At 44.6% G+C, this 115,343-nt stretch carries 94 protein-coding genes and 2 tRNA genes (2 of these 96 cut by a window edge); 52 read left to right on the top strand and 44 right to left on the bottom strand.

Annotation, left to right across the window (positions count from 1 at the left end; translation table 11 throughout):
• From V202x_RS05250 to V202x_RS05225, 6 genes are all read right to left on the bottom strand, one after another.
• Window positions 1-656, bottom strand: the 5' portion of a protein-coding gene (locus V202x_RS05250; RefSeq protein WP_197993239.1) for an alpha/beta fold hydrolase. 310 nt of this gene lie to the left of the window's left edge; the window shows 656 of its 966 coding nt (coding positions 1-656); it begins with the start codon at window positions 654-656; the stop codon falls past the left edge of the window.
• A 58-nt stretch (window positions 657-714) separates the two neighbouring features.
• Window positions 715-1,302 (bottom strand): carboxymuconolactone decarboxylase family protein, encoded by a 588-nt coding sequence (locus V202x_RS05245; RefSeq protein WP_145171871.1) that lies wholly within the window; start codon window positions 1,300-1,302, stop codon window positions 715-717.
• 116 nt (window positions 1,303-1,418) lie between these two features.
• Entirely contained in the window at window positions 1,419-2,000 is a 582-nt protein-coding gene (locus V202x_RS05240; RefSeq protein WP_145171869.1) for a TetR/AcrR family transcriptional regulator, read from the bottom strand.
• A gap of 212 nt (window positions 2,001-2,212) precedes the next feature.
• Window positions 2,213-2,551 carry a hypothetical protein gene (locus V202x_RS05235; RefSeq protein WP_145171867.1) on the bottom strand — a complete coding sequence of 113 codons (339 nt, stop codon included), beginning with the start codon at window positions 2,549-2,551 and terminating at the stop codon, window positions 2,213-2,215.
• A gap of 24 nt (window positions 2,552-2,575) precedes the next feature.
• The gene (locus tag V202x_RS05230; protein WP_145171865.1) at window positions 2,576-3,067 is read right to left on the bottom strand and encodes a hypothetical protein; all 492 of its coding nucleotides are present in this window, start codon (window positions 3,065-3,067) and stop codon (window positions 2,576-2,578) included.
• Window positions 3,068-3,160: 93 nt separating this feature from the next.
• Window positions 3,161-3,508, bottom strand: coding sequence for a 50S ribosome-binding protein YggL (locus V202x_RS05225; RefSeq protein WP_145171863.1), 348 nt, complete (start codon window positions 3,506-3,508; stop codon window positions 3,161-3,163).
• 667 nt (window positions 3,509-4,175) lie between these two features.
• Here V202x_RS05225 and V202x_RS05220 point away from each other — a divergent pair.
• The 6 genes from V202x_RS05220 to V202x_RS05195 are packed head-to-tail and all read left to right on the top strand — an operon-like array spanning window position 4,176 to window position 7,012.
• The gene (locus V202x_RS05220; RefSeq protein ID WP_145171861.1) at window positions 4,176-4,520 is read left to right on the top strand and encodes an ArsR/SmtB family transcription factor; all 345 of its coding nucleotides are present in this window, start codon (window positions 4,176-4,178) and stop codon (window positions 4,518-4,520) included.
• Entirely contained in the window at window positions 4,517-4,975 is a 459-nt protein-coding gene (locus tag V202x_RS05215) for an SRPBCC domain-containing protein (RefSeq protein ID WP_197993238.1), read from the top strand. Before V202x_RS05220 ends, V202x_RS05215 begins: the two co-directional genes overlap by 4 nt.
• 31 nt (window positions 4,976-5,006) lie before the next feature.
• Window positions 5,007-5,477 carry an SRPBCC family protein gene (locus V202x_RS05210; protein ID WP_145171857.1) on the top strand — a complete coding sequence of 157 codons (471 nt, stop codon included), beginning with the start codon at window positions 5,007-5,009 and terminating at the stop codon, window positions 5,475-5,477.
• A 48-nt stretch (window positions 5,478-5,525) separates the two neighbouring features.
• The gene (locus V202x_RS05205) at window positions 5,526-6,017 is read left to right on the top strand and encodes a DinB family protein (RefSeq protein ID WP_145171855.1); all 492 of its coding nucleotides are present in this window, start codon (window positions 5,526-5,528) and stop codon (window positions 6,015-6,017) included.
• A gap of 24 nt (window positions 6,018-6,041) precedes the next feature.
• Window positions 6,042-6,437, top strand: coding sequence for an SRPBCC domain-containing protein (locus V202x_RS05200; RefSeq protein ID WP_145171853.1), 396 nt, complete (start codon window positions 6,042-6,044; stop codon window positions 6,435-6,437).
• 2 nt (window positions 6,438-6,439) lie between these two features.
• The gene (locus V202x_RS05195; protein ID WP_145171851.1) at window positions 6,440-7,012 is read left to right on the top strand and encodes a hypothetical protein; all 573 of its coding nucleotides are present in this window, start codon (window positions 6,440-6,442) and stop codon (window positions 7,010-7,012) included.
• A gap of 15 nt (window positions 7,013-7,027) precedes the next feature.
• Here the strand turns inward: V202x_RS05195 and V202x_RS05190 are convergent, their stop codons facing one another.
• The 7 genes from V202x_RS05190 to V202x_RS05160 form a co-directional block, all read right to left on the bottom strand.
• Entirely contained in the window at window positions 7,028-8,542 is a 1,515-nt protein-coding gene (locus V202x_RS05190) for an amidase (protein WP_145171849.1), read from the bottom strand.
• Between the two features lie 91 nt (window positions 8,543-8,633).
• Entirely contained in the window at window positions 8,634-9,011 is a 378-nt protein-coding gene (locus V202x_RS05185; RefSeq protein ID WP_145171847.1) for a bleomycin resistance protein, read from the bottom strand.
• A gap of 128 nt (window positions 9,012-9,139) precedes the next feature.
• Complete coding sequence (locus V202x_RS05180; protein WP_145171844.1) at window positions 9,140-9,499, bottom strand: DUF805 domain-containing protein; 360 nt, start codon at window positions 9,497-9,499, stop codon at window positions 9,140-9,142.
• A gap of 265 nt (window positions 9,500-9,764) precedes the next feature.
• Window positions 9,765-10,118, bottom strand: a complete 354-nt coding sequence (locus tag V202x_RS05175; RefSeq protein WP_145171843.1) for a VOC family protein — start codon at window positions 10,116-10,118, stop codon at window positions 9,765-9,767.
• Window positions 10,119-10,173: 55 nt separating this feature from the next.
• Window positions 10,174-10,620, bottom strand: coding sequence for a GNAT family N-acetyltransferase (locus V202x_RS05170; RefSeq protein WP_145171841.1), 447 nt, complete (start codon window positions 10,618-10,620; stop codon window positions 10,174-10,176).
• A gap of 128 nt (window positions 10,621-10,748) precedes the next feature.
• Complete coding sequence (locus V202x_RS05165; RefSeq protein WP_145171838.1) at window positions 10,749-11,315, bottom strand: hypothetical protein; 567 nt, start codon at window positions 11,313-11,315, stop codon at window positions 10,749-10,751.
• Window positions 11,316-11,507: 192 nt separating this feature from the next.
• Window positions 11,508-12,596 carry a DUF3500 domain-containing protein gene (locus tag V202x_RS05160; RefSeq protein WP_197993237.1) on the bottom strand — a complete coding sequence of 363 codons (1,089 nt, stop codon included), beginning with the start codon at window positions 12,594-12,596 and terminating at the stop codon, window positions 11,508-11,510.
• A 566-nt stretch (window positions 12,597-13,162) separates the two neighbouring features.
• On the opposite strand from V202x_RS05160, the gene V202x_RS05155 reads away from it, so the two are divergent.
• The 4 genes from V202x_RS05155 to V202x_RS05140 all read left to right on the top strand — a co-directional run bounded on the left by V202x_RS05155 (window position 13,163) and on the right by V202x_RS05140 (window position 15,428).
• A complete protein-coding gene (locus tag V202x_RS05155) occupies window positions 13,163-13,564 on the top strand; it encodes a hypothetical protein (RefSeq protein ID WP_232098853.1) in 402 nt (133 codons plus the stop codon).
• A 520-nt stretch (window positions 13,565-14,084) separates the two neighbouring features.
• Window positions 14,085-14,507, top strand: a complete 423-nt coding sequence (locus V202x_RS05150) for a hypothetical protein (protein ID WP_145171833.1) — start codon at window positions 14,085-14,087, stop codon at window positions 14,505-14,507.
• 61 nt (window positions 14,508-14,568) lie between these two features.
• On the top strand, window positions 14,569-15,033 hold the full coding sequence (locus V202x_RS05145; RefSeq protein ID WP_145171831.1) for a hypothetical protein: 465 nt from the start codon (window positions 14,569-14,571) through the stop codon (window positions 15,031-15,033).
• A gap of 80 nt (window positions 15,034-15,113) precedes the next feature.
• Complete coding sequence (locus tag V202x_RS05140) at window positions 15,114-15,428, top strand: dual specificity protein phosphatase (protein WP_145171829.1); 315 nt, start codon at window positions 15,114-15,116, stop codon at window positions 15,426-15,428.
• Between the two features lie 201 nt (window positions 15,429-15,629).
• Here V202x_RS05140 and V202x_RS05135 read toward each other — a convergent pair whose 3' ends face one another.
• The 3 genes from V202x_RS05135 to V202x_RS05125 form a co-directional block, all read right to left on the bottom strand.
• Window positions 15,630-17,924 carry a VIT and vWA domain-containing protein gene (locus V202x_RS05135; protein ID WP_145171827.1) on the bottom strand — a complete coding sequence of 765 codons (2,295 nt, stop codon included), beginning with the start codon at window positions 17,922-17,924 and terminating at the stop codon, window positions 15,630-15,632.
• 67 nt (window positions 17,925-17,991) lie between these two features.
• Window positions 17,992-19,149, bottom strand: coding sequence for a VWA domain-containing protein (locus tag V202x_RS05130; protein WP_145171825.1), 1,158 nt, complete (start codon window positions 19,147-19,149; stop codon window positions 17,992-17,994).
• A 153-nt stretch (window positions 19,150-19,302) separates the two neighbouring features.
• Entirely contained in the window at window positions 19,303-20,169 is an 867-nt protein-coding gene (locus V202x_RS05125) for an ion transporter (RefSeq protein ID WP_145171822.1), read from the bottom strand.
• 299 nt (window positions 20,170-20,468) lie between these two features.
• On the opposite strand from V202x_RS05125, the gene V202x_RS05120 reads away from it, so the two are divergent.
• A complete protein-coding gene (locus tag V202x_RS05120; protein WP_197993236.1) occupies window positions 20,469-22,736 on the top strand; it encodes a DUF1592 domain-containing protein in 2,268 nt (755 codons plus the stop codon).
• Window positions 22,737-22,786: 50 nt separating this feature from the next.
• Complete coding sequence (locus tag V202x_RS05115; protein ID WP_145171818.1) at window positions 22,787-24,163, top strand: DUF1552 domain-containing protein; 1,377 nt, start codon at window positions 22,787-22,789, stop codon at window positions 24,161-24,163.
• Between the two features lies 1 nt (window position 24,164).
• On the opposite strand, the gene V202x_RS05110 is transcribed toward V202x_RS05115, so the two are convergent.
• From V202x_RS05110 to V202x_RS05095, 4 genes are all read right to left on the bottom strand, one after another.
• A complete protein-coding gene (locus V202x_RS05110) occupies window positions 24,165-25,697 on the bottom strand; it encodes a hypothetical protein (protein ID WP_232098851.1) in 1,533 nt (510 codons plus the stop codon).
• A gap of 88 nt (window positions 25,698-25,785) precedes the next feature.
• Window positions 25,786-26,235, bottom strand: a complete 450-nt coding sequence (locus tag V202x_RS05105; RefSeq protein ID WP_145171816.1) for an acetyltransferase — start codon at window positions 26,233-26,235, stop codon at window positions 25,786-25,788.
• 131 nt (window positions 26,236-26,366) lie between these two features.
• A complete protein-coding gene (locus tag V202x_RS05100; RefSeq protein ID WP_145171814.1) occupies window positions 26,367-27,695 on the bottom strand; it encodes a Gfo/Idh/MocA family oxidoreductase in 1,329 nt (442 codons plus the stop codon).
• Window positions 27,696-27,835: 140 nt separating this feature from the next.
• Complete coding sequence (locus V202x_RS05095; RefSeq protein WP_144984870.1) at window positions 27,836-28,879, bottom strand: formylglycine-generating enzyme family protein; 1,044 nt, start codon at window positions 28,877-28,879, stop codon at window positions 27,836-27,838.
• Window positions 28,880-28,932: 53 nt separating this feature from the next.
• On the opposite strand from V202x_RS05095, the gene V202x_RS05090 reads away from it, so the two are divergent.
• The 9 genes from V202x_RS05090 to V202x_RS05050 all read left to right on the top strand — a co-directional run bounded on the left by V202x_RS05090 (window position 28,933) and on the right by V202x_RS05050 (window position 42,004).
• Window positions 28,933-29,958: an FAD:protein FMN transferase gene (locus V202x_RS05090; RefSeq protein WP_145171812.1), complete on the top strand. Its 1,026-nt coding sequence runs from the start codon at window positions 28,933-28,935 to the stop codon at window positions 29,956-29,958.
• 18 nt (window positions 29,959-29,976) lie between these two features.
• Complete coding sequence (locus V202x_RS05085; protein WP_145171810.1) at window positions 29,977-30,885, top strand: aminotransferase class IV; 909 nt, start codon at window positions 29,977-29,979, stop codon at window positions 30,883-30,885.
• Window positions 30,886-30,979: 94 nt separating this feature from the next.
• Complete coding sequence (locus V202x_RS05080; protein ID WP_145171808.1) at window positions 30,980-32,842, top strand: hypothetical protein; 1,863 nt, start codon at window positions 30,980-30,982, stop codon at window positions 32,840-32,842.
• 222 nt (window positions 32,843-33,064) lie between these two features.
• Window positions 33,065-33,853 carry an IclR family transcriptional regulator gene (locus V202x_RS05075; protein ID WP_145171806.1) on the top strand — a complete coding sequence of 263 codons (789 nt, stop codon included), beginning with the start codon at window positions 33,065-33,067 and terminating at the stop codon, window positions 33,851-33,853.
• A 65-nt stretch (window positions 33,854-33,918) separates the two neighbouring features.
• The gene (locus V202x_RS05070; protein ID WP_145171804.1) at window positions 33,919-34,977 is read left to right on the top strand and encodes a DUF1559 domain-containing protein; all 1,059 of its coding nucleotides are present in this window, start codon (window positions 33,919-33,921) and stop codon (window positions 34,975-34,977) included.
• Window positions 34,974-35,405, top strand: a complete 432-nt coding sequence (locus V202x_RS05065) for a hypothetical protein (RefSeq protein ID WP_197993235.1) — start codon at window positions 34,974-34,976, stop codon at window positions 35,403-35,405. The genes V202x_RS05070 and V202x_RS05065 overlap by 4 nt, the downstream gene beginning before the upstream one ends.
• 46 nt (window positions 35,406-35,451) lie before the next feature.
• Window positions 35,452-38,118 carry an FAD-dependent oxidoreductase gene (locus V202x_RS05060; RefSeq protein WP_145171802.1) on the top strand — a complete coding sequence of 889 codons (2,667 nt, stop codon included), beginning with the start codon at window positions 35,452-35,454 and terminating at the stop codon, window positions 38,116-38,118.
• A 181-nt stretch (window positions 38,119-38,299) separates the two neighbouring features.
• Window positions 38,300-39,757 (top strand): DUF1501 domain-containing protein, encoded by a 1,458-nt coding sequence (locus tag V202x_RS05055; RefSeq protein WP_145171800.1) that lies wholly within the window; start codon window positions 38,300-38,302, stop codon window positions 39,755-39,757.
• Window positions 39,758-40,000: 243 nt separating this feature from the next.
• Window positions 40,001-42,004: a hypothetical protein gene (locus tag V202x_RS05050; protein WP_145171798.1), complete on the top strand. Its 2,004-nt coding sequence runs from the start codon at window positions 40,001-40,003 to the stop codon at window positions 42,002-42,004.
• 13 nt (window positions 42,005-42,017) lie between these two features.
• Here the strand turns inward: V202x_RS05050 and V202x_RS05045 are convergent, their stop codons facing one another.
• Entirely contained in the window at window positions 42,018-43,358 is a 1,341-nt protein-coding gene (locus tag V202x_RS05045) for a hypothetical protein (RefSeq protein WP_197993234.1), read from the bottom strand.
• A gap of 46 nt (window positions 43,359-43,404) precedes the next feature.
• Window positions 43,405-45,213, bottom strand: coding sequence for an ArnT family glycosyltransferase (locus V202x_RS05040; protein WP_145171796.1), 1,809 nt, complete (start codon window positions 45,211-45,213; stop codon window positions 43,405-43,407).
• Between the two features lie 389 nt (window positions 45,214-45,602).
• Between V202x_RS05040 and V202x_RS05035 the strand changes: the two genes are divergently transcribed.
• From V202x_RS05035 to V202x_RS05020, 4 genes are all read left to right on the top strand, one after another.
• Complete coding sequence (locus tag V202x_RS05035) at window positions 45,603-45,920, top strand: BON domain-containing protein (protein WP_197993233.1); 318 nt, start codon at window positions 45,603-45,605, stop codon at window positions 45,918-45,920.
• A 273-nt stretch (window positions 45,921-46,193) separates the two neighbouring features.
• Window positions 46,194-46,424 carry a hypothetical protein gene (locus tag V202x_RS05030; protein WP_145171792.1) on the top strand — a complete coding sequence of 77 codons (231 nt, stop codon included), beginning with the start codon at window positions 46,194-46,196 and terminating at the stop codon, window positions 46,422-46,424.
• 62 nt (window positions 46,425-46,486) lie between these two features.
• A tRNA-Ser gene (locus V202x_RS05025) sits at window positions 46,487-46,573 on the top strand.
• 354 nt (window positions 46,574-46,927) lie between these two features.
• The gene (locus V202x_RS05020) at window positions 46,928-47,302 is read left to right on the top strand and encodes a hypothetical protein (protein WP_145171790.1); all 375 of its coding nucleotides are present in this window, start codon (window positions 46,928-46,930) and stop codon (window positions 47,300-47,302) included.
• Window positions 47,303-47,348: 46 nt separating this feature from the next.
• Here the strand turns inward: V202x_RS05020 and V202x_RS05015 are convergent, their stop codons facing one another.
• The 3 genes from V202x_RS05015 to V202x_RS27370 are packed head-to-tail and all read right to left on the bottom strand — an operon-like array spanning window position 47,349 to window position 48,128.
• Window positions 47,349-47,720 carry an RHS repeat-associated core domain-containing protein gene (locus V202x_RS05015; RefSeq protein ID WP_145171788.1) on the bottom strand — a complete coding sequence of 124 codons (372 nt, stop codon included), beginning with the start codon at window positions 47,718-47,720 and terminating at the stop codon, window positions 47,349-47,351.
• 18 nt (window positions 47,721-47,738) lie between these two features.
• Window positions 47,739-47,939, bottom strand: coding sequence for a hypothetical protein (locus V202x_RS05010; protein ID WP_145171786.1), 201 nt, complete (start codon window positions 47,937-47,939; stop codon window positions 47,739-47,741).
• A 45-nt stretch (window positions 47,940-47,984) separates the two neighbouring features.
• On the bottom strand, window positions 47,985-48,128 hold the full coding sequence (locus tag V202x_RS27370; protein ID WP_197993232.1) for a hypothetical protein: 144 nt from the start codon (window positions 48,126-48,128) through the stop codon (window positions 47,985-47,987).
• A gap of 161 nt (window positions 48,129-48,289) precedes the next feature.
• On the opposite strand from V202x_RS27370, the gene V202x_RS05005 reads away from it, so the two are divergent.
• Entirely contained in the window at window positions 48,290-48,505 is a 216-nt protein-coding gene (locus V202x_RS05005; protein ID WP_145171784.1) for a hypothetical protein, read from the top strand.
• A 171-nt stretch (window positions 48,506-48,676) separates the two neighbouring features.
• Window positions 48,677-49,411 carry a hypothetical protein gene (locus V202x_RS05000; RefSeq protein WP_232098849.1) on the top strand — a complete coding sequence of 245 codons (735 nt, stop codon included), beginning with the start codon at window positions 48,677-48,679 and terminating at the stop codon, window positions 49,409-49,411.
• Between the two features lie 36 nt (window positions 49,412-49,447).
• Here V202x_RS05000 and V202x_RS04995 read toward each other — a convergent pair whose 3' ends face one another.
• The 3 genes from V202x_RS04995 to V202x_RS04985 all read right to left on the bottom strand — a co-directional run bounded on the left by V202x_RS04995 (window position 49,448) and on the right by V202x_RS04985 (window position 51,581).
• Window positions 49,448-49,798: a hypothetical protein gene (locus V202x_RS04995; protein WP_145171780.1), complete on the bottom strand. Its 351-nt coding sequence runs from the start codon at window positions 49,796-49,798 to the stop codon at window positions 49,448-49,450.
• A 16-nt stretch (window positions 49,799-49,814) separates the two neighbouring features.
• On the bottom strand, window positions 49,815-50,807 hold the full coding sequence (locus V202x_RS04990) for a DUF1559 domain-containing protein (protein ID WP_145171778.1): 993 nt from the start codon (window positions 50,805-50,807) through the stop codon (window positions 49,815-49,817).
• Window positions 50,808-51,230: 423 nt separating this feature from the next.
• Complete coding sequence (locus V202x_RS04985) at window positions 51,231-51,581, bottom strand: hypothetical protein (RefSeq protein WP_145171776.1); 351 nt, start codon at window positions 51,579-51,581, stop codon at window positions 51,231-51,233.
• A gap of 692 nt (window positions 51,582-52,273) precedes the next feature.
• On the opposite strand from V202x_RS04985, the gene V202x_RS04980 reads away from it, so the two are divergent.
• Window positions 52,274-52,347: transfer RNA gene (locus tag V202x_RS04980), tRNA-Arg, on the top strand.
• Window positions 52,348-52,913: 566 nt separating this feature from the next.
• On the opposite strand, the gene V202x_RS04975 is transcribed toward V202x_RS04980, so the two are convergent.
• From V202x_RS04975 to V202x_RS04965, 3 genes are all read right to left on the bottom strand, one after another.
• Complete coding sequence (locus V202x_RS04975; protein WP_145171774.1) at window positions 52,914-53,378, bottom strand: hypothetical protein; 465 nt, start codon at window positions 53,376-53,378, stop codon at window positions 52,914-52,916.
• A gap of 1,373 nt (window positions 53,379-54,751) precedes the next feature.
• Window positions 54,752-54,997, bottom strand: coding sequence for a hypothetical protein (locus tag V202x_RS04970; RefSeq protein ID WP_145171772.1), 246 nt, complete (start codon window positions 54,995-54,997; stop codon window positions 54,752-54,754).
• A 408-nt stretch (window positions 54,998-55,405) separates the two neighbouring features.
• A complete protein-coding gene (locus tag V202x_RS04965; RefSeq protein ID WP_145171770.1) occupies window positions 55,406-55,654 on the bottom strand; it encodes a hypothetical protein in 249 nt (82 codons plus the stop codon).
• A 704-nt stretch (window positions 55,655-56,358) separates the two neighbouring features.
• Between V202x_RS04965 and V202x_RS04960 the strand changes: the two genes are divergently transcribed.
• A complete protein-coding gene (locus tag V202x_RS04960; RefSeq protein WP_145171767.1) occupies window positions 56,359-57,114 on the top strand; it encodes a hypothetical protein in 756 nt (251 codons plus the stop codon).
• A gap of 21 nt (window positions 57,115-57,135) precedes the next feature.
• Here V202x_RS04960 and V202x_RS04955 read toward each other — a convergent pair whose 3' ends face one another.
• Window positions 57,136-58,134, bottom strand: coding sequence for an adenosine deaminase (locus tag V202x_RS04955; RefSeq protein WP_145171765.1), 999 nt, complete (start codon window positions 58,132-58,134; stop codon window positions 57,136-57,138).
• A gap of 181 nt (window positions 58,135-58,315) precedes the next feature.
• On the opposite strand from V202x_RS04955, the gene V202x_RS04950 reads away from it, so the two are divergent.
• The 11 genes from V202x_RS04950 to hslU all read left to right on the top strand — a co-directional run bounded on the left by V202x_RS04950 (window position 58,316) and on the right by hslU (window position 74,329).
• Window positions 58,316-59,635, top strand: a complete 1,320-nt coding sequence (locus tag V202x_RS04950; RefSeq protein WP_145171762.1) for a neutral/alkaline non-lysosomal ceramidase N-terminal domain-containing protein — start codon at window positions 58,316-58,318, stop codon at window positions 59,633-59,635.
• 703 nt (window positions 59,636-60,338) lie between these two features.
• The gene (locus V202x_RS04945) at window positions 60,339-62,399 is read left to right on the top strand and encodes a PrkA family serine protein kinase (RefSeq protein ID WP_145171761.1); all 2,061 of its coding nucleotides are present in this window, start codon (window positions 60,339-60,341) and stop codon (window positions 62,397-62,399) included.
• 103 nt (window positions 62,400-62,502) lie between these two features.
• The gene (locus V202x_RS04940) at window positions 62,503-63,609 is read left to right on the top strand and encodes a DUF444 family protein (RefSeq protein ID WP_144984181.1); all 1,107 of its coding nucleotides are present in this window, start codon (window positions 62,503-62,505) and stop codon (window positions 63,607-63,609) included.
• Window positions 63,610-63,697: 88 nt separating this feature from the next.
• Window positions 63,698-65,227, top strand: a complete 1,530-nt coding sequence (locus V202x_RS04935; protein WP_144984184.1) for a SpoVR family protein — start codon at window positions 63,698-63,700, stop codon at window positions 65,225-65,227.
• Window positions 65,228-65,264: 37 nt separating this feature from the next.
• Window positions 65,265-65,759, top strand: a complete 495-nt coding sequence (locus V202x_RS04930) for a hypothetical protein (protein WP_145171759.1) — start codon at window positions 65,265-65,267, stop codon at window positions 65,757-65,759.
• A 209-nt stretch (window positions 65,760-65,968) separates the two neighbouring features.
• Window positions 65,969-66,733: an IclR family transcriptional regulator gene (locus tag V202x_RS04925; protein ID WP_232098847.1), complete on the top strand. Its 765-nt coding sequence runs from the start codon at window positions 65,969-65,971 to the stop codon at window positions 66,731-66,733.
• A 28-nt stretch (window positions 66,734-66,761) separates the two neighbouring features.
• A complete protein-coding gene (locus V202x_RS04920; RefSeq protein WP_145171757.1) occupies window positions 66,762-67,904 on the top strand; it encodes an aminotransferase class V-fold PLP-dependent enzyme in 1,143 nt (380 codons plus the stop codon).
• Window positions 67,905-68,105: 201 nt separating this feature from the next.
• A complete protein-coding gene (locus V202x_RS04915) occupies window positions 68,106-70,607 on the top strand; it encodes a PSD1 and planctomycete cytochrome C domain-containing protein (protein ID WP_145171755.1) in 2,502 nt (833 codons plus the stop codon).
• A gap of 71 nt (window positions 70,608-70,678) precedes the next feature.
• Window positions 70,679-72,097: a DUF1501 domain-containing protein gene (locus tag V202x_RS04910; RefSeq protein ID WP_145171753.1), complete on the top strand. Its 1,419-nt coding sequence runs from the start codon at window positions 70,679-70,681 to the stop codon at window positions 72,095-72,097.
• A gap of 319 nt (window positions 72,098-72,416) precedes the next feature.
• A complete protein-coding gene (gene hslV, locus V202x_RS04905; RefSeq protein WP_145171751.1) occupies window positions 72,417-72,977 on the top strand; it encodes an ATP-dependent protease subunit HslV in 561 nt (186 codons plus the stop codon).
• Entirely contained in the window at window positions 72,965-74,329 is a 1,365-nt protein-coding gene (gene hslU / locus V202x_RS04900; RefSeq protein WP_145171749.1) for an ATP-dependent protease ATPase subunit HslU, read from the top strand. Before hslV ends, hslU begins: the two co-directional genes overlap by 13 nt.
• Before the next feature lie 103 nt (window positions 74,330-74,432).
• Here the strand turns inward: hslU and V202x_RS04895 are convergent, their stop codons facing one another.
• Window positions 74,433-75,341 (bottom strand): DUF1559 domain-containing protein, encoded by a 909-nt coding sequence (locus tag V202x_RS04895; protein ID WP_145171747.1) that lies wholly within the window; start codon window positions 75,339-75,341, stop codon window positions 74,433-74,435.
• Window positions 75,342-75,671: 330 nt separating this feature from the next.
• Between V202x_RS04895 and V202x_RS27365 the strand changes: the two genes are divergently transcribed.
• The 3 genes from V202x_RS27365 to V202x_RS04885 are packed head-to-tail and all read left to right on the top strand — an operon-like array spanning window position 75,672 to window position 77,738.
• Window positions 75,672-75,983 carry a zinc ribbon domain-containing protein gene (locus V202x_RS27365; protein ID WP_197993230.1) on the top strand — a complete coding sequence of 104 codons (312 nt, stop codon included), beginning with the start codon at window positions 75,672-75,674 and terminating at the stop codon, window positions 75,981-75,983.
• On the top strand, window positions 75,917-76,630 hold the full coding sequence (locus tag V202x_RS04890) for a Maf family protein (RefSeq protein WP_145171745.1): 714 nt from the start codon (window positions 75,917-75,919) through the stop codon (window positions 76,628-76,630). Before V202x_RS27365 ends, V202x_RS04890 begins: the two co-directional genes overlap by 67 nt.
• A gap of 37 nt (window positions 76,631-76,667) precedes the next feature.
• Window positions 76,668-77,738: a tRNA dihydrouridine synthase gene (locus V202x_RS04885; RefSeq protein ID WP_145171743.1), complete on the top strand. Its 1,071-nt coding sequence runs from the start codon at window positions 76,668-76,670 to the stop codon at window positions 77,736-77,738.
• A 98-nt stretch (window positions 77,739-77,836) separates the two neighbouring features.
• Here V202x_RS04885 and V202x_RS04880 read toward each other — a convergent pair whose 3' ends face one another.
• Window positions 77,837-82,726 carry a GEVED domain-containing protein gene (locus V202x_RS04880; protein WP_145171741.1) on the bottom strand — a complete coding sequence of 1,630 codons (4,890 nt, stop codon included), beginning with the start codon at window positions 82,724-82,726 and terminating at the stop codon, window positions 77,837-77,839.
• A 411-nt stretch (window positions 82,727-83,137) separates the two neighbouring features.
• Window positions 83,138-87,880, bottom strand: a complete 4,743-nt coding sequence (locus tag V202x_RS04875) for a peptidylprolyl isomerase (RefSeq protein ID WP_145171739.1) — start codon at window positions 87,878-87,880, stop codon at window positions 83,138-83,140.
• Between the two features lie 651 nt (window positions 87,881-88,531).
• Between V202x_RS04875 and V202x_RS04870 the strand changes: the two genes are divergently transcribed.
• The gene (locus V202x_RS04870; RefSeq protein ID WP_145171737.1) at window positions 88,532-90,472 is read left to right on the top strand and encodes a translocase; all 1,941 of its coding nucleotides are present in this window, start codon (window positions 88,532-88,534) and stop codon (window positions 90,470-90,472) included.
• Window positions 90,473-90,481: 9 nt separating this feature from the next.
• Here V202x_RS04870 and V202x_RS04865 read toward each other — a convergent pair whose 3' ends face one another.
• From V202x_RS04865 to V202x_RS04845, 5 genes are all read right to left on the bottom strand, one after another.
• Entirely contained in the window at window positions 90,482-91,261 is a 780-nt protein-coding gene (locus V202x_RS04865; RefSeq protein ID WP_145171735.1) for an amidohydrolase family protein, read from the bottom strand.
• Window positions 91,258-92,040 carry an amidohydrolase family protein gene (locus tag V202x_RS04860; RefSeq protein ID WP_145171733.1) on the bottom strand — a complete coding sequence of 261 codons (783 nt, stop codon included), beginning with the start codon at window positions 92,038-92,040 and terminating at the stop codon, window positions 91,258-91,260. The genes V202x_RS04865 and V202x_RS04860 overlap by 4 nt, the downstream gene beginning before the upstream one ends.
• Before the next feature lie 19 nt (window positions 92,041-92,059).
• Entirely contained in the window at window positions 92,060-93,331 is a 1,272-nt protein-coding gene (locus V202x_RS04855; RefSeq protein ID WP_197993228.1) for a PmoA family protein, read from the bottom strand.
• A gap of 136 nt (window positions 93,332-93,467) precedes the next feature.
• Window positions 93,468-94,946 (bottom strand): alkaline phosphatase D family protein, encoded by a 1,479-nt coding sequence (locus V202x_RS04850; protein ID WP_232098843.1) that lies wholly within the window; start codon window positions 94,944-94,946, stop codon window positions 93,468-93,470.
• A 98-nt stretch (window positions 94,947-95,044) separates the two neighbouring features.
• Window positions 95,045-96,736: a DUF11 domain-containing protein gene (locus tag V202x_RS04845; protein ID WP_145171729.1), complete on the bottom strand. Its 1,692-nt coding sequence runs from the start codon at window positions 96,734-96,736 to the stop codon at window positions 95,045-95,047.
• 354 nt (window positions 96,737-97,090) lie between these two features.
• Here V202x_RS04845 and V202x_RS04840 point away from each other — a divergent pair, with 354 nt between their 5' ends.
• A complete protein-coding gene (locus tag V202x_RS04840; protein ID WP_145171727.1) occupies window positions 97,091-98,062 on the top strand; it encodes an amidohydrolase family protein in 972 nt (323 codons plus the stop codon).
• Between the two features lie 912 nt (window positions 98,063-98,974).
• Here V202x_RS04840 and V202x_RS04835 read toward each other — a convergent pair.
• Together V202x_RS04835 and V202x_RS04830 are read right to left on the bottom strand one after the other, a co-directional pair.
• Window positions 98,975-100,411 carry an APC family permease gene (locus V202x_RS04835; protein ID WP_145171726.1) on the bottom strand — a complete coding sequence of 479 codons (1,437 nt, stop codon included), beginning with the start codon at window positions 100,409-100,411 and terminating at the stop codon, window positions 98,975-98,977.
• A 55-nt stretch (window positions 100,412-100,466) separates the two neighbouring features.
• A complete protein-coding gene (locus tag V202x_RS04830) occupies window positions 100,467-101,129 on the bottom strand; it encodes a class I SAM-dependent methyltransferase (protein ID WP_145171724.1) in 663 nt (220 codons plus the stop codon).
• A 260-nt stretch (window positions 101,130-101,389) separates the two neighbouring features.
• On the opposite strand from V202x_RS04830, the gene glgC reads away from it, so the two are divergent.
• Window positions 101,390-102,676, top strand: a complete 1,287-nt coding sequence (gene glgC, locus V202x_RS04825) for a glucose-1-phosphate adenylyltransferase (RefSeq protein ID WP_144984248.1) — start codon at window positions 101,390-101,392, stop codon at window positions 102,674-102,676.
• Between the two features lie 489 nt (window positions 102,677-103,165).
• Window positions 103,166-104,587 (top strand): arylsulfatase, encoded by a 1,422-nt coding sequence (locus tag V202x_RS04820; protein ID WP_145171722.1) that lies wholly within the window; start codon window positions 103,166-103,168, stop codon window positions 104,585-104,587.
• An 80-nt stretch (window positions 104,588-104,667) separates the two neighbouring features.
• On the opposite strand, the gene V202x_RS04815 is transcribed toward V202x_RS04820, so the two are convergent.
• The gene (locus tag V202x_RS04815; protein WP_145171720.1) at window positions 104,668-106,554 is read right to left on the bottom strand and encodes a DUF1598 domain-containing protein; all 1,887 of its coding nucleotides are present in this window, start codon (window positions 106,552-106,554) and stop codon (window positions 104,668-104,670) included.
• A 266-nt stretch (window positions 106,555-106,820) separates the two neighbouring features.
• Here V202x_RS04815 and mutM point away from each other — a divergent pair, with 266 nt between their 5' ends.
• From mutM to V202x_RS04790, 5 genes are all read left to right on the top strand, one after another.
• On the top strand, window positions 106,821-107,669 hold the full coding sequence (gene mutM, locus V202x_RS04810) for a bifunctional DNA-formamidopyrimidine glycosylase/DNA-(apurinic or apyrimidinic site) lyase (RefSeq protein ID WP_145171718.1): 849 nt from the start codon (window positions 106,821-106,823) through the stop codon (window positions 107,667-107,669).
• 187 nt (window positions 107,670-107,856) lie between these two features.
• The gene (locus V202x_RS04805) at window positions 107,857-109,584 is read left to right on the top strand and encodes an ATP-binding protein (RefSeq protein WP_145171716.1); all 1,728 of its coding nucleotides are present in this window, start codon (window positions 107,857-107,859) and stop codon (window positions 109,582-109,584) included.
• A gap of 92 nt (window positions 109,585-109,676) precedes the next feature.
• Window positions 109,677-110,435 (top strand): 23S rRNA (guanosine(2251)-2'-O)-methyltransferase RlmB, encoded by a 759-nt coding sequence (gene rlmB / locus V202x_RS04800; protein WP_145171714.1) that lies wholly within the window; start codon window positions 109,677-109,679, stop codon window positions 110,433-110,435.
• A gap of 390 nt (window positions 110,436-110,825) precedes the next feature.
• Window positions 110,826-111,800: an SDR family oxidoreductase gene (locus V202x_RS04795; protein ID WP_145171712.1), complete on the top strand. Its 975-nt coding sequence runs from the start codon at window positions 110,826-110,828 to the stop codon at window positions 111,798-111,800.
• Between the two features lie 91 nt (window positions 111,801-111,891).
• Window positions 111,892-114,270: a polysaccharide biosynthesis tyrosine autokinase gene (locus V202x_RS04790; RefSeq protein WP_145171710.1), complete on the top strand. Its 2,379-nt coding sequence runs from the start codon at window positions 111,892-111,894 to the stop codon at window positions 114,268-114,270.
• A 12-nt stretch (window positions 114,271-114,282) separates the two neighbouring features.
• Here the strand turns inward: V202x_RS04790 and V202x_RS04785 are convergent, their stop codons facing one another.
• Window positions 114,283-115,343 carry the 3' portion of a sigma-54-dependent transcriptional regulator gene (locus tag V202x_RS04785; protein ID WP_145171707.1) on the bottom strand. It continues 295 nt past the right edge of the window, so the window shows 1,061 of its 1,356 coding nt (coding positions 296-1,356); the start codon falls outside the window, past its right edge — the gene reads right to left on this strand; it ends in the stop codon at window positions 114,283-114,285.

The raw sequence follows: 115,343 nt of genomic DNA, 5'->3' as shown, positions 1-115,343 counted from the left end.
ACGTGCCCCCACGTATCGGGACTGATGGTTTCCGTGTTTCGCACGCCATGTGTGTATTGCCACTTGGTGGCGTCCAGTGTCAGGAATCCACGCAATTTGTCTCCCTGTTCCGTCGTTCGATGATTCCAGTATTCTTTGATCGGAACCCAGAATTTGTTATCGAGACCTTCATCGTATGCGTTTCCATTTTGGATAATCAGTGAATCAACCCGTTCCGGATGTTTGACGGCCAACCGAAAGCCAACCGGCGCTCCATAGTCCATCAGATAGAGTGAGTACTTTTTTAGCTCTAGCTGTTCTGTGAATGTTTCGACGACATTCGCCAGATTGTCGAAGGTATATTCAAATTTATCAACGGATGGCGCAGAACTATGCCCATAACCGGGATAGTCCGGCGCAACCACATGATATTTGTCTGCTAACGCGGGAATCAGGTTGCGAAACATATGCGATGACGTAGGAAACCCATGTAACAATAAAACGGTTGGAGCATCCTTGGGACCTGCTTCCCGATAGAAGATGTCGAGGTCATTGACTTTGACCGTTCGGTGTAGAACCTGCGTGTCATTCACTGCTTCCGCCTGCACTTTGTATCCGGTTGTGCTCACGAAAGCGAGCACAACCAGAGTCAGGACTGTCTGTTTCCAAGATCGCATTTGAATTCTCCCTTTAATTTACGTGTTGTTATTAAAAAGTATTAAATTTCTGAAACAATTAGTGGCAGCAGCTACCGCCATCAGTAGAACAGGCAGCCACAGGCTCTTCTGCCAACGCTTCGACTTCAGGGAAGTCGACTTCTGTTTGAGCCAGATGATTGAAATAGTTCGTAAAGATATTCAATGCGACATTGGCAACCACTTCGGTGATTTCTGCATCACCAAAACCAGCATCACGAAACTCCTGAAGATCCTGATCTGAAACAAAGCCGCGTTTCTCAACAATCTTCCGCGAGAATCTCATCAAGGCATTCGTCTTTTCGTCCGCATCGGATCCGGATCGACTCGACTGGATTTCCTCGGCTGTGAGACCTAGGTTTTTTCCAATCGCAGAATGGGCGGCCAGACAGTATCCACATTGATTGAACTCACCCACATTCAAAGCAATTTGCTCTCGGTTTTTCGCGGAGAGTGCGCCTGCACCAAGAGAACCACTGAATTTGAGATAAGCATCCAGAACCGCGGGAGAATTGGCCATCGTTTTCATGATATTGGGAGTGATACCCAATTTCGCTTTGACGCCGTCCAACAAAGTTTTGGCTTTACCAGTCGCAGTTTCAGGTGAAACAGAATTTAAACGTTGCATCGTTCGTCTCCTTCGTATCAATCACAGTTCAAAATATTTGTCGGGCAACTCACCCAACATCAAACAAGAAATAAACAGACAGGTCTGTATATTTACAATCAAAAAAAGAGAAACAACTATCTTCGCTTCGCTTTTGAAATCAAATCAAAGGCCGCCTCGCGGGCAATATCTGCCGCCTCGGGAGTTCCCTCGCTGACGGCGGTCACAATCGCCCCTTCAACCAGAATGGCAATTGCGGGTGCCGCAGCAGCGGCCTTCTTCCCTTCCGAATCAATAATAATCTGCTTTAACATCTCATGGAATTGACGTTTATGTTCTGTGCTAAACTGGGAAGCGGCGTGTGTCGCATCTGCCAGTTCTGCTGTCGCATTAATAAACGAACAACCTCTATAACTTGGGTTTTCAAACCAATTTCGTAGTACAATAAAAAATGCCTTGAGCGGTTTCACCCCTTCTTCAATATGACGATTCATATTTTCCTTGAGAAACTGATCAAACTGTTCCTCACGGTATTTCAACACTTCCAGAATTAAATCATCCTTAGACGGAAAATGGTTATACAACGTCATCTTAGCCACGCCGGCTTCGGCGATGACTCTATCGATTCCCACACATCGAATTCCTTCTGAATAAAACAGCTTTTCAGCTGTTTCCAGGATTCGTTTGCGGGCACTTGATGTTCGCTGTGTCTTGCTCATGTCTTAATTATACAGACCTGTCTGTTTATGTCAAGTGGTTGTTTAAAGTTTTTCTAAAAATTTAGGGGTCGGCCATTTCGAGCTACCATCACAGAATTATCAGGGTTCAACCACTGGAGCGACCGCTAATGACTTGCCAGATCGTCTTGAATCTGTTGCTGAGTTTCCAGCTGTTTCAATTCTTCCAGTGACGACTCATGCCCTGATCTGAGCTACTGTTGCTGAAACTGGGGATCCTCTCCAATGTCCGATGACCATTGGATCAATTTTCCTGTCTCATCGAAAACATAAGCGGCTGGACCGGAGGGTAAGGCAAGCCCCACTTCATCCATGGAGCTGTATGCGATGAAAAAAGTCGTTCCCTGTTTATTGATCTTGGTTATATAACTTGGCGGGCGCTCCTGAGCAAGATATTCGGAGACGTTTGTGAACTTGCCTTCAGGGTTGTTCAAAGAGTCCCAATGATTATGAGATAAGACATTGGCACACATCAAAAGGAATGGGACGATTATGAAACCGATAATCCAATCATGCTTAGTATGACTTTTCATCTGCCTGATCCAAGCGACTAATTTTTAGGACGACGAGCGAATTTTGGTTTCGTTTGTGGTTAGTGTTTGAGTAAAGCCAGCAGCAGGTTTCCTAACACTCACGATGACAATAATTACCATTGTGACCACGGCTGCAATCAGAGAAATTCCAGGATCAATTAGAACGTTTTTGTGTAACCCTTTATACGTCGGATAAAAGATATCTGTCAGCAACAGAGACAGGACTGTCACCGAGCTGATAAGAATCAATGACCGCATAAACCGAATACCCTTGTGTGGTGTATAGGCTGCAAATGCAGCAAGAGCAAAAACTGCTGCACTGTGCAGTCCCGTATGAAGTATCCATTCAGGTCTGTTTCTGATTAGATATTCTTGACGCGCAATTTGGTCTTGTCTCTCACTACGTGTCAAAGAATCAGATGAAGTTGGCCAGGGAATACTAAAAATAACAGTGGGAATAAGAAAACCAACCAGTGCAAATAACAGTGATTTCTGAAGTCCCCGTTTGATATTCATTATTTCTGATTCTCCTGTCTCTCATTTGACAAGCCTTCAGAATATAACCTTGATTGAATTATAACGAATTTCATGTCAGTTCCCTATTAAATTTTAGTTCGCATTTTCGATGCTGTCAGACTCCTCGAAAGGACCATACCAAAGGTCAATGAGTTTTCCGGTTACATAATGATCAACATCTGGACGGCGATCTAACCAGGTCTTGATTGCCTTTAACCTTTCTTCGGGATGATTTGACTTTGTCCCTAATTGAATGATTCCGTCGAAAGAATCATCCATGCCACCGATTCCACAGCAACAGTGATTTCCTTCAATGGCTTGTTCAATAAAATCGTCAAGAAAGGAATCGAAATCAACACAGGTTGTTCTTTTGATCGTGATCGAAGTTCCCCATTCTTTGAACTCTCCCAGATGCTTCTTTTTTCGGAGTCGTTTTTTCATATTTTTCTTAGAAATAAAGTACAAGAGTAATCCGAAGCCCCTTCACAGAACTTATACGAACAGGGCATTTCAATACCATAATCATTTAAAGCGGAAACCAATATGTTTCACCTGAATTCTTAGATTCAATCAGGGTCTCCGTCGGATGAAAATACTTTCGATCGATCATAATTAATGGTGAGAAAAAATAACCGAGATCATTATCCCGGCTGACATACATCCCTTTGATATTTTTGAATTTTGCTTGGTATCGGCACCCTTTAGGATTCCAAGTGGAAATATCAGAAACGGATAGGCCCATGCTGCGATATCTGACTTTCCCAGACTGATTGAAATAATAGCCGCCATGGTAGGAGAGTATGCAATAAATTCCTACGTAAATGCTGATAGTGATTACGATTCCCATCAGAGAAAACTTTACGCGGTTGCTAAGTTTCAAAATCCTTTCTCCTTTCTTATGAGGAGGTCTGATTCGCTACTTAACTACAATCATGAATTGACCAATCCTGATTTAAGTTCATTCTATCGCATTTGACAGGCAAATCAGAAATAGAATCTCAAAAGTGGAAAACCTATTTTTATGAATCGTGGTAAAGTTTCAGCCGAATCGGGTCTAATAAAATGCGGGTGACTTGACATGACAGTTCCTTGTGCATAAATTAACCATATGGTTAATTCAAGAGCACAACAACTTGACGAGACCTTTTTTGCTCTGTCTGATCCGACGCGTAGAGCCATTATTGCGCGGCTGGCCGATGGTGATTCGACCGTAGCAGAACTTTCGGAACCGTTTTCAGTTTCGGCACCGGCGATCTCGAAGCATCTGCGAGTCCTGGAACGCGCGGGGCTCTTAACGCAGGAACGGGATGGCCGTGCACGCAGGTGCCATCTGATGCCGGAACCCCTCAAAGAAGCTGCCGAATGGGTCGAAAAGTACCAACGATTCTGGGAAGGGAAACTCGATCAACTCGTGAAATACCTCGAACAAAGTCAGCAGGAAAAACAAACATGATCGAAAAATATTCGGATGACAATTCTCTGACCATACGACGTACGATCAATGCGCCACGGCAACTGGTATTTGATGCATGGACACAGATTGAACATTTGAAAAACTGGTGGCGGGCCAGCCCCGCTTGGTCGACCGAAATCGCTGAGGTTGATCTGCGTGTTGGTGGAAAATATCGACTCGGAATGCGCGACCCGGACAAAGAAGGCCCCTTTACCTGTTATGGTGAGTTCGTTGAGATTGTCCCTCCGGAAAAACTGGTCTATACCTGGTCGTGGGAGATGTCGACAGCGGACATCGGCGAGACACTCGTGACAGTAGAATTCCTGGAACAAGACGAAGCAACGGAACTTGTATTGACACACGAGCGGTTCCCGAATGCAGAAGCAGCCAGCGAACATACCAAGGGCTGGACAGGCTGCATCGAGGGGCTGTCCCGTCTTGTGGAGTCTGCCTGATGGTGCTGTTCTTCGAAGAGAGGACTGTTAGATGAATGGTTTTCGATATGAAACAAAAATCGCGAAATCACCCTCCGACGTTTATGCTGCATTGACCACGAAGCCAGGTATCCAGGGTTGGTGGACGCCCGATTGCGATGTTCCCTCACAAATCGATGATCTTCTAAAAGTACGGTTTGGTGAGATGTTTCACACCTACAAAGTCGAGTCTCTGCTACCTTATGAAGAAGTTTGTTGGAACTGTGTTGAGCATTTTCACAATATGCCGGGGCTCACAAAATTTGACGAGTGGGTTGGAACTCGGCTCTCTTTTCGACTAAAGGCTATCGAAGAGGGAACACAATTGTTATTTGAGCATGAAGGCTTAACAGAGCAATTAGAATGCTATCCACACTGTTCCGAGCGTTGGCCTTTCTTTCTTGGTGTGAGCTTGAAAGAATATGTAGAGATCGGAACAGGCAGACCTTATATTGATCAGGAGCCTGCCGAATTTGATACATGAAGACATCAAACATTAACTAACGTCAAAATCTCTTCTAAGGACAAAACAATGAGTATTGCCGCACACATTAAAAACGAATTACAACTCCCCACATCAGTCGTACAAGGCTATCTTCAGGATCTCTCGGATGAGGATTTAATGCGTCGTCCTGTCGAGAATGCGAATCACATTGCCTGGCAGCTAGGCCATCTGATCGTCGCAGAGCACGACCTCAACAATATGGTCTGTCCCGATTCGATGCCTGCCTTACCTGAAGGGTTTGCAGAAAAACATAGCAAGGAAACCGCATCCAGCGATAATCCTGGCGATTTCTGCACGAAGGACGAATATCTGAAATACATGGATGAACAACGGGCGGGGACATTGGCTTTACTGGATCGCTTGAGTGATGAAGAGCTTCAGGTGCCCGCTCCCGAGCATCTCAAAATGTTTGGTGGTACGGTCGGAGCCGTCATTGCCGGCCAGTCAGCACATTGGATGATGCACGCTGGTCAATGGGTGATTGTGCGTCGGCAACTTGGCAAAGAAGCGTTGTTTTAACCAAAACTAAAGAGCGAGAAAAAAATGACGATCGAATTCACGGTTTCGGATATCATCCCGGCATCACCACAAGAAATTTACGATACCTGGCTCGACAGTCACGGTCACTCCCGAATGACGGGCAGCCCTGCCCATGCAACGGCAAACGTAGGTGACTCTTTCGATGCCTGGGAAGGACATATCACCGGCAAGAACCTTGAATTAGAACCGGGGAAACGAATCGTACAATCGTGGCGGGCAGCAGATTATACCGAGTCGGACGGGCATTCCCAAATCGAAGTCGCTCTCGAACCTGCTGAAGGTGGCACAAAAATCACGCTCACGCATCGTAATGTACCAGATAACCAAACCGGCCATCAGGCCGGCTGGTTGTCGCATTATTTCGAACCCATGAAGCACTATTTTGGTGAGAGCAAATAATCATGAAAAGAACTGTGCTGGGAATCATCATTGCGGCCATCGTGCTTTATATCTGGGGTTTTATCTATTGGGGCTTTGGACCTTACAGTACGATGATCTGGAAAAAATCAACAGATGATGTCGCCGCGGGGAAAGCACTTCAGGAATTTTTTCCTCAAAACGGAACTTACTTTGTTCCCAGTTTTGATCAGGATCAGAAACTAGTAGAAACGCTTTACGAGGAAGGGCCTGTGGCGTATGTCCATATGCTTTCGATCAATGGCAGGCCAATCATGGCTGATTTTTCGAATCTGATTCAAGGGTTCTTTCTGAATCTCGTCGTAATCATACTGATCGCAATTTTACTAAATCAAGTTTGCACATCGCTTCCCGGGTATCTTGATCGCGTCAAATTTGTCGCACTGGCAGGATTGATTTCAGCGATTTTCTATGATTGCGGCGATGCGGTCTGGTGGATGCTCGACTGGTCCTGGGAACTCTATCAGGCGTTTTATGGTTTTTCAGCCTGGCTGGTGATTGGTTTGATTCTGGCAAAGTTTATTGAGCCGGAGATGAAACAAGATTCGCCGACATAATCTCGCAGCTCATGCTCAGACTGAAACCGACTCTACAAAGCCGGGAGGACGTCTGACTTGTGTTGCTTGCTCAAACGCGTAGGCGTAGCTGATCAGCTTGCCTTCCTGATAAGCACCCGCGAAAAAAGAGAGTCCAATGGGAAGGCCGTGTACGTAACCTGCCGGAACTGTAATATGCGGATAACCGGCGAGTGCCGGAGGTGTGGAACAACCAGAACTACCACCGAGTTTGAGAATGTTGTCACCTACGACAGGATCGATCACAAAGGCAGGCGTCCCTTCCGTAGGTGCAATGATCGCGTCGAGCCGGTGCTCTTTTAATGCTTTGTCGATTCCATCGGTGCGCGAGAGACGATAGCACTCGGCTTTTGCATCCAAATAAGCGGCATCGTTCAAGTCGCCTTTCGCCTGTGCGATTTCTAACAATTCTTGCTGGAAGAACGGCATCACCTGCTCTGCATGAGCTCGATTGAACTGAATCAACTCTGCAAGGTTCTTGACTTTCGCCCCCGGATGCTCAGCTAGATAGCGATTCACGCTTGCCTTAAACTCGTATAGGAACAGTTCCAGTTCGAGTTCGCCAAACATCGGCAACGTACTTGCCTGGACAGGGTCGACGATGACCGCCCCCAATTCTTCCAGCTGACGAATGGCGTTTTCAATGATGGCATCGGTCCCTTCGTGATCGCCAAAACATTCGCGGGCGACGCCTAATCGGGCGCCTTTGATCATTGTAGTATCAAGAAACTGGCAATAGTCTTGTTCGCTCTGGTCGACACTGGACTGTGTCGCCGGATCGCGTGGATCAACACCAGTCAACGCAGTCAGGACCGTGGCTACATCTGCAACACAGCGCGCCATCGGCCCCGCCGTATCCTGAGGAGATGAAACACCAATGACCCCCGAACGACTCACGAGACCAACCGTTGGTTTGAGTCCCACGATGTTGTTGGTCGATGACGGCCGCACGATGGACCCATCGACTTCAGCACCAATGGCGGCGATACACAGATTGGCGGCGACTGCTACCGCCGATCCGGAACTGGAACCGAGCGGGCTGCGGTCCAGAACATAGGGATTGCGTACCTGTCCGCCACGACTGCTCCAGCCACTGCATCCTCGTGTTGAACGCATATAGCCCCACTCGCTCATATTTGTTTTTCCGAGCAAAACAGCACCAGCATCACGTAATTTTTCGACGAGTAACGCATCCTGTGGCGCAATATTACCTTCCAGTGCCAGTGAGCCAGCCGTTGTCTGCATCTTGTCTGCCGTGTCGATACTATCTTTAATCAGTATGGGCACACCATGCAGCGGACCGCGTGGACCACTTTGGTCTCGTTCTCGATCTAATGCTTTGGCAATTGCCAACGCATCCGGGTTAACCTCGATTACTGATCGTAGTGTGGGACCAGCGGTATCAATCTCTGAGATGCGCTTCAAGAACGCTTCGCAGAGACTGACTGAAGTCCATTGCCCTTGATCAAACAAAGTCTCTAGATCTGAGATTGTATACTCTGGCACTTCCATCGTGTTCTCTTTTCAGACTTGTTGTTGAGAGAGCCATTTGTAATACAACATGAAAAATGGCTGGCAATTTTACGAATCAATTGTGCTGACTTTATTCTTCCTTACTCACATTCTCTTCAAACGTAATCAGATTTTTATCTCCATCACTAATGGCAAATTCTTTGCTGCCCCAGGACGTCTCTTCCAGTGGCGCGTTCGGATGCACTACGCCAAGGGGTTCGTACTCCTGATAGAGTTCGTCGATTCCCTTCACTACGATGCGGCAGCCACATTGAGTTGGTAACTCAGGATCCGAACACTGCCAGAGATGGATGCAAACATCATCCCGTTTAACAATGGCATACGGTTCTTCACTGAGAAACGCGATTTCAAAGCCGAGTGTGTCGCGATAGAATTCAACAGCTTGTTTTACATCGGGAGATGGTAAAACAGGAACGCCCGTGCGAAATTGGGACTTTGATTGATCCATAGCAAGGGTGACCTCACTTGATTGAATACAGAATCAACAATTGAAAATGAGCTGGCTCTGAAATGAATTCAGAGCCAGCTCATACATTTCTTTTTTTGGATGAGGCTCAAAAATTGTTGTGAAAAACGTTATGTGACGACTACCTTCGGATTCGAGCCATACGCATTGTCGCCTGCTTCACCCTCAATGATCATAAAGACCAGCAGAACGAGCCCACCAATGAGGGGAACAAACACGATCAAGATCCACCACCCGCTACGCCCCGTATCATGCAACCTGCGCACAGTCACTGCAATACCGGGAATAAAGACAAACAGACCATAAAGAGCGGGAAGTGCGACAAGCATTGGTTCACCAACGAATCCAACTAACATATTTAATACAAACGCAATAATGAAGTTGAATAGAGTAAACATCCAGTACTCCATTCTGCGTGCACGACCATTGAATTCCGCATACTTCTTTAAGACTTCCAGGTACCAGTTCATGTCATCGCCTTTCTTAAAGTGCTCACAAGTTTTGATTGGATGACTGCGGGTGCGAAACTGCAGTCTCGCTGGTAATACAACAAAGTCTCTCTACGATTGGCCCGATGAAATCACATCATACTTACGGGATCTCGATTTTCAATTAAGAAATGGAGAAAATGAGGATTACAACCCTATTTGTACCAACATGATATGAAATTTCTACGCTCATAAAGTTGGGAAGAGGTCGCATGCGACCGGTCATGATTGACCTTTGAAAACGCTCCTATTGATCTGACCAGACCGCGTATTCATTTCCATTAGGATCACCAAAGTGAAACCGACGACCTCCGGGAAACGAAAAGATCGGCTTGATGATGGAACCACCTGCGCTCTCTATCTTAGCAAGGGTTTGTTCGAGATCTTTACTATAGAACACAATCAGAGCACTGCCGTTGTCTGTAGAAACCTTTAAATCAGACTGAAAAAAGCCACCATCAATGCCTTCGTTCGAAAAGGCTGTATAATCAGGCCCAAAATCCTCGAAGGTCCAACCGAACACGGTTGTGAAAAATGACTTAGTTGCCGGAATGTCTTTTGCGGGGAATTCGACGTAATTAATTTTTTCATGTTCGAGCATTATCTGTTCCCTGAAAAAAAGATCATACTAAAATATGATCACGAATATCTGTCAGTTAGTTTGATTCGCTAGCTGTAAACTTGAGTCTTATGATTTGATTCCCCGTTGGCTCATGAACAGATTCTTTAAGAGGTTGAAAGCCATAACGGGCGTAGAATTCTTGACCGATCGTGTTTTCTTTAAACACTTCGACTTCGAGGTCACCCCGTAATTCCTGGGCCTTATCCATCAATGCTTTTCCGGCACCCGTCCCGTGAAATTCAGGTTGTACAAATATCGCTCCGACTTCATTACCGAGTAACGCGATAAAACCAATAACTTGTCCCCCCTGCTCTATCACCCAGGTTTCCGCATTAGGCAGATACAGATTCGGGATGTTGTCACGCTCCTGCTCCAGAAATTCGTCTGTCAGAAAAGGATGTGCGAGGCGTGATGCACTTTCCCAGGCAGATAGAAGATCGTTCAAATCTTCTGCTCGATATTCACGAATGATGCTTTCCATCTGCTTTCCATGATGTAGTTTATTGAAGGGAGTCTTGGAAAAAATCAGATGTGTGTTATGACATGTTATGCGCTACTGTCAATGCACGAGCATCGAAAAAGTTTATATCAATATATGTAGATGGAATTTTACTGTGTTTCAAAAGGCCACGGATCCTCCATTCTGGACTCCATCCACTCATTAAGTCGTCGCCAGATTTCTAATTGTTCTTTGTAAGCGTCCGAACCATAAGGTTCATTATGAGCCAGTCGCAAAAAAATCTTTCGAGCCTCTTTGGGATCAGAACTCTTTTGATAGATGCGCATTTGCCCGGTATTACCCAAGGAAAGATAGACAAAAGGACCAGTTGATAGACTTGATTCTTGTAGCATCAACGTTTTGAGACCATAGAAGGTTTTACCTTCCAAGTAACCCGTTTGTACCCAGACATGTTGATGCTTTGCTTCGATATTTGTCTGATACCAGTCGCTGCTTTCGACAGGCTGTTTCCAGCTATGGAGGGGCAAGCCTAACCCCATAATTCGCCATCTTGTATGTAGCATACTGCAGATCGCGCAGCGAAAATAGGTTTCACTAATCACCGGAAACAACAGCAGGAACAGGATCGCAATTACTAGCAATACCTTCCTGCGTCTTTTGTGATATTTTTGATCCGAAGTACTTGATGTTTTTTCGGATTTTTCGTGTTCGGTCATTTAGCGAGACCTCTGCCATGAAATCCAAAGGTAGCCTGCATGATCTCACGCAAGTTAAACCACCAACCTTCAACTTATCTAATGGAGAATAAATTGTCCATAACTTAATTATAATGAGAAGAGGAATTAAAAAAGGCTTGATACAGAACCAGAGACTGCATCAAGCCTGTTGTTTTCATAATCTTAAAGCACTTACTTTTTATGATGCTTGGAAAAATGTTCGGACAAATAATCGCGTCCGAAATCGCCATCAAATTCGCGCCAGACGGCATGGACGTGGTTGGCATTGTTCTGCGTATTTGCAAATTCGATCAGGAATGTTTTGGATTGGATGCGGTAATAATGAAACTCGCCGCGTTTCTTTCCGCCACTCCAGGCGAAATACAAATCGCTGCCATCTTTGATTCTCCCTTTGTAGCGCGTGCCATTGAGAATCTCTGGACGAAAGCGGGTTGTATAGACGTTGACCAGCTTCAAGAGTTTTTTCTGCTGCGATGGATCAAGGTCCGCAAAGCTGATTCCCTTGAAGGTAAACAACCCGCGGTCGGCTTTAGGAACATCGGTGGTCAGCACTTCCCTGATGACGCTATTCTGCAAGAGCTTCTTATCCATGGCAGACGTGTCAATCGTCGCAATGGCCATCTGGTCGTTGTCGAATGACTGAATCAAGCTCAGAGCCAATGTCTGCTCCTTCTCAAGCACTTCGACGCCAGCTAAATTGCCCGATGTGACTTTGCCAGGATTAGATCCGAAAAAGGAAGGTGTGACAGAAAATTTCTTCCCATTAATAATCGTAACGTTCACAGAAAGATGATGACCTTCAAAACGCCAGCCCCAGGTTCCTTTTGGATTGGGCTTTCCAAAAATGGAAACATAATAGAGTTCGGGATCACGATAGTCTTTGCCTTCAATGTCATACAGGACTTTTTCCAAAGCACGAATTGACATCATTTCCAGATAGCCACGGTTCGACAGCGCCGTCGCAGGCAATGCAAGGGCAAAGATGCGTTGTTGTGGCGTCATCTGACCGATGGTCAATCCTTTGCGGCCGTCCGGCTTGATGACAAAATCAGGCACAAAGTGCCATTTGCTGCGTTGTTCATCGTCGAATTTAAATGTGGCCTGTGCCCGTTGCTCTTTCGAAAGTGAGGCCAACCAGCGTTTGGCAACCGCCGCCATTTCCGCACTGGCTTTGGAAATTTGAGCTTTTTGCCATTTGTTGTTTGGCTCAGCAGAAGAAGCTTGACTGACACTCATCAAGCTGAAACTAAGGCATGTCATCAGGATAAATCCTGAATAAAAATGGTGAGTCTTCAAGGTGCAATTCCTCATGATAAAGAGAGTAAACAGAATTGTCCGGTCATCACGTTCACACGTATAACAAAAGCGGATAACGAACTCTGAAACGTATTTCCGTTATCTTATCATAGTAGAACAGGAGCGAGTAGTAATTTGGGGTTAGAAGCAACCGGATTTACAAATGCTTTTTCCTGATAATACTAAATGAAATTACTGACGCACGCTGGTAGTGAGGTCCAATTCCCTGGCATAAATTTTTTTTACTCTTTCTTTTTTCTTGCGAATTGTTAGTAATAATTTTCAAATTGAGCGAATAACAGAACAGATTCGATTTGGACATATCCAAATCTGTATAAGGAGTTACAACTTTCTCTTAAAAAACGAAGGATAATTAAGCAAAAAAGGGAACAGAGTGTCTCTTTAAAATGTCTAACAAGACCAGAATCATTCGGAACGATTTGTTTTCTATCCGAAATTTGCAATTGTGACACCTGAAAAATTGACTCTTTCGCGGGCACCGAAAGTGGGAGTTGGCTAAATTGAAGGACATGCTCACCACATTTTCATCGATCATCATAATTCTATTTTGCTTCTCACTCTTTTATGTTAGTGATGAGGCAGAAACGAACAAAGAAAAATCAGCCGCTTTAAGGGAGCACAACGCCCGCTTTCAACATGGGCAACATCCCCTCGCTAAAACCAAGATGTTTACGCGCGTGCAATCTGTGAGCTTGAAAAAGGGAATCTTGATGTTTGTGACCGCAGATCCAGACGGTCTCAACGAACACTTTTTCCTGCTTCGCGACAAGAATGTGATCCTGGCCAAAAAACCTGCTATCGGCATGCCCCGAAATTCGATCAAGTTCGAAGACGATGGCCATAATACTCTGGTCGTCACCATCCCCGATTCGTTTGATATCGATCTCTTAACCGCGATGTCATCAGATTAATCTATCTCCAGGTTGATTTCAGCATCACCAGAACCAATTGGACCAAGAATCACAGCTCAGAATCGCCAGGATTCAAATGGATGCACTCTCAGATCAATTTTCAAATTAATCGAAGTTGAGTGATCCCTCACTCTGCACGATACGTTCTCTTTGTGTCGGGAGAGGTCTGCCCAAAAACACATTGAGGTCAGCCGTGATTGAATCAATGAACGAAGCTCAACTTTTCAAAGACGAGTATGAAGCAGCTGTTTGTAAATACAACAAAAGCACTTCGATCTCTGGTTTTATCATAATGTTTTTCATGCTTCTTTCCCCATTCTTGGGTTTGATATTCATCGATGATCTTTACGAAAGAGATACAACACAAAACTGCGCTGAACATCGTCTGTGGATAGGAATTGGATTAGGTCTCTATCTCTTAATTTCATTTATTCTGCCAATAACCTGCGTCATATTCTATGACAATCGATTAAAACGCAATTTGAAGTTAAACTGCCCGCTTTGTGATGCGTTTATAGGAATGGAACGCACGAGTGATCACATTCTGAAAACAGGCATGTGCCATCAGTGTAAAGAAATGTTATTTGAGGGGGAACTCGCTTCGAAGGAAGAAGCCCTTCGGTATTACTATCAACTTGAAGTTGATGAAAACCAAAAAACTAAATCAGAGATGAAGGGTATCACGCGGTTTACATTTATTGTCTCAATTTTGGCACTCATTCCCAGTTTATTAATTTACGTCTGGATGGCAAAGATCAAAGAGTCAATGGGGGAAGCAGTACCCTCTGTCTTTGGATACTTAGTATTCTTTTTGATTTTTCCTCCGATTTTTTGGTTTCTTTCAAGGATATCACTCAAAGAATGTGAGAGGCGCGACGAAGAACTAAGAAAAACAGCACTCGAAATGACTTTTCATAACCTCAAGACCGAGGACAAAAATTAGACATTCAAAATGAAACGGGTATCATTTTAAAGATCGAGTACCTGAGACAGGAGATCATAAAATGAGTGGAATCGCGACTTATCGTCATACACAAAAGGCACCGCTTGGTTTGCTGGTCTATGCGGTTGCCATCGGAATGTTTTTGGGCGCGTGGTTTACTGATCTGCAATCGGTAAGTCTCATTTTAGCATTGGTGGGTGCCCTGATTTTGATATTGGGATCGGCATTTCAACAACTGACGGTAGAAGACGAAGACGACCAGATTGCCATTCGCTTCGGCCCGTTACCGCTCTTTCGTAAAAGCGTGCGTTACGATGACATTACCGATGTCGAGGTGGGCCGAACGACATTCATTGAAGGCTGGGGGATTCATATGAGTCCGCGGGGCGGTCTGGTCTGGAACCTCTGGGGACGCGACTGTGTGGTGCTGAAGTTGCGAAACAGTGTTCTGCGGGTTGGTACCGATGATGCCGAAAACCTGGCTTCCTTTGTGAACAAGCGACTGCAAACCGAGGAGAGAGAATAAGCCGCATGAATCCGACACGCTGTCTCATCTGATGAGTAACACGACTCCTGGAACTTAGCGGGAACAAAATCGATCTGGCGATGGAAGAACCACCAGTCACATTCCCCAGAGAGATCGTTTATTGCCGCCTGCCTTTGATCGACGGGGAAGAAAATCATCAACCGGTATTGCAAACGGCGATTGAGACTCTGGTCCGATTCATCGAGGCCGAGGAACCGACTCTGGTCGCCTGTAGCGGTGGCATGAGCCGCTCACCCGCCATCGTGGCAGCCGCTCTGTCCAAAATCAATGGGACAAGTTTCGATGAAGCGATTGAGCAGATCGTTGCTGTCGGCCCGTGCGACGTGGCGCCTGGACCGTGGAATGAGATTCAGGAATTGCTGGAAGAGAATTAGATGAATGGGAAACGTGAATTCGCCAATTTTGAGAACTGAGCAGAATGATTCGAACCACCCTGATTAAAGTTCGTGGCGTTCATGCTTTTCGTGGTACTTTAATTCAGGTGTAATTAACGAGGATCATTTCGTCACAGAAATTATTTTTGTAGAATAGCGAAGCCTAGGTCTGCTTCGCATAAAGCGATTTGCCTTTATGGTTTATGACTTCGATTTTTCCTGGATTTGATACCAGCGTTGATCCACTTGTAGAATCACGTTACCAAGCGATAAGTATTTCGCCAACCGCTGATCCTGCTTGAGCAACTGGAAGTAGTCTTTGGATCCAACCTCAATCATTTTGAGATTTTTATGTTTTTGTGGATCGTATAAACTCTCATTCCAGAAGGCTCCCTCTGATTTATAGAAGGTCCGATTCCCGATATAACGGATCGACTGAAGGGCGGAACCTTTTTTGCCGACCTTTTTCATTTCTCGTTCTGCTTGAAAATACAAGCGAGAGGCATTGCCACTTTTACCGGCAGCACTTCGATCACGGTTGGAACTTTGTGCATCTTCAATCTGACTTTGCCTTTGTCGAAGGCTGCTGCTCCCCCCACGTTGAAAACTATCAAATTCAACTTTTTCTTTGATATTCTTCTGTAGTTGACGGCCCTCTCGTAATAACCGCAATTGACCACGACCTGCTTGTAGCGCAGGAAGCGGAGAATTACCCAACATGGTGTCATCAGCCATCAGGAAACTCGTATAGGGAGTCACAATTCCGTGCTGTTTGGCAAGTAAGGTGATCTCATTCACTAATTCCTGATCTGGCTGTGACGTATTGTTCTTGCGGATTTCTTCAAGAAGGAAATCCACTTTTTGTCCTGCCCAAAGCCGAGGTACAAAAGAACTTCGGTCATCGGACGATTCTTTTGGAAAATCCAATTGGTATGAAAGCGTTGTTTTGGCCCCATTAATAGTACCCGTGACATTTACTGTTTTTTGACCAGAACCTGTATAACGCCCGTAAACCAGCAATTGCTCTCCCTTGAAAATGTCTCGAATTTGTCGAGGATAGACGTCGATCACGCCGGCCCCATCGAAATCAAATGAGACGTCTGTCATCACAGGGCTGCCCACCCGATCAAAAAACTGGCTGATTTTCTTGGTAATATCTTCTTTGGGAAGAATATAGTCTGCTTCTCCACGATGATCGAGTGCTAGAAAATCAAGCAATTTGGTATTCACATTATAGCCCTCACCGAAGACGAACAATCGTACGTTCTCGGTGTTCTTTTGAGAAATTGTCTGCAGAATTTTCTGAGCATCGCGCTCACCAATTGTGGGCAGCCCATCTGTGGAAAAGACTATCATTTTCAGCCGATCATGCGCAGAACTCTCAATATCTGTTTCGAGATGTTTTAACGAGAGTAACAACGCCTCTTCAATGGCCGTTCCACCACGGGCTGACAACGCATCCGCATATGCCAGAGCCTTTTGTTTCGACTCTTCATTAAAAAAAATCAACCCTTGTTTGTCGAAATGGCGTGCCGTCGTACTGAAGTCAATGATATTAAAGCGGTCACCTGGACGCAGATGATTCAAACAGTATTTCAAAGCCTCACGTGCCTGCGTAATTTTATTATTTTCCAGCATAGAACCCGATGTATCGATACAAAACACGACATCTTTGGGCATGATTTGTTTCTCAGTCAGTTTTCCGATCCCCTGCCCTTGTGTGGGAGAGAGCATCATCATGAAATAGCCAGCCTCTCCTTTTTCTCGATGAGCAACCAGACTGGCTCCAACTTTGTCGGATGACGTCTGATAGTAAAGCACGAAAGGATGTTTAGGCAAATAGTTTTTCTGCTTCCATTCGACAGAAATATCCCAGTCTTTTTTCTCGACTAATTTGACTTGATGAGTGGGGCTATAAATATTCTTGATCGGCTCATCGCTACGGATATTCACAGTGACTGAAGCTTCTTTGAGTGGTTGCATTAATGCTTTGGGATTCGTGTTAAGCATTTGCAAACGGATCAAATCTCCTCGTTTTTTCAGGACTGTCGTGTAGGTCAATTTGACCATCACCGTTTTTCCTGCCGCGACCCGCGGAATTTTGGTTTGGATCAGCTGGTTACCATAATATTCCAGTAATGCAGGTGAGCCACCTTTTTTAACGATCTCCTGAAAAACCTGATTGGCTTTTTTGACATCCAATATTTCCGCCTGCATTTCTTTACCATCCACGAGCACAGACATGTTATTCACCTGGGTTCCCGGTTCGAGCTCCATGTAACATGTCCCGCCTACGATGGCTCTGCCATTGGGATTCCGAAATGCACAATGATAGGTTTTCACAGCCACCTGGTTGGTAATATCAACGTTGATATGATCCATCCAGACTTGAACGGGTTGAGGAGCCCTCATGAAACAAGCCTGTGTCATTGTGCTTGCACCAATCAGTACCATTACAGCACAGGCAATTCCCAATGATAGTCGATAGGATTTCATAACTGGACTCCCTTAATGGCTTTGCTTTTGTTTGAAGGAATTACGGTTTTCAGCAGGAAATACTGACTCATTCAGATTGAAACTGAAAATTCTTTTTCACAGCCTGCGATTTCAAAGCTTTGATGACAGCCGTATCAAACGTGGTTTCTTTTTTCTGGTTTTGTTGCTTCTTCATTTCATCCGCAATGAACTTGTTTCGTTTTTTGGTGAGTTCTTGAATCTGAAGTTGAATCGCTTTTCGTTCTTTCTGTTTTTTCTCGATATAAGCAGTCTGCTCTTTTTTCGTCAACTTTTTCAGCTCGGCGGGAAGTTCTTCTTGCTTCAATTCTTGCAGCTTGACTTTTTTACCGGCAATTGCATCGATTAAATCTGCTTTGACGCGGTAACGTCCCGATCCTTTAAAGGCAGCACGGTCGGCACTGGAAGCGGGACTTGACTGTCCTGCCAGTCCGTCAGCGGAAAGCTGACTGGCACTTGATTCATTCTTCGCTTTTTGAGAACCGTAAAAGAGGTAGGTTTTATTGATACTCCGACTTAGTTCGCTTAATTTCCGATCATAGGGTGTTTTGGGAGTCACAACCTGAACCCCGTGATTAATGCTCAAAAAAGATCCATCTGCCAAAAGAGCGCCCTCTTTCCATCCTGTTTGAATTCCCGTTTGTTCTGGTCCACAAAAGATCGTATTAATGGTGATTCCTTTTTTGATAGCAGCCGGGCATGCCACCTTGAAATCGACTTTCCCTTGTGTAAACGGTTCGTTTCCTGCAATAAAAATCAACTTCAGACTTTTGTCAGAATCACTCCACTTAAGGCCATTCGTGGCTGCTTGAATGACATGTCCACAATATTCTTCACCACCGTTTGTCTTCAGAGCAAATAATTCTTCTGAAAGCTGATCCAGGTTTTCTGTAAGTGGCATAATTTGTCGCATGTAACCTTCACTGGCCGGAAGACTACTTTTCCCATATTCATACAAGGCCACTTTCATCACAGGAACTTGACCATTCTGTTTAGCTGTGGCCAATTCATTGACAATTTTCCAGAGCTGTGAGCGTGCCTGATTAATCAAGCCTTGCATACTACCACTGGTATCAAGCAGAATCGCTAATTCGACAGAAGGCTGTGTGGTTTTCGTCGGTTGCGGTTTTTCCTTTGCTTGAATTGGTTGATTCATCAAGCCTAAAGACACTAAAGCTAACACAGTGAAATGAAAAAGTTTGCGCATTGAAACGTCTCCTGGCCAAAACAGGATTTTAATTGAAATGAAGTGCTCTTAGTTGAGCACCGCGATTTTGACGATGTGCGCAGAAAAGAAGTTCCAGAAATCTACTGATTTTCTGAAACTTTCTTTGAGAATCAGATTAATAGAAAAATTGAATTAGAGACGTGATCCACAGAATTTGCAGAATGTGGCATCCACTTCGTGCCCTTCTTTCATACATTCCGGACAAACCTGGGTCGTAATTCGAGTTGCTGTAAAATTACCTCCAGCATGTGCTAATTCTGCCGTCACAAGTCCTGTAGGAACAATAATGAGACTATAGCCCAGGACCATGATGATTGCCGCCAGACATTTTCCAAGGGGAGTTTCTGGTGTGGCATCACCATAACCAACTGTAGTCATCGTGACAATTGCCCAATACATACTTTGGGGAATGGAACTGAAACCAGGATTTTCAGGACCTTCGATTAAGTGAAGCGCGGCGCCTTCAATGACAACAGCAATGACAACAGTGGCAAGAAAGACTGTAATTTTTGAACGAGTCGCCCAAATCGCTTCTCGTAATTCAGCCGCTCCCGACAACATGTGCCCTAACTTAAAGATACGGAAGGCGCGCAACAGACGAAGTGCACGAATCACCCCTAGTCGATGAAGCTCATCTGACTCCATTCCATATGATTCAAGGACGAGCACATATGTAGGTAAGATGGAAAGTAGATCCACAATACCATAGAAGCTGAAAATATAGCGTATTGGTCGACGAGCACAAAGAATGCGTGCTCCATATTCGAAGGTAAACAAAACTGTAAAAAACCACTCGGCGTAGGTAAACCCATTCTTAAATCGGGCATCAATGGATTCAACACTCTCCAACATGATGACGAAAACACTTGTTAGAATCGCGATCAAGAGGACAACATCAAAATATTTACCGGCGGGTGTGTCTGCTTCGAAAATGATCTCATACAACCTTTCACGCCAAGCCTGTTTTTTAGTCTCTTGAGCAGTATTCTTATCAGCCATACAACAAGCCCGTCGATTAAAATATTGAACATAATTTCTTGAATTGTGACTTTGATCTAAGTCCACCTATAGTGGGATTATGTGCGAAAATCGGTTTTGAGGTCAACCTGTCTCATCTGAGATGCCAGAATTGTCCAATCTATGATCCAATCATGATAGACGTAAATTGATAGTTACCGGATCAATCCTTTTCTTTGACTCTTTTTTTACATATAATCAAAGTAATGTTCATTCCGGGAGAATTCTCCCGTAGCCTACCATCACCAGAATCTACCTCCCAACCCGAAACAGGTCTGAATATGCGTATCGCTTTATTATGCCAGATCGCATTCCTGATGAGTAGTAACAGCTTTGCTGCCTCACCAGAGCCGGCAGACTACTTTGAAAAGTCGGTTCGTCCCGTCCTGGTTAAGTATTGTGCAGATTGTCATGACCCGAAAGACTCTAAAAACGATGTGGGACTGCTTAAGGCAATCACTGCAGATGAAATCTCTCAATCCAGAAAGATCTGGCACAGCGCATCTCATCAATTACGAAATCGAACGATGCCTCCTGCAGATGAACCTCAGCCGACAGAAGCGGAGCGGTTAAGGATTGCAAACTGGATCGAAACGTATCTGCGTGAAACGGCCTGTAACCATGGTCCACACGCAGGACGTGTTTTACCACGTCGTTTGAATCGAACAGAATATGATCATACCATCCGCGATTTATTTGGTTTAGAGCTCAAGTTCTCAGAGAAATTCCCCAATGATGGTGCGGGTGGTGAAGGCTTCGACAATAATGGAGAAACTTTATTCCTGCCACCGATTTTAATGGAACGCTATTTGGAAGCAGCTCAACAGGTTCTGGACGCTGCGATTATTACACCTCCGCTCGTAAAAACGTATCTAGCCTCTGACTTTCTACCTCCTGTTACTAAAAGACAACAGGGTACTCGCACAATCCCTACCGGCAAAGAAATTACTGTCATCGAAAGTATCTATCTCACTAGCGATTATGAAGTGAAAATCAAATTTCAACTGCCTGAGAAGAATTCAATGAATGTTATTTTAAAGATCGATGGTATTAAAGCGCATCGTTTTAAACTCAGTGATCAAACCGATCAAACGGTCTCTACTAATGTGCGACTTATGCGCGGCTTACATTCGATTACGCTTGCTGTTCCCAATGAGGAACCTTCCGTTAAAGTTGCATCAATGGAGTTGACGGAGCAAAGAGGTAAACCGTTCCTTACTAAAAAAGAACTACATCAGCGTATTTTTCAAGTTGCAGGGAAAGATCTACCACAAAATCGAGATGCGGCTCATAAAATCATACGAGAAATCGCGAGGAAAGCTTATCGACGGCCACTTACGGAAGATGAACTTTCACAACTGATGCAACTTTATGATCGTGCCGCGAAACGAAATGATCCGTATGAGGAACGGATTAAGTTGTCACTCAAAGCCGTCCTGGTTTCTCCGCATTTTTTATTTCGTACGGAAGCTAATAAAACACAAGCCGGCATACAACCAATTTCCGAGTATGAATTGGCAACGCGGCTTTCCTATTTCTTCTGGGCCAGCACACCAGATGAAGAATTATTACGATTGGCCAACCAGGCTCAGTTACATAAAGAGTCAGTTCTGAATCAACAGATTACGAGAATGTTAGCTGACGCCAAAGCACGGTCCTTATCAAAACAATTTACCGAACAATGGTTGGGTACCAAAGATGTCGGCGGTCGTGTGGCGCCTGTGGGTGGTGATTTCCGTGATGTTTACTCCACAGAGCTGGCACTGGATTTTCGTGAAGAAGCGATTCAGATGATGGATTACATTTTCCAGAAAAACCGTAGCCTCCTGGAAATCGTCGATGCTGACTATGCTTTTTTGAATCAACGTCTGGCGAAACATTACGGGGTGGAAGGAGTCAAAGGCCGCAAATTTCGCAAAGTCTCGATTACAGATGGGAAACGAGGAGGTGTGCTGGGTTTAGGGGGCGTGCATATGCTGACTTCTTATCCTAAACGGACCAGTCCCGTTTTAAGAGGTGCCTGGGTACTGGAAACGCTACTAGGAACACCAGTTCCGTCACCACCACCGGGAGTTCCCCCACTTAAGGAAAAGAGTAAACAGAATAAAAAGCGTTCGATCCGCCAGGTGTTAGAGGCCCATCGTGAACATGCTACTTGTGCAGCTTGCCATGATATTATTGATCCCATCGGTTTTGGACTGGAAAATTACGACCTGTTTGGTCGATGGAGAGAAAAAGAACGAGGCCAACCTGTGGATGCCACTGGTGAATTTCCCTCTGGTGAAACATTTGCAGGCCCTGCTGAATTGAAGAAAGTTCTTCTGAAGCGAAAAGATGAACTGGCACGCCATTTTACAGCCAAAATGCTAGGGTATGCGTTGGGGCGAAGTTTGGAAGATGCTGATGCCTGCACCATAGAAACCATTGTCAAAAAACTGGAACAAAATGGGTATCAATCACAGGCATTGATTCGTGAAATCGTTTTCTGCACGCCATTTCTCTATCGCGATGGAGTTATGGCTGAGGTAGAATCAGAAAAAACAAAATAATGTTTCATTTGAATTCTGTTTGCCCTCTATATTTTCGGGAAGGATGAGAGATGGCACAACCAATTTCAAGAAGAACAGTGTTACGAGGAATGGGCGCAGCCTTGGCACTACCCTGGCTGGATGCGATGACATCTTCCAGTCGTGCAGCCGAAACGCTCTCAAAGCCTCCAGTTCGTACCGCCTTTCTCTTCATGCCGAATGGCGTTGTGCCTAAGCACTGGGATCCTCCTCAAAAGGGAAACGATCAATTTGATCTGACACCGATGCTCAAGCCATTAGCAGGAGTCAAAAAGGAATTCCTGCTGCTGGAAAATCTCTGGAACGAACAGACTGTGGGACGAAACGGCCATTGGCCAAAAGTACCCGCTTTTCTTTCGGGTGGATTTGTCGTTCGAACTTCAGGTCGTGACATGGATACGGGTGGTACGTCACTCGACCAGTTCATGGCACGTCAGATCGGCAATCGGACTCCATTACCAACGTTTGAACTTGGTGTGGACCCCGCAAGAAATGGTGTCGATAATATCGGTGGTGGATTCACGCGTATCTATGGCTCTCATATTGCCTGGCGCGATCCGCATTCACCCGTCCCCAAAGAAATTATTCCCCAGCTCGCCTTTGATCGACTGTTTCGAACCAGTTCTGCAGGGCCTGTCGTCTCAGGCTTCAATCCAGACCAGCCTCAGGTCATTAAGTCACTACAGTGTGATGATACGAGTGTATTAGATCTGGTACGCGAAGATGCAAAATCGTTACAACGAAAAGTAGGTATCAATGATCGTGCAAAAATCGATGAATACCTGGACTCGGTGCGGTCTGTTGAGAGACGCATCGAATCAGCGATGAAGCCACAAAAACGCTGGATTAATGAAGGACGATTTGATCTTCCCCGTCCTGGTCCGGGAATCCCCAAGAGTCATGAGGAGCACGTACGTTTAATGCTCGATATTATGGTGCTTGCCTTCTGGACTGATTCCACACGGATTTCAACATTCATGTTCGGAAATGCACAAACGGGACGTAATTTCTCGTTCCTGGATGGTGTCAAAGGGAGTTTCCATCAGCTATCGCACCACCGTGAACAACAAAAAGAACGCAATATGTATGAAGCCATCGGAACCTGGCACATCAAGCAGTTGGCTTACGTGATTGATAAAATGCGTTCACTGAGTGAAGGTGAATCCACCCTGCTTGACAATTCCATGCTACTCTTTGGTTCTACTATCAAAGATGGAAATCGGCATACCGAGCACAATCTACCTGTTATTCTCGCAGGTAAAGGAGGGGGTACGATTCGCCCCAATCGCCGGTTAACGGCTCCCAAGGACACGCCGATGTGTAACCTTTATGTTTCGATGCTCAACCGTATGGGTATCAAAGCAGATCGCTTCGGCGACAGTACTGGTGAATTAAAGGGCTTGATTTAATTCACTTTTGAAACTGAAACGAGTATAAATCAGCATCTTTCAATTGAATGCGGAGTCGAATCGGTTTTCCCTGAAGACTACTGACGTCTGCATTTTGATTCCATGTCACAATACGATCCACGCTATCACCAAACAGGTCTGCACATTCTCCAAGGGTAAATCCTTGAATTGGTTTTCCCTCCGGAGTTTGAAGTTCGATGCGCAAGCTACCGGCGGCTGAAGTTGCGAAGTTAACTGAAAATTTTGAGCCCTCAAAGATAATCGGCTTGGAAATCAGCTCCCCTCCCTTCATCGAACTACGAACCGAAGTAAAACCGTCAAGTCGCAATTTGTATCGCCTGAGAGCTCCTCCTTTACCGTGCCAGTAATCTTCAGGAGCATATATTGATAATTCATCAGGAGCACCGGGAAGACCAGACTTAGTTTCCACAACATGCTCAGCAATAAATTGATGACCGTATTGCCAGGTACCAGAACGTTCGAGCCCCGGGCGCAGGAACGCTTCGTTCCAGCGTTTGAAATGTACGCCATCACGGCTGGCCATTAACAGCCCCTCACTAATCGCAGTCCCATAACGCTCGACTGAGGAAGCCCGCAATTCGCGACGTTTGGGATCAGGCAGTGCTTTCATTGATTCTGACCAGCCTCGCTCTATATAACGGGCAGGAAAGCCGATCCGAATATGTGGTGCCCGATGATAGGCTTTAATCTGATTTGTATAAAGCTGCTCACTGGGAGAGTCTTCGTAAGTCAAATCAGCTTCATTGCCCCAATTCAGAAAATCATCAGATGTGGCAGTCCTGATCGCACGGTCCCCTTCGGGCTTCCAAGTTTTGGAGGTTGTAATTCCTTTCGTGAATATACGGTAATACGCGCGGTACGTTTTTTGATCAGAATCCCAAAATGCGAGGTTTTGTGAATCGAAGGCTCCTTTAGTAATCACCGGTTTTTCCTGCATCAGCTTCCAGTGGATCCCATCTGCCGACTGAAACGCATAGAGCCCACCTTCACTCTGAATGCCAGCTAACGCCTTATACTTCGCCGCCGGTTTGCAATTCGGGTTTTCATCTTTGAAAGGGGCAAAATTATGTGTACCTAGCCCCTCCAGAATAATGTTGTTTTTCTTTGAGCCCTTAAACTCGACGATGCCAAGCTCCGGACGAGTCCAATGAATGCCATCTTTACTTTCCGCATAACAATAAAAGGGTTTGTGGCTTCCTGTATTAATGCGACCTTCCGATACAATGATATGCGAACCACGATAATAGAGCCGATACAGATCTCCATCCTTAAAAATGGTGTGGTACCCGGAACTACTTCCCTCCCAGGGTTGATCAAATTTAAAAACGACTTCACGTGGTATCGGATGCTGCAATCGAATCTCAGCTTCAGCTGTCAGCTTATCTACAAGGGCATCATCAATAAATAACTCTCGCCGATCAGCGATATTAAGTGGTTCTGCCGCGATCACTGGAATTGCACAGATCAACAAGAGAGAAAACAAAATAGACTTTCGGATGAGTCGGGTAGGCATGGTGTTGGCTCCTGGTAGGAATAAAGGAAGGCTTTTAAGATAACAAATCCGTTTAGGAAATACACCTTAAAAATTAACTTCAAATGTTTCAGCCGGGTAGTTTGAGGTGTAATAAAGGATACGGCTTGCCAAAGCCATCCACTTCGGAGCGATGAGCGATTTCAAATCCCATATGTTGATAAAAGCCAAGTGCCTGTTGGTTCTGCTCATTAACATCAACCAATTCGGCCTGCATTTCATTGATTGCATATTCCAGCAATTTGCGGCCGATGCCTTTCCCTCGCCAGGCAGGATCTATAAACAACGCTTCAATTTTTGGTATGTCTACTCCTATAAAACCAATTACGCCTCCTGTCTCGTCGCGCATGCAAAACAAAGGAATCTTCAGCAAACATTCTGAATGCACCAGAGGTTTGAGAGACTGAATCTCTTGTTCTGTCAAAAAACTATGCGTAGCACGCACAGAAGATTCCCAAAGCTCTAAAGCCTGAAGGTAATCAGAGGGGACAAGGCTCGTGATCTGATTCTGATGAGGCATTTTGATATCAGGAATTGAAACGCACGTTAATATAGAATCTGTTTCAGAATCATACTGAAATCGAAAAAATAAAAAAGACCGATTGGTTCGAGAGAAACCAATCGGCCTGGGATAGAAATTTTTAACAGATGTTAGAGGACTTTCGTTACACCCGGTGTTGGAATCGGGTAAAATCCATTGTCATCTGGAACTGTAATGGGAGTTGCTTCCCAGGAAAAATCTTTGGGCATCAAATCAACATTGGAAGCCATGGCCTGGTCCCATGTGACGGGTTTGCCGCTATAAGTTGCCAGTCGACCCAAAATTGCTGTCATGGTTGATTTCGCACCATATTCAGCTTCGTTATAGGGCGTTCCCTTACGGATAGCGGCAAACAAATCATCGTGTTCCACCTGATAGGGATTCGGCTTTTTGCCACGATACTTCCATTTGTAACCGGCATTGGTCTGATATTTGGCACCACTGATATCGCAAGAACCTTTACTTCCTTGAGCGTGTTCTGTCACACTATTCCAGCAGTTGCGAATGTGTCGACATTGGCTATACATGCGAGTTCCGTCTGCATATTCGAACTCGACCGCGAAGTGATCATAGATTTCACCGTACTTCTTGTCGGTACGCACCTGACGTCCTCCCATCCCATAAGCTTTGACAGGAAAATCTTCTTTTAGCCAGTTGCAGACATCAATATTGTGAATGTGCTGCTCGTTAATGTGATCACCACAGAGCCAGTTGTAGTAATACCAGTTTCGCATCTGATATTCCATTTCTGACTTCGCATCTTTGCGGTCCAAACGCGGTTCCCAGACACCACCTCCGTTCCAATAACAACGCATTGATGTGATATCACCAATGGCACCATCTTTCAAACGGTTAATGGTTTCGATATAAGGAGCTTGATGATGACGTTGTAAACCGACACCAACAGCCAGTTTTTTATCCTTGGCTTTCTTAGCAGCCGCTAACACTTTTTTAACTCCAGTCACATCGGTAGCAACCGGTTTTTCCATGAAGACATGCACACCTTTATTGACGGCAGCTTCAAAATGAATGGGGCGAAAACCAGGAGGCGTGGCCAAAATCACCACATCGACACCACTGTCGAGGACTTTTTGGTAGGCATCGAAACCGACAAATTTTTTCTCCTCAGCGACATCAATTCGTTCTGGACGACCAGAAAACTGTTTCTGGAGGTTTTTCAAACTTCTGTCTAACCGATCATCAAACGCATCGGCCATCGCTTCCAGTTTAACATTTCCATCAGTCGACAATGCCTGAGAAGCAGCACCAGTACCACGGCCTCCACAACCTACAAGACCAACTTTAACTTTATCGTCACCACCGGCATAAATATGAGCCGTTGAACCTAAAGAGGAAAGCACTCCTGTTCCTACTGCAGTTGCCGTAGATACTTTTAAAAAGTCACGTCTTGAGGTGGATTGATCATTAGATTGAGTCATCAGAGGCCTTTCCCTAATCTTTAAATCGAATTAGTATTTGATACGGTTTCTAAAAGATATATGCATTTCGCAAGAGAAATCGTTTGTTGTTTTTCAGCGAATGCACCATTTTCTAACTAAACAACTTAATTTTTGTCAGATTAACGCCCTTCATCAGCCGGGATGATCGGATCAAGATTGTATTTTTTCCGTTCTTCGGCTGTAGGTACTTTGAGAGGACGAACTACACGGAACCCCACCATAATGGCATCGGTATGATACCAAATACTTTGTGGAAGTTGAGGATCCTGAATTTTCCAGTCTGAACTGGAATAGATACGGTTGGCACTTCGTAATTCCTCTGGTTCATCGTCCCAGGAGCCACCGCGAACAATGCGTGGATAAAGTTTGGTTGGTACATTAACAGGAAACTTCAGTGTGCCTTTACCGCTCCATTTTTTATACGCATCGGGAATATACTGGTCGAGTACCCACTCGGAAACATTTCCATGCATATCATACAATCCCCAAGGGTTCGGCTTCTTCTTTCCAACTTTTTGATAGGTATCATTACAGTTGGCGTAATGCCAAGCATAGTCATCCAGTTTAGAGGGATCATCACCAAAGGAATACGCAGTAGTTGTTCCCGCGCGGCAGGCATATTCCCATTCTGCTTCTGTGGGCAAACGGTAATAGTGACCTGTTTTTTCACTCAACCATTTGCAGTAAGTTTTCGCTGCTAACTGAGTCATACAGATTGCGGGGTATCCATCGTGTCCCATATCGAACGTCATATCTGTATAAGGCTTCGTAGGGCGTGTCACTGCGTCAGCTGCTTTTTCTTTTGCGTCTGCTTTTACACGTGTCAATTTTCGGCGTTGAATATCCAGATTGAAACTCCAGACATCGTATTCATTCCAGGTGACTTCGTGTTTGCCCATCCAGAATGGTTCGATTTTGACTTTGATCTGAGGCCCCTCGTCGTCTTCTCGCTTCTTTTCGCCGGCAGGGCTACCTAAAACAAATTCCCCTCCCGGGATGGGAACCATATCAAATGTGACATCCGTGTTAGCAATTTTTTCGGTATATGGCTTCATTGTTTTTTCAGTCTCACCAGCATTGGCCAGTGAAACAGAAACTAAGAACGCGGCCAGGAATGCCACTTTGCCTTGCATTAAATGACCAGGGCGACGTACGCTAAGCATATTAGGTTACTCCATATTGGTAAGCTTTATACAGTCTTCAATCAGGGTTGATAATGTCATACGTTTATCAGACATGCCTGCTTCTCTCCACCATAACAGGCAATCAACAATGCACGGAAAGCGAAATTCTTACTCGCTATGAATTTCAAGAAGTGCATATGGGAGTGCAATGGAGAGTTTTATTATATGCAACGAACGAGGTAATCGCAAACAAAGCCTCTCAAAATGCTTTTGCTCGTGTAAAGGAACTTAATAAAATCCTCAGCGATTATGACCCTGAAAGTGAATTAAACAAGTTATGTCGGTTATCAGGGCCGGGAAAGCCAATCAAAGTCAGTCGCCCCTTATTAGATACACTGAAAAAAAGTCAATCACTCTCTAAGGAAACAAATGGCGCGTTTGACGTTACAATCAGCCCTGTTGTACGCCTTTGGAGACGCGCTCGCCGTCGAAAAAAACTGCCTGACAGTCAAAGCTTACAATCAGCCCGTAGTATGGTCGGCTATAAACTAGTTCGTATATCAGACCAGAACCAAACGGTAGAGTTGATGAAAGATAATATGCGCCTTGACCTGGGAGGTATTGCAAAAGGTTACGCAGCAGATATCGCACTAGAAGAAGTAAAGAAAAACGGGGTGAACCGCGCCATGATTGATGCCAGCGGTGATATCGTTCTGGGTGATCCTCCACCAAATACATGTGGCTGGAAGATCGGCATCTCCTCCGGGGATGAGCAAAAGGGAAAGATCGATCGATACCTGTTATTACATAATATGGCGGTTGCCACTTCAGGTGATGCGCTGCAACATGTTGTAATTAATGGAAAACGTTACTCGCATATTGTTGATCCACGTACAGGAGTAGGTCTCACTGATCAAAGCCGCGTAACGGTCATTGCTCCAGATGGAATGACCGCCGACAGTCTCGCTTCCGCCATTAGTGTACTCGGTCCGGAACCAGGAATTAAGTTGATCAACCACAAACCAGGAAATGCGTGTTTGATTGTCAGACACGAAAACGGGCGATGGATCGAATATGAATCCACCTGTTTTTCCTGCTATGAACTGAAACAGAATTAAAACTTGAAAGGGACTGACATGACGCAGAATCTGGTTTATCTGAACGGTGAATATGTTCCCGCAAATGAAGCAAGAATTTCCATCTTTGATGGAGCCATTAGTCTAGGAATGACTGTTACTGAATCCACACGAACATTCGGACACAAGCCGTATCGTTTGCGTGATCATATCAATCGTCTGTTTCAAAGTTTAAAAGCAGCACGCTTCGAAGCCGGTGTGACAGCTGATAAACTCGAACGGCTCACGCTGGAAGTCTGGGAGAAAAATCAGCCAGGCTACGATACAGGTACTGATGCCTGGATCATTCATAACATCACCCCCGGCCAATGGGTACCTTCGAGTGGCCAGAGACCAGCAGAATCTCAACCGACGGTTATGATTGTTACATTACCTCTTGACCTTTCCTATTGGGCAGACTTTTATCAAACAGGTTGCCATGCTGTGACACCGTTTACACGAATTCAACCTGCCCAGTCTCTTGACGCACGGATCAAAAATCGTAGTCGCTTTACTTATACACTTGCCGAATCTGAAGTAAAGCTTTTTGATCCGATGGCACAGAGTTTATTGCTCGATACAGATGGTTTTCTCTCCGAGAATAAAGGAGGTAACTTTTTTCTTGTGTCCAACAATCGAATTCGCACACCAAGTACGATCAACTGTCTGGATGGAATCAGTCGACAAACGATTTTTCAGCTCGCTGAGCAACTTAATCTACCAGTCGAAGAATGCCAGCTACTGCCTTACGATGTCACGACCGCTGATGAGGCATTTTTTACGAGTACACCTTACTGCATTATGCCAGCTACAAAATTCAACGGCACTGTGATTGGAAATGGTGAAGTTGGGCCAGTCACTAAAAATCTGTTAGCCGCCTGGAGCGAACTAGTGGGAATCGACATCATTAAACAAGCCCAGGCACCATAAAAAATGCCTACTTAATGTTCTTATGTAAAATAAAAACAGTGTAATGTGAAACTGTCGATCTGAGCTAATACGTTTTTAAATGAAATGTTAAGAAATGTACTCGTTTATTTTGACGTTGCTCTTTTATTTTATTGCAGGGCTGATCGTATTTCGATGCGTTCCGAAACAGTTCCATTTACTGGCATGGGGAAGCCTTCCCATTATATGGACCTCTCTTCTGGCACTCACAGGCCTGTTTGAAACGCTTCTTTCTCTCCCATCTATTATCTCTCTTCTCATATTATTCTGTGGATTGAGTTTCTTTGTTCTTCGAAAGGATCAAAACGACTTAAGAACAATCTCGTTTGCCCCGCCTGCAGTGACGTTTTGGATTCTCTTAACATTTCTCTTAGGAGAATTCCTGATCGCCATTCAAGTTCACCTACTCGTCCCCTGGGGAAGTTGGGATCCGATGTTTACGTGGGTTCTGCGTGCACGTTTTCTAGTAGACGGAGGCGACCTTTGGACACAAGGCTTCTCGAACGATCTTGCATTACTGCATCCCGATTACCCGCCCCTGTTCTCGTGGGCATTGGTTCCACTCTGGAGCTTGGATGGAAGCCGATCTGCACTTGCAGTTGCCTGTTTGACGATCCCTTTCTTCGCTGGGTGGATGTCGATTCTGACCGGATGGTGGTGCTTGATCGAAACTCGAAATTCCCTGTGGGGGTACCTCACCGTTGCTATTATCCTGGGTACACCGTTTCTTGTTTATCTTCATGCAATCAAGTCACTCGATTTCATTTTGTCTTATACGATACTCACATCTCTCGCCTGGTACCACTTCGCGAAGAAGGAACAAAGCCGAAGTGGCTGGATGATTTGCGGATTTCTAGTTGCCTGGGCAGCATTAGTTAAAAACGAAGGACAACTTTGGGTGGTCTCGTTTTTTGGAACTTTAATGCTACTCCAGTCTCTTCATTTTTTTAAGCCTTATCGTAAAGTGAATACCAATTCACAGCTTTCCAGGAAATCAATTCTCTTTGCGAGTGTTCAGGGCGTTTTTATTCCCCTTAGTTTTTTGATTTGGTTCAAAATCAGTTTGGCACCACCTAATGATTTATTTGAGCCTCAACGTGCATTTGAAATTAGTCAGGTCCTTCAGCCTGAAGTGTTTTTCAACTCTTTCAGCCTCTTAGTTCGGCTTGACCAGGTCGAGGAATGGGAACGACATCGATTGATCTTGAACAATTTGTGGAATGTCTTATCAAATTGGAAAGCGGAAGGGCTTTTGCTCTGTTCGGTCCCCGTCCTGCTATTATTCATTCTTCTGCTGAGAAAGAAGCCATTTCCCGGCATGCATTTGGCAATCGGAATCCAGCTCACTGGTTATTATCTCGTCTATTTACTTACCCCCTATAATCCGTACTGGCATGTTTCATCATCCATGAATCGGCTGTTGATTCATATTGCCCCTGCTGCAGTTTGTTTATTAGGATTTTCCTTATGCTATTCACCCGTTGATTCAGCAAACTCAAAACAGAACGCCCCAGAATATGCTCGCTTTCTTCGACTAACAGTCTTAAGTCTGCCTCTGGTTTGTCTGCTCTTTTGTTATTCACAAATTCGGAGCAACACTTTTCCCTGGGATTTTCAGAGTGAGCCTCTTAATAGAGAAGAGCAATTAGCCAGTCTTGAATTCCCTCCAGTTTCTCATGCCACTTTCGTGACCAATCAATTTGAACCAGCGATGTTGTATCAAATGCAATTTGCAGTCCTCCCCACGGTACTTGTTGTTGATCGACGAGAGAAAACTCTCATTGCCAGTTTTCCTACAGAAGAGGAACTCAAAACATACTGCCAACGAAACGGATGGAACCTCAAACAGAATCGAGCAGGACTCGGTTGGGCAGAATCGATTACTCCTGATGGCCCACTCCCACATATGGATCAAATTCGGCAACGAAACGGAATGTAGTTTGTTGCTAATTAAATCGTTAGATCCATAGATTTCATTACAAATGAAAATCGAGAACGTTTAGAAATAGACGCAATCGCGTTTAGCAACCAAGAATTAACTGCGAATATCGTCTCGTCTACTTCAGTGAAAATCGATTTCAGATCAGAATTCGCTTATTTTATTTGACAGCACGATGCTTCATATGTACTATATATCAAACAATAATCTACAGGTCAAACTATGAAAAAGAAAACTGCCGCGATAGATACAGACCGCTACCATGTGCCTAATCTCGAACGGGCCATCAAAATTGTGGAACATTTGGCAGATCGCCCTGAAGGAATCACTATGAGCGACGTAAGCGTCGCTTTAGAAATCCCGAAAAATAGCGCATTTCGAATTCTGAGTACACTTCTTGCCTATGGCTATGTGTTGCGTGATGAAAAAACTCAGCAGTTTCGTTTGAGCGGAAAGTTCCTGGGATTAGGAGGTAGAGGAGCAGGTGCAGAACAACTACTGGAAAACTCGATCGATGTGCTACGTCGGCTGCGAGATGAAACGGGTGAAACGACTTTGGTAGGACGTCTTATAGATCGGGAAGGTGTTGTACTGGGACAAGTTGCCAGCAATCATCCAATTAAGGTACTCGTCGAATTGGGCACTCGTTTTCCTTTACATGTCGCTGCCCCTGCCAAAATTATGCTGGCTTATCTGCCACCTGCAGAACAAGAGCGACTCATCGCAAAATTGACACTCAAAAAATATACCAACCGTACCATTACGAGCATAAAGAAATTGAAGTCCACGCTCAAAGCGTCCTGTGATCTAGGTTATGCTGTCGATTGGGGAGAAGAAGTCGAAGGCATCAACTGCGTTGCTGCCCCCATTTTTGACCATAGTGGCTACCCCATTGCTTCCATTTGGGTCACTGGTCCTGAACCAAGAATCGGACAGCAGCATTTTGACAAGTTTGCTGAAATCGTAAAAAAACATGCCGCGGAAATCTCATCTCGAATGGGTTATGTATGACGTTATATCTATTATTTTATGAATAGCAGTTTCTTTTGTACCTGATCGTTGAGGAGCTAAACATCATGCCAGCGACACATCAAATACATAGTCAGATCTCGCATTCTGCCAGGCAACACCGGCTGAGAAATATTTGCTCCTCTCGTCGGGGATTTACGCTCATTGAATTACTGGTTGTAATAGCAATCATCGCCATTCTCATTGCGCTCTTGTTACCAGCAGTCCAACAGGCACGCGAAGCGGCAAGACGTTCTGATTGTAGAAATCGCCTGAAACAAATTGGGCTCGCATTACACAATTATCATGAGACCCATAGTGTTTTTCCGCCTGGTACTGTGATGGGCAGTGCGTTTCCGCAAACTGGCTGGTGTAATTTTCCCGCAAGCGGAAGTAGTGTCAGGAATGGCCCTCCCTGGACAGTGTTGATACTGCCATTCCTCGACGAAAGCAATCGTTACAATCTGTTTGTCTTTGAAGAGCCCTTTACCGGTTTCGCCAACCACGCTCCAACGGGAACACATCCACATGGCTCTGCGGCTAATCATACGGAGTTTTTGAAAGGAAACCCAAAATTTCAATGTCCGAGTGATATCAACTCTCAAGCCGGGGCTAACAACAGTAGCTACTTTGGTGTGAATGGTGGAGCCACTGGCCCAGCCTCGGGAAGGTGTTCGACACAAACTGATCGTTGGTTTTTTACCAATGGGATTCTTCACACCGATTCCAGAATTCGCATGCGAGATATTACCGATGGTTCAACGAACGTATTTATGGTGGCTGAGTCCAAGTATCAACTCAGGCCTGGAAGCCGGACTCCTGCAGATGCACACTATGGTTGGGCCTCAAGTGATTCCAGTCATCAAGCACCGGGTGAAATTCCCGGAGTCCAGGTAGGAGCACGCTGGCAAATCAATTACCTGGATTCAGATGGTTCAAAAACGGATACTGGATACAGCAATCGTGGAGCCATGAGTGGAGCTTTTGGCAGCTTTCACGAAGGGGGATGTCATGTCTGTATGGCCGATGGCTCAGTCCATTTTCTCAGTGAGAATATGGATTTAACCACTTATCGAACTCTCAGTGACCGAGATGATGGGCTTCCAATCGGAGGATTCCAAAAATGATTCACACAAACATTGCCAAACGAATCAGTTATCATCAATTTGGCTTCCTCATTTTTTTGTGCGCTCTCATCGGATGTGGAGGCTCGAATTCTGGTCTTACCAAATACGACTATTCAGGGACGGTGACCTTTAATGGAAAACCAATTCCCATTGGTTATATCTCTTTTGAACCAGATTCGTTACCCGGCCCAGGAAGTATGGCCAAGATCATCGAAGGTCGTTATGAAACTCCAGCAGGCAAGGGATTACTTGGAGGTCCCTACAAAATTCTCATCAGTGGATTTGAGGGGAGTAGCAACCCGGAAGCATTGGGGGATGGTGCTCCGATTTTTGTAGATTATCATTTAATAATGACACTACCTGAGAAAAGTACAACACAAAACTTTGAAATCACATCCGCTGATATTAAGCAGAACAAAGATATATAAGAATAAATGATACATAAGAATAAATACTGAATAAGAAAATCAATTGATGACAAAACAACAAACACTCTATTTTTTAATTCTGATGACCGTGTGTCTTCCTCTGCGCGCGGAAGTAAAAGAGTTGAAGTGCGATTTATTAATCGTCGGCGGAACAGAGTCGGGTTGGGCAGCCGCGATCCAGGCCGCTCGCTTACAGGTCAAATCGATTACGCTCGTATTGGATGGTGAGTGGCTGGGGGGGCAGTACACAGAACAAGCACTGGCTTGCGTTGATGAAAATAAAGGAACTGGTAAAGTGGGCTGGGGAGTCGACTGGCATCCAATGAAACGCTCCTTTCATCGTAGTGGACTGTTCAAAGAATTAATGGATCGTATTGAAGCGTTTAACACACAAAAATATGGGACTCCCATGCCAGGACGTCCTTATCACGGCCCTTCCACCTTTCGCCCTGCTGAAGCTCAAGTAATTTTTCGAGAAATGCTTCAACCTTATATCGACAGCGGACAGGTTCGATTAATCACACGCCGATATCCTGTCAAAGCAGATGTCAATCGCCAGAAACAACATCCTCAATTAATGGGACTCTGGTTTGCGCCAGTCGGTTCTGAAAAACCAGACCTGCACTGCACCGCCAGATTAACCATCGATGCTTCCGATTGGGGTGAGGCAATTCAGGTTTCTGGAACTGAATTTGAATTTGGAGCTGATCCTCAATCGCGTTATAACGAACCAAGTGCACCACTGGATACCAGCAACTATCCTGCCAACGAAATGAATCCCATTACCTGGGCGATGATCGTTGAAGAATCCGACAAAGATTCACCGATACCTAAACCAAAACGCTACGATGATCGTAATTTTGTGCGTACTTCAAAACTCAGTCTCTCTAAGATGAAACAGCTTCAATGGGATCGACCGGTAAGATTGGGATCCATCCCCCATTGGCCCGATGCGGGTAAAGCATCGCCGCGTCAACTCTCAATTTTTACCGTGCGTCGCATCGTAGATGGTTATACGAGCCTAGATCACAAGACAAGTATTCTGCTGAATTATATGTTAGGCCAGGATTACCCACTCGAGCGGCTGCCACATCATGTGATCGAGGCACTAGAAGAAACTGAACCAGGTGCTTCGAAGAAAAATATCGTATTAATGAACCGCCAGCAAAGGCAAATTATCTTTGAAGATGCAAAACGACATTCGCTATGTCTGTTATACCACCTGCAAAACTTTGTACATGAACATGCTCCCGATAAAACCAACAGTTTTAGACATTTTCAGCTCAGTGATGAATTTGGAACTGAAGACCAACTACCGCACAAACCCTACATTCGCGAATCGTTGCGGCTGAAAGCCCTGTATATGATGCGGGAGCAGGATGGTCGCAATCATGATGGTCCCACAAAAAAATTCGCACGCGAGCGATTTGCACATGTGATGTATCCGGATGGACTATTCGCCTGGCAATTTCATTACGATTTCCATCGGACGGGACGTGCTTATTTAAAAAGAGAAGGGAATAAAGGTCCCTGGATCGACTATGAAAAACCAGGCCGTAATACGAGCCTGATCAGTGATCGTTCTGTGTTCCCGTTGAGGAGCTTAATTCCTATAAATATGGATGGCTTACTGGGAGCACAAAAAAACGTTGGATATAGCAGTATTGTCAGCGCGGCAATTCGGTTACATGATCAGTGTGTGGCCATTGGTCAGGCTGCCGGCGCCACTGCAGCTATTTCCTTACGTCATGGGATTGCTCCTCGAGAAATTCCTTTTCAGCGTGAGCAATTGGAGCGAGTACGCACGGCATTATGTGGAACACTTGAGACAGGAACGCCTGTGTTAATCTGGCCATATCGCGATTTGGCACCCGCTCATCCCTACTTTGTGGCCATTAATCGTCTCGCTGCACGGGGAGTGATCCCGATGGAAGTGCGGAAAGTCGATTTTCGTCCCAATGATCGCGCAACAACTGAGTGGCAAAGGGAAACGAAACGCTTAGCACTAGAGACCATCGAACAATCTGATTTGACATTGGAGATTTCTAATGAAATCAGTCGAGGAAAATTTTGTCAACAATTGTGGGAGCTCATCAAAGACCAACCCATCCGAAATTTTCGTCGTTTGACAACTCACGATGCAGACGGTGATAGTATTTTGGATGTTGATGACCCCACTCCGTTCACTCCCGGAAAACCGATTGAATGGAAACAGGAAAAATTAACGGCAGACCAAGATGGATTGTTAGACAAATCGAAAACGCCACATTCCCGAAGAATCAATTTCACAGGACTGCACTCAGCCCCCTTGCCAAACTTTGAAGCGGACCATGGTTTTAAATTCGATCAAAAACGTGGATTCGGGTGGAGTCGTGATATCAGACACAATCATCGACAGCGCAAAATTCTTCCGGAATCCTATCGGGATACATTTCTTTTTACACGTGATCATGATATTTGGGAGTGTAAAGTCTCCAACGGGCGCTGGCTAGTCACGGTTTGCGTGGGAGACTCTGGACACGAACAGACCGGACAGTGGGTGACAGTTGAAGGCAATCAGGTTATTAAAGATGTCGTGACGGCCAGTGGTGCATTTCGCGAACAGAACGTCTTTGTCGATGTCACCGATGGACGACTGACGGTCGAAATTGGAAAAGCGACAGCGGGGACAAACACCTGCCTGAACTGGATCTGCTTAGAACCGGCTCAGTAAATTAGCAGAATTCACCTGTTTTTCTTGCATGGAACCTGTTCTTTTTCTGTTTATTTCCCCCTGACAACTTAGAAATCTATTGAACGCATCAACGAATGACGATATATTTAAGAAGATTAAATATTTAGTTCGTACGCACCGCTCGTGCTTCGTCATAACAGAATGGGAAGTTGAGTCTGATATGAAGTTCAATCAACATTCAAATACTCATGGGCAACACGCCTTTACAGCCTTCAATCCCCTGATTCCTGAGGGCTTAGTTTTGCGTAGTCGTCGGAATATGCTAAAAGCTTCGCTCGCAGGAATCGCGGGGCTCTCGGTACCAAATCTGTTACGGGCTTCAGACCAGTTGAAATCCGTAGGAAAATCTTCACTACCGAAAAAAAGCGTAATCCTCCTTTGGATGACCGGCGGCCCCAGTCACATTGATACCTGGGACCCTAAACCGGATCGTCCCATACAAAATCGCGGTCCCTTTGGAGTGACAGAAACTTCCGTACCCGGCATTACAATTTGCGACCGGCTTCCCAAGCAGGCGGCAATGATGGATCGCTTTACTTTGATCCGATCAGTCGATCCCAAATTCAGCAGCCATCAACCCAATCAAGTCATGCAGACCGCCAATCTATTAGCGGCCCCACGTACCAATCGAAAAGGGGATAAATATCCAGCTATCGCTTCCATCGTCGCCAAACACCATGGTCCCAACGATCCCAGCATGCCCCCATATGTCGCGTTTATGAAGCATCATTCGCATATCGCCTGGGGGGGCTATCTGGGAAAAGAGTATGACCCCTTCATCGCCAACGATGCAGCAAACTTGCCGGTCTATGATCTGGTGGGAAAAGATACTGGCAAAATGAGTGGCGGAAAAATGTTCCAACTCGCCTCCGGACTCTCCTCCGAGCGAATGAAGAGCAGGCGTGATTTAATGCAACAATTCGACAAATTGCGAAGTGATATTGATCAAGCAGGCTCTATGACAGCGCTAGACAGTTACAGTCAACAGGCTTATGAAATGGTGCTCGGTCAGAAAGTACAACATGCATTCGATCTGAACCAGGAATCAGCGACCATGCGCGATCGCTATGGCAAACATCTCTGGTGTCAACAGGCGCTTCTCGCCCGGCGCCTGGTGGAGGCCGGAAGTGCTTTTGTAACGCTCGATCTGAGTTACCATACCGCTTCCGGAACATGGGACAATCATGGTGATAATGTCCCCCCTTATGGTGGGATTAAAAATGGTCTGGGACCGATATTACCTTTATTTGATCATTTACTGACCACATTAGTTCAAGACCTTGAAGAACGTGGATTACTGGATGAAGTCCTGGTCATTGCAATGGGCGAATTTGGTCGAACTCCCGTCTCTGGAACGCAGGGAAGCACTGATGGCCGCAATCACTGGCCCGTGGTAATGTCGATGTGCATGGCGGGTGGTGGATTGAATCATGGTCAGGTAATTGGTGCCAGTGAAAAGGACGGTGCCAATATCAAACATCGCCCTGTTCGTCCAGGAGATCTTGCTGCAACAATCTACAAATATATGGGAGTCCCCCTGGATACACATTACGTCGATGACAAAGGACGCCCCATTCCCGTCATTGAAAATGGTGCCCCCATCCACGAGTTATTCTAAGTCTTTCCACTGCAAACGTCGCCCTTCTTTGCTTGAAGTTTGATTTATCTTATCTATCAAGGCACGTTTTTTGTCGAAAAAACAAAAAACAAGGTGTAAAGCCACCAGTTCCCCGTTTGTTTTTTTTGCAGCTTATTATAATCTGAAAACTGAGGCAAAAAGGAATACGCTGTGTTCTACTTTTTTATCTCTCAAAGAAAAACGGAAACTGATCTGCGCAATTTCGGAAACCATCCCTGTTTTATGACCACCTCAACCACCTCAATTTCAACAGCTTCTGGAGAACTTCCGGAGCAGACCGCTTGCTCTCGAAAGCTTCGTTGGCTCGTATATATTTTGTTACTGGCAGTGACAACTGGCCAAGGACTGGCAGCGATTCTGAACAGCGCGCCTCTACAAAGTGCCAATGATCGGTCGCGGTGGTGTACTATCTGGTCGTTGGTGGAAGAAGGTACGTACGCAATTGACACGATCAATGAACAAGCGGGTTGGTCGAGCATTGATAAAGTCCGTCATGAAGGTCATTTTTATTCAACGAAGCCACCTCTGTTTCCAACACTCGTCGCTGGTCTCTATTGGATCATCAAAACCACAACGGACCTTAATCTGAATCAGAATTTGTACGACGTGTCTCATATTATATTGGTAGTGGTTAATCTGTTACCGATGATCATCGCTTTGTTACTCATTTGCGCGATAGTCGAACGGTATGCACACCACGACTTTACTCGTTATTTTGTGGTTATATCCGGCTGTTTTGCTACCCTTTTAACACCGTTTCTTTTGACACTCAATAATCATTCAATCGCCACATCCAGCGCCGTTTTCGCCTTGTATCCTTTCATGAGGATTTTACTGGATCAGGAACAAAAGAAACGGTATTTTTTGCTGGCTGGTTTTTTTGCCATGTTTACCTGCTGTAATGAGTTACCGGCGGCCCTATTTGGTTTGATCGTTTTTGGCCTCTTGTTCAAAGCGAACCCTCGTTTCACTTGCTTTGTGTTTACCCCCGCAGCACTCCTACCTTTGGTCGGTTTCTTTGTGACTAACTATGCCGCAACGGGTGGCTGGAAACCCTTCTATCTGTACTATGGAACCGAAAAATATCTCTTCGAATATCGTGGAATCCCGAGCTATTGGAAAAATCCACAAGGACTTGATCGAAGTCTGGATTCCCCGTTGGTTTATTTTTTCCATTGTACTTTCGGGCATCATGGTATTTTTTCACTCTCTCCAATCTATTTGTTGACATTGCTCTCCTGGCTCTTTCTCAGCAAATTCAAAGCGAATGTGCTACGCCCTCTGTTATGGATTAGCCTAGTCCTGACTCTAATTTTATTCGGATTTTATCTTAGCAAAACAAGCAATTATAATTATGGCGGGAATAGTTCAGCATTACGCTGGATGCTATGGCTCACTCCTTTCTGGCTAATCAGCATGATTCCTTTCCTGGATCTGTTTTCTCACAAACGTTGGCTTCAGGTCTTTGGATCATTATGCCTAATAGTGTCGGTCTTCTCAGCCAATTATCCATTACATAATCCATGGCGGGCGCCTTGGATATTTACAATGTTTCAACAGTCCGGTTGGATAAACTACAATCAACGACCTCCAGCACTTGACCACCCGATGACAACATGGCTCTTCTCCATCCCTGAGCCGACAGCTGAAACTCCAGAACCATTCGTCGAATTCACAGGGCCAGGTATTGATGGCCGCCTGATGAAACTCACTCTCACCGTGAAACCTTCACTTGAAAACGAAGCCTCAAAAAACCTGCGTACGATTCAGGTAACACGATTCCTGGGAACTAAGGAAGTCGAATCAAAACAATACACCATCGACGTGGTCGCCTTTCAAGCCGGGAAATGGCCAAAAGTGTTTTTACGTTGGCCTCATCCAGAAATCAGCCAGGCAGAGAAAAATGCAGCCTATCGTTTCTTTTATGGTATGCCGCGCCCCCGTAAATTTAATGCTGGAAAGATCCGCCATATATTCACCCCCCTGCGCGATGACGCCTTTCGCTGCCAACTGGCGGCTTCTCAGGTATCAGTCATTGTTGCTGCTAACACGGAGTCAGAAAAAAAACTGAGATACCGAAAAGATCTCTGGCTGTGTGACCACATACCATTCGGAATAGCAAAATTTGAAACTTCGGTATATGACGAACAAACAAATCAGCTACTCAACAGGCAAACCTTCATTGTTACAAACGCCAGTGGAATTGGTACAATCCCTGCTGAGTAGACAACGAGGATTACTACTTCTGCGGACTGGCGGGGCCTTTCATTGGTTGAACCCAGGCACGCTCAATTTCTCCTGTCTGTGCGGGATTGGGATGCAATTTTGAAGAACGAATGAGAGCCCGTACGTAAATTTCATTGCCATTGAAATCATATTTGGCGGTGGGCCCTTTCACTGTCTTCAAGTTCGCACCAATTTTTTTGCTGTAACGTTTTGTGGCATGTACCTCGTGTCCTCGCTTGTCTAAAACGGGTATGCCCTGCTTGGGATAACCTTTCAAAGTGCCTATAAAATGAGTCGTGTATTCTACCCCTTCCTCTGGATCGATTTCGATCTCCAGGCCATCATCGGAATAAGTGATTGATTTGAGTTTCACTCCTGAAGAGGCATAAAACCGCCCGGCTTCCATCGCCTCCACAAGTGATTCTGGATCAAGATTCCTGGAAAGCACGACAACCCAGCCTCTGCCTGGCTCGCTCGCGCGACTTGGAATGTTATGATATTCATGCCCATCATCGGTAGACAATCCATACATTATTGGCAGATCCAACTCGGCTAATCTTTTGGTTAAAATAATATCCCACATCCGATCTGTGCTGGGATGTGATTCATCTCCTCGATTATCAACGCCTGGATGGCCATTATAGACTTCGAAGAAATTCTCGCCGACCACTTTCATCAGTTCTTCCGCAGTGACTCCATAATGAAAATTAGGATGATTCAAATGAATCATCATCTTCTGGCCGGTTCGCTCACGTTGTGCGAGCAAAGCGTTTGTATTGTTCTGCATTACGTCGTAAACACTCTTGCCCCCCAATGGAGTTAGTAATGAATGTAAATTCGTCGCGTTCATATGCACGGGCATATTTTTAAATCGGTCGGTAACCTCTTCACTTTGAATCAGCAAAAATTTTCCCGGTTCCCCCAACTTATCTGATACTTCCTGAAATGTTCGCAAACGAACTTCAATCTGCCCTTCTTTGTTTTTGCGTTCTTCAACCCAATTGGGAAACCGTTTTTTCAATTCTTTGTAAGCATGCAGTTTGCCTTTATTTTTTTCGGGAACAGTCCATCGCTCTGATTGCGCTAGTACATTATGGTCTGTAAAAGAGAGAAAATCATAACCATGTGTTTTATACCAGTCAGCAATCATCTCCAGGTAATCATCGCCATCGCTCCACAAAGAATGCGTATGCAGGTTTCCTTTGTACCACTTTTCATCAGCAGATTCTTTTAATTCTACTGGCTCTGCAGCGAGAGTCACTGAACTGAAAAATAACAGACAACTTAATACGAACTGTGTGCTTAATTTTAGACCTGAATGGGCTTTAGACCGTATCGATTCAAGGCGAGTCATATTCATAGCTCCAAAGTAATTATCTCAATCATCAAAAAATGTATCTTCAAAACCCTTGGGGGGATCTGCTTACCAGATCTGCCTCGAGTTCCTGTTGTTTATATACATCGGGTGAAGCCACTGGCTTTAAAACAAACCCTGCATTGATGATATTTCGCAATGCAATTGGAGAGGCTGCCCAACGAATAATCACATGTTTTTCTGCGTCAACTCTGCTTGCTGATTTTAAATTTGCTGACTCTGGTAAATCTAGATCTTGAGGCAGAACAGCACCTTGGATCTGTTTGAAATTGATGTCTCCCCAGAGATAAAAAATCAGGAATGTTAGCTCCATTGGGGGTTGATCGTCTTTACTCACCAGAATGCAGTCCGACACATTCTGAGTTAAACGCAGTTGATGCTCGAATTGTTGCAATCGTTCTCCCGCCGGGTTAGGTTTCGGAACCGAATAAACTCCGTAAACAATGTGTAAACAAGATAACGCGATCACTAGCGCAATGACTACAACACGATGGCCATGTTCTTTTTTAAACCGATTGCTATACCAGAGAACCATAATAAGCGATAAACCCAGAACGATTAATTGTCGCAAAAAACGGCCTGAAACTTCAGGGCTCAGTGTGTTTCCCTGGGAGGCACTAAGAAAAATCACAGACAGAACACCGACTGTAAAAACAACCAAAACAGTTGGATAATTAACTCGTCGCAAAGCAATCTGTTGAAATTCCCAAGCTACAATCGCAATCATAGGAATCATAAAGAACAGCTTCCACATTGCGCGGGTACTGGCCTTCATTTGTGGCAGATACTGCACTCCCCACCAAAAGAACAACCCACAAATGACCCAAATCATAATCAATCTTAACCAGGCCACATCTGTAAAGTTCCCCTGAGGATTTAAGATACGCTTTGCTCCATGAAACAATCCAAACAGAGCAAACCCCAATAAGAAGCCCATCGAGGACATAATATCACGCAAAAAATAGTTGGGATAAAATTCGGATTTCCAGTACAAACTGATCATGGGCTGGCCAGGTCCTGCAAACCATTTCCCCCAAAACCCATCAATCTGTGATGCAGCCATTAATTCCCACCAGCCTCCCACAGCAAAGCCAGTAAATGCGAGTATGACTAATGATTTCCAGGCACGAACTGCTTGTATCAATACAGGTATTTTTTTCTGATCTGAAGGAAGACGACTCTTGGGAAAATCGATGGGGTTGATAATAAAAAGCCCCAATATCAGCAGGACTCCCAGTGCCAGGGATCCTCCTGAAAGTAAACATATTCCTAATGCAATTCCACCAAATAATAACTTCTGAGACACAATTCCTGCTTCAGACTGAATGTGCCCCACGAACCCCCAGATCGTTAATAAAGCAAATACGATCGGAAACGCAGGTGCTTCGATAAGTTGAATCTGTCTTAAAACCAAAGGATGAAATGCCAGAAGGAAACAAAAGACTGTCGCGTATCGGGCATTACAAAATTTTCTGGAAAATCGATATGCAATAAACAGTAGAAGCGAAGTTGAAATATAGGAAAAAAAAACTAATGAGGATGACCAATGACCAATTAATTTAAGCAGGCCTGTATAGATCCAGCGTACGAGAGGAGGCTGGGAAATGAGTGCATTACCGCTATCGCTGATTAAACTGGCTTTCCCGAGACACTGTAATCCAAACCAGGCTGACAGCTCATCAATTCGATAAGAATGGAATGCCAAAAGTCCTGGCCCCAAGGACAGCAATATGACTAAAGGCGACATGACAGCCGCACGTCTCATCACTGGAAACAAGTCATGAGCAGGCTCTACTGATCTCTGTAATAGTTCCTGATCACTAATGACTACCAATGGAATACTTTCTTACAACTTTAAAATTGAAATCCGTTACTTTATCGCAGTACTTAACGGGCATAAACCTCTTGAGTGCAATCACTCGCTTCAACAGTATTTATTGTAAAGCGTACGCACAAGAAATACCAAGTGAGTTTACTTAACAAAAATTGCTTGTAAGCCATGGGTATCTCTAAGTGCATAAACTCTAACAGAGTAGGACTTTTTGACATCGGAAACATACCAGTAGTGCCAATTATCATGGTTGTAATCCGTAGTTCTAACCAGAGCTACGAAATCAATCAAACCATCACAGATTTCCTAATTTTCTCAAAACTATTAGGCCGATGAGAAACTAGTGTGCAAATGCAGGCTGCACTACTTCTTTTAACTTCAGGATGAGAAAAATGTATAAGGACAAAGTTAATTTTTTAAGATCCTTAAAGTATCGGTCTATTATGTCACAAAACATCACTATCGACCATGCTCATCAACTCTGTGAATTAGTGAAGCATGCAATTACAAACTCAATATTAGTAGCTCATCAGAACATTCAATTCAAAATTGATCAGCAACAGGTAGTTTTAACCGGAAATGTGAACAGCTACTACGAAAAACAGTTAGCTCAAGAATCTGTAAGTCGCGTGAAAGGAGTCAGGCAGGTCCACAATTGCCTGACTGTAGAACCGTTTCTACAAGAAGAAAAAGCAGAATTTGCTCACTGAAGAGGAACAGGGGAACGGTCGAATTCTTTTTGATTTCATCTGTCTTCAGCTCAACTCAATAAGTGATCAATTGTCTTGTTCCACAACAAAATACGAGCTAATACAGTAGGTTACGCGCGCTGACCGTTGTCATATCCAGCCTGGTATTGCTAGAATCCTTGTTCGATTTCTTTTTCTGGAAAACGAAACGTTCTTTTTACGCACAGACAATCGGGTTGAACCGACACAACACATAAACGGTCATTAATACAGAATAAGGGACAGTGGAAGACAATGTCTTTAAGAAGAGCTCAATTAGAACGACAATTACAAAACGCTGAGTCAGCGATTGAAGATTATAGTAAAGTGCTGGACGAGCAAAAAGTTCCAGATGATCAACGGAAAAAACATCCTAAGATGCGACAGTACAACGCACAGAGAACTCAAATCGTCAATCGATTAAAATCTCTGAAAGTGATTGAAGACAGAGAAGAATCCTTCAAACAGAGCGAATCACAAGACTAAGTTCGAACGACTGACTTGTTTCAAAGTAACACGTCAAATTGTTTGACATAACGGACTTATTCGGAGAGGTGGCAGAGTGGCCGATTGTGCAGCACTGGAAATGCTGTGTCCCGGTAACGGGACCGGGGGTTCGAATCCCCCTCTCTCCGCTCATTCGATTGCCGTTGAGTTATAACCCACTAACTCAGCAGCATTTGCTTTATCTGGACCGCTCCAGAGCTTCCCATTTTTGGCATAAGGGTTCTCTGAAAAGTCTTGTTGATGAATCGATCATTAAAACAAAACCGGAAGACATCGTTCCGTATTGGCAAAGTCCGTGGCGATCTGTGAAGTCAAATCTGGTATCTCACCTATCAAGAAAACGGTAAATGTTTACGCCCCCGGATTGGTCCTGACAAAGACCATGCGCGTCAGATTGCAGCTCAGATCAATTCTCAACTGGAGTCACACACGCATTCAGTTTTCAATTTTGAGCCGGTGCAGATCGATGGACTGCGAACCAGATGGCTCAACTACCACCAACAGGTTCTGCGTTCTTCTCTACAGACCATCAAGCGGCAATAACTCATCTAAGTAACTTCGTCAGAGAGATAAGTATCGCGTCGAAAACATCTCAGTTCCAGGCCAGACATGCTGAGGAGTTTGTGCATTATCTGCAAACGATCAAAGTCGCTCCTAATGGATATGAGAATTCCCAAAAGCGTCCTCTGCTCGATAAAGGCATCAAATACATCTTGCCATGCTGCCGAAGTATGTTTAGTTATGCGATAAAACGACGACATCTTTCTCCTTATGCCGAGACCCCATTTTCCTGTCTCGATCTGGGCCGCATCCTGATTGAAAATGCCAAAACTGTTTCTATCTTCAGTCCCAATTAGGAAAAAGCATTTCTGAAAGCCTGTGACGACTGGCAGGTCAAAACACTCAATGAACGTGAAATCCCATTGATTGATGAACTGAGAGATAAAGGTTACTGTCGCCATCATCAAAACCAATTGGATCCTCTGATTTGAAGCGTCCCTCGCCAGCACCATAAAACCGATTGCGGAGGCTATACAGACCGCTTTCGGCGTCATGGTAATGACCTTGATTCCCCACCCATTGATACAGGTTCACGGTGGTGCCGGTGCTGCTTCTAACTTCACCAAAGACCCTATAGAGATAAAAGACCCTATAGAGATAACTGTCGGTGACGGTTTCCATTTCATCGGTCAGTTCTCGAGTACTGCCCAGTGGATTAAAGCGGTAGAAGCTGCTGTCGGTAGAACGCGTCTGGCTGATCAGATTGCCATACACCTGAGGTACGACCGTGTATTAGGCTTCGACGGTACCCACATCATTCAATTCGAGCGCGATATTCTGATCATCCCAGAGGTAGGAGGTGAACTCCAGGCCCGTTTCTTTGGAAAGACGAAGTTCATCACTCTTTCTGTTAACGGAAGCATCGGTATAAGTCACCAGATCCCTGTTCGGACTTTCGATTTCCTGACCTGCCCCGTGAATAACCCCAGTCACACGACTTAGTGTTCTGTAGTTTTCATTGCTGTTCTGATACCCGGCTTACCCGCAGGAAAGTACACGCTCCGTTGCCGTACCATCGACGCCAATGGCAAAGCCCAACCAATGCCCCGCCCCTTCCGAAAATCGGGACATGTGGCCATCGAGCAGAAAGACATTGTGGTGACCGCTTAGTCTGTTCTTCAAAAAGTATTTCTTGAACCTATCATCACAAATAATGATGAATATCGTTCATTATGAAATCAATTCAGGTTAGACTCAAGAAAAATTGCTGAGAGAATAGAACGGAGATACCTCCATTGCTGAATCAGGTTTTCTCACATCATATGATTCTAGAGTAGAGTCAGATGCCAATTTATTTACTCACGGCAACCGATGAAAATGGCAAACGCGGGACGCATCGGGTTGATGCAGAGGATTCACAAGATGCCTACAAAAAGTATGAATCTCAAGGGTTTGTTGATATTGTTCTGCATAACGACGATGCAGCTGCAGCGGCTTCAGCCATGTTTCCGTCAAATCCAGATATGGAAAAAAATCTGACAGCCGTGGACATGGCCTAGCTACAGTTTCTCACTCCCTTTCAATTCTTCCTGTTCATGTTGCGCAAGACCTATTGGCAGTTGCGTTGGGTTTTGCTCATTATTGTTAGTATGCTTGTGTTTCGGTGGATGAGAACTCCTGAGATCAGCGATATTGATTATCTGATCCTTGTTTTTTTAGGAATTCCTATCGTGATCAGTTTCTGGGTTGCCTATTTTTCACCTCGCCAAAAATATGACAAAATGCTTCATGCCTTTTCCTGGGGAAGATGGCAAGAGGTCCTTGATCAAGTTCCCAAACTTCGAGGCAAAGTCCCTGATTTTGAACTCACAACCCGTGAGGCAGTTGCTGAAGCCGCATTGGGAAACGTTGATCAAGCATATGAGATGATGGAGCATTTTGCTGATTCGTCAGAAGTCCCACGTTGGATGTACCTGGGACGCCTGTCAGAGTTGTATGAAATCGTCAAAGACTATGATCAGGCTATCGAGTGTTGGCGTCAGGCATATGAAGAGGCACCAAAAAATCCTACAGTAATTATCGACTATGCCTATGCGCTATTGAAATATGGTAACGATTACAGTCTGGCCAACCAGCTTTTGGAAGAGGCGGAACAGCAGCACATGGGCGAAATGATTGAGCTCTTAATTTTATGTTTTAAAGGAATTCTGGAGCTGAATCTGAAGAACTTTCGAGTTGCAGAGTCACTTTTTCTGAAATGTCAGTCGGGCTTATTACCGATTGCTCCTACTCAACCACTGTTGCAGCTTTTTGTAGACTTCAATCGAGCCTATCTCGCAATTACCTTGGCAGAACTTGGTGATAGTGAAAACGCACAAAAAATTTATGAACTAGCGTTGCCACGATTACAGGCGTTAGGTAGCGAACAGGTTATGGATCGTTATGCAGAAGTAATCGCCAGATAAGTTTGAAAAAGCAACTCTTCCAGCAACCATAAAACCCTACTTCTTCTTTTTCTTCGCCTCTTTCGCTTGTTTTTCCTGCATTTCACGATGGGCGGATTCGGATTCGAAGACTTCTTGCTTTTCCTTTTCCATTTCACTTTTCACTTCGGGAGTAATTTCGCCTGAAGATAATGTTTCATCGCTGGAGCCACAGCCAGGAAACAGGCACAAAGAGATTAATAATAGAGCATATGAGAGTAATTTCACAGTTTTTCCTTTGACGTGATTCTTCTTGTAGTAAAGCAAAATTGTTTCGATGCGCTGGTTGCCAACAGCAGGGCATCCTTCGTTTCCGGGGGGAAAACGTCGGAAGCCCTGCGTTCGCAATGGCGTTTTTTTTGAGGGCATACTCAGTCAATCGATTTTAGAACTCGCCGACCGTCTCCCCGTCGTTTCGCATACTGATCCGACGCATGACTTCGCCATCGATGTTATAGCTAATTAAACGTACCGAACCATCGGCCAGACAGGCATTCATTCCACCGTGATGTGCTGAGCCGAAGTAGGGATGCCAGTTAGTCCAGTTAACACCACCTTTATCAACGACACCTGCGGTGTTGGTAGGTGCATCGGAATCGGGTAGGGGAGGGATACCATATTCCAGACCGGCACTGTTAATACCAGCACCCCAACGAATAACACATTCATCCCAGCCCGCGTTATTCCAAGGCTCATTGTCACCACCATCAGAGCCATGACGATCAGGGTGTAATGCTTTTTCGGCAACCATGATGGTGTTAGACGCACCATCTTTAATATCATTAATCCGCAGTTCAGTAACCGCGGTGGTTTGAACAAGAACTCCCTTTTGGCCATTACTGGGAGCACTGGCGACTCCACCTGGTCCACGTTGCCCCCCATTTCCAGCATAGTCGCTACGATAAAATCCGCTACCATAAGAAGTCGGCTTACGTCGACTGGGGCAGTAGTAACTTTTAATACCTTCGCGCGCGACAATGGGATAAGTTCCCACAGGGTCATCATCCGTGCCCAGTTCATAAATATTTGCCTGTTCCATATAGGGGAGAATCTGATAACTCCAGCTCCAACCTTCACGTTCTCTTGCGTTACAGCAGGCAAATGAAGTCCCTGCACCATCACGGGCTCCTGTTGGAAGATGATCGTGCACATCGTGGAAGTTATGAAAGGCCAGCCCAATTTGCTTCAGGTTATTTTTACACTGTGTGCGGCGTGCTGCTTCACGTGCCTGTTGAACGGCGGGTAACAACAAGGCAATCAAAATCGCAATGATGGCAATAACTACCAATAATTCGATCAGTGTAAACCCATGACGATTTTTTGAGGATTGTTTTAACGTACCGGTAGCCCGGGAAGAAAATGGACGTAACGTCATCATTTTCTAATCTCCTTAAATTGAAAAAGAAAAGAATCTAAAACAGCTTTTGAATTTTCAAGGCGGGATAATGCCGGTTTGGGTCTTGACTGACCATAGCGGAACAGGGATCGTGGTCCCTTTCCTGATGTGGTCATATACTACTCGTCAATTGTTAATAAATGGTGAGTAAACAATGAAATGTTGGGCTAACATTGATTCTCACCCGAACAAATCGACATGAAAATGCGCTGAAAGTGTTGCTTTTCAGTTCAGAGTCAGGCTGGAAGAAATGATAAATGGGGAGGCAGTCATACTAGATTATGATGAAAATCTATGCTCTCCAAAATAGATTGTCTTAAAGAGCCATTTTTTTAATGATACGCGAAAAAGACCGAGGCATACAGTTTTCGTTTGATGCGACTCGGTCTTTCTGTGGGAATATCTTTATGGTCTCTTGACGTAGCGATACTTCAACTTCAAATCGTTAGTACCGCCTCCTTCTAGACGCAGTATGACTACGCCTTGCACACGAATGGGGCCTTGAGGTCCTAGCGAGACCCACGTTGCTCTCTCTTTTGTGGGCGTGATATTCATCACAATTTTCCAGTCATCAGTTGCATGTGGGTGGTAGTATTCGACAATCGAATCATCGGATGCATGCACCAGAGTGTCCTGACCGCGTTTTAATAAAATCGAATAGGGATATCCCGAGTCGTCAACTGGTTTCTCTTGTGCGTGTGTGATACATGTGGTTGCGGTAGCGATTGCCATTACGATGAATATGCGGCCCGTCATCGTGTATGCTCCTTTGATTCATTGAAATAGTTGAGTGGGAATAGAAGAACTCTGAAAGTAAGGTGACTTTTGTTGATCCATTCTAACACACCTTTCGACACGAATTAAGAAACTATACATTCGCGATAAGAACGTACCTTTATTTGATATCGTTTGAGCACTGGACAATTAGAGGTGGCTTATCTGTCTTGCTATACATAGATGACGGAATGTGCTTGTTTCTATGGAACATCCTGATACGGAGCGGTTTTCTGCAGGCTCGTATGGAGTTTCAATCAGAATAATCAAATTGCATCAACTGAAATCGAAAATTGAGTAAATAGCCTTCGACGAATAGAAGCCTCGGTTTTGTTTCACAATAAATTGTGATCGTCAGAATGTTTCGTGAATCTTTGGGACGTAATGATTTCGAACTTGATCTGATTTGTTCTGAATAATCTCATATGAAGCCGATGTTGTTTAAAACGGACAATGTCAAAATGGAATAATCAAAGTGATCTGGTATTCAATTCTAGAAAAGACTTCGAATTTCTCGATAAAGCTGTCGGGAAAGTTGCTGAACCTCAAACGATATGACAGAGGTAATCAGAGAAGATGATTTCGATCATGATTTAGTGAAACAAAGTCAAAACCGTTTCACAAGTCGTTTGACGAAATACCAAAGAGACTATTATAACAGTACTTAATCCGAAGCCCCCGTAGCTCAGTTGGATAGAGCAATGCTTTCCTAAAGCATAGGTCGCAGGTTCGAATCCTGCCGGGGGTAATAAAATCAATCTGTTATTGTGGGTTTGGGTGAGCAGATATAATTAAGTATCTGCGTATACAGTTCGGTGTAATGGTATCATGATCGGGCTTCTATTTTATTTAATTATAGTTACTTTTGTGGCGTTAATAATTTATGGCGCCATACTTGCGTTTGCATTCACGCGAAAGAAGAATCACTGGTGGGCACACGTCATAGTTGTTGGTAGCTGCGTCGTGTTTCTTTTATGGGGACAATACTTGATATTTGTCTTGGCTGATTTCTCAGTGATTCTCTTAAAACTATGTATGAAGTAGAACCCAACTGGGACATTTAGAGCCAGGTGATATTGTCATTCGAAGGATTGCAGAGAGATAGCCATCGCAAAAACGAATATTACCAGCGGCTCTGTGAATTGACAGAAAAAATCGAGTTACCAGCAGGCTCACCAGCTCAAAAGATTCTAACCACCACCAAAGCCCCCACCACAGAACGGGCTAAGCGAGTAGCTACAGTGTTGGGGAAGTGGGAGATAAATCGCCATCTCGAACTTCGCTAAATTCTTTGGCACACCTAATGGAAGGACTCTAGCGTCCTTTCTTCTTTTCTCTCTCAAAGCTGCGCCCAAAGACTGCAATTTTGAATTTCTTGTCAGCTCGCGGCGAGTGGAGGTAGACTTTGCCCTTCCATTGTTTTGAGAGTAAGACGGGATGCTTGGGACCAAGTATGTCTGAAAGAACTCCAGCAACTTCTTCAGGCGTTTTGGGGTTTGGGTGAAGATAGTAAGTTTCAATCGTGATCGTGTCGCCAACTTTCACGCCCGACTTGGACCTAAGTACCTCGAGAACTTTCGTCTCGTATGCTACGTTAATACGTCCAGAGGGCATTGTGGTGTCAGCCTGAGTAACTTTGCGAATTTCAACTTTGAAGACTTCAGGAGCTTTTTTCTTCATATTCGCGATTAAACCTGGGGCAATCTCAGTGTAGGCGACTGAAGTATGGATCGTGAAAGCAATTAGGGTCACCAAACTGATTATTGCAAACCGTTTCATATGTTTTGCTCCGTAATTAATGTTTTGTGAATGTCCTGACATATCTGACGATCTTATGACCAAATTGGTTACAACATTTTCAGAGCCAACATGAGCTACACTGGGGAAACGTGCGATTGATTTGCACTTTGAGTTAGAATAAAAAACGCCAGCGGTCCCGGGTCATGAATCTTAGACCTGTGTGCTGGCGTGGTCCGAAGGTATAAACCAACGGGGTGGGGAAAGCCTCCACAATTAATCGGCACTGAAGCCGGACCATGCGGGCACTTCTACTATTATATGTGCGTGCTGGAGTCAATGTGATGTTGCACTCCTAAAGGCATTTAAGGTTACGATTTTGTTCATGCTGCCAGGAATGAACTAATATGGCAAGCTGCTCAATGCAAAGTTGATCAAATTGGTAATAATGTAACGATCGAAATCATGTTAATTCTGCTTAAAAAGATAATCAGAAAACAGCTTCGTCTTTCCTGACATTTTTGAGATGGATACTGATAACGAGTAACGGCGAATCGTAGACGATGAAATCGCAAAGAACAAATATAGCGTAAAAAAACAGCCGGGGGAGTAGCGTCCCCGGCTGTTCACGGCAGGCACCGTTTTGGCACGCAACTTTATGTCGTTAGGTTGTCGCTTGAATGTTCGAATTTTAATAAGTATCGACTTAAATGTTGAAATAGATTACGCATGAAGACAGAGCAGGAAAAGTCAGGAAAATGTACCTATTTTATGGTTGATTATACATTGAACTACAGTAGTATAAGTTCGTAGTTTAATTGATTCCCATGTTCGCCAGGAGGCGGCCGCGTGTGATCTGCTGTAGATGATCACGAGGATTTATTCAATCCGCGATTTCTTTTCGGTCTGTCAGGAATCCAGATCTCTTTCATTACCCCAAGGACGTCAATAATTGCGTTTGTGCGCACGAATTATTGAGCGAATATCCCTGCGCGCCGAGAGACAATTATGCCTCACTTCATACGAACGATTAGCAGAAGAAACTACCGAGTATTCGACCTCATAAGAACGCATCATGAGCAGTGTCAGGATGGCATGACATTCGATTCTATGCACCGCTACTTTAGGTGTGATCGAAGCAAGCTTTTGAATGCAGTAAACGTTCTCATGCGGCACAGATTCATCGAGCAGGACGACCGGCATATGTATTACCCGGTGGATCGTATGCCGCTTCTGATGCCTTACTATGGGACAGTATCTGTGTAATGACAGGCAGAATTACTAACGACATTGTGTCACCGACGAAACAACAAGGACTGGTTGATTGTGTTGGATCTGGAGCGGTTACCGGAACTGGTTGAGAATCTTTATTTGCAGATGTTTAGTGATTAAGAAGCCGGTGGAGAGTGGTACGATTACTTCCACTTTGCCCAAAATAAAACTGGAATGGAACAGCCTAGACCGCCACCTAATAGCATTCCTAAGGGGATGGTAATATAAGCAAGTGCGAAACCAGCTCCAGCTTGGCCATGACCATCATCCATGAATACACAAAAATAATAAAGACCATAGAATCCAATAACTGCACCAATTGCGGCTCCAGTAATTGCTAAAAAAACACTTGAGATAATAGTTAAGATTACTTTCAACACCGTTTCCACGCTAACACCTCATGTTTCTTACTAGTTGAGCCGGAATGTCTCGTACATATTAAAGGCGTGGAAAGAAATCGAATATCACGCGTGGATTGGAAAATTTGATAAAAAAATCAGGCAGAAGTGATTAACAAGCTGAAGGAGGAGTGATGAATCGTTTTTTTAATTACAAATCTTACGAACAACTCAATACATCAGAGCTATCATTCCTAGGAACATAGGTATTAAAAGAAAAAAGAACCAAGGATCGTTTTTCCAGACCCAATGCAGAAAAGACTGATTGTTATTGTTATTTCTAGAGTCGAAGATCACATAAGCAAAAATAGAAGTTACCAATATCAAAGGAATATAATTCTTCTTCAACAGCATCATTGACAGACCCCCTCGTCTCAGCGTGTGTGGGAGAGAGAGTGTCTAGTGATTAGGACTACATAGCTGATAGTACTGATAGAAGAGTTCTGCACAAGTTGAATTATTTTCTATTGCCCAAACAAGTGGAGCATAAACGGCTCTTAACACAGAATCTCTTCCCGGAGGAATCTGCCCATGTGAGTCTTCTGACAATGCACAAGCAGGGCCAACACTCAAAACATAAACCAATAACAAAATCGGGATCGCACAGCCCAGAAATTGAAGTTTTTTCCATCTCTTTTTTTCAGACATACGAACTACCTCAAGCAGTCTCAGCGTGTGTGGGAGGGAGTTTAAACAACCTAGCGATCTGTTCCATTGCAGACGTCAATGTAAGCACGAATAGAGTCACCGACAAATTTATTATTAGATGCGCACCACTCTAATGGACCATAGAATGTCATTATGGGTTTCATGTATTTCGTGTTTACTGCGTTTCCATTTTTGTCCAAAACCCAAGCAGCAACAGGACCAATACTCAAAACATAAGACACTAGCAAAATCGGGATTGAATAGCCAAGAAATCGAAGGATTCTTGATTCTTTATTTTCAGTCATAGGGATTACCTTCAGGTAACTGGAATCTGACAACCCAAGTTTAAACGATTGAAGGCAGTTAAGCCACTAAAATAAGAGAGGTTCACCATGGTCACGGTAGACCAAGTGAAGAGTGCCTAGGAAGACTCCTGTGATAAAACGTCTCTATTGCTTTCAAGTGATCAACGTTTTGTACAACACTCTTGCCTCCGCACGTCTTCGAAGGGGTATTCTATGCTTTATTAATTGGTACAAAAAATTTATCATAATGCTTTGTATGTAGCGCTTACCCCTTGAGTAGTTGTGTGATGCCGTTTTCCTGAAGCAGAGGTCGCAGGTTCAAATTCAGCCGGGTGTATGTTTTTGGAGAGTTGCTCGTGTCGTATTTTCTATGAAGCCGGGATTGAAGGATAGAATCGAATGAATAAAGTATCTCAGGTTTTTCTCTCTTGCATTATTACGCTTTGTGCTTTGTCACAAGTTTCTTTTTCGCGGGCAGATGAACTGAAAAAAAGCTATTACCTGATCGGTAATTCGCTGACGTGGGACACGGTTCCTTCTCTGTTGGATGGTGATGTGCAGTGGCATGTGGATTGTGGGAAGAGTTTGCCCTATATCTTTGAGCATCCGAAGATGCCGTGTGTCAAGAATTCGTCACTTTGGCCAAAGGCACTCAAAGAAAAGCAGTACGATTTCATTTCAGTTCAGCCCCATTATGGTTCCACATTGCCGGAAGATGTTGATGTCATTTCCAAGTGGGTCGAAATGCAGCCTAAGGCAGTATTCATTATTCACACCGGTTGGGCACGGAGTGCAACACGCGCTGATGAATATACAAATGAGGACATTGCAGGAAAACTACAACATAGCCCAGCCTATTTTAAGTCCCTGTTGACAGAACTGAAGAAGCGTTATCCGGATCGGCAATTTAAACAGACTTATGCCATCGATCTCTTAGATAAAGTGAATTCGGATATCAAAAATAAGCAAGCACCCTTCAATCAGATTTCAGATTTGTATCGGGACGCGATCCATATGAAAACCGATAGCGGTCGTTACCTCATGCACAATGCGATGCGGCATGCGATGGGGCAGCCACGATCTGAAAAGGGATATGAAAAAACGGATCCGAAAACAAAACAGTATCTGAATCGGGTTCTGGATACATTAAAGTAAAGGTCTTGTTTTCTAGTTGTGTCAGCCAGTGTAGTCTGCCAATTCGGAAATCAGTTTTTGTTTTTCTTCTTCAGTAAGAAACGCTGATTCGAACGAATTTCGCGCGAGCTTGACCAGTTGATCACGTGAAAGATCAAATGCTTCTTGAACAGCTAGGAAATTTTCATTGACATAGCCACCGAAGTAAGGTGGATCGTCCGAGTTCACGCTAACGACCAGACCGGCGTCCAGCATTCGTTTCAAGGAATGTTCTGTCATAGTCTCGAAAACACAGAGTCTTATGTTTGAAAGCGGACAGACTGTTAAGGGGATCTGCTCTTCAATAAGCCGCTCGACCAGTGCTGCATCTTCCATACAACGCACGCCATGATCGATCCGTTCTGCCTGGAGTAGGTCCAGTGCTTCGGTGATATATTCAGGTGGTCCTTCCTCACCCGCATGGCACACGACGCGGAAACCCTGACGACGGGCTTCTGCGAACACATTCACAAATTTGGACGGGGGATGGCCCAGTTCCGATGAATCCAGGCCGACAGCAATGATTTGCTCGCGAAATGGAATGGCCTGCTGCAGAGTCTGAATTGCTGACTCTTCAGATAAGTGACGTAAGAAACTGAGGATTAAATGGGAGGAAATTCCAAGCTCGGTTTGTGCCTGTTTGAGGGCCGCTGTGATTCCATTGAGGGCTGTTTCAAAGGGAATATTTCGGTCAGTATGTGACTGAGGATCGAAGAAAATTTCAGTATGTCGCACGTTTTGCGACGCTGCTTTTTTCAAGTAGGCCATCGTCAGGTCATGGAAATCTTCTTCTGTGAGAACGACACTGATTGAAGCGTAATACAAATCGAGAAACGACTGTAGGTCCTTGAAATTGTAAGCGGCTCGCATCTCATCTACAGATTGAAAGGGAATTGCAATTCCATTCTTTTCAGAAAGTTGAAAGGCCAATTCAGGCTCCAGAGTTCCTTCAATGTGCAAATGTAATTCTGCTTTCGGTAATCCTGCAATAAAATCATCCATGTCCGGTCTCCGAATTCGTGTCAGCTCTTTCAGTTGATAATGGCCTATGAGAGTAACAGATTCTGAAAGAGATTACGATTCCGTATTATCATTTTCAAAGCCAGACTTCGTTTTTGTGAAACGATATTGTAGGATCAGTTGACAGGAAGAGATCACTTGTTTTTACAAAGAAATTGAGATCATGTTAAAGAATTTTCTGTTCTGTTTGTTAGCGATTCTGATTTTGGATCATCCCGAATTACAGGGAGGAGATTTGAGAGTGGGGATTGCGCGTGTTGACATCACGCCTGCAAAATCAATTTGGCTGGCCGGCTATGCCGCTCGTAAAGAGCCTGCTAAGGGAATGACGCATCCTCTGTGGGCCAAAGCGTTAGTTTTTGAAGATAAACATGGTAATCGGGCAGCGATCGTGACGACTGATCTAATCGGATTGACACGAGAGATTTCCGATGCGGTTGGAAACCGCGTTGCGAAAAAGACAGGAATGACACGTGAACAGATTCTGTTGAATTCCTCACACACTCATTGCGGTCCTGTTGTTCGTGGTTGTGCGGCACTCGCTTATGATTTAACTGACGCACAGCAGAATGACGTGAATCAGTATGCAAAGTTACTGGAAGACAAACTGGTAAACCTGATCATTCAGGCCAGTCAGTCCATGTCGGATGCGATGCTAGCGTATGGGGAAGATCAGGCGAAATTTGCACTAAACCGTCGTGGTCGGTACAACCCGGATGGCCCTGTCGATCATACGGTACCTGTCCTGCGAGTATGTGACGAAGCAGGTAAAACAAAAGCCATCTTATTTGGATATGCTTGCCATAATACGACCATTGCTCTCTCTCAATATTGTGGCGACTATGCAGGTTTCGCACAGATTGCTTTGGAGAAAAAGTATCCCGGTGTCACAGCTCTGTTCATGATCGGTTGTGGGGGAGATGCGAATCCTCATCCTCGACGTACACTTGCATTGGCAGAGCAGCATGGAAATTCGCTATCAGATGCGGTTGTGCGTGCGATGGAGAAAACGATGGAGCCCATCAAAGGGCCTGTCAAAGTCAAGTTTCAGAGAACGGATTTACCGTTTGTTGATCCGCCATCCAAGGCAGAGCTTCTTATGCGTCAGGGAAAGGGCGATGTCTATTTGCAACGCCTGACGAAGTATCTGTTGAATCAACTGGATCAGCAGGGCGCTATCAAAACTTCCTACCCATTCCCTGCTCAGGTCATCTCTTTTGGGAATGATCTGACTTTGATCGGTTTAGGAGGAGAAGCGGTGATTGATTATTCTATTCGTCTCCATGAAGAATTCTCTCATCGTCGGATCTGGGTTGCCAGTTATTGTAATGAAGTTTTTGCCTATATCCCTTCGGAACGGGTTCTCAAAGAAGGTGGTTATGAAGGGGGTGGGGCAATGAAGTACTTTGGTTTCCATGGTCCTTTTCAACCTGGAGTAGAAGATCGCATTATTAAGCTCATTCACAAGCTGATGGAGCCATAGGGAGTCGTGCGTATTTCGATTGTAAGTCAAATTTTTTTCTAATCAAAAGCTACAAAATCGTTTTGCTCTTATCATCTCAATCAACTGTTTGAGCTCACAAAAATTCTTAAACGTTTTAACAAATTTCAGCGTAATAATGTTTGAGAATTGTGTTGATGTTTGATTCGAAAATCGTAGCACATCCAGTCTGTCCAATCGGCTGAGAATCGTTTCGTTCAGGAGTCTTTGGTTCACTTTACAGGAATCTATACTTGTTTAGAGATGTTTTTCTAACTGGTTGTATGATATTAACTTACAGTTATTGAACAGGTTGCCCCTAAAAGAGGTGATTCTTTTGAATTCAAGATTGCTATTGTCTCGATATGAGAGGTGGGAAATAATAGAGGTGTTCGAAGAAAAGTTTCGTCACTTTACATTCCTGTGTGGCATACTTTGAGCACTAGTGAGTCACGTCCACACAATAATCCCAATTTTACAATTTGGTGTTGGCCATGGATGGTCTTGTAAATACCCTCATCACAAATTTATGTTTGTATGCGGGAACTATCCCTGCGCTGTGTGTGTCTAAATTCATGCAAAACTTCCGTCTTTGTGAAAGGCTGTAGCGCTTTAGAACATTCTTTTAAATTAAATTACCTCGAACTTATTGGCCTACTATGCGGCCTGCCAGAGTGCAAGTCGCGACGCCAGGAGGAGGAGTCCCATGGAAAATGGTCGATCAATTTTAAATCAGATCTCCGGTCAGCTTAATTCTGAATCTTTTCAGCAGGAACATTGGCAGGGGACTTTTGAAGAGTACCTCGATCTTGTTCGAGAAGATCCCAAAGTAACGCGAACGGCGTTCCAAAGAGTTTATGATATGATCATGAGCTATGGGACCTATCCGGTTGAAGGTAAAAAGGGACTCATTCGCTATCGCTTTTTCGATGATCCAGTCAATGACGGACGCGATGGAATCTTTGGTCTTTCCAAGCCGTTGATGGAACTGGTTAATGTCTTTAAATCGGCTGCGCTGAAGTATGGTAGTGAACGCCGTGTCTTGTTGTTACATGGCCCTGTGGGAAGTTCAAAAAGTACTATTGCGCGTCTGTTGAAGCAGGGGCTGGAACGTTATTCACGTACCGAAGAAGGTGCCCTCTACAGCTTTGGTTGGAAAGAAGAGGATGGTTCTATTCTTTGGGATCCTATGAATGGTGATCCTTTACAATTAATTCCACTCGAGAATCGTCAGGAAGTTTGTGACCATCTGAATGCTGGCCGCGATGCCAGTAAAGAGTCAGATTACATCGTCGAAATTGCTGGCGAAGTATGTCCGTTGAGTCGCTTCATGTTCAATGAAAAATTGAAAGCAGCTAATGGCGACTGGACTAAAGTGATGGAGCAGGTCGTTGTGAAGCGAATCACCTTCTCAGAGCAGGATCGAATTGGGATTGGAACATTCCAGCCTAAAGATGAGAAGAATCAGGATTCTACCGAGCTAACCGGAGATATTAACTACCGCAAGATTGCGCAGTATGGTAGCGAAAGTGATCCGCGTGCTTTCAATTTTGATGGTGAATTCAATGTCGCCAATCGTGGACTGATCGAGTTTATCGAAGTCTTAAAGCTGGATGTGGCATTTTTGTATGATCTGCTTGGTGCCTCTCAGGAACACAAAATCAAGCCGAAGAAGTTTGCCCAAACGGATATCGATACGGTCATCATCGGTCATACCAATGAACCGGAATATCGTCGTTTGCAATCAAATGAATTTATGGAAGCACTTCGGGATCGTACCGTAAAAATTGATGTTCCTTACGTTACGAAGCTGAGTGAAGAAATTAAAATTTACGAGAAAGACTACAATTCCAAACGGGTCAGAGGTAAACACATCGCTCCGCATACTCTGGAAATCGGGGCAATGTGGGCAGTGCTGACGCGACTCGAAACGCCGAAGCATCATGGTTTGACGCTGGTTCAGAAAATGAATTTGTATAATGGCAAGTCATTGTCTGGATTTACTACTGAAAATGTCGAGCAACTTCGTAAAGAAGCAAAATCAGAAGGGCTGTTTGGAATCTCTCCTCGTTATGTTCAGGACAAAATTTCCAATGCACTCGTGGTAAACTCTCATAGCTCGAACCTGAATCCGTTTATGCTTTTGAATGAGCTGGAGGAAGGGTTAAAGCATCACTCGTTGATTGCCAACGATGACTTGCGAGATCATTATCGCCAGTTAATTACTGTCGTCAAAGAGGAGTATACTGATATTGTGAAAAATGAAGTTCAGCGTGCGATTGCCGCCGACGAAGAAGCACTCACGCGACTGTGTGGTAATTACCTTGATAACGTGAAAGCGTACACACAGAAAGAACGCGTCAAGAATAAATTTACTGGCGAATATGAAGAGCCGGATGAACGACAGATGCGTTCTATCGAAGAGCGAATCGATATTCCTGAAACCAGAAAAGATGATTTCCGTCGTGAAATCATGAACTACATTGGCGCGTTATCAATGGATGGAAAAACGTTTGACTACAAAACGAACGAACGTTTGCAAAAGGCGCTCGAAATGAAATTATTCGAGGACCAGAAGGATACCATCAAATTGACGAGTCTGGTATCGAACGTGGTCGATGCCGAAACGCAGGAGAAAATCGATATCGTCAAAGCCCGGCTGATTCGAAATTATGGCTATGATGAAGAGTCGGCAACAGACGTATTGCAATATGTTGCTAGCATCTTCGCTCGTGGTGACACAAAAAAAGGTAGTGATGCAGCTTAATCTTTGAGACGATTGTAACTTCATACAGAGTACTTAAGAGAAGAAGGAATTGTTTGAGAGCCGACGAACCCCTGCTTCCCTAAACTGAAAGGGTCTCGATATTATGGTACGTAGAATTGATCGTGACCAGCAACGATTTAATAAGATTATCAAGGGGAAGGTTCGTCAACAGCTCCGGAAGTATATCAATCACGGTGAGATGATTGGTCGCAAAGGTCGAGAAACTGTCAGTATCCCTGTTCCCAATATTGAGATCCCCCATTTTCAACATGGCGAAAAAGGAAGTGGCGGAGTAGGCCAGGGGGAAGGTGACGTAGGAGAAACGATCGGCCGCGGTCAGGATGATGGTGATGGTAAAGGTCAAGCTGGTAACCAGCAGGGGCAACATATTCGGGAAGTGGAATTAACACTTGAAGAATTGGCTGACATGCTCGGCGAAGCTCTGGAGCTTCCACGAATTGAACCCAAGGGCGATGACGCGCTGACATCCAAGAAAGACCGCTACACATCAATCCGTCCCACTGGACCCGATTCATTAAGACATTTTAAACGTACCTACAAACGAGCGCTCAGGAGAATGATTGCGACAAACAATTATGATCCCACTGAGCCGTCAATTATTCCTACTAAAGATGATGAGCGGTTTCGAAGCTGGAAAACCGTTTCGGAACCACATACGAATGCCGCCGTCATTTATATGATGGATGTATCGGGATCAATGACAGACGTCCAGAAAGAAATCGTCCGTACGGAGTCCTTTTGGATTGATACCTGGTTAAAACGTCAATACGACGGCATTGAACGTCGCTATATTGTACATGATGCTGTTGCTCATGAAGTGGATGAAGATACCTTCTACCGCGTTCGCGAAAGTGGTGGAACGCGTATCTCATCCGCTTACCGGGCGGCAAACCAGATCATTCAAAGAGACTTTCCCCCTTCGCTATGGAATATTTACTGTTTTCAATTTTCCGATGGAGACAACTGGGGAGAAGATAACACCGAGTGTATCGACAATCTCAAACAGAATATTTTTCCGATTTGTAATCTTTTCTGTTATGGACAGGTAAGAAGTCCTTATGGGTCCGGGGACTTTATCAAAGAATTACGGAAGATTGAAGAAGAGTGGGATAATTTGATCCTCTCTGAAATTGACGATAAAGAAGCGATCTATGGTTCGATTAAGACGTTTCTGGGAACAGGAAAATAGATTGACTGAAAGTAGTATGTTTTAGAGTTTGAGTCAAAGAACAGTCAGCCTCTGATTCGGAATCGATTGACCGCTGACGGAGATTCATATGGTAGTCACAACTCATCGCCCTTTACCTAAAGAATTGAGTGATATCCAACAGGAGATGGAACAGCATGCGCTCGATTATGGTCTCGACTTCTTCAAAACCATTTTTGAAGTCCTGGACTACGAAGAGCTGAGTATGTTTGCCGCCTATGGTGGATTTCCGGTTCGTTATCCTCACTGGCGATTTGGAGCTCAGTTTGATGAATTGATGAAAGGCTATTCGTACGGTCTGCAGAAAATCTATGAAATGGTGATCAATACGGATCCCTGTTATGCCTATCTCTTGAGTGCGAATGATATCACCGATCAAAAACTGGTGATTGCACACGTTTATGGTCACTGTGATTTTTTTAAAAACAACGCCTGGTTCTCGCACACCAATCGCAAAATGCTCGATCAGATGGCCAATCACGCCACCCGTATGAATCGGCATATTGATGATTATGGTTATGAAACAGTGGAGATGTTTATTGATACTTGTCTTTCTTTGGAAAGCTTGATCGATCCCTATGCGCCGCATGTCAGGCGGACGAAGAAGCCTCCCACAAAAGAAGAGACGGAAAAACAAAAAACCGATACCGCTGAAACGTCTTCAGGACGATTTCCGGCAAAGCAGTACATGGATCCGTATATTAATCCCGAAGACATACTCGAAGAAGAGGCCAACGAAAAACGCAAGAAAGCTCAGGAATTGGCCGATCAACTGAAATTTCCAAAAGAACGTTTACGAGATGTGTTGTTCTTTTTGATTCAGTATGCGCCCTTGGAAGATTGGCAGCGTGATGTGCTTTCGATTATTCGAGATGAAGCGTACTACTTTGCTCCCCAAGGGCAGACCAAGATCATGAACGAGGGTTGGGCCAGTTTCTGGCACTCTACAATTATGACGCGTCATGGTTTGACGGATGAAGGCTTGATCAATTATGCCGATCACCATAGTGGTACGATGGCAACCAGTCCGAACCGACTGAATCCGTATAAGTTAGGAATTGAACTACTCAAAGATATCGAAGAACGCTGGAATAAAGGGCAATTTGGCCCCGAGTATGAGAACTGTCCTGATATGTTTAAAAAAGAGAATTGGAATCAGGATTTAGGGCTGGGCAGAGAGAAAATCTTTGAAGTTCGACGGATTCATAACGATATCACGTTTATCGATACGTTTTTGACTCCTGAGTTCTGCTATAAAAATCAGATGTTTTCGTTTGCCTATAATGATTCCAATCGAACTTACGAAATTCAGTCACGCGAATTTGAGCAGATCAAACTACAACTTTTGAGCAGCCTTAGTAATCATGGACGACCTGTGATTTACGTTCAGGATGGAAACTATAAAAACCGGGGCGAACTCTATCTGGAACATGAATATCTGGGAGTCGAACTCAAGCTCGATTATGCTCAGGATACTTTGGTCAACTTGCATACGATCTGGAAACGACCCGTGAATATCGAAACAGTCGTCGACGACAGACCTACCATCTTGAGTTATGACGGTAAGAAGCATTCCACAAATTCAAAAGAAAAAGAATAAATCAGGGAAGGGATGTCTCCGCAAGGAGGATTGAATAATGACCGTGATTAATCAATTAAATCATGAGCTGAAGCAGTTGGCAGGATCGCAGTTCGCACAGCCGAGTACAATCACACTGGCTGCCACTGGCAAAATTGAAGTGATAATCGATTTTACTTCTGTCGACTCGATGAGTTGTTCTTTAAGAGAAGTGCGCGTTAACGTGCCGTCATTAACACAGGCAACGTTTGACAAGTTGAAAGAATGGGGGCAGAAACTGTGTCAGCGAGTCACCTATCTTTTAGAAAACATAGGGCCTCTCGAATATGATGAAGACGCAGGGCAGGTATTAATTCGTTCGACTCCCCCAGACCAGAATCAAGCGGGGACTCGGTTTTATGAAATCATTCTCTCATCACATTCCAATGGGCAATTCAGTTTAAAACGTTTCGAATATCAAAATGGACAAAGTGGTCGCACTCAGGTTGATATTCAGGTCACTCATGAAGTGCTGAGAAAGTTTGTCGAGGACCTGCTAGATACGATTCCTTGATCTGGTAAGAACTTAGTAATACCCTTTGGGGTCTACATTATCGAACCCTATATGCCTTAGGTAATATTTTGCCTAAGGTTTTATTTTTTATATGGTTACAGATTGTGGATTAAAGTCAGGATTAGTGCTTGACGAAACCTGTTTTACATGTAAAATCATATTTCATGAGTAAAACATTAGAAAGAAACGACTCGAGATTATCGTACCGTGTGCCCGCTCTTGAAAAGGGATTAGAGGTTCTGGAGCTATTGTCTGGTATCTCGCAACCATTGTCTCTGACAGACATTGCAGATCGTTTGGGGCGGACCAAGCAGGAGCTGTTTCGAGTGATGGCCTGCCTCAATGAACAAGGGTATTTAATTCGCGATCTCAATCAGGGCTACCGGATGAGTACCAAGCTGTTCGAACTGGGATCCAAGCATGCAAGTACGGGGGCGTTAATTGCGCGTGCCACTCCGCACATGGAGACATTGGCGAATGAACTGAATGAGCCATGTCACCTGAACCTGGTCGTTCGCAATAAAATGTTGGTGATTGCACGTGTGAATTGCGATGCAGATGTTGCTTTGGCGGTCCGCATCGGTGCCAGCTTCAAACTGCACGAACGTAACAGCGGTTTAGTAGCGCTATCTTTTTTACCTGACGAACAGAGACTCAAATACTGGTCACAATGTGATTTACCAGATGATCAGATTCGCGAATATGAGGCCGAGTCACGTGCGATTCGGCAAGCTGGTTTTCGTACCATGGCGAGCACGCTGAATCAGGGAGTTCAGGATACGGCTACTCCGATTCTTGGTGCAGAAGGACGGTTGTTGGCAGTGTTGTGTGTTTCACATATTTTACGTGTTGGCGAGTCGCGGGACAGCACGACGATTTCCTCAGCGATGTTACGCTGCTCGCAAGCGATTTCAAGTGAGTTTGGACCGACGATGTTAAAGACACCAGATGTTGAAACGCACGCTGTCCACTGAATCAAGTGGGTAAACGAACGGAGTTTTTATGCTGGATCAACAGATTCGAGATCATGATTTTCCCAGTTTGAAATGTCGTGTTTACTTAAATACGGCTGCGGAAGGGATTCCACCAATTGCGGTGAGAGAAGCGTTCCAGCAGTACTTTCAGGACAAAGAACTGGGCATGGATGGCCGTGAGCTTCATGAAGTGCAATGGGAAGCAGCAAAAAAGTTAGTTTCTCAATTGTATGGTATGAGTTCCGATGAAGTCAGCATCTGTTCCTGCAGTTCTGAAGCGTTTAATCTGGCATATCAGTCTTTGCAGCTAAAACCAGGTGATGAAGTCATTATCAGTGATTTAGACTTTCCTGCCAGTTATACGTTCGGGTTACAGCAAAGTTGTCCTGCCACCGTAAAAATATGGGAAGCCCGTGATTGGGAATTACGATTGGAAGATCTGCAGTCACTTTTAACAGACAAAACACGTGTGGTGAGTATCTCACTGGTCAGTTTTTTCAATGGGTTCAAAATTCCTTTGAAGGAAGTGATTCAAACAATTCGCCAACATTCTTCCGCTTTAATTGCCTTAGATGTCACTCAGGCCCTGGGACGAATTCCGCTCGATCTGGAAGACATTGATCTGGTAATCAGCAGCACACATAAGTGGATTCTGGCTTCTCATGGTGGGGGACTGGTAGGCGTGCCTGCGTCGCGTGCGAATGAATGGACTGTTCCCGCCGGGGGCTGGTTTAATCTGAAAGACGCATTTGGAGATCGGCGTTTTGAAAAAGCAGAGAGCCTGCCAGGAGCGGCGAGCTTTACAGTGGGCATGCCCAATTATCCCGCCGTTTATGCAATCCGAGCTGCTTTGGATTATATTACAGCGGTGGGCGTCGAAGAAATTAATCAGGCAACCGAGCCTCTGGTCGAAGCCTGTCTGGCAGGACTCGCAGAGTTACCGGTTGAATTCATTTCGCCGCGGAAGATCGAAAACTTAGCGGGTATAATTGCATTTCGACATCCTGAAGCGGAAAGGATTTATCAACACTTACATAGTAAACAAATTCATCCCATGTATCACGCGGGCAGGATTCGTGTTGCCTTGCATGGATACAATACACTGGACGATGTAGAAACATTTTTACGGGAATTGAAGTACACACTCTCAAAAAGTTTTGTCGGGACATGAAACGGACCGTTGGTCTGAACTAGTTTTATCGAGCGTATTTTCTTACTGATTTTTGATCTAACTGGAACTATAATAATAGGGTAAGCATAAGCTCATTATCCTAAAGTCTTACCTTCACGCATAAGCGACAGACTGCTGTTTGAGAAGCGAACACTCATCCAGAAAACTTGTGGCTCCTACCTGATAATGCTGGAAATAATAATGACGATGCATGCGAGATTACAAAATCAATTCGATTCATTCAGAACACAATTTCTCTCAGGATTGTTGATCGCTTTTGCTGTGTTGACGACTTCCAGCCTTTGCGCGGCTGAGAAGCAACCCACACAACAACAGATTCAGTTTTTTGAATCCAAGATTCGACCGTTGTTTATTAAGCATTGTTATGACTGTCATGGCCCCGATGAGCAGGAATCCGGGCTGCGTATGGATTCCTTTCAGGGTATTGCCAAAGGGGGCAAAGCAGGTTCGTTGATCATCCCGGGGAAGCCGGAACAGAGCTTATTGATCACGGCCGTGAAGTACCAGTCGCCCGATTTACAAATGCCACCCGATGATAAACTAAGTAAACAGGAAGTCAAAGACCTGGTCAATTGGGTCAAAATGGGGGCACCGTATCCTAACGCTGACTTGAGCTTACTTAGAACTGCGGATGCAAAAGGCAAGTTGGATCTGGAAAAAGAAAGACAGTTCTGGTCATTTCAATCTGTGAAGAAGCCTGTATTGCCTAAAGTCATAAATAGCGACTGGGTGAAAAATCCAATCGACCAGTTTGTATTACACAAACTGGAGCAAGCGAACCTCACTCCTGCTGAACCGGCTGACAAGCGCACTTTAATTCGACGTACGACATATGGCTTAACGGGACTGCCTCCCACATTGCAGGAAATCAATGATTTTTTGAACGATACTTCACCACAGGCGTTTGAAAAAGTGGTTGACCGCTTGTTGGCTTCACCACATTACGGCGAACACTGGGGCCGTCATTGGTTGGATGTCGCACGTTATGCCGACTCAAATGGCCTTGATGAGAATGTGGCCTACGGAACGGCCTGGAAATATCGAGATTACGTGGTCAATGCTCTGAATAAAGACAAACCTTACGACCAGTTTCTGAAAGAACAGTTGGCAGGAGATCTACTGGAACCAACTCAAGATGTCGCCGTACGTAATGAGCGTTTGATCGCGACGGGGTTTTTGTCTTTAGGTCCTAAAGTCTTGGCGGAAGTCGATGAAACCAAGATGGAAATGGACATTATTGACGAGCAGATTAATACCATCGGTGTTTCTCTGATGGGGCTGACGCTGGGATGTGCCCGCTGTCATGACCACAAATTCGATCCGATTCTAGCACATGATTATTATGGTTTGGCGGGCATCTTAAAAAGCACTAAAATCATGGAGCATTATAAGAAGGTCGCCCGCTGGCATGAAAATTCATTGGCGACCGAAGCAGAACTTAAAGTGCAAGCTCAATGGGACCGGAAGATCAAAAACGAGAATGATAAGATTGCCGGCTTGATCAAATCCGAAAACGAACGTCTTCAGAAAGCAGGGGGGAAGGATTTTAAACTCCCTGCGAAACCAGAATCTTCTTATTCCAAAGCAGCTCAAAAACAATTAAAAGAATTCCGAGATAAAGTCGCTGCCCTGAAAAAAGAACGCCCCGAAGTTCCTACTGCGTTGGGGGCGGCGGAACGAGAAATTGTCGATGTTCCCATTCATATTCGAGGCAGCCATTTGACATTAGGAGAAATGGTGCCACGGCAGGTTCCCGTGGTTTTGAACCAGCAGTCGTCAGATCCATTTCCAAAGGATCAAAGTGGTCGACTGAAGTTCGCTGAATGGCTTGTAAATCGTGACCACCCCCTGACATCACGAGTGATCGTGAATCGAATCTGGCGCTGGCACTTTGGAAAAGGAATCGTGGCCACACCAGACAACTTTGGAAAATTAGGGGCCAAGCCGACCAATCAGCCTTTACTGGATTGGATGGCAGCCAACTTGATGGAGCAGGGGTGGTCGCTCAAAAAATTACATCGCATGATTTTACTTTCGAATACCTGGCAGATGAGTAACAAATGGAACGAACAAGCCGCCTCCGTTGATCCTGATAATGATTTGATGTGGCGAGCCGATCTGCGTCGTTTGGACGCAGAATCTATTCGAGATTCGATTCTACTTGTGAGCGGAGGACTAGACCTGAAGATGGGCGGTTCATTGCTCAACGTGAATAACCGCGAATTTGTCTTCAACCATGAATCAAAAGATGGTGTGACATACGATTTTAACAGGCGCTCGATTTATCTGCCTGTGATCCGTAACCATTTGTTTGGGATGTTTATGCTGTTTGATTACTCAGATGCGAGTGTATTAAATGGCGATCGTGCTTCCACTACTGTCGCGCCGCAGGCTCTATTCCTCTTGAATAGTCATCTTGTGGAAGATGCTTCTGAACGTATGGCAGATTCTATTTTGTCTCATACTTCACAATCGCCAGAGCAGAAAATTCAACAGCTCTTTTTAAAATCGTATGGCCGCTTACCATCTGAACTTGAAGTCAATAGATCACTGGAGTTCCTGGATGAAGTGGAAAACGATTTACAATCAGAAGAAGCAGATTCTGTGAAGCGTATCCATCGTGCCTGGCAGGTGCTCTGCCAGTCCTTTTTTGCGTCAAGTGAGTTTATTTATCTCAAATAATTTGTTTGAGAGATTCGAGTTAACATTAACGCTGCGACCATACAGCCAATCAATACCAACTGAGACCTGCCATGAGTATTCTACCTCAAACACTTTATTCTCGACGCGAACTGTTAAAAAAATCAGCAGTTGGATTTGGGAATCTTGCCTTATTGTCAATGTTAAACGATGAAACGCAGGCGGCTTCCTCCAAAGATCCACTAGCGCCCAAAGAGCCTCATTTTACACCGCGGGCTAAGCGAGTGATCTTTCTGTTCATGAAGGGAGGCCCATCCCACATGGACACATTCGACTATAAGCCTCAACTGCAAAGGTACGACGGGAAACCATTACCTTTTGACAAACCACGTGTGCAATTTGCACCAACTGGAAACTTATTAAAATCGCCTTGGAAATTTAAGCAATATGGCGAGAGCGGAATTCATGTGAGTGAATTATTTCCTAATGTAGCCGAGTGTGTTGACGATCTTTGTATTATCAACTCGCTCCATGGAACGAACGCCGCGCATGGGGGGGCTTTACTTAAACTTCATACCGGCAGCGACGCTTTTGTGCGTCCCAGTATGGGGTCATGGGTGACGTATGGTTTGGGAACTGAAAATCAAAATCTCCCAGGCTTCATTACAATTTGTCCTACTTTGGCCCATGGTGGCGTCAAGAATTGGAGCTCCGCTTTTTTACCGGCCCCTTATCAGGGAACGCCTCTGGGGAATGCAGCCGTTGCTGCCGAACAGGCGCAGATAGAATATATCAAAAATAGTTTTCTTTCTCGTAAGGTCCAACGCAAACAGCTTGATTTTCTAAACGATTTGAATCGTCAACATCATCAGCACACTGGCCCCAATCAGGTTTTGGAAGATCGGATTGGTTCTTTTGAATTAGCATTCCGCATGCAGGAAGAAGTTCCTCAAGTTCAGGATATCTCTGGAGAAACAGAAGCCACTCGAAAGATGTATGGACTGAATGAAGAAAAGACGGCTGATTTTGGTCGTCAGTGTCTAATGGCACGCCGTTTTGCGGAGCGGGGAGTTCGTTTTATTCAGGTATCGCACAGTGACCAGAAAGTTCAATGGGATCAACATGGTAATTTACTGGAAGGCCATGGAAAAAATGCCAAAGAAGTTGATAAACCCATCGCGGGTTTACTGAAAGATCTGAAACAGCGCGGCTTATTGAAAGATACTTTGGTCATCTGGGGAGGAGAATTTGGACGAACCCCCACTGCACAGGGAAAGAATGGTCGTGACCATAATCCGGAAGGATTTACGATGTGGCTGGCAGGAGGGGGAGTCAAATCTGGCTTCCAATATGGTGCGACCGATGAGTTTGGTTACTATGCTGTCAAAGATAAGATGCACATTCATGATTTCCATGCCACTCTTTTGCATCTTTTGGGAATGGACCATAAAAAGCTGACCTATCGTTATGCGGGACGAGACTTCCGCCTCACAGATGTCGCCGGCCATGTAGCACACGGCATTCTTGCATAACTGTTTGGTGTGAGTGACACTGATTCATCATGATAAAGACCCTCTTTTGAAAAAATGAGGGTTTTTTTATGCGCGGTGAACCGCAATCGCATAAAATTCGGTTATGCGGTTCACTTTGAGACTATGGGAAAAATGATCATATCATCGTTGAGTCAATTCAAAGAGGAGCCGATCTGCTATGATTGAAAAACAGAGTCGTTGCAAGCTATGATTCAGGCTCAGTAAGCTTGCATGTGCTCTGACTCTGTTCTATGGTGTCCCTGCTTGGCATAATACCGGGCTTTTGTATCAGCATTTATTTATGAAATGTCGAGTTGTTATGAGTTCAAAACAGAAAAAAAAATGGCGTTCCACGACGATTTTAACAGTCCGTCATCAAGGTCAGGTGGCGATCGGCGGCGATGGACAGGTGACCCATGGCGATACCGTCATGAAAAGCGATACCCGTAAGATCCGCAAAATTCTGGATGGACAAGTTGTGTGTGGGTTTGCTGGATCGACTGCAGACGCCTTTTCACTTTTGGAACGCTTCGAAGTCAAAGCCAAGGATTATCCGGGAAACATGCCACGCGCGGCAACAGAGCTGGCCCGTGATTGGCGGACTGATCGGGTTTTACGAAAACTGGAGGCACTGATCATAGTCGTCAATCATGAGCATAGCCTGCTTATCACCGGGCAGGGGGACGTAGTCGTTCCTTCAGATGGAATCATTGGCATTGGTTCCGGGGGGAATTATGCCACTGCTGCGGCGAGAGCACTCGTAGGACATTCTGAGTTGTCAGCAGCAGAAATTGTGAAAACGTCTTTAGGAATCGCATCAGAAATCGATATCTATACGAATAATAATATCATCGTGGAGGAGCTTCCGTGCAAGAGTTAACGCCTCGGCAGATTGTCGCAGAGCTGGATAATCATATTGTTGGTCAGGATGATGCAAAACGTGCTGTCGCGATTGCCTTACGAAATCGCTGGCGCTGGCAGCAACTACCAGAAGAGATCCGAAAAGAAATCACACCAAAAAATATTATCATGATTGGGCCAACTGGAGTCGGAAAGACCGAGATTACTCGCCGTCTGGCTGGGTTAATTAATGCGCCCTTCATCAAAGTGGAAGCGACAAAGTATACTGAAGTGGGCTATTACGGGCGTGATGTCGAAAGCATGGTACGTGACCTGGTTGATTCTGCTAAGAATCTGGTGCGTGAAAAGAAACGGGTAGAACTGGTTGATAAAGCAAAGGTTCGAGTTGAAGAACGCTTACTCGACCTTTTGGTTCCGCCTCCGGATTGGGAATCATCTTATCAAGAGCCTACGGAAGGGGAGCAGGAGGAAGATTCAAAAGAACGCTACGAGCGCACACGAGACAAATTTCGAAAAATGCTGAGTAAAGGGGATCTGGAAGACAAAGAAGTTGAAATTTCTGTAGACCAGAAAAGTTCTCCCGTGCAGGTGTTCTCTAATATGGGTATGGATCAAATGGACGTTGATCTACAGGGAATGTTAGAGCGAATGATGCCTTCTCAGAGCAAAAGCCGCAAGCTGACTGTCGCCGAAGCGCGTAAGGTATTGCTCGAACAGGAAGTCGAAGGGTTAATGGATAAAGACGCTATTGCCGAGGAAGCAATTGAACTGGCGGAACGCAATGGAATTGTTTTTATCGATGAGCTCGACAAAATTTGTGCATCGGAAGAAGGAGGAAGCCGTGGTGGTGATGTAAGTCGACAAGGCGTACAACGCGATTTACTACCCATTGTCGAAGGAACTACTGTCCAGACACGTAGCGGCTCTGTGAAAACTGACTACATGTTATTTATTGCTGCAGGTGCTTTTCATCGCACAAAACCTTCCGACTTAATGCCCGAACTTCAGGGGCGCTTTCCGATTCGCGTTGAATTACAGGAACTGACACGCGACGACTTCTTAAGGATTCTGACCGAGCCAACCAGTTCGATTACGATGCAATATCAAGAGTTGTTGAAAACAGAAGGTGTAAAAATCAAATTTGAGAAAGATGGTCTGGAAGAATTGGCTAAAATTGCTTTTCAGGTGAATCAGACCACTCAGAATATTGGTGCACGACGACTGCATACGATTTTAGAGCGACTTTTGGAAGAAGTCAGTTTTGATGCACCCGATTTGAAAACAAAGAAAATCACCATTGATGCTTCTTATGTACAACAAAAACTGCATGCGATTGTTGAAGATGAAGATCTCAGTAAATTCATTCTATAGGGATTTACATTGTCTTGATTTTAAAAGTATCCCCATACACAAATTATAAAGTATTTGCGTTGGGGATACGTTTCACTTCTTTTTAATTTGAAAGACGTTTATTTTAAAATTCGCCGATTACATTTCCGTCACTGATTTTTCCAAGATTTTCGTAAGTCGTACCATCAATATTTTCGCTGATGAAACGCACGGCACCATCACCAAGGAGAAAGTGGGCACCGCCTGTATGCTGACTACTGAAAGCCCAAGGCAGAGTTCCATTGATTAGAGAACCAGGATGATTTTCCATTTTCCAGACCACAGAAGCCGTTTTTCCGTTATCAAAATAACCAACCCAGATGCCTCCGTTATAAGAGGTCGTTCCCACACGGCCTCGGGCTGTCTCACCAATCAGAACCGTATTACTGGCTCCGTCCTGGATATCACGCAGACGCGTATTGCTATTTGACCAGAAGGAACCATTGCCACCAGCTGCATTATGCGGGCTGGTATTAATTGTATTCCCAATACCTCGGCTACCATAAACACCTTTATAGTTTGAAGTTGCGTGTCCACCTCGATCAGTATTTAGATTACTTCCTGTGTCGGAAGGGCAGCGAAAGAGTGGGAGCGTAGTTTTGGACTCATCGGTAGGAGCGACAACCAGATTAATCCTTCCTACATTGAGGGCATTATAGAGGGGAGATTGGTCCAGAAATGGCAAGAGCATAGTTCCCCATCCCCATCCCGGGAGACAACCGCTGGTGCTGGAAGAACTAGCTTGGCAGGTAGAAGCAGTTGAGGGTTGAACCCAACCTGAAGGAAAAGAGCGGTGGGTTTCATGATAATTATGCAGTGCAAGGCCAAATTGTTTTACATTGTTTTTACAGGTACTGCGACGAGCTGCTTCGCGTGCTTGTTGCACGGCTGGTAACAATAGAGCGATCAAGATCGCAATGATGGCAATCACAACAAGTAACTCAATAAGTGTAAAACCAAAGCGTTTGCCCAGTTTTGAAATACGCGGCTGCATCTTTTCTCCTCTGATTGTAAAATGATTATGAATAAAAAGAATCCACCGAAGATTTTTGCTTCGGGTATGTATTTCCCTAGATATAAAAAATGAATTAGATTAGAGGCGTATGTTTACCTTTTTGTTGGTAAAAGTGCCTCAGTGGATTGATTAAGAGTCTTTTAAGATGGTTGATTCAACAACATCTGATAAGCGTCTCTGTTGAATACCAGGAATGAGCACAATCTCACTCAAAAAATTAATATTTTGTGAGCTTCGAATGAGTTTTGATCTTTCACTACTGATATGAGACGGTGTACAAAATTGTCTTTTTAAAGTAGGAAGACATAAGTGTTAGGATGTCTGTCTGAAATCAATAATTCAGACGTTTCTGAAAGTGATACGAAGATGGACGAGGATTGGAACTTGGCACCTGATGACGATTATGAGGATGCTGGGACTGACTCTGATGAGTTTGAGACGGCGACTGTTCCCTGTTCAAATTGTGGAGCAGACGTTTATGAGGAGGCAGTTGCTTGTCCCGTCTGTGGTGAGTATGTTGGTGTGAACACGCATCTTTTTAGTGATCGCCCTCAATGGTGGATCACTCTGGGAGTAGTGGGGGGCATTGCGACGATTTTGTGTTTGATATTTTTATTTTGAATGAAATGCAAAGGAAAATGATAAGCTTTGATAAGATCATTTTGGGATCCAGATCTCCTCGCCGTCGAGAATTGCTATCTCAGATGATCCCAATATCCTCTATTGAAGTAATTCCTCCACAGAATTCAGAAGAAGCGGATTTTGAGCAACTATGCGATTTAGAGTCCATTCGCCAGAGACTGATTTCTATTTGCAAAACAAAAAACGATGACGTATTAGAGCAAGTCAAACAGAGTACAGGCACCTTAAACCCAATCTTAACGGCCGATACCATTGTTGTGGTTGGGCAGGAAGATGCAAAATATCTCGTGTTGGGACAACCTCCTGAAACGGGCGAATGGGAGCAGACCGTCAGGCAATGGTTTACTGACTACTATGCTGGCAAGACACATCGAGTATTGACAGGTCTCTGTTTTCGATCGGGAGATCAAATCAAAACAGAAGTTGTGCAAACCCTGGTGACCTTTCATGGGATCGATTATGTTAACCGATATCTGGATTGGTATCTATCAATTAAAGAATCATTGGGAAAAGCCGGTGGGTATGCCATTCAGGAAAGTGGTACCATTTTTGTTCAACAGATTGAAGGCAGCCTGTCAAATGTTGTAGGATTACCTCTAGAGCAACTCGTCGAGTTGTTCCATTGAATGTTGCCATATTTTTCATCAAAGTCACATTTGTCTTATGCTACTTTCAAAATCGAGATCAACAGAATCTCCTGAAATTCAAATTGGTAATCGTATCCTCAAAACTCGGTATTTTCTCGCGCCTTTAGCGGGATATACGCAGTATGCTTTTCGTGTTGCATTGAGAGAGTTGGGTGGGTTAGGATTATGTACGACCGATTTGGTCCTGGCTTCACAAATGATGGCCGGCAGCCGTAAATCCAAGGCACTATTGATGACTTCTGTTGAAGATGAACCTCTTACCGTACAGATCTTTAGCGGAATCACTTCCGAGTTAGTGAGAGGAGCACGCTGGTTAGAAAACCGTGGATACGAAGCCGTCGATATTAATATGGGGTGTCCGATGGCAAAGATTAACGGGAACGGGGGTGGCGCAAGGATTATGTGTGCTCCGGAGGCAGCCTGTCAGATGGTGGCTGATGTAGTAGATGCCGTCTCTATACCAGTGACAGTGAAAATGCGATTGGGATGGGACCGAGATTCCATTACAGCACCTCTCCTGGCGAGCGAATTTGAAAAAGCAGGAGTAGCGGCAATCACCATTCATGGACGCACGCGCAATCAAGGTTTTGGAGGGTCCGTTGATCGAGAGGGAATTAAACAGACGGTTGAAGCAGTTCATCATATTCCCGTGATAGGTAATGGCGATATTTGTACGGTTGAGGATGCCTTTCAAATGAGGAACGAAACCGGGTGCGAAGCGGTTTCCATCGGCCGGGGTGCTATGCTTGATCCCTGGATTTTTCGTAAGATCTCTCAGGCTGTTCGGGGAGAAGAACCTGTCTCAGAACCAACTGATGAAGAGCAAATTCAATTTCTGGTTCGTCATTTTACGCTGATGATAGAGCAATATGATGACTATGGTTGCAAGTTGATTCGCAAATTTGCCGCTTGGTATGGAGCCCGGTTGGGAATTCCAGAGGATTTGGAGGATCGCTTACGACAATTTGAATCGATCGACGAATTCCATGATATCGTTGCGCAAATTCGCTTGCGGCATGGAGAACGCAAATCCTCAATAGCGACCGCATTAGTTAAGACACCCAATGGTCCGGTAGAACGTTGGTGAAATCGAAAGGGATGTTAAGTAGTACGGTCAAAAAAGTAAGCCCTCTGAAATATTTCATTCAGGAGGGCTTGTTTCTGTTTCAATTGTGAGCCGCCGTTTTAGTTAAGAATATCATGAGCACCGGCATTGTTCAGATCCAGTCCCAGATCAAGCAGGAACCAGTCATCACCTCGGGCAACAGCTCCAAAGAGCTCATCAACCTCACCATCGTTAAAGACAGTAGTGCTATCCAGCTTGATATTGTTGACACCCGTTGCGGTGTTGGTGACACGTGTGCGAATATTTTCGACACGATCTCCAAATGGTGTGGCTGAAGTCCATTCTGACAGGATTCCAAATAGTTGAGTCAACCCATTGTCGTAGACCGTGGAACCACCAATCAGAATATCACCATTGGCACCATAGTTTGTATACGTCGCTTCATCATGACCACGTATATAATCTGCTCCGACTCCGCCGATCAAAATATCAAACCCGTCAGGGCCACCTTCGAGAACATCGTTACCAGCACCACCGACTAGGACATCACTGGCCCAGCCACCTTGTAAGTAGTCATTGCCAAGGCCACCAAAGAACATGGATTCGGTATCGTAAAAGGTGTCATCTGCGATGATTTGATCGTCTCCGCCCAGACCCCAGGCATACACACCACCAGTGGGAGCAAACTCTCCAAGATTGACGCCGTTAATCGTAACCTGGATCAGACCAGCAAAATTTTCCGAGATCAAGATGATGTCATTTTGCTGAGTACCTGTAATAAACAGAGCCGATTTTCCAGGTCGGTTCGGGTCAGGTAGTAAACCAACAAAGTTTTGTGGAACGATTGTGACCAGATAGTCTTCTACTTCACCATCAGCGGCAGGGCTGGTTGTGGTTAATCCACCAGCTGAACTCAGTCGGAATCGAGCGGCAACTTCACCCACGACGATTCCCGGTGGTAACGATACTGCAACAGAATTGGCACCAGCAACCACAGCATGGCTGCTGAGAACTTGCTCATTAGCTTCCCAGGTTCCATTGCCGTTGAAATCAATCCAGGCATCGATAAACCCAATTCCAGTCGAAAGTACCGTAATAGTGGAAGCAGAATCGCCGGCAATGATAGGATTCAGCAAGATGCCGTCATCATCATCGAGATTAGCGGCTGCGGATTCCTGGCCATCAGCTTCAGCAGAGACGACACTCCCCAGTAAGAGGCCATTATTATTAAGAGCGTGTTGTGGACCTTCACCATCCGGATCACCAACGAGGTTGGGGAAGGAGTCGGGAGCATCACCAAAATCAACACCGTTAGAGGCGACGATGAGTGCTGTATCGGTAATCGTTTGAGGAGTTGTGGTCCCAAAGGGCCCTGCAAACTTGAGAACTTGACCCAGGTCGGTGTCAACGACATACAGATTATTATCAGGGCCGAAGGTAACACCATATGGTAGTTCCACTGCCCGGCCAAAGGTGTAATTGTCAATGAAATCGCCTGTGTCTGGATCGAAGCGGAGGATACTTTCAGTCGCTCCATTAGCAACATACAATAGCCCATCGGGACCAATTGTCAGACCGCGTGGATTCGTAAGACCGCCAGTACCTGCGGCAATGAACGGACCGCCAGGAAATTCAATTCCATTGGAATCAAACTTCATGATTTCATTAGTGCTGAAGCTGGCTACATAAAGGTTTCCACTTGAATCGAAGGCCATACCGTAGGGCTCACGAATCCCAAGATCAACGTTAGAGACGAATAAATCGGCGGCACCTGTAATAAAATCAATTTTATAAATGCGATTGAGTAATCCAGTAGTCCCGACATATAGATTTCCATCAGGTCCAAAGGTAATAAATCGTGGTTCAGAAAAAGCACCAAGTGAAGCAAAGACTCCATTTCCGATAATTGCTCCCGTTTGACCATCGTAACGTAGGATTTGTCCGGTATCAGAACTGGCGACATATAGGTTGCCATCAGGCCCAAAGGCCATTCCATTGGGGACATCAAGTCCCCCTGATCCTGGAATTACAAAGGAACCTTCAGAAGCTCCTGTTTGACCATTGAAACGTTCGACAGTGTGGTCCGAACCATTTGAATTTTCAAAACCATTGCTTACGTAAAGATCGCCATCAGGCCCAAAGATGATATCGCGTGGGCTGTTCAAACCAGATGATACAAATTCGAGCAGGAAATTACCCGGTTGGCCTTGGCCTGTGTCAGCATCTTCATAGGCTGCCGTAATGGTTTCACCAAATACAACCTCCAAGGTTCCATTTTCAGTGACCACTGTACCGGGCGAGGAAAAAATCGTACCTACAAAGGTGCCAGATCCTGTTGCCGTTAAAACAACGGTCTCTGAATCTCCACCCGATGATGTCACTAGTACATTTACTGTGGCAGCTCCCAGTAAATCACCATCACTCACAGTGATGGTAATCAAATCACCGGCATCATAAGTGGCTGCATCAAAGGTAATCGTACCAAAACGTGCAGCAGTCAAATCGACACGGTAGTCTTCGACTTCACCGTCAGGTGCAAAGCCAGTGACACCAAGCCCCGCTTGTGTACTCAAACGAAACCGGGCGAAGGTTTCTCCAATACTGAATGCGGCTCCTTGTGGGATAGCAATTTGAACTGTAGTCACACCGGCAGTGACCTGAAGATCAGTGACAACTTGCTCACTTATATCCCAGACGCCATCGCGATTGAAATCAATCCAACCCTGCAGGAATCCATCGCCAGATGATTCTACCTGAATTGTTGTAAATGCATCGCTTTGAGAAATCCCGTTTGAAAGGAAGATGATACCATCATCGTCGGCACCATCACCCGATGCATCCAGACTGGGAAGTCCATCTAGTTCCAAATCAATAGATGAGCCAAGTGTCAGCCCCCCTTCCAAGTTGTGTCTGGCTCCGTCATCTGCGAGTAAGGTTGGGTAGGGGCCAGGAGCGTCCCCGAAATCAAGACCAAAGTTACCGGCGGTAGAAAGCCCAAATGCTAATGTGTTGATACTGTCCTGTCTGCCAAAAAATTCAAACAAGAAGTCCGTCCCAAATTCGACGGGATCATCGTCAGTAGTGCCGAAGAAACCATCAGGACCAATACCAATGCTGTTGCCAATATCTCCCCCTACGTCCATAATTTGAGAGTCGGCGTTAAACCTCGAAGTGTGCCAAAGCCCGAAGAAGTGTCCTGCCTCGTGTGAAACAATATTTCCCACTGCCTCTCCCACCAAATCTATGATAGTGGTGTTAAAGTTTCGGATAATATTATTCAGAGAGTTAGGGTCAGCTGGATTGGTACTACTGAGTAAATCGAGCAGAACAACCGCTGACTCCGTGGTATCAAAGTTTCCGACATCGATTGATTCCGCAATTCCGATAGTACTAATCCCAAACTCATTGATTGTACCACCTACGATGACACGACTGACGTTTTCCTGGCCAAAAGGATCGGCATGATCGCGGCTATTCAAAATTCGGATACCATAGTCACCAGGATTGTTGGTTGTAGCAAAATCGCCATTGTTTCCTAGTAAACCAACATCAGCAAAGTTGTCAGTAATCGTTGCCATGATCGCATCAATCACGGCATCTTCATCTGCATCTGTCAACCCCCAATTACTGAGGAAAGCACTTAAAGGAGAGAGATTTGCAATATCGGGGGGAACTAGAAAATCATCGAAGAGAGCTGGGTCAACACTGGCACCATCAAAGTCAATGAACAGAGTTTGAATCGCCCCGGAATCGACGAGTTGCGTTTCTAACTCAGGACGGAATACTTTTAATTCAAGATTATATAGACCGGTAATTCCCGTGACTGAGACAAAATAAGTACCAGCAGTCGGTGCTACGAAAGAGGCCGAGGCATTTCCGTTTCCAGGTAAAGGACTATCTTCAGGATAGAGATCAGACAGAAACCGTGACGATTCGATAAGTATCTGACCTGTGGAGTCATACAATGTTAGTGTTTGACCTGCACCAAATACATTCGCACCAAGAATATCACCCGCTTCTAAGTCAAAGGAGTAATAATCAATATCAACTGCATTTAAGCCAATAGTGAGATTATAGGTTCCTTCGGCGCTTGCATTTGGCCCGACACCGGCACCACTGGTTTCATCAGTGGGATCACCTGGAAACCCTGTACCAAACCCACCTACCATAATATAGTAATCATCATCCAAGGGAGCGACAAAATCGATCAGGCTATTGAGGAATGTGCCACTATCATCATCTGAATCCAGTTGAGTACCAGAACTGCTATAGATAGCGACAATGGGGTCCAAGCCAAAGAATTGCGTTGCATCTTCGACGGAAACTGTAATTCTCTCACCTGCTTGAACTCCTCCTAGACGGTAAAAATCAAAGTCCCCAGTTCCAGTTCCAGCGCTGCCATGAGGCCCATCCCCAATCGTTGCTCCCAGAACTTGAATCTGGCGACCGCTTGTCAGACCTAGGTTATTCGCTAAAGGAATTGAGCCATCATCTTCTGCAAAGGGAGCGAATGTAAGCGTACCTCCTGAGTTTGCCAGAAAGCCAGCAAGATCAACTTCAAAGTCATCATCGAGGCCTGTCCCAAAGCCAGTAATAAACTCTGCATTGGACAGATCGTCATTCGCCCCTGTCGTACCAATGGTTTCATTTTCATTTGTGGCAAATTGTGTAAAACCATCTGGATTATCAACTTGTCCCAAGTCATTTCGATTTTTTTCTTTCTCCTCGTCAGAGACAGGGGCAGTCGCTCTTTTTTCTGCTTGAGTTTCATGAGAAAGCAAAATTACCGGACGTTCATCGTTTTCTGTGTTAGACGTTGTATCATCCACGGACGGATTCGCTGCTGAGAGCAATGTCCTGTCTTCTAAGAGTTCAGTGGTAGAAATCACAATTGATAACGAGTTGAGGCGTTGATTTCGTAACCGTCTCTCACGACCTTTGCGAAGGTAATTGAGGAGTGAACCAAATCGACCTGATTGATTACGACGTTTAGTTCTCGTAAACATCATTTGTATCTTTCCATATCATGCTAAAACAGGAGACTCTGTTTTATGCGAGTAGCTTGTCTTTACAGAATTACTGATAAAATTTCGATAACTCTATTATTTTTAAACACTTAAGTATTTGGTGTGTAAAAAGAGATGCATCCAAATATTAATCACTTTTCACGATATTTGTTGATATAAGCCTATTTTTTGCAAATTCTGTTAAAATAGGCAGTTTAAAACCGATTGTGCAGCAACAAAACTACGGATGTCAAGTAAAAGATTCAAAGATCGCCCGAAAAATGAGTGTTGCAAACTGATTTTATGGCTCAGTCCAAGTTTGGTTGATACGTTGTGGACGTTTGAAGTACTATTTTCTCACAATTTAGATGGTATTTTCCTGGCAAAAGTATTTAGCAGGGGCTTTATGTGTATTTAAATGCTTTCGAACTCAGGATCTAAATAACGTCCGAAATATTCATCTGTTTCTGTAAAATCTTTACTTTCATTCAAAGGAAGTTTTCGTTCTCCGGGGGCCAAATCGGGTTCCATCAGAGAATCCTTATGATCATGTTCGTGTCCCAGTAAGTGGTTTAATTCATGCATTAGGACAGTCAATAGGTCAATTTTTCCTTCAGCAGAGCTGAATAAAGAGGCCTCAAATATTCCTGCAACTGAGGTTCCATTAAATTCTTCATTCGAAAGTGGAGTCTGATCAACGAACCATCCCCAACCTGCTGCGTTTACATCCAGGTAGATAATATTAGTAGCCGTGTCTGCTTTTGCTAACTGATTTCCGGGTAGTTCAACAATTTGAACTTCTACATCAGCAAGTTCTTCATTCAACGTGTCGCCATAAACGCCAGCCAATTGTTCTTGGGCAGCATCGAGAACGGGTTCTACCTTTTCGGATGTGATGGTTTCTAGATTTGATCCAACCGGATTGATGATTGAAGTAATCAGATTATTTTGTTGCCAGACTTCATCAAAATTAGATGGATAGACAAAAAAGTTATCGCTTCCCTGCGTCTTCCGATAATTTGAAGCAAACAGGATCAGATCACGAAAATCAACTCTTCCGGAGCGGTTAAAATCCGCAGCCCAGGCACCCGGTGCTCCTGGATCACCAGTAGATTTATTGTAGACTGAGGCAAAGAGGATCAGGTCTTTGAAGTCGATGGATCCATTATCGTTGAGATCATATAAGGCGGGAACCAAAGTTAAGTCAACCGCCACCCCCTCTGTTACAGAAACATCACCTAATGAGGAAGAGAGATCACTGTTTGAGATTTCAAAATTCAAGTTAGCAACAGGTTGAATATATTGGCCGTCGGCATTTAAAGGAATCGGTTTCACAGAGAGATGAACGCGTGCTAACAGAACACGTGACTCCGCTCCGTGGTCAGTCTGAGATGTTGTTGCGCCAAGTCCAGTGATCGTCCCTGCGTCGTTGTCAATATTCCCTGTTTGATTTCCAGTGAATTCAGGTCCGTATTCGATGGAGTTGGCAATCAAGTACTGTGCATCGAAGCTTAAGTCGACTGAAGCAGCAGTCACTCCGTTTTCTGAAGAATTTGTTACACTCACCCAGATTTCAACAATCACCGGATTCCACTCATCGATAAAATCGACATTGGAAGGCAGAGAACCGACTTCCCCCGAACTTCCTACATTGGTGGCTGCCCGCTTCACGGTCAGTTCAGCACTACCCAGCACTGACTCTGCTTCGTAAGCTCCGATATCAACCCGACTGATGGAATCATTATTTCCATCCGCTACTCGAGCTGAGTCTCTCTGGTCCAAAGTCAAAGCGGGAGTAAAACCATTTGGGTCAAATGCGGGAGCACCAGCGTCGATTGCTACGCTCGTAGTAGAGAGGGCGTGTGTTTTTGTTAAGCCGCCGTTCTCGGCCAGAGGCAGTAAGCCAGGATCCTGACCGGTGATAAAGTTGGTTCCACTTATAGTCACACCAGTTGTGTTTTCAATGAGACTATAGGTTCCGCGAAGCTCTCCCTGTATACCCCAGGCGTCGTCTCCACCATTTGTAGCGGTGTTGTCTGCGATGATGGTATTGTTAACTATGACTTCACTATCAAAATTTAAGTGGAGTCCTCCCCCTTGATTTCCGGCAGTGTTATTTGCGATCGTACTGTTATTAATAACTCTATTACCCACTGAGCCATCCGGATCGACAAGGAAAATCCCACCACCGTTCTGTTCAGCATGGTTTCCAGAAATCGTGGAATTCAGGATGGATGTCACTGTGCTTTCACCAGCATGGATTGCTCCACCATCAGCGGCCAAGGCGAAATTTTCTGAGAAAGTACTATTCAGAACGGAAAGGGTTCCACCTACTTGAAACAAACCACCGCCTGAACCAGAGCTTCGGTTATCATGGAACGTTGATCCAGAAATGGTAGTTGTTGAGTTAGATGCATAAATCCCGCCTCCCTCTGCTGATGCATTTAATAATACAACACCGGATCCATTACTGATAAAGGATGAGTTTGTAATTATGAGTTGGCCATTACGGTGATAGACCCCACCGCCGCTACTATGACCAGAATTATTTGAGAGTACACTGTCTGTTATGGAAAGGTCGGCGTTTAAGACATAAATACCACCACCAGAACCGCCAGTAGATTCATTGTTGTCAATCGTGGTCTGAGTGATCGTAACCGATCCAGATGTACTATAGATGGCCCCCCCCTCTGCTTGTTGCACACTATTAGATTGCAAAAATGAGTTTGAAATTTCGAGTGTACCTGTATTGTAAATTGCTCCACCACCGGATCCATTGTTCGATTTATTATTGATCAAATCGCTATTGGTAATCACTAGATGTTCAGAATTGAAAATGGAACCACCAGAATCATCTGTTTGACCGTTGATTAATTTAAGGTTTTGCAAGCTGACGAGGAGAGTATTTTCTGATGTTCCATCGTCGATTAAAAAATGCCGAAATGGCAGGCCCGGATTATCGGCATCAAGGGTTAGTAACGCATCTCCTTCTGGTGATGTGGGTGCAATAATTGTGAGTGAGTCAGTGATCAGAAATCTGCCGGCAAGATCTATTGTTCTAGTTGAGCCGGAGCCTTCATCGATAAATAAAGCAGGATCAAACATGATCGTATCGTGACCATTTCCCGCAGGGGCTACATCGAAAGGATTATCACTATTCGCTGCTTCAATAGCCTCACGCAGAGAAACTTTCCCATCCGCGGTTGTTTGGTCATTGAGTGTTGTGACTAAAATTACTCCTGTAGGAGCAATAGAGAAATCCACGGTTGCTAGATTAGAGGATATTCCAAGATTGTCGTAGACTCGATACGTAAATGAACCAAGACCCATAAACCCAGAACCATCGGAGATATAATTCACAGTACCATCCGCATTGGTAGTGATTGTTCCATGAGCAGGTTGATCTACAATTTCAACAGATGTGAGATCGAGTGTACCATCAGAATCCGTATCATTTGATAAAATGTTGATTGGCCCAGGTGTTGCGCCTTGTAGTGCAAAAAAATCATCGTTGGCAACTGGAGGGTCTCCGACTCTGACTGTGATGACTTGATAATCAATGGCAAATAGGTTGAAGCCAGCAGCAACAACGATTTCATAGACCCCAGGTGCCAGATCAGATGGGGGACTGATAGTGAGTAATCCAGTTTCGGAGTCAACCCTATAGAGCCCTGCCGGTATACTTTCCACGGGTGAAGCGAGGCCGAGGAGCTCAGCACCCGGTACTCCAGAGTCTGCGCCAGCTGTAGGGAGTCTTGATTGATCATAGTAAACAATCTGTGATGAAAGATTACCGTTGAGGACTCCAAGGTCGATATCGATTGCTTCTAATTGGTAACTGACTGATTCTCCCGGACTCAACTGGAATTCCGGAATATCAGCCAAATAAGGATTCGCATTTGAAAGGCTACCCAGACTATTAATGGTATCTGGAGTTACATTCACTTGAAATACGCGTTGTTGAGTGTTGCCATCCTGATCCTCTACAGTAACGGTAATTGTTGACGTTCCGGTGTATCCTTCTGCTGCGGTCAATACAAGAGTTGCATTTTCTGAGTCTGTAAAGACCTCTACCGTTTCAATTGTGACTGTAAAGTTGGGAAGATCGTCAGTAACCGGAATATTGCTAATGGCTTCGCGAACTTCTTCACCTTCGACCAGGAACCCAAAGATGGTATGCTGAAAATCATCAATTCTATTTGGGCCATCAGTGATAATGAACTGGGAATCGTTCTCATCATCATGCGTTTCACCATCTGAAGGATTATTAGCTGATGTATTGATTAACTGATCGGGTATTTTATACATTGTGAGCAAGCCCGATTGCACATGTTGTAATTCTGGATGAAACTGGTCATCAAAATACCCCAGACTAGATTCTTCCGGTTCTCCATCGGTTCCAACCGCCCCTCCTCGAATCAGGCCGTTTATGATTTGATGTAAACGGACATTTTCACTGACAGTATCATCCTGATTATAAAAGCCCATTTCAGCCAGCTGAATGAAGCGTTCTGTTGCGCGCGAGGCTCTACCTTCAAATAATTCGAAGACCATATCTCCATAACCTTCGACGGAGATGCGGATACTACGATTGCCAGATAGAATCCGGGCTCCTACATCAGGATTACTGCTTTCCACGGTATAAGTCAACGGACCGTTTTCAGGGTCAAAACCATCCAAAGCGACATGCAGGGCAGTGCCGGAGAGGAGATTCTGATCTGGAATTTCTTTCAGAAAAGGAGCTTCGGACATCGGAATATCGATACCTGTTGCCGTGGCTAATTGCTCAAGAGTTTGAACACCTTCAATTAAAGTTCCATTTGCCAATTTCCACGTAGGTAAAACGGTAATGCCTTCAGTGTTGGCAATGCTGTTTAGATTTTGATTTGAGTCTGTGACTTCAATAAAGTTGAGAAATTGGGCGCCGTCTTCAAAGAGTGATTTTTGAGCCGTGGTATCTGCATCCCATGCTGCACCGTAGAGCTTTACATCTGCAGCTGTTAAGGCTTGAGCGAATGCGATTAGATCAAGCCCAGTCAAAAGTGTCCGATCTTCCAGCTTTTCGGTAGCGACGAGTGGAGTTGTGGCCTGTTTTTTTCGACGGTGGTGTCTATTACTTCGAGGATGCCACATGTTGTCCATGAATTTAGAAATCATTGGGTTGGTATCTTTATATCTTCTACTGGTCTTCAAGGGTGAGAGATTTCAACACTCAAGCACGTTTCAATACCTCTAGGTCAATAAATTGCTGAATGTTCAGCTACCGATTTTAAAGAGGAACATATACCTAAAAAAACAGGTAATTTGGAATGTTTCCAATGTTTAGTAGAATTGAGCGGTTTGCATGATTTGATTCTATCCAGCATACTCAAAAAACAACCTGCACCAGAAATGACGATTGGTTCAGATTAATCTAACATTTCAGACATCAACTTGCCCAATCATGTTGATTTAAGTCAACACGCTGTAACAACTTACTATTGCAGGCTCTTTTTCAGTATCTGAAAGAGAATTCGCGATAAAAAAATTGTGATGAATATGGTTGTTTAATTAAAATAGTATGACTTTGTAGACAATCTGAAAGAGCATGGGTTGTAAGTCTATTTGTTACAATAGCTTATACGATGTGATTTTTTGTGGTTTCGGTTTGTGATACCGTACTCTGTTCTTTTATGAATTTTCTTTTCTGCCGTTACATTTCAGATATTTGTCCGTCATAATTATTGAGCATTTGTCAAACTGCCTTGAGTAGTTTCATCGGTAACAAGATTTTCTTTTTATGATTTATTGAGCGTTCCAGGAGGTACTTTGGGCGTCGCATCTCATAGCTATCATTGGATGAAGACCGGTTTTCGTCCCGCGAAATCACGAATTTCTCGTTGGAGAGTTGAAGCCAATCGGATCATTAAGCGTTGCGAATCGCTTAAAAAAATGACCGATGATCGGCTGGAACGGTATTCATTAGAATTGCGCTGGCGTGCAAAATCTGGCGAACCTTTGAAGAAAATTCTTCCCGAAGCATATGCATTGGCGCGGGAATCTGCATGGCGTACCCTGAAAATGGAGCATTTCCCTGTGCAACTTATGGGGGGGATGGCTCTGTTTGAAGGTGGTATTGCGGAAATGCAGACGGGTGAAGGCAAAACCCTGACTGCCGTGTTGCCCGCCTACCTGCGTGCTCTGATGGGAAAAGGCTGTCACGTGATCACCGTCAATGATTATCTGGCACAACGTGATGCGGAAATTATGTCACCGGTCTTCAATAAGCTGGGGCTCTCGGTGGGGACGATTACAGCTGATATGGAAGATGAAGATCGTCGTACAGCTTACGCGTGTGACATTACATATGGCACAGCCAATGAAATGGGCTTCGACTTTCTTCGCGATCGAATCAGAATTGGAGCCAGTGCACCCGGGCAGTTAGAGCAGGCGATCTCCAATCATAAAACATCGGGCAAAGAACCACTTGTGCAGCGCGGGAATTATTTTGCTTTAATCGACGAAGCCGATAGTGTTCTAATTGATGAAGCGCGTACACCTCTGATTATTGGTTTGATCCAGCCGAACGATGCTGCTTCAGTGAATTTATTTCGTTGGAGTAATCGAGCCACCCATCAGTTGGAGTCGGAAGAAGACTTTGTTTATGAGCCCAAAAAACGCTCTGCTTACCTGACGGATCAAGGTTGTCGAAAAGTATTGTTAATGCCCAAACCCTCGCTGCTCGATTCCATTGATACTGAGCGAATCTATAAACAGGTTGAGCAATCTCTGGTCGCCCGTTTTGGATTTCTGAAAGATCGAGATTACGTAGTCGTGGATGAGGAAGTGGTGATTGTCGATGAATCCACGGGTCGCATGATGGATGGTCGGAAGTGGCAGGATGGACTACATCAATCGATCGAAGCACAGGAGCATGTTCCCGTGACCGCTTCGACTGGACAGGCAGCTCGCATTACAGTGCAAAGTTTCTTTCAAAACTATTCATACCTTGCTGGCATGACTGGTACCGCCGCTCTTGCTGAAAAGGAAATTCGCAAAACTTATAAAGTTTCAGTGACGTCGGTTCCCACACATCGCCCCTGTTTAAGAATCGGTGATCCGCCTCGTCTGTTCAAAACAGTGCAGGCCAAACGCATGGCCGTAGTTGAGGAAATAGAACGTATCCGATTAAAACGATGCCCTGTTTTGGTGGGAACGCCTTCTGTAGAAGCCTCTGAAACATTGGGTGATTTGTTGGCGATGAAAGCGATTCCTCACCAGATTTTGAACGCCAAGTATCACGAACAAGAAGCAGCAATTGTGAAGAAAGCCGGAGAGCCATCACGTGTGACGATCGCTACCAATATGGCGGGGCGTGGAACCGATATTCTGCTCACTGATGAAGTGCGTGAAAATGGTGGCCTACATGTCATAGCGACTGAAATGCACACCTCTGCACGGATCGACCGACAATTGATTGGTCGGTCTGCCCGTCAGGGAGACCCCGGGCAGTATCAGTTCTTTCTTTCTCTGGAAGATGAACTCTTACGTTGTCTGGAAACGCATCAACTCCAAAGAATCATCGAGTCTGCCAAAGCAGATGAGAACGGTGAGCTTGCTCCGAGTTGGATTTCCTTCTTCAATAATACTCAATCATTTCTGGAAAAACTGCATCGAAAACAACGCCGTGATATGTTGAAGCAGGAAAAGCACCGGATCGAAATGTTTCATAAGATGGGGCTCGATCCCTATCTGGAATGGACCGAGTAACGCTGTTTACTATGAGTCAGTCACAAAAAATCGCTCTCGTGCATTCTGCCAGATGATTTGCTGTTCGATTTCCATTCCCAGGTTGGATTCTTTCAGTTTATTCAGGCTGGATTCCAAGTAGAAAAAGGGAGCATATGATCCGAAGAGAATCTGCTGATATGGGACTTGTTTCATCAGCTTTTCAATCCCGCCGACTCCCTCCAACATCGCAATTTCAACGGTGAGGTTTGGATTTTCTGTCAGACTGGTTAATTTCGCGCCTCTCAATGATTTCATTCCGTTGAGAATTGTTACCTGAAGTTGATCGTGTTGTTTCATTAGGTCTGGCAAGGCTTCAAATTTGACATCCGGAATTCTCATCAGGGGATGATGCGTGCGATCATCTTCCATTCTCATCGCGATTTGAATGAAGAGCTTTCGTTCTGAAGCCATAGCAAACAGCTTGTTCACTTTATCATCACTCAATTGGTATTGATGATAATTGGGGTGTAGACGCAAGCCAGGCATCGCAAGTTCTTCATGGCAGGCAATCACATCTGCTTCCCAGTTTGGAAGGTTGAGATTAATACTTCCTATGGGGATCAATGTGCCTGAACCAAAAGATTTACAGTCGTCAGACAGACGTTGATTGACGGATCGGATATCTTTATGCAGGAGCCCGTCAAAACTACCTGCAAAGCCCTGACTGATTTGATTCTGCTTTAACTTTTTAATGAGCGCGGGAGTCTCATCATTCGGCAATCGTCGGAAGGGCCACCGGGAAAGGTACACGTTCGTATCGAAAATCATACTTTGATTCCCTTCGCGTTCAAAATGGGAGTCAACAATCGTTTGAGGTTGCCCCCTAGAATTAATCGCTTGGAAACTTCAGGAATGTCGGCCCCCTGTACTTTGGCCAGTTGAGACGAAAAACTGCGACCACCAATATCGCTGCCATAAATGATCCGATCTGCTCCCAGAGTGCGGACTGCCATTTCAGTAGCGCCGGCTGTAGGATCAAATCCGCCGAATCCCGCGTACACATTAGGGCTATTCTGAATGGCACGAATTCCCAGTTCCCAGTCACCACCCGTGTGCCCGGCGATAAGAGGAATCTTCGGATGTCGTTTTGCCATGAGTGCCAAGTCGCTGGATGTCGATTCTCCGACCAGGTTACCACCTGTTTTGAACCATGTATGTTGATAAATTAACGCGTTTAATTCTCCTGCGCGTTTGATAATCGGGTCGATTTTCGGATCGTTACATCTCGTGGCTACCCACAGCTTCACTCCCACCATCGGCCCGTTCTTCACACAACGATCTAATTCTTTAAGACTTTCCTCAACATATTTTGCATTGAGATAGACAAAGCCAAATGCCCGATCATGCCAATGGCTGATCGCTTGCATCACATCATCATTTTGTTTTCGAAATTCTTGGGGAGTTGGATCTGTCAAAAAAGGCCACCCCATAAAAAAAACGAGTCGTTCGACTCCCATGCGGTCGGCATAATCCATCAACTGTGCGATACGTTCATCGACCGTTTTTCCATCCACTCCAGATAGATGACAGTGTAAGTCCCAAATCATTGGTAATTCTCTCAGCGGTTTAATTATTTTCTGTAACTAGCTGTAACGTAGTTTGTGGTGGGTCGGCATAATTTTGCCAAATTTGTTCTGTCTCTGGAAGCGTTGGACCATCGTGTACTAGAAAACGATATCGACTGATGTTTGGCTGCTCTGGTGTAATTTTCCAGTCACCCAAAGCACTGGGAGTAAACACCATATACGGCATCGATGGATGAATACGCACAGGTTCGGGATGACGAAAATTAGTGCGATGACTCAGGATTGTAAAACCACTCCAGGGAGTTTCAGCAGTGGGTCTTCCATAGATATCACACCAGTGTGCGCGATCATGATTCCCATCTTTTCGTGTCTTTCCATTGGAAGTCAAAAAGCGGCAATTGTTTTTATCCCAGCCACGCCCTCCACGAATTGCCATACCCCCATAATGATATTTGGGAAGGAGTAAAGGACTCTCCGAGGCACAACGTGCTTCTGAGGTAATGTCATACATCCAGAATTTTGGTTGTTTTACTGTCTGGTTCCAAACTCGAATCGTCCAGGTTTCCAGTAAAGCGGCTTTTTCTTCAGAGCCGGTGAGGTCGACGTGTTCCTGTTTCACTTTCAGTTCGGCAAACACAGGTCCTGACTGTTGTGAGACCAGCTTATGAAAACGGACACGCCCTTTATTACTTTTGATTTCCCAGAAATTCGTGACTCGTCCTTCGAATAAACAATTGGTATAAGCCAGAAATTGCCCGCTCTGATGTGCATGATCGGGAGGAAATTCATCGGAAACGATTTTGCCACTGGGCGTCCAGATAGGATGGATATGCGCGCTGCGCCCATAAAGCGGATGTAAAAGTTTAGGTGCCGCTCTATGTTTGTAATTGTAATTTAATACGCGACGATTCCCGATGCACATCTGGAATGCTTCGCCACTATCTTTGATCGAAACGTCATTTTCGAAAGTCGTTTGTCCTATCTTGATCTCAAAAACTCGTGAGGTATCAGCTGTTGTTTTACCCGGTGGAATGAACCAGAGACGGTTGGCTGCATTTTTCCTGTTTTCGATTTGTGCGGGGATCGTTTTTGTACCAGCAGATGATTTCTCTACAAGATAAACGTTAGCGTCAGGTAAGCCTGTTTCTGGAAGTAGCACAAAAACCGGTTCGTCGGTAATTGCGTGCTTTCCCGACTTAAGTGTGATTTGACCAATGGTTGGATCTGCGGCGTGGATTGCGCTTAGCATCCCGATCCATGGAAAGGTCAATGCTAGAATCAGCCGTTGAAAGTAGGGTACGAATCGTTTCATTAGAGTCTTTCTGCAAGGGACAAACATACTTTCGTATGATCATTGAACAGATTCTCTCTATGCTACCGCTTTACTTGAACCTCTTGCAATAATTTGTCCGATGATTATGAAAGATCGACGAGAATGAAAGTCAGAATCATGGATCAATCGCTCGCTGTTTTTGGACCCGGTGTAACAGCTTTCCCTGCTCATCATAGAACTGAAATGATGCGGTTCCCGTATTTCCGTCTTGAGTGGGTTTCACAGTGACATACAGAAAGCCGCCCGAGGCGGGATTTGACGTATAGGGTTGTCTGATTTGTGCGTCAGGGTCGGTTCCTTTTTTGGCTCCCGGTTTAATCCCTAAACGGGAATTCGCATCGACGAGTGCGCCAGTGGAAAACTCTTCGATACCAGAGGGATCAATTGAGTGGTATTGCCAATGCCGGTCTCCGCAGATCAGATAGAGACCCTGCTGGTCCAGTTTCTCTTGTTTGATCCACTGAAAAAATTTATCGCGTTCCTGCCGAAATCCACCAATGTTGGTGTGGTTATCTTTCTTGGATTTATCATCAGGCCCAATCATGGGAGTAGGAGAGATAATCAGTTTGAACGTCGCATCTGAATTCTTGAGTGTGTCTTTGAGCCAGTCACGTTGTCTGGTTCCCCAGATCGTTTTTTCAGGCCCATCAGGTGAACGATTGGGACTGCGATAATCGCGATTTTCCGTAAACCAAACCTGTAATAGTTTTCCCATGCGTTGTGTACGATACGTAATCGGGTTCTGGTTTTTTGGATCAACAATGGGAACCTGTTCGCGAAATATACGTAGTCCAAGTTCATTCGAAGGGGCTCTGCCACCGGTCAGATCACAGTCATTATACCGAAAGTCATGATCGTCTTTTTCCCAATAAGTGGGAACTTGAGCAAAGAGGTCGATGAATCGCTGTTGAGCAAATTGTTCATGCCATTTCTTTCTGAGCTCTGCAGCTGTTTGTGCCGAGTTTTGACGTGGATGATCATAGTAAACGTTATCACCCGTCCCCACAAAAAAATCCGGCTTTAATTTCAAGATACTAACCAGTGCCGGAAATCCCAGTTGTTTATCTTCTCCCTGGTATGCAGGACGGTTTTTACCAGCACCATGATGAAAGAAGTGAAAGTTCATGCCTGTCACTACGGCAAAGTTGATTTCTGCAACTTGTTCAGCGACGGGAAGGGTTTGGAAGGTATTAGTGGGGCCGGTTTGAATGGATGTTTTTTCAGATCCATATTGGAGCCGGTAGTAATAACGTGTCCCTGGCTTCAGCTCCATCACCAGCGTCTTCACGATAAAATCATGTTCGGGTTTTGCAGTGAGCCATTTAGTAAAAAATGCATTCTGAAAGTCTTTCCGAGTGGAAAGTTCAAAGCGGGCGATACCAAATCTTCCTGGAAGGTCTCCGGTTTCATCTAATTCTGGTGCGGTCAATCGTGATTGGAGAATAACCGAATCAGTACTGAGTTCTCCCACCATTTCGCCTTGCCTGCGCTCTGGCTGCTGGGCTAAGGACAGAGTAGGAAGGCTCAGCATGCAAACAGAAATCATTACATAGCGGAATGAAAAACGTTGATGGACTCTAAGAAGTAAGCTCATGGTGGTTCTCTCCACGATTCTGCAATACGGTATTCAAACGAAATAGTGTTCTTTCGATGGTAACCGAATGTGGAAGAGTGATTCAACTCAAGGTGCCATCAGGGGACCAGATACATAACCGGCGGAAGATAGACGGGCTGGCAGGGACAGAACTGAGCTGGTGATGATGACTCGGTAGGCACTTTCGATTGTGCAGGAGTCTGTTGAGAGGTTGTTGGTTTGGGTTCTGTTTTTCTCTCTACGATCTTTTGTTTTAACGAGGTCTGTTCCAGCGAAACGCCTTGTGCTGCCAGAGCCGCCTGTGATGTGACGAACCCAGGTTTCGTCGCACGTACGCGTGCACGTAATTTACGAGATTCACGGACAGCCAATTGGTCAATTTTCAACATGAGTCGTTGGCCTTCTGCGTGTTCAAGACCTTCAGGCAGGTCCAGATTTAATACGATTCCACGCTGGTCGTTTCGTCCTTGATTACTGACGATGAAATCGAGTGGAAAGATTTCTCCCTCTGTTACCACCTCAGGACCTGTCATTTGTACTGCCAGTCTAGGGGCAGAGATGTCAGTAGAAGCGGTGACTTTGGACGCGAGTCGGATAATGGAATTGGTTTTTGCATTACCTTCCTGATCAAGGAAGACTTTGATCTTGAGCTCCCGCTCTTCATCAGGATCAAGTCGGGCAATGTTCCAATACAGATGATTTTGTTTGACTTCAGCGGGGGGAGAAACATCTACCAGACTCGTCGCAGGCGAGAGTTCTTCATCGATTTGAACATTGTAGGCAGGGCTGGTTCCCTGGTTTTTTACCAGGAGGGAGTAAGTCAGCAGATTTTGGACGGTTCCGTTTTGAGGTATCCGTTTGCGAATTTCAATATTTAACTGGTCTGACTGCTGAGGAGCCGTCACACGTGTCAGTCGGTCGAGTTGGCTACGATCAAGGGGTTGTTCCTGACCCACCTGTAAATGTTCCCCTCCAGGAAACCGCTCGCGATACAGAGTGGGGCGAATTGTTTGTTGAGTTCGAGTTTCTGCTCTGACTAGATCAAAGAGCTTCCAGTTTTGATCGAACAAAAGAAGTTCTGCAGGATCAAGTCGGCTTTCCATTTCGACTGGAGAGGGCTGTGATTTCAGGACAAAGGACTCGTCGATTGCCGGATCCAAAATTTCTCTTTCAATGATTCTGATTTTTTGTACGTCCATGACAATTACGGGAGCCGTTGCTGGCTCTGGATTCTTATTGAACTCGGGTAGTTTAAATGGTGTCTCCGGTCTTTCTTCGAGGACGACAACTTCGGAGATTGTTTTTTGAAACTCTCCGAAAGAGATATACAGAGGCTCTGATCCTACTTCGACCCAGGCATAAGGCGAGGGAACTTCAACATCAATGCGTGAATCAATGGGTTCAGAGTCGGGCAGTTTTGTGATTTCGACTTCAGGTGCGGTAATACGATCGGCAACTTGTTTCACTTTATCCTCTGGCATCGCCAGGAGCAAAACGACCGTGAGAATAATGGCAACACATCCAACAGCAGAGGCAAAAGACCATTCAGGATCGCTACTAAAAAACGACCTTATTTTTTGCAGCCAGACAGGTGCATAGTCTTCAAATTTGAGTGAGAAATCAAATTCTTCCAGTTCAGCATTGCTGGCATTCAAACCAGACTCTGGTTCAGTCCCTTCCTCTGACAGTGGACCTTCAAAATCCGTTGGCCAGCCTTCATCCGTTTCGCTCTCAGGAGCGAGTGGTTCACGACGATTCCAACTCGAGTTTTGGTCATCTGACTCGGGCATCACAGTTCAAGTCCGTTGAATTTGCTATTGCACGTCTATTTCAATCATAGCAGCTTCAAAGCAATTATCGGGGATCCAAAAAGCTTTGGAGACGCTACAATAAACCTGGATACAGGCTTGAAGCCTATCCTGGCAACGAGATTGTCATCACATATGAAGAATTAAAGTAAAGATAAGTAGTACGTGAAAATTAGCAAAAAAGGCAATGAAAAGGAAGTGCGATTCTGATTTCAAAAGAGCAGACAAAATTCATTGTAAAAATAGATAGATATAGCAGACTAAGAGGTTTTTGGTATGTTATGATAGGATCACTCACTTAAGAGCAAATTTTGATTACTACAGAGGAACACCAGAATGGAAGCCATCAATCGTCGTACATTTCTCAAGTCAGCCTCTGCAGGTGTGGTTGCCGCTCAGTCAGCAATCAGTCTCAGTGCAGGCAAAAAATCATCAATCAAACTACCCGCCAAAGTCGTCGATACGCATACGCATTTTTATGATCCCACGCGCCCGGAAGGCGTCCCCTGGCCGAGCGAAGGTTCATCCCTTTATCGCACAGTATTGCCAAAAGATTTTGTTGCGCTAAAAAAATATCAACCTGTGAATGCGACGGTGGTTGTCGAAGCCAGTAAGTTGGTGGATGACAATCAATGGATATTGGATCTGGTGAAAGAGAACCCCGTAATTATTGGTTTCGTGGGGCGATTGACACCCGGCGAAGCGATGTTTCGTACGCATCTCAAACGATTTTCCAAAAATCCGATTTTTAAGGGAATCCGCGTCAATCATCAATTAATTCAGTCTGGGTTATCGCAGCCGCGGTTTGTCGATGATTTAAAAATGCTGGCTGATATGGGACTCCAGGTTGATCTCAATGGCCCACCTGCGACGTTAGAGAGTGCACGCCGTGTTGCAAAGTTAGTTCCAGACTTACGAATCGTTGTCGATCATATTGGTAACGTGGTCATCAAAGGAGACGAGATCGATCCCAAATGGAAACAGGCTATGGAATCATTGTCAGACCAAAAACAGGTCTATATCAAAATCTCTGCACTGGTCGAAGGGGCATCACGGCATCAACTGAACAATGTCCCCTCTGATGTGGCTTATTACCGTCCTACATTAGACGTCATCTGGAACCAGATCGGTGTTGACCGCATGATCTTCGGCAGCAACTGGCCCGTTTCAGAACGAGCCGCCGACTACGTCACCCTGCAAAAAATTCTTGTCGATTATTTGCAAAACAAAGGCCAGTCAGCGTTAGATAAAGTTTTCTGGAAAAATTCCAAACTGGCGTATCAGTGGGATCGCTATCCCGGAGAATAAATTAATTTCCACCCGATTTCGCCCTTTCAAGTAACAAATGAGGGTTGCTGATGAATTATGAAGTCAAAGAATTGCTCGGGTTTGCGTCTAAAATGACGGTGGTTCAATCAGCGCCTCATATGGGGATTCTGAAGGTACGCAATATGAGTTGATGTTTGTGATCGATAACATCACAAGCGAGAGAACAGCAGGAGTGACGATCTATAAATCTGCTTGTGTCAATTCATATGATGACTTCTTCATGTCAATTGTCGAGGGAGATAACCCGCTACTCAACTAGTATATTGACTCTTTTGTTAGTACTCAAAAGCCCTCTGGGACTTCGGTTTCAGAGGGCTCTTTTACTTTTTAGGTTCTTCTATAAATAGTGCGTGTTATTTGAGAATCAGTTCACAAAACTAAACCACTTTCTGATTTTCACATCCTCGTTTGAGGTTATATCGGGTAGGATAAAGCTCCAGTATTAAGTTGCTGATTTGAGACTCTGTGAGAGGCTCGTCTAGTTAGTTCTATTATTCAAATGATTGTTCCATTACTGAAAATTATATTGTTTGATTTGCAACGAATCATCGTCAAAGGTAGCAGTCTGTCAAGTTTTACCTTGGCGGAACTTTGATCCGAGAGTTGTTTGACAGGCTAACAGTAATGCATGATCTTGTCGCGAAATGCGTTGAAAGTGGTTTGAAAAATGGTGCTCATATTGTACGCGATTTTAGAGAATGAAGCTTAAAGTCTGTCATGTTAGTCTTTTTAATCGTGCTCAAATTCTCATACGTCTCTCAGTTCAGCTATAAAATAAAATTCTCACGCGCGCGACGCATAAAAAGTTAGTTTCGACAGAGGCACGATGGTTTCAAGTTGAAAATAAACACTGCATATTGGGAACCAATTTGATTGAATCGTGTCTGATGGTTATTTTGTGTTATGAGAGACACGGCTCATCAAATAAAGCGGAATGCCTATCAACACAGGGATCAATCCCAGTGCGGTCAGACCTCCCGCATAAGTGAGACTGGAATAGAGCATGTATAATGAGGTGATGCAGAATAGAATGGGGGTTAGCGGGTAGAAGGGAACGCGGAAGGGGCGTTCCAGAGAAGGGAGTTTGAACCGTAAGACGATCAGGCTGAGGCCTGTCAGAAAGAAAAATATCCAGAACAGAGGCGCCGAGGCTGCGATGAGCGTATCAAAGCCACCAGCGTATTTCTCCCAGTTGATAAATTTATGTTGAATCAGTTCAAAGGGTTTTTCCAGTATGTGTTGTCCGGTTTTTGTTCCGATCAATACGATCATGCTCACTGAAATCATTCCCTGTGTGATGAGCGAATAGATTGGCGCGTTGACGCGATAATTCCAGCGTGCCAGCGCAGCGAACAGCTGGTGGTCCATTCCCAGGCGAACGTTGACTCGCGAACCTGTCAGAATCAAGCCATTGATGGCACCTAAGGATGAAATCATGATGACGAGACTGATTACTGTTTTTCCTGTCGTACCCCAGGCTCGCTCCAGTAAGTCAGCTGCCGGTGCTGGTGAGTTGAGCAGACCTTCAAAACCCAGTCCCCACAAGTAGGCACAGTTGATGAGAAGATAGATGACCATGATTCCCACCGTTCCCGAAATCAAAGCTCTAGGAATATTTCTCCCCGGTTGTTTCACTTCCGCAGCAACGAAAGCCGCATCGTTCCATCCACCATAGGCATACAACACGAACACCATTGCCAAACCAAAGTTAGCCGTAGAATTTGAGCCACCTGGTATAGCAGATGCGACAGTGGTTGTATTCTTTATACCGAGATAAAATCCAGTCAAAGCGATAGCTACCAACCCGATGACTTTGGCGAGCGTTAGTGTATTTTGTGCTCGTTTACCAACCATCAGTCCGAGCAAATTTAAAAAGATCAGAATGCAGACAGATGAAGCAGCAAGCAGTACCGACCAGTCATCTGAGACTCCCAGGAATGAGACCGCGTATTGAGCAAAGACGTAGGACATGATCCCGATATTACCTGGATTGATGGCGACAAATTGAGCCCATCCAAAGAGAAAACCGGCACCCGTTCCATATGTTCGAGAGAGAAACACGTAATCTCCCCCGGTTTCAGGCATAGCAGAAGCCAGTTCAGCGTAGCAGAGGGCACCGGCTAACATCAAAAAACCACCGAGGCACCAGACTGCCAGGCCCGCTTCAATCGATCCCGCATTGGCAAACACCAGACTCGGAACCTTAAAAATCGAAACCCCAATCACAATACCAATGATGATGTTCACGGTATCCCAGAGTGTCAGTTTTTTCTGATAACGTTCTGTTTCTTCCTGAACCGCCATTGGTTGCCGTTGATCTGCTGGCATGTAAAATTGATCCCCAATAAAGCGGGTTCCGAAAGAGGGAAATAGTCGATGAGGATCAGGTGGGCGTTGTTCCCACAAGCACTGCCACGGGCATGGTCCAGATATTCAAATCGAGTTCTTCTTTGATTGAAAATCCAGCATTTTTCAGAAAACCAACAGCATCGATCGGCTGACAGTCAACTATATGTGGAAAATGCTGGTGCATCCATTTGTAGGTCTTTTCCAGAAAACTGTCTTTTTCTCCTTCTTTAGGCAAGGCCATCGAAACCACACCCAAACGTCCTCCTGGCTTCAGGACACGTTTGATTTCTTCGAGAACAGCGGGAATCGTTTCCAGGGGGAAGAGCTCCAGTGTAAAGCTCATCGAAACGACATCGAATGTCTGATCCTCAAAAGGCAAAGGAGGAGTGATTGCTACAGACAGGTTCACACGGTCGGCAACTCCCGCTTCTGTGACTCGTTTTTCAGAGACTTTCTGCATTCCATCAGAAATGTCGACTCCATAAACAGAGCCTGTTGTTCCCACTGATTCAGCGAGTGCTACGAGTGAATGTCCGGTTCCATAACCTATTTCCAGGACTTTTTCGCCTTCGACGATACTCAAAGCGGCAAGCCCTTTTTCACGAGCGACATGTTCGTTGGAGTCTGCAATCAGGTCATAAGAATGACTGATACGATCGTAAAATGATTTGGTCAATTTTTCATCAGAGGAATTCATGGATGCGTTCTCCCAACAGATTGATACAAGTCGAATTTTTAGAATTATAAATTGATTAATTCGCCGAGAGAAGTCGGAAGCATAAAAACAATCTGAACTTCATGAATTTGCAAATGGAAATAAAATATGGGTAATTTGTGTTTTTAACAAAATTTTTAGAAGAAAATGTAAGATCATTAAAACGGATCTAATTTGAATTCCTTTCATGACCAAAGCATGCTAAAACATATAAAGAAAATGAGAGAACATCTTGTTGGTGAATAAAGGGATTATTTCACGAAGATCATGATGTCTATAAGGAGAGAACAATAATGCGAAATGTGTTGGCTTTGATTCTGGCAGGTGGTAAAGGATCTCGTCTGGAACCACTTACCAGAGATCGAGCGAAGCCTGCAGTTCCGTTTGGAGGCGGGTATCGAATTATCGATTTTACACTTTCCAATTGCATCAATAGTGGTTTACGTCGGATTTTGATTCTGACTCAATATAAAGCGGCCAGTCTCGATCGACATATCAATCTTGGTTGGCGGTTTCTTTGCCGTGAACTGAATGAATTTGTGGATGTCTTGCCACCACAGCAGCGAATTGACGAACAGTGGTATCAGGGGACCGCGGATGCCGTTTATCAGAATATTTATACGATTGAACGTGCCAGATCAGATTACATTCTGATCCTTTCTGGTGACCATATCTATAAGATGGATTATTCCAAACTGATTCGTGATCATAAGGAATCCGGGGCTGAAGCGACGATTGGATGTATTCCTGTAGATCGAACGGAAGCAAGCCAGTTTGGAGTGATGGCCGTTGATGATGACATGCGCGTCGTGAAATTTGAAGAAAAACCGGCGGCTCCAGCTTCGATGCCTAATCATCCTGATAAAAGTCTGGCGTCGATGGGGATCTATGTGTTTAATACGAATTTTCTGTTTGAACGATTGTGTTACGATGCAACACAGTTAGATAGTTCGCATGACTTCGGAAAAAATATTATCCCTTCTATTATCGATGATCATCTGGTACGCGCTTATCCTTTTCAGGATAAAAATACGGGAGATGGATATTATTGGCGAGATGTAGGTACTATTGATTCCTATTATGAAGCAAATATGGATCTAATCTCGGTTCATCCACAGTTAAATTTGTATGATCAAACCTGGCCGATCAGATCCTATCAGCCACCGGATCCTCCGCCAAAGTTTGTCTTTGCTCAAAGTGAAGGCTCTAAACCTCGTGTGGGGCAGGCTGTGGATAGTACTGTCTGCCCAGGTTCGATCATTTCAGGGGGGCGCGTAAGTCAATCCATCATTTCATCAAATGTCCGAATTAATAGCTGGGCGGAAGTCGATAATTCCATTCTGTTTTCAGGTGTGAATATCGGTAGACACGCGAAAATTCGAAACGCGATCATCGATAAAGGAGTTTCAATCCCCAAGAATTGTGAAATCGGTTATGACCTTGCCAAAGACAAGGGGCGTGGGTTTACTGTTTCCGAATCGGGAATTGTTGTGATTGGCAAAATGGATGGATTTCCCGGAGAGAGCTAATTCTACGACATTCCCAATTTACAAAAGATTCAGCTCAGCGCATAAAAATTCCCGGAAGCAGTAGCCCAGGGGGGGAAAGGACTTGTACCACTTCCGGGAGGCGATTGTACGCCTGATTGTTCATTACGATTACGCCTCAGATAAAATCGCTCTATTTCCTTTTTAAAAAGATCGGAGCCGCGGCATCCGTGCGTTGGACACTCGATCTTTCCATTGAGAGAATGAAATCACTCAATGGACACCGGTATGTGTTTGAAGGTTGAAAAAGAGAATGATAACTGTCATTCTGAGGTGTGATGTTACCAGGAATTGTTTTCTTGAATTTTTCACATCAGCTTGATTACTAATGTTGCGGGGAGAATAAAAGTTAAAATAAATATGGTCAACCCCAATCTAAAACTATTTCCAAAACGAATTGAGTGAATTAATTCCTACATGTAAATATTTCAAAAAACTGAAGAAATACAAAAATTGAAAGGTTATGGCATCATGAATCAACGGTTATTTTTTATTCTGGCAGTGCTATGTGGGGTGAGTTTGTTTGCCTCAGATGTCTCACAAGCTTATGCAAAACAAAAACCAAACATCATTTTGATTATGGCCGATGATTTGGGCTACGCTGAGTTGGGGTGTTATGGTCAAACAAAAATCAAAACGCCCCATATAGATCAACTGGCAGCAGAGGGCATGAAATTCACACAGGCTTATGCGGGTTCCATGGTTTGTCAGCCTTCGCGAAGCGTTTTAATGACGGGACAACATACCGGTCATACTGCTATTCGCGCGAACGACCTGAACCAATTACTTTACGAGCAAGATAAAACCGTCGCAGAAGTACTAAAAGATGCTGGCTATGCAACGGGCATCTTTGGAAAGTGGGGGCTCGGTTACGAAGGGACTCCAGGTCATCCCAATCGTCAGGGATTTGATCAATTCACCGGACAATTACTCCAGGTACATGCTCATTTTTATTACCCCTTTTGGATATGGCGAAATGATAAAAAAGTTATGCTTCCCGAAAACGAAAATAATCAACGGGGAAATTACATTCATGATTTAATCCATGAAGATGCGAAAGATTTTATTCGCAAAAATCAAAATCAACCTTTCTTTGCTTATCTACCCTACATCATCCCGCACGTAGAGCTGGTTGTGCCAGAAGAGTCCGAGCATCCTTATCGTGGGAAATTTCCTAAAACACAAATCCTTGATCCACGTCCTGGCTATATTGGATCAGAGGATGGGTTGGTAACGTTTGCAGGGATGGTCTCTCGATTAGACGATCATGTGGGTGAGATCGTAGAGATGTTGGAAGAAATGGGAATACGAGATAATACTTTGATTATCTTTACATCAGACAATGGCGGGCAGGGGGGCACCTGGAAGGGCATGACTGACTTCTTTAACGGAAATGCACCACTTAAAGGTTATAAAGGAACAATGTATGAAGGTGGTTTGCGTGTACCTTTCGTTGTCAATTGGCCTGGCAAAGTCGCTCCCGGAACAACCTCAGATCTGCAAATTGCGTTTTGGGATATCCTGCCTACCTTTGCACAGATTACCGGGACTAATGTTCCAAAAGGAGTCGATATTGATGGGATTTCTTTTTTGCCAACTCTGTTAGGCAAGGGAAATCAGAAAAAACACAAATACCTTTATTGGGAATATACCAAAGGTGAAATGCGTTCGAGAGCACTTCGGATGGGAGATTGGAAGGCTGTTCAAAACCGAATGAAAAATTCGATAGAACTCTATGATTTAGGAAAAGATGTTGGTGAAACAAAAAATCTTGCCAAACAAAATCCAGAAAAATTGAAGGAGATGGAGCAGATTATGCAGCAAGCTCACACGAAGCCTCGCGACTTTCCTCAAACATTGAAACCCGTTGGTATTAAAGGTTACGTGAAGTAACCATCTACTGGTCAAAACAAAAACCGCGGTCAGAGAACTGACCGCGGTTTTTTTGCTTTGTAGTTTACCTTTTTGCTCAGTTAGTTAGCCAAATCCCACCACCATCGGCCAACAGGTAAAGCGGGAGCTTGTGATTTTTTAGAAACCGTTCCCACTTGATCTGAGACTTTGAGATTTTTTTGATTTTTGACAACGGAACCGGTATCAACACGAACACCACCAGCAACTTGTACCACGACATCTTTTCCATTGTAAACACGATGATTAATCACTGTGTCAACGGTATGGGCCGGATCAAATTCCGCAGGACGATAAGCGCCAGTTGATGCAAAAGCTCCCATTTCCCAGCCAGCACGGTCTGCCAACTGCTCATTTCGCATCAGAGCAGCAACCAGAGCCAAATCGAAAATATTTTGCAGGTCAGCATAGACCAGATCTTGTTCCGCCAGTTCTTGATAATGCTTTGTGAAGTTAGCAGCGAATTCACGGTTTAATTCCTCTGCTTGACCGGTTTGCAGCCGTTGACCTTCATTCGTGACGATTTGATTTTCTGACTGGCATAAGACTGAAGAACCGACTACTTGATAAGCAGTTCTTTGTGGATTGTGCAAAACAGAGTCATATTTCATCGTTAACCACCAACGAAGTGCTTCCAGGTTTTGAGGGTCTTTTGTGTTTTGCTTTGCCAGTAAATCAAAGTAGCTGGGAATATTATCCCCTGCATCCATTTTACCAATACCGATCAGCTTCATACGGTAGTCGGCTTCGATCAGCACACGGGCCACACGCGAAGTTTTGGGAACGCCATACAGTGTGATGTCTTGCACGCCTAATTGATTTTTGAGTTGTTTGGTCCAGTTTCGAACACCGGCTCCTGCACGTAATGGGCCACGTGCATTTGATTTGGCGACGAATTCCTTCACACGAGCCAGACCCTCAGGGCGTGGATCGAATGAACAACCGAAGATTTCTTCTCCCTGATCAGAGAAAGTTCTGAGAACTGTGACTAAGTCGTCTAATTGCAGGACTGGTCGACCACTTTCGATGCCGACCGGAAGTCCCTGGTCATTATAAATCCAAGCTTCCGCAGGACCAGCAATGACGACTTCCTGATCTTCGGGATAGACGAAGACGTATTCGACTTTTGTCAGGCCTGCCAACATCTTCATGGTTTCAACAGGGGAACGTCCCTCTTCTATCAATTGCTGAACTTCTTTTTCAAGTCGCGTCAGTGAGATGAGTCGCATTTGACTGTTTTGTGCGACGTTTTTATTCAAGTCTGCCTGACGAGCTTTGATTCCCAGAGCCGCTAATCGACCATCGAGTTCTGCTTTACTGATGTGGTGTAACAATCCTTGAGGATCAACTCGAACCCCACTATCGAATTGTCGGATGGAGCCTTCCCCTTCTCCGGTATCTTCCCAGAGTCCTGAGGTCTGTGTTTGGATCAGGTCGATCAACTGTGTAAAGTCAGCTAGTTGTGCCCCACCGGCCAGTGAGATTGCTTGTGCCCGTTCACCCATGGCTTTTGTTCGTTCATCTGCCAGCGGGATACGGTTGATGGTTCCCAGAGCGGCTACAAAGTCCCCCGATTTGAGTTGTGCTTCTACGACCATTTTCAACAATAAAGTTCGTTGATGAAGGTCGGCAACGGTTTCGGCGGTTTCGATTGCTTTGCCGAATTCACCCGCTTCCAAATGAGCTGCCACTTCTTCTTTCGGAGAGATCTGGCGCGTTTCAATGACCTGATCAGGTGTAACAGCAGGAGTTGCTTCCACTGTTTCCTGTTCTTCAAGCACAATCGGTGATTCTATGTGAGCTTGAATTTGTTCTGGTGCTTGTTCAACGGTCACCTCCGGTTGCTGATTTACCAGATAAAATGTGACTGCCAGAACAATGGATAAACAGGCGATGGTTGCAACAACTGAAACAACGCTGGAGCCTACTTGAGGGTATTTAGGGCGCATGGACGCTCTCCGATTGGCACAGATTTTTAACGGATTAAATGTTCGGTTCGCATGTATACATTCCACAAGCTGGGGAATATATGGGCTTTATGGTCTAGGATCGTCCAACTTTGCCCCAACGTCAAGCGTAATCTTAAATTTCTTGGTCTTCCCAATTCAGCTTGTCTCTGACATCCAAAGAACAGGTACAGGTAGTAGAATAGAAACACTACGTTTAAAGCCAATTACACCTTAAAACAAATATAATTGATATACAAGGAAAATCTGTGCCAGAGCTACCGGAAGTTGAGACTATGGTTCGGGGGATTCGTGAAGTGGTGGAAGGTCAAGTCATTAGCGACTTTCGAAAATGCCCTTGTTCTTGCAAACCTATTTCGTTGGAGCCTGGATTGAAATCAATTCGATCTCGTGTCATCGACCAGACAATTGTCTCTGTTCGACGGTTGGCCAAACGTGTGGTGCTGGACCTTGAGAGTGAAGATTCATTTGTCATTGAGCCTCGTATGACTGGACTAATGTTGCTATCAGATCCACCAGATTCAGGTCACTTAAGATTGGAGTGGATTTTACGAAAAAGGAGATCCAAAACATCGCTTTGGTTTTGGGACCGTCGTGGCTTGGGAACGGTCCGACTTTACAGGAAAGCAGAGTTGTTAACTGAATTAGGAGCAAACAAGTTAGGTCCTGATGCCCTTGTGATTTCTCTAACAGATCTGAAGGCGCGTTGTTTGAAGACTAGCCGTGCAATCAAGGTCGCGTTGTTGGACCAAAAAATGATTGCAGGTATAGGTAACCTTTATGCCAGTGAAATCCTTCACTTAAGTCAGATCCATCCGGAGCGACAAGCGAACCATTTAAGCATCTCAGAAGTTCAGAAGATGCACAATGCAATGAAACGAATTCTAAAAACCGCAATACGCTATGAAGGCTCAACCCTGGGAGATGGTACTTATCGAAATGCACTCAATCAATCAGGTGGATATCAAAATCATCATCGAGTTTATAAGCAGGAAGGAAATGCTTGTAAATCATGTAAGGGAGCACAGATTGTTCGCATCGTACAGGCACAACGTTCTACGTTTTATTGTCCGTGTTGTCAGGCATTCAAAGAATAAAAGATTGTACCAATCTGTACGTAAAGAGGTATGAAGGAATAAGATGGAGAGAAGGATATTTGGGAAAAGTGACTATTTTCAGTTAATTACAGCTAGATTTCTAAAATCTTACTTTTCTACAGAGACTGTTTTGGCTTAATATCACGTTTAAGTCCTTAATCTCATTCTCATCGATTGATGGAACTCTATGTCTTACCGTGCCTTCAAAAAACTGCTGGGGGAAACCAATCTCGAACGAAAGTGTCGCTTTCTGTTTGGTGGCGGTTTGATGGTATTGATTACAGCCAGTTTTTCATTGAACACCTGGTTAAACAATCAAGTTCTTGATGACCAGAATGTCACATCAGCTCGGTTGTTAGTTGCGCCGATCATTCTGGAAAAACACTGGAAGTGGTCAGAAACGAACGATCAATATGTTCTGTTGATCGAAAAAATGGCTCAGTCGGTGAAACCTCAGGACCTGGGGGACTATAGTTGGGCTGTTTTCAAAGCCAATCCTTCCAATACCGATTCTACTGAGCGTCCAATCGACAGCGATGGTTATGCAGCTCTGGAACGGATTGAAGAAGGAGAGTCAGAAGTATTTTATCGGGATGAGGGTGAAGGAAAATTTCAATACTATGGAGCAATTCATGCAACTGAGTCCTGTGTTGCCTGCCATCGTCTACGAGATGATCCCGATTTAGAGGAAGGGGGATTGATTGGTATTGTGAATATTCGCTTCCCCTTACAAAAAATGGAACAGGCATTGGCCTGGAATAAAGCAATCAATTTAGGTTCTGCATTAATTACTGCGTTTCTTGCCATGCTGGCTGCTTATGCCATCGTACGATATGTCATTGTGAAACCCGTTCTGCATTTGAAAGATGTCAGTGATGAAATCGCACATGGAAATCTCGACTTACGAGCCGATATCCGTACGGGCGATGAATTTGAAGAGTTGAGTTATGCGTTTAACCGCATGTTGCGGCATCTGGTGACCGTTCAGGAAGAATTGAGAACAGTTAACACCGATTTAGATACGAAGGTTGATGAGTTAGCTCAGGTCAACTTGCGGCTTTATGAAATGAATAAATTGAAAGATGAATTTCTAGCAACGATGAGTCATGAGTTGCGAACTCCATTAAACAGTATTCTTGGATTCAGTGATCTGCTCGCGAATTCCAAAGATTTAGAAGACAAGCAAAAACGATATGTCGGCAATATTCAGATGTCTGGAAAGAATCTGCTGGCACTCATTAATGATGTTCTCGATCTTGCCAAGATTGAAAGTGGCAAAATGGAATTGCAACTTTCGGAAATCGCCATTGCAGATCTAATTGAACGACGTGTCGGCACGATGCAACCGTTAGCTGACAAAAAGAATATTGAAATGACTTCAGAAATCGACCCCAAGATTCCAATTCTCTTTCAGGATTCCATCAAGATTCAGCAAATTCTAAATAACTTACTTTCTAACGCCATCAAGTTCACTCCAGAAGGAGGACGAGTTCATATCTCTGCAACGCTTTGCGCAGATGATCCTCAAATGTTGGATCTTGTTGTTGAAGATACAGGAATTGGAATCCCGCTAGATGAACAGGAAAATATTTTCGAAAAATTCCGACAGGGTAGGTCTTCTTCAGAATCAAAAGATGCATTGACTCGCTCATTTGAGGGAACTGGTCTAGGACTTTCTATTATTCGCGAACTTTCAAAGTTACTGGATGGTGAAGTCTTTCTCGAAAGCGAGTTTGGTCGAGGAAGTAAGTTCACAGTCAAACTGCCAGTGAGGATAATTGTTCCCGATGACCAGCTACTTTCTGATTTAAGTGATACCTCTGTTGGGATCAATCGGATCAAAACTTCTGATTTGGCTGAGTACTCAAAAGAGAAACTTGCAGATAACAAACATTCTGAGACGCAAAGTCCTTGAATGTATCGAGGGGAATATCTAATCTTTCCATTCGGCCAGCTGATTTTCTATTTGGTTCCTAGTATTTGCAGTTGATTCAGGATTATTGTTCTGTGACTTTGGAGTTAAAAAATCCCCATAGCGTGCTGGCTGCATTGCAGACTCGCCCCATCGATGTCACAGAGATTCGTCTCTCTGCTGGCTCAACTCAAGGGAACTGGAGCGATGTTGCAGATGAAGCACGCGGTCACAGAATTCCGGTAGTCATCAAAAAATCTGCTCCGCAGAAAATGAAGAGAAAACGGTCCGAAGATCAGGGGTGTCGAACTACCGGTTCATTGGCTCTGGTTAAGCCGCGTATTCCTGCGTCATTAAAGACGATTTGTGCGGCAGAAGAAGAGGACGGACAGAGCGGTCTGTGGTTAGCTTTAGATTGTATTCAAGACCCACATAATATTGGTGCCATATTTCGCACCGCTGCTTTTTTTGGTGTCAGAGGGATTGTTCTCACCAAAGATCGTTCCGCACCCTTAAATGCCACGGTCTACGATGTTGCTTCCGGTGGCATGGAGGCAGTTCCCTTTGCTGTGGAAACAAATTTGAGTCGAGCGATTACTGAAGCAAAAAAGACCGGTATCTGGATTATGGGAACGTCCGAGCATGCGAAAGATGATGTGTCGGCATTTCAACGGGATCGTCCCTGGATGGTGGTGATCGGCAACGAAGAGAAGGGTTTGCGACGTTTAACACGAGACCAGTGCGATGTGATTTGTCGTCTTACGCCAACTGGAATTGTCGATTCTTTAAATGCTTCGGTTGCTGCCGGAATTATGATTGCGCGTTTTTCGCCTTATGGGCCTGACTCGAAATAAGATTTCGTATTTGGTTTTTGAGAAAACGTCCGAGAACAGGCACAATCATCAAAATGTCGATGATCGTTACAACGCTTGATTTATGTATCGATTAAATTGAATTTCCACGTTATCTCTCTACGCATTCATGTGACTTGAATGAAATTCCCGCACTCAGATTGATCATTATTTTGGTTGTGCGGGAAATTCCTGCTTATAATACGGAATAAGGTCATCGGTGCTGAATGTTCGATAATTTCTAAGAGGAATACTCGGAATTCGTAACTTATTCCTTGTGAATTGAATGCTACATTGAAGGTATTGATACCGGTGACTCCGGTCGACAAGCAGAAGTGATTGTTGACTGCTCTCGTGAGTCTTGTGAATTCATACCAATGCAGAGGTTTAAACGTGACAAATTATTTAGTAACCGGCGGCGCAGGGTTTATTGGTTCTCATCTGGCAACTCGTCTGGTCAATGAAGGCCATAGTGTACGTGTTTTCGATAATCTGAGCACTGGTGCTTTAAAGAATCTGGAGCATATCCAGGACCAAGTGGAATTCATTCAAGGCGACTTGCGAGATCTCAAGGCAGTTGAGCAAGCTACGAAAGGAATCAATGTCGTCTTTCATCAGGCGGCACTGGCTTCCGTACCGCGAAGTGTTGAACATCCTCTTGATACTCATGAGGCTTGTGTGACAGGGACGATTCATGTTTTAGATGCAGCACGTCGTTCAGATGTCCAACGCGTTGTGTATGCAGGTTCCAGTAGTGCCTATGGGAATCAGCAAGAAATGCCAAAGCATGAAGGCCAGGCACCGGAAGTGCTCTCTCCGTATGCGGCAGCGAAGCTGGCGGGAGAATTGTACTGTCAGGCTTTTGCGAATTCCTATGATCTAGAAACGGTTCGTATTCGATACTTCAATGTATTTGGACCGCGACAGGATCCTAACAGCCCCTATTCCGCCGTGATTCCCTTATTCGCTTCTGCGTTACTGGAAGGTCGCCAACCAGTAATATTTGGCGATGGAACACAATCCCGTGATTTTACATATATCGACAACGTCGTTCAGGCCAATATTCTGGCGTCACAGGCAGATGCTGATAAAGTTTCAGGGAATGTTTATAACGTTGCCTGTGGTAGCTCTTTGAATTTAATCGATCTTTTGAAGTTCATTTGTGAACTGTTGGAGAAACCGTACGATCCCGATTTTCAACCCCGGCGAACCGGGGACGTTTTGCATTCATGGGCTGATATTTCAGCTGCTCAGCGGGATCTGGGATATGAGCCTGTTGTTGATATCAAGGAAGGCTTACGAAGAACAATCACCTGGTACGAACAATATATTAAATCAGAGTCAAAGACTTGCCTGGGTGGTTGTTAAATAATTGATAAACACATGAAACACTCTCACAGAGAGTCGTAATTGTTTTTGCTCAACAGACTCAGCAGCTTATAGATCAGGACCCGCTGTCGTGAATACAGAATTTCAACCACTGGAAAATCATTCTGATTTCGAATTCGATGGAATGGAAGGTAACACACCAAGTAATACTTCCGGACCAGGCGTTGATATTGTGCGGTTACTGTTTCGCAATAAGTTTCTACTCATTTCAGGGTTGGCTGTGGGCCTCATTTTGGGGCAGGCCGCTTATATGAAATTAGGCCCCATTTATTCTGCCAGCACTAAGGTTCAGGTTTCGCAAAAGAATCCTGTGCCGATCAAAGAAGGGGAAATTCAAACTTTCGGTGAATTAACGGCTCATATTGATGTCATCAAAAGTCCGCGGATTGTAGGTGAAGCTGTTAAGGAAGCAAAACTTTATAACTTACCATCGTTAGCTGGTGAGACTGATCCAACTGAAGAGATCCTTGGTTCTTTGAAAGTAAAACGCATTTCAGGGAACGACCGGGCCTATCTGAATATTTTGAATATCTTATACGAAAATCCGCGGTCTCAAGATGCGAAAATAGTGACTCAGGCAATTGTTGACGCCTATCAACGTTATTTGCATGAAGTCCGACAGGTAAATACGAATGAAATTAGAGAGCAACTCGATCAGGCAAATAAGCAAATACTTACCGATCTTGAACGAAAGAAAAAAGAGTACCGTGAATTTCGAGAAGATGCTCCCTTGTATTGGGAAAATACCCCTGGATCAGACGCAGCGGTGGCTGGTAGTACCAACGTGCATCAGGAGCGTGTTAAAGCCATCGATAATGAACGTCGACTCAATTTATTAAAACTAACAGAATTAAAATCCAAAATCAGTTCTCTAAAAGCGGCCATTGCCAGTGGTGAATCAAAAGAAACTCTTGAGTTGCTTGCTCAACAGTTTCTAATGGGGCAAACCCGCGGAGGGCAACCTGGTAGTACAAGTTCTGCAGGAGCCAGTATTTCCGCGCCAGGTACTTCAAATCTTGAGCGTGCGCGTACTGCACTCGAGACACATTTAATGCCGTTGTTGATTCAAAAGAATCGTCTGGAAAGAGATTTCGGTGAAAATCATCCCGACCTCGATGCAGTAAACCGAAGCATTAAAACGATCGTGAATCTCTATCGAAAGCAGGGGATTGAAATTTCAGCTGATAATCTCAACTCTGGGGATTTCAAACTATCAAATGTGAAAGAGGCTGATTTTGTTAATATCTATCTTAAGTCGATGGAGCAGCAATTAAAAGAACTTCACAATCGAGAACAGGAATTGACGAAGCTATTTGATGAAGAAACAGAACTCGCGAAGAAAATCGGAAACTATCAAGTAGTAGATCAGGCTTACAATGAAGAAATTGCACAACTGAAATCACAACGTGACAATATTTTTAAACAGTTGTTAGTCGAAAAAGTTTCCCAAGGGAACAGTGGTTATACATTAACTCAGCTTTCTCCTGTTAAAGATGTATTAGTGATTAAACGTCAGTTGAAATTTCTACTCGCCGGAGGTGCGGTGGGATTGGGATTGGTCCTGGCGATTTCGTTTTTCAGAGAAAAACAGGATACGACATTAAAATCTGTTGATGAAATCAGGAATCAGTTACATTTACCTGTCTTAGGTGAAGTGCCGACGTTTGATGAAAGTGTTAGCATTGATGACAGTGAATGTGAATTTGATCGTGCCTTATGGTATTACTATCGACCATCATCGAAGGAAGCAGAATCATTTCGCTCATTGCGGACTTCTTTGCTGCTGAAAACAGACCAGAGTGGTGCCAAAGTATTGCAAATGACGAGTGCACAACCGGGTGATGGGAAAACCACTTCTATTTCCAATTTGGCATTGGCGATTGCTCAGACAGGTCGCAAGGTCTTAATCGTTGATGCTGATTTACGGCGACCCACAATTCATAGTTTATTTGGAATTGTGAATGGAATCGGTTTAGGAGACGTTTTATCTGAGGAGATTGACGCGCAGACAGCAATCCGTGAAACTAGAATTAAAGATCTGTCTTTGATGACAGCAGGGACTCTTCCGGAAAATCCATCCGAGATGCTGATGTCTAAACGCTTTACCCATTTGTTAAAGCAAGTGCGTAATGACTTTGATTACGTTTTGGTTGACACCCCACCTTTGGCTGTTGTCAGCGACCCATCTATTGTTGCTTCTTCAGTAGATGGTGTGTTACTTGTTGTTCGTGTCGATAAGAATCGTCGGGGCGTGATTCGGAAAGTTCAACAGATCATTCAGACCAATAGAATCAACGTCACTGGAATTCTCGCCAATGGTATCTATAACGGAAAATCTGGTAAGTATCGCTATCGAGGAAGTGAAGGGTATCACGATTATTACCTCGCTCCTCAGCAAAATAACTCACCAGAACCTACTGTTTCCGTTCACACCGAAGTCCCCGGGTAAGCAGGTGACCTGCTACTCAAGCTCAATCTCCAGTTCTTCGATCTTACGGTAGAGGCTAGATAGTCCGAGTTTTAAGCGTTTGGCTGCTTCACGTTTATCAGTGCTGTCTTTCAATACGCGAGTGATATGCATTCGCTCATAATGTCTAAGTGCCAGACGTAAGTCATCAACATCAGGTAAAGGCGGTTCATCCTGATGCAATTCCGGTGGCAGATCATTCAGGCAGATCATGTTGTCGTCACACATCATGACGGCACGTTCGATTGCATTGTCCAGTTGACGAACATTTCCTTTCCATTCTGCTGACATGAGTGTGCGAATTGTTTCGCTGGTCGCTCCAGTGACCCGCTTTCCCATTTTACTCGAGTGTTTGGAAATGAAATATTCTACTAGTTCTGGAATATCATCCACTCGCTCTCTTAAAGCAGGAACATGAATTTTCATCCCGTCCAGACGATAGAAGAGATCTTCTTCGAATTCACCCTGTTTGACCATTTCTGACAGATCTTGTGTTGTGGATGCGATTAGACGCACATCCACCTTAACCGGTTCCGCACTACCCAATGGAAGAATTTCGCCATATTCGATGGCACGTAGCAGTTTCCCCTGTGTTCCCAGGGGAAGTTGAGAGATTTCATCCAGATAAACTGTTCCGCCATCCGCATTTTTAAAAACACCGGTTTGCTCTGCTTGCGGATACTGCGGTGAACTGGCGGCGGATCCGAATAGTTGTGATTCCAATAATTCAATCGGTCGCATTCCACAATTGACCGCCAGGAAACGTTGCTCCCTATTTGGACCATTTGAGTGAATCGAGCGGGCGAATAATTCCTTACCCGTTCCTGATTCCCCAAAGAGAACTACATTCGAATTAGTAGCCGCAATTTTTCGAATCGTGTTTTGTAAATTTTGTAGTGTTTTACTACTGCCGACGACTTCTTCAATTCCGGGACTACGCGCCAGTTCCCGTCTCAGGATCTGGTTTTCATAAAAGATTTTCTGGTATTCAAAGAGTCGATTTAGTTTATGAGACAGATCATCAAAAATGACCGGTTTGACTAAATAATCGAATG

It is taken from the genome of Gimesia aquarii, assembly GCF_007748175.1.
Lineage (GTDB): Bacteria > Planctomycetota > Planctomycetia > Planctomycetales > Planctomycetaceae > Gimesia > Gimesia aquarii_A.
This window is presented reverse-complemented; position numbering and strand designations above follow the sequence as displayed.

What these genes read in the sequence shown, in the direction of transcription:
- V202x_RS05185 (WP_145171847.1), bottom strand. Translation starts at nt 9,011, where the DNA reads ATGGATCAATCAAAGTCCCAATTTCGCACGGGCGTTCCTGTTTTACCA.
- V202x_RS05070 (WP_145171804.1), top strand. Translation starts at nt 33,919, where the DNA reads ATGCCAGCGACACATCAAATACATAGTCAGATCTCGCATTCTGCCAGG.
- V202x_RS04930 (WP_145171759.1), top strand. Translation starts at nt 65,265, where the DNA reads ATGACCGTGATTAATCAATTAAATCATGAGCTGAAGCAGTTGGCAGGA.
- V202x_RS05155 (WP_232098853.1), top strand. Translation starts at nt 13,163, where the DNA reads ATGCTCACCACATTTTCATCGATCATCATAATTCTATTTTGCTTCTCA.
- V202x_RS05055 (WP_145171800.1), top strand. Translation starts at nt 38,300, where the DNA reads ATGAAGTTCAATCAACATTCAAATACTCATGGGCAACACGCCTTTACA.
- V202x_RS04830 (WP_145171724.1), bottom strand. Translation starts at nt 101,129, where the DNA reads ATGAATTCCTCTGATGAAAAATTGACCAAATCATTTTACGATCGTATC.
- V202x_RS04910 (WP_145171753.1), top strand. Translation starts at nt 70,679, where the DNA reads ATGAGTATTCTACCTCAAACACTTTATTCTCGACGCGAACTGTTAAAA.
- V202x_RS04985 (WP_145171776.1), bottom strand. Translation starts at nt 51,581, where the DNA reads ATGACGGGCCGCATATTCATCGTAATGGCAATCGCTACCGCAACCACA.
- V202x_RS05080 (WP_145171808.1), top strand. Translation starts at nt 30,980, where the DNA reads ATGTACTCGTTTATTTTGACGTTGCTCTTTTATTTTATTGCAGGGCTG.
- V202x_RS04865 (WP_145171735.1), bottom strand. Translation starts at nt 91,261, where the DNA reads ATGATTTTCGATACGAACGTGTACCTTTCCCGGTGGCCCTTCCGACGA.
- V202x_RS04895 (WP_145171747.1), bottom strand. Translation starts at nt 75,341, where the DNA reads ATGCAGCCGCGTATTTCAAAACTGGGCAAACGCTTTGGTTTTACACTT.
- V202x_RS04935 (WP_144984184.1), top strand. Translation starts at nt 63,698, where the DNA reads ATGGTAGTCACAACTCATCGCCCTTTACCTAAAGAATTGAGTGATATC.
- V202x_RS04875 (WP_145171739.1), bottom strand. Translation starts at nt 87,880, where the DNA reads ATGATTTCTAAATTCATGGACAACATGTGGCATCCTCGAAGTAATAGA.
- V202x_RS05075 (WP_145171806.1), top strand. Translation starts at nt 33,065, where the DNA reads ATGAAAAAGAAAACTGCCGCGATAGATACAGACCGCTACCATGTGCCT.
- V202x_RS04915 (WP_145171755.1), top strand. Translation starts at nt 68,106, where the DNA reads ATGACGATGCATGCGAGATTACAAAATCAATTCGATTCATTCAGAACA.
- V202x_RS05140 (WP_145171829.1), top strand. Translation starts at nt 15,114, where the DNA reads ATGGAAGAACCACCAGTCACATTCCCCAGAGAGATCGTTTATTGCCGC.
- V202x_RS04940 (WP_144984181.1), top strand. Translation starts at nt 62,503, where the DNA reads ATGGTACGTAGAATTGATCGTGACCAGCAACGATTTAATAAGATTATC.
- V202x_RS05005 (WP_145171784.1), top strand. Translation starts at nt 48,290, where the DNA reads ATGCCAATTTATTTACTCACGGCAACCGATGAAAATGGCAAACGCGGG.
- V202x_RS05215 (WP_197993238.1), top strand. Translation starts at nt 4,517, where the DNA reads ATGATCGAAAAATATTCGGATGACAATTCTCTGACCATACGACGTACG.
- V202x_RS05235 (WP_145171867.1), bottom strand. Translation starts at nt 2,551, where the DNA reads ATGAAAAGTCATACTAAGCATGATTGGATTATCGGTTTCATAATCGTC.
- V202x_RS05170 (WP_145171841.1), bottom strand. Translation starts at nt 10,620, where the DNA reads ATGGAAAGCATCATTCGTGAATATCGAGCAGAAGATTTGAACGATCTT.
- V202x_RS05150 (WP_145171833.1), top strand. Translation starts at nt 14,085, where the DNA reads ATGGAACGCACGAGTGATCACATTCTGAAAACAGGCATGTGCCATCAG.
- V202x_RS05135 (WP_145171827.1), bottom strand. Translation starts at nt 17,924, where the DNA reads ATGAAATCCTATCGACTATCATTGGGAATTGCCTGTGCTGTAATGGTA.
- V202x_RS05210 (WP_145171857.1), top strand. Translation starts at nt 5,007, where the DNA reads ATGAATGGTTTTCGATATGAAACAAAAATCGCGAAATCACCCTCCGAC.
- V202x_RS04975 (WP_145171774.1), bottom strand. Translation starts at nt 53,378, where the DNA reads ATGAAACGGTTTGCAATAATCAGTTTGGTGACCCTAATTGCTTTCACG.
- V202x_RS05125 (WP_145171822.1), bottom strand. Translation starts at nt 20,169, where the DNA reads ATGGCTGATAAGAATACTGCTCAAGAGACTAAAAAACAGGCTTGGCGT.
- V202x_RS04815 (WP_145171720.1), bottom strand. Translation starts at nt 106,554, where the DNA reads ATGCGCCCTAAATACCCTCAAGTAGGCTCCAGCGTTGTTTCAGTTGTT.
- V202x_RS05160 (WP_197993237.1), bottom strand. Translation starts at nt 12,596, where the DNA reads ATGACATGCCTTAGTTTCAGCTTGATGAGTGTCAGTCAAGCTTCTTCT.
- V202x_RS04890 (WP_145171745.1), top strand. Translation starts at nt 75,917, where the DNA reads ATGGTGGATCACTCTGGGAGTAGTGGGGGGCATTGCGACGATTTTGTG.
- V202x_RS05240 (WP_145171869.1), bottom strand. Translation starts at nt 2,000, where the DNA reads ATGAGCAAGACACAGCGAACATCAAGTGCCCGCAAACGAATCCTGGAA.
- V202x_RS04860 (WP_145171733.1), bottom strand. Translation starts at nt 92,040, where the DNA reads ATGATTTGGGACTTACACTGTCATCTATCTGGAGTGGATGGAAAAACG.
- V202x_RS05105 (WP_145171816.1), bottom strand. Translation starts at nt 26,235, where the DNA reads ATGCCTCATCAGAATCAGATCACGAGCCTTGTCCCCTCTGATTACCTT.
- V202x_RS05100 (WP_145171814.1), bottom strand. Translation starts at nt 27,695, where the DNA reads ATGACTCAATCTAATGATCAATCCACCTCAAGACGTGACTTTTTAAAA.
- V202x_RS05020 (WP_145171790.1), top strand. Translation starts at nt 46,928, where the DNA reads ATGGCTCAACTACCACCAACAGGTTCTGCGTTCTTCTCTACAGACCAT.
- V202x_RS05200 (WP_145171853.1), top strand. Translation starts at nt 6,042, where the DNA reads ATGACGATCGAATTCACGGTTTCGGATATCATCCCGGCATCACCACAA.
- V202x_RS04950 (WP_145171762.1), top strand. Translation starts at nt 58,316, where the DNA reads ATGTTAAAGAATTTTCTGTTCTGTTTGTTAGCGATTCTGATTTTGGAT.
- V202x_RS05050 (WP_145171798.1), top strand. Translation starts at nt 40,001, where the DNA reads ATGACCACCTCAACCACCTCAATTTCAACAGCTTCTGGAGAACTTCCG.
- V202x_RS05065 (WP_197993235.1), top strand. Translation starts at nt 34,974, where the DNA reads ATGATTCACACAAACATTGCCAAACGAATCAGTTATCATCAATTTGGC.
- V202x_RS04840 (WP_145171727.1), top strand. Translation starts at nt 97,091, where the DNA reads ATGGAAGCCATCAATCGTCGTACATTTCTCAAGTCAGCCTCTGCAGGT.
- V202x_RS04960 (WP_145171767.1), top strand. Translation starts at nt 56,359, where the DNA reads ATGAATAAAGTATCTCAGGTTTTTCTCTCTTGCATTATTACGCTTTGT.
- V202x_RS05245 (WP_145171871.1), bottom strand. Translation starts at nt 1,302, where the DNA reads ATGCAACGTTTAAATTCTGTTTCACCTGAAACTGCGACTGGTAAAGCC.
- V202x_RS05085 (WP_145171810.1), top strand. Translation starts at nt 29,977, where the DNA reads ATGACGCAGAATCTGGTTTATCTGAACGGTGAATATGTTCCCGCAAAT.
- V202x_RS05130 (WP_145171825.1), bottom strand. Translation starts at nt 19,149, where the DNA reads ATGCGCAAACTTTTTCATTTCACTGTGTTAGCTTTAGTGTCTTTAGGC.
- V202x_RS05230 (WP_145171865.1), bottom strand. Translation starts at nt 3,067, where the DNA reads ATGAATATCAAACGGGGACTTCAGAAATCACTGTTATTTGCACTGGTT.
- V202x_RS05205 (WP_145171855.1), top strand. Translation starts at nt 5,526, where the DNA reads ATGAGTATTGCCGCACACATTAAAAACGAATTACAACTCCCCACATCA.
- V202x_RS04880 (WP_145171741.1), bottom strand. Translation starts at nt 82,726, where the DNA reads ATGATGTTTACGAGAACTAAACGTCGTAATCAATCAGGTCGATTTGGT.
- V202x_RS05045 (WP_197993234.1), bottom strand. Translation starts at nt 43,358, where the DNA reads ATGACTCGCCTTGAATCGATACGGTCTAAAGCCCATTCAGGTCTAAAA.
- V202x_RS04955 (WP_145171765.1), bottom strand. Translation starts at nt 58,134, where the DNA reads ATGGATGATTTTATTGCAGGATTACCGAAAGCAGAATTACATTTGCAC.
- V202x_RS05120 (WP_197993236.1), top strand. Translation starts at nt 20,469, where the DNA reads ATGCGTATCGCTTTATTATGCCAGATCGCATTCCTGATGAGTAGTAAC.
- V202x_RS04965 (WP_145171770.1), bottom strand. Translation starts at nt 55,654, where the DNA reads ATGTCTGAAAAAAAGAGATGGAAAAAACTTCAATTTCTGGGCTGTGCG.
- V202x_RS04995 (WP_145171780.1), bottom strand. Translation starts at nt 49,798, where the DNA reads ATGCCCTCAAAAAAAACGCCATTGCGAACGCAGGGCTTCCGACGTTTT.
- V202x_RS05095 (WP_144984870.1), bottom strand. Translation starts at nt 28,879, where the DNA reads ATGCTTAGCGTACGTCGCCCTGGTCATTTAATGCAAGGCAAAGTGGCA.
- V202x_RS05060 (WP_145171802.1), top strand. Translation starts at nt 35,452, where the DNA reads ATGACAAAACAACAAACACTCTATTTTTTAATTCTGATGACCGTGTGT.
- V202x_RS05220 (WP_145171861.1), top strand. Translation starts at nt 4,176, where the DNA reads ATGGTTAATTCAAGAGCACAACAACTTGACGAGACCTTTTTTGCTCTG.
- V202x_RS05180 (WP_145171844.1), bottom strand. Translation starts at nt 9,499, where the DNA reads ATGAACTGGTACCTGGAAGTCTTAAAGAAGTATGCGGAATTCAATGGT.
- V202x_RS04850 (WP_232098843.1), bottom strand. Translation starts at nt 94,946, where the DNA reads ATGAGCTTACTTCTTAGAGTCCATCAACGTTTTTCATTCCGCTATGTA.
- hslV (WP_145171751.1), top strand. Translation starts at nt 72,417, where the DNA reads ATGAGTTCAAAACAGAAAAAAAAATGGCGTTCCACGACGATTTTAACA.
- V202x_RS05090 (WP_145171812.1), top strand. Translation starts at nt 28,933, where the DNA reads ATGTCATACGTTTATCAGACATGCCTGCTTCTCTCCACCATAACAGGC.
- V202x_RS05225 (WP_145171863.1), bottom strand. Translation starts at nt 3,508, where the DNA reads ATGAAAAAACGACTCCGAAAAAAGAAGCATCTGGGAGAGTTCAAAGAA.
- V202x_RS04945 (WP_145171761.1), top strand. Translation starts at nt 60,339, where the DNA reads ATGGAAAATGGTCGATCAATTTTAAATCAGATCTCCGGTCAGCTTAAT.
- V202x_RS05190 (WP_145171849.1), bottom strand. Translation starts at nt 8,542, where the DNA reads ATGGAAGTGCCAGAGTATACAATCTCAGATCTAGAGACTTTGTTTGAT.
- V202x_RS05195 (WP_145171851.1), top strand. Translation starts at nt 6,440, where the DNA reads ATGAAAAGAACTGTGCTGGGAATCATCATTGCGGCCATCGTGCTTTAT.
- V202x_RS05165 (WP_145171838.1), bottom strand. Translation starts at nt 11,315, where the DNA reads ATGACCGAACACGAAAAATCCGAAAAAACATCAAGTACTTCGGATCAA.
- V202x_RS04835 (WP_145171726.1), bottom strand. Translation starts at nt 100,411, where the DNA reads ATGCCAGCAGATCAACGGCAACCAATGGCGGTTCAGGAAGAAACAGAA.
- V202x_RS04920 (WP_145171757.1), top strand. Translation starts at nt 66,762, where the DNA reads ATGCTGGATCAACAGATTCGAGATCATGATTTTCCCAGTTTGAAATGT.
- V202x_RS04845 (WP_145171729.1), bottom strand. Translation starts at nt 96,736, where the DNA reads ATGCCCGAGTCAGATGACCAAAACTCGAGTTGGAATCGTCGTGAACCA.
- V202x_RS04885 (WP_145171743.1), top strand. Translation starts at nt 76,668, where the DNA reads ATGCTACTTTCAAAATCGAGATCAACAGAATCTCCTGAAATTCAAATT.
- V202x_RS04855 (WP_197993228.1), bottom strand. Translation starts at nt 93,331, where the DNA reads ATGAAACGATTCGTACCCTACTTTCAACGGCTGATTCTAGCATTGACC.
- V202x_RS05110 (WP_232098851.1), bottom strand. Translation starts at nt 25,697, where the DNA reads ATGCCTACCCGACTCATCCGAAAGTCTATTTTGTTTTCTCTCTTGTTG.
- V202x_RS05115 (WP_145171818.1), top strand. Translation starts at nt 22,787, where the DNA reads ATGGCACAACCAATTTCAAGAAGAACAGTGTTACGAGGAATGGGCGCA.
- V202x_RS05175 (WP_145171843.1), bottom strand. Translation starts at nt 10,118, where the DNA reads ATGCTCGAACATGAAAAAATTAATTACGTCGAATTCCCCGCAAAAGAC.
- V202x_RS05030 (WP_145171792.1), top strand. Translation starts at nt 46,194, where the DNA reads ATGTCTTTAAGAAGAGCTCAATTAGAACGACAATTACAAAACGCTGAG.
- V202x_RS04990 (WP_145171778.1), bottom strand. Translation starts at nt 50,807, where the DNA reads ATGATGACGTTACGTCCATTTTCTTCCCGGGCTACCGGTACGTTAAAA.
- V202x_RS05035 (WP_197993233.1), top strand. Translation starts at nt 45,603, where the DNA reads ATGTATAAGGACAAAGTTAATTTTTTAAGATCCTTAAAGTATCGGTCT.
- V202x_RS04820 (WP_145171722.1), top strand. Translation starts at nt 103,166, where the DNA reads ATGAATCAACGGTTATTTTTTATTCTGGCAGTGCTATGTGGGGTGAGT.
- V202x_RS04805 (WP_145171716.1), top strand. Translation starts at nt 107,857, where the DNA reads ATGTCTTACCGTGCCTTCAAAAAACTGCTGGGGGAAACCAATCTCGAA.
- V202x_RS05145 (WP_145171831.1), top strand. Translation starts at nt 14,569, where the DNA reads ATGAGTGGAATCGCGACTTATCGTCATACACAAAAGGCACCGCTTGGT.